Below are 112160 nucleotides of genomic sequence, written 5' to 3'. Positions count from 1 at the left end.
CGAAGTCGAGAACGTCGTCGACCATATCGTGCAGCTGACCGACGGCGGCGCCGACTACTCGTTCGAATGCGTCGGCAACGTGAAGCTGATGCGCCAGGCGCTCGAATGCACGCACAAGGGCTGGGGCCAGTCGTTCATCATCGGCGTGGCGGCAGCGGGCGAGGAAATCAGCACGCGTCCGTTCCAGCTGGTGACGGGCCGCGAGTGGAAGGGTTCGGCGTTCGGCGGCGCGCGCGGGCGCACCGACGTGCCGAAGATCGTCGACTGGTACATGGAAGGCAAGATCAACATCGACGACCTGATCACGCACACGCTGCCGCTCGAGCGGATCAACGAAGGCTTCGATCTGATGAAGGCCGGCGAGTCGATCCGTTCTGTCGTGCTGTACTGACCGGGAGCGCACCGCGATGCTCGAACTCGTTTCCTCGCATGCGTGCCACGGCGGCGAGCAGCGTTTCTACCGTCACGCGTCGGCGGCCATCGGCCTGCCGATGAAGTTCTCGGTGTACCTGCCGCCGCAGGCCGCGCAGGGGCGTGTGCCGGCGCTGTTCTATCTCGCGGGGCTCACGTGCACCGACGAGACGTTCGCGATCAAGGCCGGCGCGCAGCAATACGCGGCGCAGCACGGGATCGCGCTCGTGATGCCCGACACGAGCCCGCGCGGCGCGGGCGTGCCGGGCGAGACCGATGCGTGGGACTTCGGCGTCGGCGCGGGCTTCTACGTCGATGCGACCGAAGCGCCGTGGTCGACGCATTACCGGATGGAGTCGTACGTGACGGGCGAGCTGCGCGAACTCGTCGCGGCCGAGCTGCCGATCGACGGCGCGCGGCTCGGGATCTTCGGCCACTCGATGGGCGGGCACGGTGCGCTGACGCTCGCGTTGCGCCATCCGGGCCTGTACCGGTCGGTGTCGGCGTTCGCGCCGATCGCCGCGCCGACGCGCTGCCCGTGGGGCGAAAAGGCGTTCTCGGGCTACCTCGGCGCCGATCGCGAAGCGTGGAAGGCGCACGACGCAAGCGAGCTGGTCGCGCGTGCGGACGCGCCGAAGTTCGCGGAAGGCATTCTCGTCGATCAGGGGCTCGCCGATCAGTTCCTCGCGAACCAGCTGAATCCGGACGTGTTCGAAGCCGCCTGCGCGAAGGCCGGCCAGCCGCTGACGCTGCGCCGCCATCCGGGCTACGATCACGGCTACTACTTCATCTCGACGTTCATCGCCGATCACCTCGCGCATCACGCGAGCGTGCTTGTGCGGTGAGAGAAACGGGAAGCAGGTGACGCAAGCCTCGCCACACGCGATGGCGGGCGCATGAGAAAACGCCGGCGCTGCCCTCGGGCACGCCGGCGTTTTTCACTTCGTCGGGCGATGATCTGCCAGGCGGCGATCAGTGACGCCGCAACAAGCTCGCGCCGTACACGAGCGCCGACAGCGCGGTGATCCAGAAGCTCGTCGGCCAGTCGGTGTGATACGCGAGCACGATGCCGGCCCACGCTTCGAACAACGCGAACAGCGCGGCAAGCAGCACGCCGGTCGACAACCGCGTCGACACGTTCTGCGCAGCCGCCGCCGGCCCGACCAGCAGCGTGAACACGAGCAGCACGCCGACGATCTGCGTCGCCGCGGCCACCGCGAGCGCGCACACCGCGAGGAACAGCATCGACACCGCGCGCAGCGACACGCCCTTGGCTTCGGCCAGCTCGGGCTGCAGCGACGCGAACAGCAACGGCCGCGCGATCAGCGCGAGCGCGGCGAGGCTCACTGCGCCGATGCCGGCGAGCACCGCGAGCGTGTCGCGGCTCACCGCGAGCACGTTGCCGAACAGCAGCGCGGTGACCTGCGTCGCGAACGACGTATAGAAATGCAGGAACAGCAGCCCGAAGCCGAGCGCACCCGACAGGATCACGCCGATCGCGACGTCGCGGCCCGCGAGCCTTTCGCCGAGGGCGCCCATCCCGACGCCCGCCGCGAGCGTGAAGCCGACCATCCCCCAGATCGGCGAGATGCCGAGCAGCACCGCGCCCGTCGCACCGGTGAAGCCGACGTGCGACAGCGCATGGCCGGCGAACGTCTGCCCGCGCAGCACCAGGAAATAGCCGACGATGCCCGCGAGCACCGCGACGATCCCCGCCGCCGCGAAGGCGTTGATCATGAAATCGTATTCAAACATCGTGCGAATGCCCGGGATGAGCGTGTCCGTGGTGATGATGGCCGTGGCCGCCGCCACCGCCGTGCGAGTGGCCGTCGTCGTCCTCGTGTTCGTGGTCGTGCTTCTCGATCTCGACGTCGCCCGACATCACGAAGATCCTGCCGTTCACGCGCATCACGTCGATCGGCGAACCGTAGAGCCGCGACAGCACCGGCTTCGTGATCACCTCGTCGACGGTGCCGAGCGCCGCGACGCCGTTGCCGAGATACAGCACGCGGTCGAGCGCGTTCAGCAGCGGATTCAGTTCGTGTGCGGAGAACAGCACGGTAATGCCGAGCTCGCGCTGCACGTTGCGCACGAGTTCGACCACGCCGCGCTGGTGGTTCGGATCGAGGCTGATCAGCGGCTCGTCGAGCAGCAGCAGCTTCGGGTTGCCGAGCAGGCATTGCGCGAGCAGCAGGCGCTGCCGCTCGCCGCCCGACAGTTCCGACAGCGGCCGGCGCGCGAGCGTTTGGCCGCCGACGAGGTCGAGCACGCGATCGACGTCGCGGCGCGTCGCGGCATTCGTGTGCGGCAGCCCCCAGCGGTGGCCGTCGGCGGCCATCGCGACGAAGTCGTAGCCGCGCATCCGGCGGCTCGCGAGGCCGCTGCGGATCTGCGGCATGTAGCCGATCGACGCGTTGCCGCGCGCGACCGGCACGCCGCCCACGGACAGCGTGCCGGCCGATACGGGCACGAGCCCGAGCACGGCGCGCATCAGCGTGGTCTTGCCCGCGCCGTTCGGCCCGAGCACGCCGACGAATTCGCCGGGCTCGATCGAGAAGCTGACGTCGCGCAGGATCGCGCGTCCGCCCAGTTCGAGCGTGACGCGATCGACGGCGAGGGCGTGAGGGGTTGCGGTCATGTCTTAACGGTCGTTTATTGCTTGCCGGCAGCGAGCGCGGCCGAGAGCGCGTCGAGCTGGGCGGCCATCCATTGCTGGAAGGTCTTGCCCGCCGGCTGCGTCTCGGTGACGCTGACGGTCGGCACGCCGCCGTCGTGCGCGATCTTCAGCATGCGCTTGGTCATCGGCTCTTCAGCCTGGCTGTTGTAGATCAGCACGCGCACCTGCTTCTTGCGCAGGTCGTTCTCGAACGCGGCGACGTCCTGCGCGCTCGCTTCGGTGTCGTTCATCGTCGCGAGCTGGAAGCGCAGGTTGCGCATGTCGAGGCCGATCGCGTCGGACATGTAGCCGAACACGGGCTCGGTGGCCGTGACCGGCAGCCCCTTGTACTGCGCGCGCAGCGCGGCGACCTTGTCGTCGACGGGCTTCAGCGACGCGACGAACTTCTGCAGGTTCGCGTCGTATTCGGTCTTGTTCGCCGGATCGGCACGGCCGAGCGCGGCCGCAATCGCGCGCGCGGCGGCCGGCATCGTCGCCGGGTCGTACCACAGGTGCGGGTTGTCGCCGGCCTTCTTGCCGACCAGGTCGGCGACGACGATCGTCGCGCGCTTCGCCTGCTTCGACGCGCCGAGCAGCTTGCTCATCCACGGATCGTAGTTGGCGCCGTTGTAGATCACGACCTGCGCATGCTGGAGCGCGCGGGCCGTCTTCGGGCTCGCTTCGAACAGGTGCGGGTCCTGGTCCGGATTGCTGAGGATGCTCGTCACCGCGACGTGGCTGCCGCCGATCTGCGACGCGACGTCGCCGTAGAAATTCTCGGCGGCGACGACGTTGACGGTTGCGGCCTGCGCGAACGCGGGCGCCGCGAGCGACAGCGCGGCAACGGCGGCGGCGAGCCAGCGGACAGGCGACAGGGCGCGCCGCGGCGCGCGCTTCAGGGCAATGGACATGGAACTCCTCGTTGGAAGGGGCGGTACGGGTGCCGTGCGATACGCGTCAGCGCTGCGCAGGCTTGTGCTTGCAGTGCCCGCACAGGCCGCTCAGCTCGACGACCTGGTGGTGGACTTCGAAACCGTGCGCGGGCTCGCTCGCGGACAACTGCTTCGCAAGGTCGCCGCCGGGAATCTCGACGGTGTCGCCGCACGAATCGCAGATCAGGAACTGGCCTTCGTGCGGCACGCCGATCTCGCAGCATGCGAAGAACGCGTTCTTCGATTCGATCCGGTGGATGAAGCCGTGCTCGACGAGGAAATCCAGCGCGCGATAGACGGTCGTGGGCGGTACGCGGCCGCGCTGCGGTTCGAGCTCGGCGAGCAGGTCGTACGCGCCGATCGGGCGCTGCGCGGCCAGCACGCGTTCGTAGACCTGACGGCGCAACGGCGTCCACGCGAGCCCGTGCTCGGCGGCGAATGCGTCGGCCCGGGACAGCCGGGCGTCATTGGACGATGAGGTAGCCATGGCGTGAAGCAGCGCGATGAAACAAAGTATGGCGATGATATAACGTATCGCCGCGCCGTGCAGCGCGAATTCCCTTTCCGCCTCGCTCCGTCCCTTTCATCGCCGATTCGACCGCGCCGCACCGTGCGGGCTGCGCCTTGCCGGGCGCGCGCGGCGGCCCGTTGCCGTGCGCCGTTGTGCGGCGGCGCATCATAGAAAGCCGTCACGCCGCCTTGACAGCGCGAATCGCGTATCCGATCATTCGATCACTAACAGAGCAATTGATCGGCTGGCGAGCGTTCGCTCACCTCGCCAGCCGTCGTCAAGCAGAACGAACCGGAGACAGCCAGTGAGACTGGAAGACAAGGTCGCGATCCTGACGGGCGCCGCAAGCGGCATCGGCGAAGCGGTCGCGCAACGCTATCTGGACGAGGGCGCGCGCTGCGTGCTCGTCGACGTGAAGCCGGCGGGCGGGTCGCTCGCGCGGCTCATCGAGGCGAATCCCGGCCGCGCGGTGGCCGTCACCGCGGACGTCACGCGCCGCGACGACATCGAGCGCATCGTCGCCACGGCGATCGAGCGCTTCGGCGGCGTCGACATCCTGTTCAACAATGCGGCGCTGTTCGACATGCGCCCGCTCCTCGACGAATCGTGGGACGTGTTCGACCGGCTGTTCGCGGTCAACGTGAAGGGGCTGTTCTTTCTGATGCAGGCGGTCGCGCAGCGCATGGTCGAGCAGGGGCGCGGCGGCAAGATCGTCAACATGTCGTCGCAGGCCGGACGGCGCGGCGAGGCGCTCGTTTCGCACTATTGCGCGACCAAGGCGGCGGTGATCAGCTACACGCAGTCGGCCGCGCTCGCGCTCGCGCCGCACCGGATCAACGTGAACGGCATCGCGCCGGGCGTCGTCGATACCCCGATGTGGGAGCAGGTCGACGCGCTGTTCGCGCGCTACGAGAACCGGCCGCTCGGCGAGAAGAAGCGGCTCGTCGGCGAAGCCGTGCCGCTCGGCCGTATGGGCGTGCCGGGCGACCTGACGGGCGCCGCGCTGTTTCTCGCGTCGTCCGATGCCGACTACATCACCGCCCAGACGCTGAACGTCGACGGCGGCAACTGGATGAGCTGACATGGCGCCGCTCGCCCGCACCAACCGCCGGCCGGCGCGCGACGCAGCGGCAGCGCCGCACGCCGCGGCTGCCGCCGTTGCTCGAGGAGGGGTCGCCTGATGGCCGAGATCGTCGTCGCCGGCGAACTGCTGGCGGAATTCGTCGCCGCCGAGCGCGGCCAGGGTTTCGATACGCCGGGCCAGTTCGCGGGACCGTTTCCGAGCGGCGCACCGGCGATCTTCGCCGACCAGGCCGCACGGCTCGGCGCACGCGTCGCGTATGCGGGCTGCGTCGGCCGCGACCCGTTCGGCGACGCGATCGTCGCGCGGCTCGAACGCGACGGCGTCGACGTCGCGCGCATCCGCCGCGTCGCACGTCCGACCGGCACCGCATTCGTCGCGTATCGCGACGACGGCTCGCGCAGCTTCGTCTTCAGCCTGTCCACCAGCGCGGCCGCGTGCGTCGATGCATCCGACGTCGATACCGCGATGTTCGACGGCTGCCGCTACTTCCACGTGATGGGCTCGTCGCTGACGAGCGAATCCGCGATCGCGGCGGTGCAGCGCGGCGTGATCGAGGCCGCGCGCGCCGGCGCGAAGGTGTCGTTCGATCCGAACGTGCGCCCCGAGATGCTGAGCTTCCGGCCGATGCGCGCGGCGCTCGACGAGATGCTCGCGGCCTGCCACCTGTTCCTGCCGAGCGAAGCCGACCTGCCGTTCTTCTGCGGACCGCAGCCGGCCGAGCGCGCGATCGCGGGCCTGCTCGCGACCCATCCGCTGCTCGAGCGCGTCGTGCTGAAACGCGGCGCGCAAGGCAGCGTCGCGTTCGACCGCGCGAATCGCGCCGAAGCGCCGGCGTTCGCGGTCGACGAAATCGACCCGACCGGCGCCGGCGACTGCTTCGGCGGCACGCTGGTCGCGAGCCTCGTCGCAGGCGTGCCGATCGACGTCGCGCTGCGCCGCGCGAACGCGGCAGGCGCGATCGCGGTCACGCGGCGCGGGCCGATGGAAGGCAACAGCAGCGCGGCCGAGATCGACCGTTTCCTGACCGAACGAGGTGTCGCATGTCCGGCCTGACGACCTTCGCCGAACGCCCGCGCACCGCCCATGCGGACGCCGTGCTGCGGATGATCTTCGATGCGAACCGCGCGGATGCGCAGCGCGGCATCTATTCGATCTGCAGCGCGCACCGGCTCGTGCTGGAAGCCGCGTGCGAAGCCGCGCGCGCGGACGGTTCGCCGCTGCTGATCGAGGCGACCTGCAACCAGGTGAACCATCTCGGCGGCTATACGGGCATGACGCCCGCCGATTTCCGCCGCGACGTCGACGCGATCGCCGCGCGTTGCGGGCTGGCGCCGTCGGCGCTCGTGCTCGGCGGCGATCATCTCGGCCCGAATCCGTGGCGGCATCGCCGCGCGGCCGACGCGATGCGCGAAGCCGGCGCGATGGTCGCCGCGTACGTCGAGGCCGGCTTCGAAAAGATCCATCTCGATGCGAGCATGGCGTGCGCGGACGATCCCGCGCGGCTCGACGATCGCACGATCGCCGCGCGCGCGGCCGAGCTGTGCCGTGCGGCGGAAGAGGCGGCTGCGCGCGCCGGCATCGCGCCCGTCTACGTGATCGGCACCGAAGTGCCGACGCCGGGCGGCGAACTCGGCGGCAGCGACGGCGATGCGGCGATCGCGCGGATCGCGGTCACGCGCGCCGACAGCATCGCGGCGACGCTCGACGCGCACCGCCGTGCGTTCGCCGCGGCCGGGCTCGACGCGGCGTGGGCGCGCGTCGTCGCGATCGTCGCGCAGCCGGGCGTCGACTTCGACGATCGCCACGTGCTCGACTACGACAGCGCGAAGGCCGCGTCGCTCGGCGCGAGTATCCTGCAGACACCGCGCCTCGTGTTCGAAGCGCATTCGACCGACTACCAGACCGAGGGCGCGCTCGCCGCGCTGGTGCGCGACCACTTCGCGGTGCTGAAGGTCGGGCCCGCGCTGACGTTCGCGCTGCGCGAGGCGCTGTTCGCGCTGACCTTCATCGAGGATGCGTTGATCGGTGAGCCCGCGCAGCGCTCGCGGTTGCGCGACGTGGTCGACGCCGCGATGCGCGCGCAGCCCGAGCACTGGGCGCCGTACTACCGCGGCGACGAGACCGAGCAGCGGCTCGCGCGCCAGTTCAGCTACAGCGACCGGATCCGCTACTACTGGCTGCAGCCGGCCGTCGCGGCCGCGGTCGAGCAGCTGTTCGACAACCTTGCACGGCAGGCGGTGCCGGAGACGCTCGTCGCGCAGTGGCTGCCGGACGTGTATGCGGCATGCCGCGCGGGCGGGCTCGCCAGGGAGCCGCGCGCGTGGGTGCGCCACCGGATACGCGACGTGATCGCGCACTACGCGCGCGCGTGCGGAATGCAGCGGCCGGCATGACGGGCCGCGAACGAAACGCAGTACCGACGACACTTCGAACAAACACAGGAGACATGCCATGCAACGAAAGATGCTCGATGCCGCCGCACGCTGTTTCGCCGGAGCCGCGCTCGCGACGGCGGCCTGCGCCGCGTCCGCCGGCACGGTGACGATCGCGACGCTGAACAACCCGGACATGATCGAGTTGAAGAAGCTGTCGCCGGCGTTCGAGAAGGCGAACCCGGACATCAAGCTGAACTGGGTGATCCTCGAGGAGAACGTGCTGCGTCAGCGCGCGACCACCGACATCACGACCGGCAGCGGCCAGTTCGACGTGATGGCGATCGGCACCTACGAGGCGCCGCAGTGGGGCAAGCGCGGCTGGCTCGCGCCGATCACGGGCCTGCCTGCCGACTACGACCTGAACGACATCGTGAAGACCGCGCGCGACAGCCTGTCGTACAACGGCCAGCTGTATGCGCTGCCGTTCTACGTCGAGAGCTCGATGACGTTCTACCGCAAGGACCTGTTCGCGGCGAAGGGGCTGAAGATGCCCGACCAGCCGACCTACGACCAGATCGCCGAATTCGCGGACAAGCTCACCGACAAGGCGAAGGGCACTTACGGGATCTGCCTGCGCGGCAAGGCCGGCTGGGGCGAGAACATGGCGTACGTGTCGACGGTCGTGAACACGTTCGGCGGGCGCTGGTTCGACGAGAACTGGAATGCGCAGCTCACGTCGCCCGAATGGAAGAAGGCGATCACGTTCTACGTGAACCTGCTGAAGAAGGACGGCCCGCCGGGAGCGAGCTCGAACGGCTTCAACGAGAACCTGACGCTGACGGCCTCCGGCAAGTGCGCGATGTGGATCGACGCGGCGGTCGCGGCCGGCATGCTCTACAACAAGCAGCAGTCGCAGGTGGCGGACAAGATCGGCTTCGCGGCCGCGCCGGTCGCCGTCACGCCGAAGGGCTCGCACTGGCTGTGGGCGTGGGCGCTGGCCGTGCCGAAGACGTCGAAGCAGCAGGACGCCGCGCGCAAGTTCATCGCGTGGGCGACGTCGAAGCAGTACATCGAGATGGTCGGCAAGGACGAAGGCTGGGCGTCGGTGCCGCCTGGCACGCGCACGTCGACCTATCAGCGTGCCGAGTACAAGGCCGCCGCGCCGTTCTCGGACTTCGTGCTGAAGGCGATCGAGACGGCCGACCCGAACGATCCGTCGCTGAAGAAGGTGCCGTACACGGGCGTGCAGTACGTCGGGATTCCTGAATTCCAGTCGTTCGGCACGGTGGTCGGCCAGTCGATCGCGGGTGCGGTGGCCGGCCAGATGACGGTCGACCAGGCGCTCGCCGCCGGGCAGGCCGCCGCCGATCGCGCGGTGCGCCAGGCCGGCTACAAGAAGTAACGCGGCCCGCACCGTGCGCGATGGCGCACGGTGCGCGTCGTCGAAGCTGACAGGCGGGCAGGCTTTCGCGCCCGCGCATCAACCGGAGGGACTCCGATCATGCGTCACCTGCGTCTTCCCCTGAGCCATGCTCACGCGCCGTCGGTCGGCGACGCGTCGTCGCCGCCGGGCGCGCCGCGTCGCGCGCGCGGCGGCGCGAGCTGGCTCGTCTCGCCGTCCGTCGCGGTGCTGCTGCTGTGGATGTCGATTCCGCTCGCGATGACGATCTGGTATTCGTTCTCGCGCTACAACCTGCTGAACCCGGACGTGAAGGGCTTCGCCGGGCTCGACAACTACCGCTTCCTCGCGACCGATCCGTCGTTCCTGCCCGCGATCTGGCACACGCTCGTGCTGATCGGCGCGGTGCTCGCGATCACGGTGATCGGCGGCGTGCTGATGGCCGTACTGTTCGACCGCAAGTTCTACGGGCAGGGCGTCGCGCGCCTGCTCGCGATCGCGCCGTTCTTCGTGATGCCGACGGTGTCCGCGCTGATCTGGAAGAACATGATCCTGCACCCGGTGTACGGGCTCGTCGCGACCGCGATGCGCGCGCTCGGGATGACGCCGATCGACTGGTTCGCCGATTACCCGCTCACCGCGGTGATCATCATCGTCGCGTGGCAGTGGCTGCCGTTCGCGTTCCTGATCCTGTTCACCGCGATCCAGTCGCTCGACCAGGAGCAGAAGGAAGCGGCGCGCATCGACGGCGCGGGCCCGATCGCGATGTTCTTCTACATCACGCTGCCGCACCTGAAGCGCGCGATCGCGGTGGTCGTGATGATGGAGACGATCTTCCTGCTGTCGATCTTCGCGGAAATCTACACGACGACCGGCGGCGGCCCCGGCGACGCGACGACCAACCTGTCGTACCTGATCTACGCGCTCGGCCTGCAGCAGTTCGACGTCGGCCTCGCGTCCGCCGGCGGCATCATTGCCGTCGTGGTCGCGAACGTCGTGTCGTTCTTCCTCGTGCGGATGCTCGCGCGCAACCTGAAGGGGGAGTACGAGAAATGAGCGACCTGACCCTGGAAGGCCGGCGCACGCCGGCCGTGTTCGACCTCGTGCGGCGCGCGCTGCCCGGCATGCTCGCGTGGCTGATCGCGCTGCTGCTGTTCTTCCCGATCTTCTGGATGGCGATCACCGCGTTCAAGACCGAGCAGCAGGCGTATGCGTCGACGCTGTTCTTCATCCCGACGCTCGACAGCTTCCGCGAGGTGTTCGCGCGCAGCAACTACTTCTCGTTCGCGTGGAATTCGGTGCTGATCTCGGCGGGCGTCACGGTGATCTCGCTGCTGTTCGCGGTGCCGGCCGCGTACGCGATGGCGTTCTTCCCGAACCACCGCACGCAGAAGGTGCTGCTGTGGATGCTGTCGACGAAGATGATGCCGTCGGTCGGCGTGCTCGTGCCGATCTACCTGCTGTGGAAGAACGCCGGGCTGCTCGATACCGTATCGGGCCTCGTGATCGTCTACACGCTGATCAACCTGCCGATCGCGGTGTGGATGACCTTCACGTACTTCAACGAGATTCCGAAGGACATCCTGGAAGCCGGACGCATCGACGGCGCGTCGACGTGGCAGGAGATCGTCTACCTGCTGATGCCGATGGCGCTGCCGGGGCTCGCGTCCACCGCGCTGCTGCTGGTGATCCTGTCGTGGAACGAGGCGTTCTGGAGCATCAACCTGTCGAGCTCGAACGCGGCGCCGCTGACCGTGTTCATCGCGTCGTACTCGAGCCCTGAAGGGCTGTTCTGGGCCAAGCTGTCCGCCGCTTCGCTGCTCGCGGTCGCGCCGATCCTGATCGTCGGCTGGCTGTCGCAGAAGCAGCTCGTGCGCGGGCTCACGTTCGGAGCGGTCAAATGACGGCGAACGTCCTGATCTGCGATTGCGACGGCGTACTGATCGACAGCGAGGCGGTGGCGGCCGACGTGCTCGTGCGCGAGCTCAATGCGCGCTGGCCGGGCATCGACGCGCGGCCGGCCGTGATGCCGCTGCTCGGGCTGCGCATCGAGCGCGTGCTGGCCGGCGCGGGCGAAGCGCTGGGCCGCACGCTGTCGAACGACGACGTCGCCGACATCCGCGCGGCGGTGGAGGACGCGGCCGTCAATGCGCCGATGGTCGACGGCATCGATGCGGCGCTGGCGGCGATCGAACTGACGAAGGCGTGCGCGAGCAACAGCTACCGCGCGTACGTCGACGCGGCGCTCGCGCGCACCGGCCTCGCGCGCTTCTTCGGCGACCGGCTGTTCTGCGCGGACGCCGTCGCGCGGCCGAAGCCGGCGCCGGACGTGTATCTTGCGGCCGCGCGCACGCTCGGCGTCGCGCCTGCGCAGTGCCTCGTGGTCGAGGACAGCGCGACCGGTATCACAGCGGCCGCCGCGGCCGGCATGACCGTGCTCGGCTTCGTCGGCGGCGGGCATGCGTCGGCCGCGCAGATCGACGCGCTGCGCGGGATCGGCGCGCGTCACGTATTCGACGACATGCACGAGCTGCCCGGCTACGTCGCGCGCTGGCAGGCGACCGGCGCGGTGCTGCCGAACTAGCCACCCCGAAAGATTGCGCGCCGCATTCGACGCGGCGCATCACGAACGAACGGAGACAGATCATGGCAAGCGTGCTCCTGCGCAACATCGCAAAGCGCTACGACGACACCGAAGTGCTGCGCAACGTGAACCTCGACATCGCCGACGGCGAATTCGTCGTGTTCGTCGGCCCGAGCGGCTGCGGCAAATCCACGCTGATGCGGATGATCGCGGGCCTCGAGGATATTTCCAGCGGCGAGCTGCTGATCGACGGCGCGAAGGTCAACGACGTGCCGAGCGCGAAGCGCGGCATCGCGATGGTGTTCCAGTCGTATGCGCTGTATCCGCACATGACGCTGTACGACAACATGGCGTTCGGCCTGAAGCTCGCCGGCGCGAAGAAGCCGGAAATCGACCAGGCCGTGAAGCAGGCCGCGAAGATCCTGCACATCGACCACCTGCTCGACCGCAAGCCGAAGCAGCTGTCGGGCGGCCAGCGGCAGCGCGTCGCGATCGGCCGCGCGATCACGCGCAAGCCGAAGGTGTTCCTGTTCGACGAGCCACTGTCGAACCTCGACGCCGCGCTGCGCGTGAAGATGCGGCTGGAGTTCGCGCGGCTGCACGACGAGCTGAAGACGACGATGATCTACGTGACGCACGACCAGGTCGAGGCGATGACGCTCGCGGACAAGATCGTCGTGCTGTCGGGCGGCGCGGTGCAGCAGGTCGGCACGCCGAACGCGCTGTATCACGCGCCGGCGAACCTGTTCGTCGCGGGCTTCATCGGCTCGCCGAAGATGAACTTCCTGAAAGGCACGGTCGAATCGGTCGATGCGGGCGGCGTGCTCGTGCGTTTCGACAGCGGCGAGACACAGCGCGTCGCGGTGGACGCGGCGGCGCTGCAGCGCGGCGCGGCGGTGACGGTCGGCGTGCGGCCCGAGCACCTGAAAGTCGAAACGGCGGCTACCGGCGTGGCCGCGAAGACGATGGCCGTCGAGTCGCTCGGCGATGCCGCGTATCTGTATGCGGAGTCGGCGGTCGCGCCGGACGGGCTGATCGCGCGGATTCCGCCGCTCGACACGTACCGCACCGGCGAGGCGCTGCGCGTGCACGCGGACGCCGAACACTGCCACCTGTTCGACGAAAACGGGCAGGCGTTCCGGCGGCTGAGCGTGCACGCGAAGGCAGCGTGATGCGTCGGCACGTGCGCCTGCGGTGCTCAGAGGCGCAGGTGCCCGGCCACGTAGTCGACGAACGCGCGCAGCTTCGGCGTCGGATGGCGGCCTGACGGCCACAGTACGTAGAACGGCGTGCGGCTCTCGACGTGTTCGTCGAGCACCGTGCGCAGCGTGCCGTCGGCCAGCGCGTCATGTACGAAAAACTCGGGCAGGCATGCGATGCCGAGCCCGCGCAGCGCGAAGCACAGCCGTGTTTCCGCGTTGTTGCTGACCATCGATACCGGCACCTCCGGCGGTGTGCCGGCGCGCGACGCGCGCAACGGCCAGATCTCGAGCCGGCCGCTGCTGGGGAAGCGGTAGTGCAGGCAGCGGTGCCGCGCGAGATCGGCTGGCGTGAGTGGCGTGCCGTGCCGCTCGAGGTAGTCGGGCGACGCGACGAGGTGCTGGCGGAAATGGCCGAGCAGCCGCGACGACAGCCGCGAATCCGACGGTTGGCCGGTGCGCAGCACAGCGTCGAACCCTTCGTCGACCACGTCGACGAGCCGGTCGCTGAAATCGATGTCGAGCTCGATCTCCGGATACGCAGCCATGAAATCGGCGAGCACCGGCAGCAGCAGCGTGCCGATCGTCGGCAGGCTCACGCGCAGCCGCCCGCGCGGCGCTTCGGCGCTGTGCGTCAGTTCCTGCTCGGCCGCGTCGATCTCCGCGATCACGCGCCGGCACCGTTCGAGAAAGCGCGCGCCTTCGGCCGTCAGCGTGATGCTGCGCGTGCTGCGGTGAAACAGTCGCACGTTGAGGCGCGCTTCCAGGCGCGCGATGCGCTTGCCGATCGCCGAGGCCGACAGCCCGAGCGCGCGGCCGGCCGCGACGAAGCTGCGTGTTTCCGCGACCTGAACGAATACGACGAAACCGCCCAGATTTTCCATGCAGGTTCCCGATTGCGGACATCGATGTCCGGAGTGTCCGGAACTCTACCCCGGTTTTTCTTCACGCGTCGGCTCCCTACGATGGGCGTTCCTTCATCGTTCGAGGTCACGCCATGTCATCCCTGCCTGTCACCACCCACCGCGGAGAACCGGACGCCGCGCTGCGCGCGCGGCTCGACGCCGTGCTCGATCGCGCGCTGGCCGACGCGCGCGTGGTCGGCGCGGTCGTGCTGGTCGCCCGCGACGGCGAATTGCGCTATGCATGCGCGGCCGGGCTGGCCGATCGCGAAGCCGGCACGCCGATGCGCGAGGGCACGGTGTTCCGGCTCGCGTCGGTGTCGAAGCCGATCGTGACGGCCGCCGCGATGCGGCTGGTCGCGGCAGGCCGCATCGGGCTCGACGAGCCGGTCGCGCGCTGGTTGCCCGCGTTCACGCCGACGCTTGCGGACGGCACGCCGGTGAACATCACGTTGCGGCATCTGCTGTCGCATACGGCCGGCCTCGGCTATCGCTTCTTCGAAGCGGACGGCGACGGCCCGTATGCGCGTGCAGGCGTATCCGACGGGATGGATCGCGCGAGCCAGTCGCTCGCCGAGAACGTGCGGCGCATCGCCGGTGTGCCGCTGCAGTTCGCGCCCGGCACGTCGTGGGGCTACTCGCTCGCGACCGACGTGGTGGGTGCGTTGATCGAAGCGGTCGACGGCCGCCCGCTCGCGCAGGCGGTGGCCGCGCTCGTCACGACGCCGCTCGGGATGACCGATACCGGATTCGTCGCGCCTGACGCCGCGCACGTCGCGACGCCTTACGTGAGCACGCCAGGCGCGCCGCGCCGGATGGCCGACGACGATCTCGTGCCGGTGTTCGACGGCACGGTCGGCATCCGCTTCGAGCCGGCGCGCGCGTTCGATGCCACCGCGTGGCCATCGGGCGGCGCGGGCATGGTCGGCACCGCACACGACTGCCTGACGCTGCTCGATACGCTGCGCACGGGCCTCGACGGCTGGCTCGCACCGCGCTGGATCGACGAGATGGCGCGGGTGCAGCCGGGCGCGCACGACTTGCCGGATGCGCCGGGATTCGGTTTCGGGCTCGGCTTTTCGGTGCTGCGCGATCCGGCGGCCGCGCAGTCGCCGGAGTCGGTCGGCACCTGGCGCTGGGGCGGCGCATACGGGCATGCGTGGTTCGTCGACCGTGCGGCCGGGCTGACGGTCGTCGCGCTGACCAATACGTTGTACGAAGGGATGCACGGGCGCATCGTCACCGACGTGCGCGATGCGGTGTATGGCGTCGACGACCGGAGCGCGGCATGAGCGAATGCGTATCCGCTTCCCCGTCCGTTTCCGTGTCGGGTGCCGACCGGGCTGCCGATTCTGCAGCCGGCTCGTCTGCACCGGGCCGCGCGCGCCTGCCCGTCGCGAACCTGCTCGCGCTTGCCACCGCCGGCTTCATCACGGTGCTCACCGAAGCGCTGCCGGCCGGCCTGCTGCCGCTGATGAGCGTCGACCTGCGCGTGACCGAGGCGCTGATCGGCCAGCTCGTGACCGTGTATGCGCTCGGCTCGATCGTCGCGGCGATTCCGCTCGTCGCCGCGACGCGCGCGATGCGCCGGCGCGGCCTGCTGCTCGCGGCGCTCGCCGGGTTCGTCGTGTCGAATGCGGTGACGGCCGCGTCGCCGTACTACGCGCTCACGCTGGCCGCGCGCTTCGTCGCCGGGATGTCGGCCGGGCTTCTGTGGGCGCTGCTGGCGGGCTACGCGAGCCGGCTGGTCGACCCGTCGCTGCGCGGCCGGGCGATCGCGGTCGCGATGCTCGGCATACCGGCAGCAATGTCGATCGGCATTCCGGCCGGCACCGCGGTCGGCGCGACGTTCGGCTGGCGCGTCGCGTTCGCGGGGATCACGGTCGCGGCGCTGGCGCTGATCGGCTGGATCCGCTTGCGCGTACCCGATTACCCGGGGCAGCAGGCCGGCGCGCGCGAGCCGGTGCTCGGCGTGATGACGCTGCCGGGCGTGCGGCCGGTGCTGACCGTGATGTTCGCGTACGTGCTCGCGCACAACATGCTGTACACGTACGTCGCGCCGTTTCTCGCGGGCGTGCGGATGGGGGCGCAGGTCGATGCGGTGCTGCTCGTGTTCGGTATCGCGTCGCTGGTCGGCATCGCGCTGACGGGCACGTGGATCGGCGCCGCGCAGCGACGCCTGACGCTTGCCAGCATCGCGCTGTTCGCGGTCGCGGCGGCGATGCTCGGCGCCGGTTCCGGAATGGCGATCGTCTATGCGGGCGTCGCGTTGTGGGGGCTGGCATTCGGCGGCGCGCCGACGCTGTTCCAGACGGCCGCCGCGAATGCGGCGGGGGAGGCAGCCGACGTCGCGCAGTCGATGCTCGTGACGGTGTGGAATCTCGCGATCGCCGGCGGCGGCATCGCTGGCGGGATGCTGCTCGGCGCGACCGGCGCGGGCGCGATTCCGTGGGTGCTCGTCGCGCTGCTGGCGGCTGCGTGGGTCGGCGCGTGGCGTGCGCGCCGCCATGCGTTTCCGGTGCCGCACGCGGCTTGAGCGTTCGACTGCCGCGCGCGGTGCGCCGTGCGCGGCTTCGGCGTCAGGCCGCTTTCGCGTCGAGCGCGGCGCGCGCGCAGGTTTCGTCGGTGACGAGCCCCGACAGCCAGCCGCCGCGCAATGCGGCGATCACCGCGTCGCGTTTCTTCGGGCCGCCGGCGAACGCGATCGTCGGGCGCTTCGGCGGCGTGGCGAGCGAGACGCTCGTCACGCGCGCACTCGTCGACACGGCGATCCGCGTGCCCTGCGCGTCGATCGGCACGCCGAGCAGCTCGGCCACCGCGCCGAGCGCGGTCATTTCGTCGCGCTCCTGTTCGGTGATGAAGCCGTCTTCGTAGAGCGGGCAGTGCGGGCCGATGTTGCCGATCCCGACGAACGCGACGTCGGCCTGGCCCGACAGCGCCTCGACGATCCGGTACAGCCGGTGATTGCACCACTGCGCGCGCTCGGCGTCGCTGTCGGCGAACAGCGGCGCGGGCAGCAGGAAGTGCTTGCTGCCGGTTTTCTCGGAGATGTACTGCGCGACGTCGTAGCGGTTCGACGACCCGTCGGCCGCGATCGCGCCGACCATCGACACGAGCCGGTGCTGCGGGCGATCGATCTGCGCGATCTGCGCGACCGCGGCCTTCAGCGTCCGGCCGCTGCTGACCGCGATCACCATCGGCCGCGTTTCGTTCAGGTAGCGCTCCATCACCTGCGCGCCCGCGACCGCGAGCTTGCGGTCGATCGCATCGGGCGCATCGGCATCGACGGGCACGACTTCGCACATCGCGAGGCCGTAACGCTTCGACAGCTGCGCGCCGAGATCGAGACAGTCGGCGAGCTGGTGGTCGACACGGACGCGGATCAGGTTCTTCTCGACCGCGAACGCGACGAGGCGCTGCGCGACCGGGCGCGAGACCTGCAGCTTTTCCGCGATTTCGTTCTGCGTGTCGCCCGCGACGTAGTAGAGCCACGCGGCACGCGTGGCGAGATCGAGTTTTTCTGAGGACTTGGACACGATAGCGATTCGGTTTGGAGCTGGGGGGGCCGCCCCGCGGGCCGGCCGGCGGCCCGCATGACGGCATCCACTGTACCGCATGTCGCGCGCGCGGCCACGCGCCGGTGCGCGCGGCGGGCGGCGCCTACGCGAGCCGCGCGCGCGACGGTTCGTACAGCGGCCGCACGTGGCGGTACAGCGCGCGGTACGCGTCGAGGCGTTCGCGCAGCCGCGCGTGGCGGCCGGCATCCGGTGCGTATTCGGCGCGCACCGGCGGCTTGGTCAGCACCGCATGCGGATCGCCGCCGACGGCCAGCCAGCCGAGCCGCGCCGCGCCGAGCGCCGCGCCCGTTTCGCCGCCGCCGTGCTGGCGCGTGCGCACGTTCAGCGCGTCGGCAATCAGTTGCGCCCAGTACGCGCTGCGTGCGCCGCCGCCGATCAGCGACAACTGGTCGGTTTCGACGCCGGCCGCATGCAGCGCGTCGAGGCCGTCGGCGAGGCCGAGCGTCACGCCTTCGAGCACCGCGTAGCCGAGATGCGCGCGTTCGGTCGCATGCGTCATTCCGAAGAACGCACCCTGCGCGTACGGGTCGTTGTGCGGCGTGCGTTCGCCGGACAGGTAGGGCAGGAACAGCGGCGCGGTCGCGAGCGCGTCGGCGTCGAGCGCCTCGACTTCGGCGAGCAGCGCGGGTTCGTCGGTGCCGGTCAGCTTGCAGACCCAGCGCAGGCAGCTCGCGGCCGACAGCACGACGCTCATCAGTTGCCAGCGATCGGGAATCGCGTGGCAGAACGCGTGCACGGCCGACGCGGGATTCGGCATGAAGCGGTCGCCGACCACGCTGAGCACGCCGGACGTGCCCAGCGACACGAAGCCGTCGCCCGCATGGGTCGCGCCGATGCCGAGCGCGCTCGTCGCGTTGTCGCCGCCGCCGCCGGCCACCACGACGGCCTCCGACAGCCCGAGCTGGCGCGCGATGTCCGCGCGCAGCGTGCCGGACGGCGCGTTGCCTTCGACGATGCGCGGCATCTGGTCGCGCGTCATCCCGCACGCGGCGAGCAGCGCGTCGGACCAGTCGCGGCGCGCGACGTCGAGCCACAGCGTGCCGGCCGCGTCGGACGGATCGGATACTTTCGCGCCGGTCAGCCGGAACCGCAGGTAGTCCTTCGGCATCAGCACGCACGCGGTTGCCGCGAAGACTTCCGGCTCGTGCTTCGCGACCCACAGCAGTTTCGGCGCGGTGAAGCCGGGCATCGCGAGGTTGCCCGCCAGTGCGTGGAGATCGGGCGCGCGTTCGGTGAGCAGCGCGCATTCGTCGGCGCTGCGCATGTCGTTCCACAGGATCGCGGGGCGCAGCACGCGATCGTCGCGGCCGAGCAGCACCGCGCCGTGCATCTGGCCCGAGAGGCCGATGCCGCGCACGGCCGCGAACGCGTCGCGGTGCCGTTCGCGCAGCGCCGCGAGCGCGGCGAGCGTGCCTTGCCACCAGTCGTCCGGATGCTGTTCGGCCCAGCGCGGATGCGGCCGCGACACGGTGAACGGCGAGCCGGCCGTGCCGACGACCGTGCCGTCCGGGGCGAGCAGCAGCACCTTCACTTCCGAGGTGCCGAGGTCGATGCCGAGATACATGAGCGATCCGTTCCGTCAGTGGGGAGTCGCTACTTTAGCCGCGCGGCCGCACACGTGCCAAGGCAGGTTCGCCCGGATGCGCGTCAGTGCGCCGCGAGCCACGCATCGACGCGCGCGAGCCCGGCGCGTAGCGCGTCGACGAGCGCCGCGTTGCCGGCGAGCGAGCCCCACAGCGCGCGGCTCGCGCACAGCGCGACGACCGGATCGGCGGCGGCGACGATCGCGCGCGCGGCGCCGTCGTCCATCACGCCGTCCTGGTACGCGTACGGCAACGCGCCGCGCGCCCAGCGTTCGAGAAAGCGCAGGAACAGCGCGGGCAGCACCGCGGTCGCGACCGGCGCCGCGCCGCGTGCGAACGATTCGACGAGCGTCGGCGCGATGAAGCCGGGAATCTTCGAGAAGCCGTCGGCCGCGACGCGCTGGTTCGTGTCGAGCACGTACGGGTTGCCGAAGCGTTCGAGCACGACGTCGCGGTAGCGCGCGAGATCGAGCGGGCTCGGCGTGAGGCACGGGATCACGTCCTGTGTCACGTAGTCGTGCGCGAAGCGGCGGATCGCCGCGTCGTGCGTGCCTTCGTGGATGTACGTGTGGCCCGCGAGCGTGCCGGCCCACGCGATGCAGCTGTGCGTCGCGTTGAGGATGCGGATCTTCGCTTCCTCGTACGGGTGCACGTCGTCCACCAGTTCGGCGCCGGCCAGCTCCCAGCGCGGCCGGCCGGCCGCGAAACGGTCCTCGATCACCCACTGGATGAACGATTCGCCCATCACCGGGCATGCATCGTCGAAGCCGGTGGCCGCGAGCACGCGCTCGCGCACGTCGGCGGTCGGGCGCGGCGTGATGCGGTCGACCATCGCGCTCGGCGTCGCGACGTGCGCATCGAACCACGCGAGCAGGTCGGCCTGCCCGCGCCGTTCGAGGAATTCGCGCATGCCCGCGCGAAAGCGCGCGCCGTTGTTGCGCAGGTTGTCGCAGCTTTGCAGCGTGAGCGGGCCCGCGCCGCGCCGCACGCGTTCGGCGAGCAGCGCCGCGAGCGCGCCGTACAGAGTCGTGCGCGCGCCCTGCAGGTCGGCGGCGAGATCGGCGTTCGCGATGTCGAGCCGGTTGTGTTCGTCGAGGTAGTAGCCGCCTTCGGTGACGGTAAACGACACGATCCGGCAGGCCGGATCGGCGCCGGCGTCGATCAGCGCCGCGAGGTCGATCGACCACGGCAGCACGCGCGTGATCGCGCGGATCGTCTCGTATGCGCGTTCGCCTTGCGGCGTGACGGTTTCGAGCGTGTAGGCGCCGTGCTGCGCGGCGAGCGCGTCCATCGTCGCGCGCATGTCGTCGCGGATGTTGCCGACGGCGAGCGACCAGCGCTCGTCGGCCGGCACGGCCGCGTTCACGCGATGCAGATACCACGCCTGGTGCGCGCGGTGAAACGAGCCCGCGCCGATGTGCAGCAGCACGGGCGTGCGGGCGGAGGGCGATGCGCTCATCCGGTGTCTCCTGTTCGTGCCAGACTGTTCTGTCGAATACGATCATTTGCTCGTTGTGTGAGCGAATGATCGTATTCGGGCGCGCGAAAGTCAAGGCGGGAAAATGGCCTTTCGATGGTGCGCTGCGGCGTGCGGGCGGGCGGGCCGGGCGGGAAGGGAGCGGGCGGGAGGGAGCGGGCGGGAGGGAGGGCGGGCGAACGGGCGGCCGGTGGTCGACGCGCGGTCAGCGTCCTTCGCGGGTCAACGCGACGAGTTCGTCGAGCAGCTTGCCGGCCGGCCCCGGCAGGATGCCGTGGCGGCGCCGGAACGCGGTGAGCGTGCGCACCGCGACGACTTCGCGCACCGGCAGCGTGTCGATCGTGCCGGCGCGCTGCTCGGCGCCGTACATCGGCTCGGCCATCCAGCTCAGGAAGCCGGCATGCGCGACGAGGCTTTTCAGCGTCGTCACCGAGCGTGTTTCGACCGCGATGTCGGGCAGCGGAAGCCCTTGCGCGTCGAAGGTCGCGCGCATGTGGTCGAACGGCGCGGTGCCGCGCGGCGGAATCGCCCAGCGCGCGTGCAGCGTATCGGCGAGCGTCGGCGCGCGGCCGAGCGCGCGCAGCGGATGCTGCGGCGCCGCAACGATGTGGCTGCGATCCTCCCAGCGGCATTCGGGAATCGCGACGATCTCGTCGGTGTCGGGCCCGTGCGCGGACAGCGCGAGATCGATCTCGTGCTTGTTCAGCCCTTCCGCGAGGCGGTCCCACACGCCTTCGAGGATCTCGACGCGCAGGTTCGGCCAGCGGTCGAGCACGCGACCCACCGCGACCGGCAGCACGAGGCTCGCAATGCTGCCCACCGTGCCGACCTTGATCGTGCCCTTCGCGAAGCCGCGCATCGCGTCGAGCTCCTCGCGCGCATGCTCGGCCTCGTGCTGCAGCAGCGTCGCATGCGGCAGCAACGCGTCGCCGAACGCGGTCAGCTGCACGCCCTTCGAGTGGCGCTCGAACAGCGGCGCGCCGACCTGGTCTTCGAGCCGCTTCAGGATCCGGCTCAGCGCGGGCTGCGTGACATGCAGCGCGTCGGCCGCGCGGCCGAGGCTGCCGCACGCAACGATCGTCGTGAAGGCGCGCAATTGTCGGAGATCGAAAGTCATGTCGGAGCGGTATGGCTTTTTGCAGAAAATACAGTATCCGAGAATGGCTTGCGCTTCGATACTGTGGAAACCGCCAAGCGATCCAGGAGACCCCCGAGCATGTCCGGCCATCCGCCCCTTTCCGCCGCATCGATCACCGTTCGCGATGCGGTCGTCGATCTGCTCCGCCAATTCGGCATCGACCGCGTGTTCGGCAATCCCGGTTCGACCGAGCTGCCGATGTTCCGCGATTTCCCGGACGATTTCCGCTACGTGCTCGGCCTGCATGAAGCCGTCGTGGTCGGGATGGCCGACGGCCATGCGCAGGCCACCGGCAATGCGGCGGTCGTCAACCTGCATTCGGCGGCGGGCGTCGGCAACGCGATGGGCAATCTCTTCACCGCGTTCAAGAACCGCACGCCGCTGATCGTCACCGCGGGCCAGCAGGCGCGGGCGATCCTGCCGTTCGATCCGTTCCTCGGTGCGACGCAGGCCGCCGAGCTGCCGAAGCCGTACGTGAAATGGGGCATCGAGCCGGCGCGCGCGCAGGACGTGCCGGCCGCGATCGCGCGCGCGTACCGCATCGCGATGCAGGAGCCGCGCGGCCCCGTGTTCGTGTCGATCCCGGTCGACGACTGGGACCAGCCGGCCGAACTGCTGCCGCGCCGCGCCGTCAGCAGCGTCGTGCGGCCCGACCCGGACGCGCTCGCGCGGCTCGGCGACGCGCTCGACGCCGCGCGGCGTCCCGCCTTCGTGGTCGGCGCGGCCGTCGATCGCGCCGGTGCGTGGGACGAGGTCGTGCGGCTCGCCGAGCGGCATCGTGCGCGCGTGTACGTCGCGCCGATGTCGGGGCGCTGCAGCTTTCCCGAGGACCATCCGCTGTTCGCCGGCTTCCTGCCGGCGATTCGCGAGAAGATCGTCGCGCGGCTCGACGGGCACGACCTCGTGTTCGCGCTCGGGGCGCCCGCGTTCACCTATCACATCGAGGGCTTCGGCCCGCACGTGCCGCCGGGTGCGACGCTCGTGCAGCTCGTCGACGATCCGGGCATCGCCGCGTGGACGCCGTCGGGCGATGCGGTCGTCGGCAACCTGCGGCTTGCCGCCCGCGACCTGCTCGAACGCCCGGCACCGCCCGAGCGGCCGATGCCCGCGCCGCGGCCGCCGCACGTGCGCGTCGAACCGCCGGCCGACGGCGAGCGCATGTCGGTCGCGTTCGCGCTGCAGACGCTCGCCGACGTGCGCGACGCACGCGACATCGTCGTCGAGGAAGCGCCGAGCGCGCGGCCGGTGATGCAGGCGCATCTGCCGTTCACGCACAGCGGCACGTTCTACACGATGGACAGCGGCGGGCTCGGCTACGGGATGCCGGCCGCCGTCGGGGTCGCGCTCGCGCGGCCGGGGCGGCGCGTGATCGGGCTGATCGGCGACGGCTCGAGCCTGTATTCGATCCAGGCGCTGTGGAGTGCCGCGCAGCTGAAGTTGCCGATCACGTTCGTGATCCTGAACAATCGGCGTTACGCGGCGCTGCAGGATTTCGCGCCGGTGTTCGGCTTCGGCCCCGGCGACCCCGTGCAGGGCACCGATCTGCCGAACCTGGATTTCGTCGCGCTCGCGCAGGGCATGGGCTGCCGAGGCGTGCGCGTGAGCGCGGCCGCGCAACTCCGCGAGACGCTGACCGATGCGCTGCGTGCGGCGACGCCGGTCGTGGTCGAAGTCGATATTGCCTGACGCGCGGTGCGCGTCTTTCCGGAGAGTTCATGCAAACCGTATCGATGCTGATCGGCGGCGAACGCCGTCATTCGTCCAGCGGCGCGACCTTCGTGCGCCGCAACCCGCTCGACGGCGAAATCGCGTCCGAAGCGCCGGCGGCCACCGTCGACGATGCGCGCGCGGCCGCCGACGCAGCCGCCCGTGCGTTTCCCGACTGGGCCGCGCTCGGCCCCGGCGCGCGCCGCGCGCTGCTGCTGAAGGCGGCCGCCGCACTCGAAGCGAAGCACGCGCAGTTCGTCGCGGCGATGGCGGCCGAGACGGGCGCATCCGCACTGTGGGCCGGCTTCAACGTGCAGCTCGCCGCGAGCGGGCTCGTCGAGGCCGCGTCGCTGACCACGCAGGTCGGCGGCGAGCTGATTCCGTCCGACGTGCCCGGTTCGCTCGCGATGGGCGTGCGCCAGCCGGCCGGCGTCGTGCTCGGCATCGCGCCGTGGAATGCGCCGGTGATCCTCGCGACGCGCGCGCTCGCGCTGCCGCTCGCGTGCGGCAATACGGTCGTGCTGAAGGGCTCGGAGCTGTGCCCCGTCACGCACGGGCTGATCGTCGAGGCGCTTCAGGAAGCCGGCTTGCCGCCGGGCGTCGTGAACTTCGTGACGAACGCGCCCGAGGATGCGGGCGCCGTCGTCGACGCGCTGATCGCGCATCCGGCCGTGCGCCGCGTGAATTTCACCGGCTCGACGCGCGTCGGCCGGATCGTCGCCGAAGCGTGCGCGCGCCACCTGAAGCCGTCGGTGCTGGAACTCGGCGGCAAGGCGCCGTTCGTCGTGCTCGACGATGCCGATCTCGACGCGGCGGTCGCGGCGGCCGCGTTCGGCGCGTTCGCGAATTCCGGGCAGATCTGCATGTCGACCGAGCGTATCGTGGTCGATTCGAGCGTCGCCGATGCGTTCGTCGCGAAGCTCGCCGACAAGGCCGCGTCGCTGCCGCTCGGCGATCCTCGCAACGGGCCCGTCGTGCTCGGTTCGCTGATCGACATGAAGGCCGTCGAGCGCTGCAACGCGCTGATCGACGATGCGCTCGCGCACGGCGCGACGCTCGTGTGCGGCGGCAAGACCGACAGCACGCTGTATCCGGCCACGCTGCTCGACCGTGTCACGCCGGCGATGCGCCTCTATGCGGAGGAGTCGTTCGGCCCGGTGAAGGGCATCGTGCGCGTCGACGGCGAGGACGCCGCGATCCGCTGCGCGAACGACAACGCGTTCGGGCTGTCGTCGGCCGTGTTCAGCCGCGATGTCGCGCGCGCGATGCGCGTCGCCGCACGCATCGAATCGGGCATCTGCCACGTGAACGGCCCGACCGTGCACGACGAGGCGCAGATGCCGTTCGGCGGCGTGAAGGATAGCGGTTTCGGCCACTTCGGCGGCAAGGCCGGCATCGCCGCGTTCACGGACCTGCGCTGGATCACCGTGCAGACCGCGCCGCGCCACTATCCGTTCTGACGAGGGCGCCGACGATGAGAATCGCGATTCTGGGCGCGGGTGCGATGGGCTCGCTGTTCGGCGGGCGGCTCGCCGAAAGCGGCGAAGCCGTCACGCTGATCGACGTGAACGACGCGCATCTCGATGCGATCCGTCGCGACGGGTTGCGCATCGACGACGATCGCGGCGAGCGGCGCGTTCGTACGCTGCGGGCCGTGCGGCCGGAAGCCGCGCAGGCGGAGGCAGGCGCATCGTTCGACCTGCTGATCGTTTTCACGAAATCGCTGCATACGCGTGCCGCGCTCGACGGCGTGCGCGCGCTGCTGACGCCGGACACGCACGTACTGACGCTGCAGAACGGGCTCGGCAACGTCGAGGCGCTGAATGCGTTCGTGCCGCTCGAACGCATCCTGGTCGGCGTGACGACGTGGCCGGCCGACGCCGCGGGGCCCGCGCACGTGCGCTCGCACGGCGCCGGCACGATCCGCATGATGACGGCTGACGGCGCGGCGCGGCCGTTTGCGGCGACGGTGGCCGATACGTTGTCGCATGCGGGGCTCGCGTGCACGCTCGATGCCGACGTGTGGGCCGCGATCTGGGAGAAGGTCGCGTTCAACGCGGCGCTCAACACGCTGTGCGCGGCGACCGGCTGTACGGTCAACCAGCTCGGCAACCATCACGACGGGCCGCGGCTCGCGCTCGCGATCGCGGCCGAGGTGGCCGCCGTCGCGCGCGCGAAGGGCATCGCGGTCGACGGCGAAAGGATCGCGCGCAACGTCGAGCACGCGATTTGCGAGCATCGCGGCCATCGCCCGTCGATGCTGCAGGACGTGCTCGCGGGCCGCCGCACGGAAATCGACGCGATCAACGGCAAGGTCGTCGCGGCCGCGCGCGAAGCGGGCGTCGCGGTGCCGCATGCCGAGACGCTGCTCGCGCTCGTCCGGCTGATCGACGCGCGGCTCGACTGAGCATCGGGCCGGCGGCGCGGCGTGCGCGGCACGACGGGACGGGCGCGTCGCGCGCAGGCGACGGCGCACTGGATCGAAACAGGTTGGACGAGACACCGGAGCCGGCGCCGATGCGTCGACGCTGGCCGACTGCGCAGTACGAGATCGGGGCATGCGCGAGCGCGCCAGCCCGGACCACCGGAGACACCATGAAAACCATCGAATGCCGTTGTCTTGCCGCGCGCCGTTCGCGCACGTTGCCGCCGGCGTGCGGCGCACGGGAGGGGGCATGAGTACGCGCGACGGATTGCAGCCGCCGCCGGTCGACATCGGCGCGACGCTCGACGACGGGCCGTTCACGACGATGCAGCGCTGCGTGGTGCTGCTCGCCGCGCTCGCGATCGTGCTCGACGGCTTCGACGGCCAGTTGATCGGCTTCGCGATTCCGGTGCTGATCCGCGAATGGGGCATCACGCGCGGCGCGTTCGCGCCGGCGGTGGCGGCCGGGCTGATCGGGATGGGCATCGGCAGCGCGTGCGCGGGGATCGTCGCGGACCGCTTCGGCCGCCGCCACGCCGTGATCGGCAGCGTGTTCCTGTTCGGCATCGCGACCTGCGCGATCGGCTTCGCACCCGACGTCACCGCGATCGCGCTGCTGCGCTTCTGCGCGGGGCTCGGGATCGGCGGCGCATTGCCGACGGCCACGACGATGACGGCCGAATACACGCCCGCGCGGCGCCGCACGATGATGGTGACCGCGACGATCGTCTGCGTGCCGCTCGGCGGGATGCTGGCCGGCCTGTTCGCGCACGAGGTGCTGCCGCGCTACGGCTGGCGCGGGCTGTTCTTCGCGGGCGGCGCGTTGCCGCTCGTGCTCGGCTTCGTGCTGGTGCGCGCGCTGCCCGAATCGCCGCGCTATCTCGCGCGTCGCCCCGCGCGCTGGCCGGAACTCGGCGCGCTGCTCGCGCGCATGGGGCGGCCCGTCGCGCCGGGCACCACCTTCACCGACATGACGGACGCCCGCGCGGCCGGCGGCCGCGGCGGCTTCGGCGCGCTGTTCGCGAGCGGCCACGCGCGCGACACGATCGCGCTGTGGTGCGCGTTCTTCATGTGCCTGCTTGCCGTATATGCGGCGTTCAGCTGGCTGCCGACGATGCTCGCGGCGAGCGGGTTGAGCGTGTCGGTCGCGGGCTCGGGGCTCACCGCGTACAACCTCGGCGGCGTGATCGGCGCATTGCTGTGCGCGTGGGCAATCGCGCACGCGGGGTCGCGCTGGCCGCTTGCGCTGTGCAGCATCGGCGGCGCGGCGAGCGCGGTGTGGCTGATGGGTGTCGATGCCGGCCGCCATACGGGCTGGCTGATCGTCGGACTCGGCCTGCACGGGCTGTTCGTAAACGCGGTGCAATCGACGATGTATGCGCTCTGTGCGTACATCTATCCGACCGCCGTGCGCGCGACGGGCACCGCAAGCGCGCTCGCGTTCGGCCGGCTCGGCGCGATCCTCAGCGCGTTCGCGGGCGCGCTCGTGATCACCGCGGGCGGCGCCACGGCCTACCTGACGATGCTGGCGGCGGCGATGGGGATCGTCTGCGTCGCGCTGCTCGTCGTGCGACGGCATATCCCGCGACTGTCGCGCGCGGCCGTGCAGCCGCGCGAAGGGGAGGAACTGGCCCGCACGTCGTCGTGACGGCGGGCGGGCGCCGGGGGCGCGGCGCGCGTTACAGCGTGGTGCGCACGTGCCAGAGTTCGGGGAACAGCACGACGTCGAGCATCTTGCGCAGGTACGGCGCGCCGCTGGTGCCGCCGGTACCCTGCTTGAAGCCGATGATGCGCTCGACCGTCGTCACGTGACGGAAGCGCCACTGGCGGAACGCGTCCTCGAGATCGACGAGTTCCTCGGCCATCTCGTACAGCTCCCAGTGCTGCTGCGGATGGCGGTACACCTCGAGCCACGCGGCCTCGACCGTCTCGTCGTGCCGCATCGGCTGCGTCCAGTCGCGCTCGAGCCGCTCCGGCGCGATCGCAAAGCCGCGCCGCGCGAGCAGGCGCACGACTTCGTCGTAGAACGACGGCGCCTCGAGCGTCGCGCGCACCTGTTCGAGAATGTCGGGGCGGTGCGCATGCGGCTGCAGCATCTGCACGTTCTTGTTGCCGAGCAGGAATTCGAGCTGGCGATACTGGTACGACTGGAAGCCCGACGACTGGCCGAGATACGGGCGCATCGCCGAATACTCGGACGGCGTCATCGTCGACAGCACGTTCCACGCCTGCACCAGCTGTTCGAGGATCCGCGACACGCGCGCGAGCATCTTGAACGCGCTCGGCAGCGCGTCGGTGCGCACTGCGTCGAGTGCGCCGCGCAGCTCGAACAGCGCGAGCTTCATCCACAGCTCGCTCGTCTGATGCTGGATGATGAACAGCATCTCGTTGTGATCGGGCGACAGCGGATGCTGCGCGTCGAGGATCGAATTCAGCGACAGGTAGTCGCCGTAGCTCATCGACTTCGAGAAATCGAGCTGCGCGTCGTGCCAGCCGGCGTCGCCGGGCACGTGCGTCGCTTCGTGCGTCGCGTGTGCCGCTTGCGCCGGCTGTGCGGCGCGTGCGCCCGAGAACGGGCAGCCCGCCGGCGCGTCGCCGCCGGGTGGCTGCATATGACCAGAATTCACGATGCTCTCCAGATTGGAATGACGGGGGTGCGGCGCGCGCGCTGCAGGCGCCGCGCGAAGCGGATCAGGTCACCGCGCCGCGTTCGGCGAACTCGGGCGCCTTCCACGCGTCGGTGGCGAGGATGTCGCGCAGTGTCTCGACGGCGTCCCACACGTCGACGAAGCGCGTATAGAGCGGCGTGAAGCCGAAGCGCAGCACGTACGGCTCGCGGTAGTCGCCGATCACGCCGCGCGCGATCAGCGCCTGCATCACCTCGTAGCCGTGCGGATGTTCGAAGCTCGCCTGCGAACCGCGCTGGTGATGCGCGCGCGGCGTGACGAGCTTCAGCGACTGGCCCGCGCAGCGCGCTTCGACGAGCCCGACGAACGCGTCGGTCAGCGCGAGCGACTTGCGGCGGATCGCGTGCATGTCGGTCTGCAGGAACACGTCGAGCCCGCATTCGACCATCGACATCGACACGATCGGCTGCGTGCCGCACAGGAAGCGCGCGATGCCGGGGTCGGGCGCGAAGCCCGGCTCCATCGCGAACGGTGCGCGGTGGCCCCACCAGCCGGACAGCGGCTGCGAGAAATGCGCGTGATGGCGCTGCGGCACCCACACGAAGGCCGGCGAACCGGGGCCGCCGTTCAGGTACTTGTACGTGCAGCCGACCGCGCCGTCCGCGCGCGCGCCGTTCAGGTCGACCGGCACCGCGCCGGCCGAGTGGGCGAGATCCCACAGCATCAGCGCGCCCGCGTCGTGCACGAGCTGCGTGACGGCCGCCATGTCGTGCATGTAGCCGGTGCGGTAGTTCACGTGCGTGATCATCGCGACGGCCGTGTCCGCGCCCAGCGCACCGGGCAGGTCCGCCGGGTCGTCGATCAGCCGCAGTTCGTAGTCGCCGCCGAGCTGTTCGATCAACCCCTGCGCGATGTACAGGTCGGTCGGGAAGTTCGAGCGTTCCGACACGATCACGCGGCGCTCGGGCGCGCGCCCGGCCTGGTGGCGCACCATCGCCGACAGCAGCTTGAACAGGTTGATCGAGATGGTGTCGGTCACGACCGTTTCGCCGGGGGCGCCGCCGATCAGCGTCGCGAGCTTGTCGCCGAGACGGCGCGGCAGCGCGAACCAGCCGGCCGTGTTCCAGCTGCGGATCAGGCCGTCGCCCCATTCGGCGCCGATCACCTGCTGCGCGCGGGCGGCCGATGCGCGCGGCTGCGCGCCGAGCGAGTTGCCGTCGAGGTAGATCACGCCGTCGGGCAGCGAGAACTGGTTGCGCAGCGGGGCGAGCGGGTCGTCGCGGTCTAGCGCGAGCGCGTCTTCACGGGTCTTGATCATGATGTTGGGTCGTCAGTCGGGGTAATCAGGCGGCACGCGCGGGCAGCGCGCGCAGCACGGCGCGCACGGGGCTCGCGTCGAGCGTCGCGAACTTCAGCGGCAGTGCGATCAGTTCGTAGTCGCCGGGCGGCACGTCGTCGAGCACGATGCCTTCGAGGATCGCCATCCGGTGGGCGCGCACGCGGTGATGCGCATCCATCGTCTTCGATTCCTGCGGGTCGAGCGACGGCGTATCGATGCCGATCAGCGTCACGCCGTGCGCGGCGAGCAGGTCGACCGTTTCGGGCGCGACCGCGCAGAAATTGCTGTCCCACTGCTCGACGCTGGCGCGCGCACAGGTGCGCAGCAGCACGCGCGGCGGCACGCCGTCGAGTGCGTGCGCGACATCGGCCGGCTGCACGACCGGCGACGCGCCGATGCAATGGATCACGCGGCACGGGCCGAGATAGGTGTCGAGCGGCACGGCGCCGATCGGCGCGCCGTCGGCGTCGTAGTGCAGCGGCGCGTCGCAGTGCGCGCCCGTGTGCGGCGACAGCGTCAGGCGCGCGACGTTGACCGGCGAGCCGGCCTCCATCCGCCACACGCGTTCGACGGAAACCGGCGTATCGCCCGGCCACACGGGGGTGGCGGGGCTGACGGGCGGCGAGATGTCCCAGAGGGTGTCCATGGCATGACGATTCGGTGACTCGATCCTTCGAATGATAGGTGGACGCTCGCAGAAAGTGCTTGCGAAATAAACATGGACAATCCGCCGGATTGGCAGATAATTCGACTCAGAGGGAAAACGGGGACCAAAAATGCACGCGATCACGCTCGATGCCACCGACTGCCGGATTCTGGCGGTCCTGCAGGAAGAGGGCAGAATCAGCAATCTCGACCTGGCGGAACGCATTTCGCTTTCGCCATCCGCCTGCCTGCGCCGCATGCGCCTGCTCGAAGAGCAGGGCGTGATCGAGCACTATCGCGCGTGCCTGAGCCGCGAGAAGCTCGGCTTCGAGCTCGAGGCGTTCGTGCAGGTATCGATGCGCAACGAAGAGAATCAATGGCACGAGCGTTTCGCGGAAGCGCTGCGCGAATGGCCGGAGGTGGTCGGCGCGTTCGTCGTGACGGGCGAGAGCCACTATCTGCTGCGCGTGCTCGCGCACAACCTCAAGCACTATTCGGATTTCGTGCTGAACCGGCTCTACAAGGCGCCGGGCGTGATGGACATCCGTTCGAACATCGTGCTGCAGACGCTGAAGGACGAAGCCGGCGCGCCGGTCGGGCTGGCGCGCACGGGGGCGATCAAAGCGGTGTGAGGCCGTGGAAGCCGCCGCCGTGGAACACGAGCGGCGGTGTCGTGTCCGATACCGCGCGCACGCCGCAGCGCTCCACTTCACCGACGAAGATCACGTGGTCACCCTCGTCGTAGCGGCTGCGGTTGTGGCATTCGAACCATGCGAGCGCGCCGTCGAGCACGGGCATCCCCGAATTGCCGGCCGCATGCGCGATCCCCTCGAAGCGGTCGCCCTTGTAGGTCGAGAAGCGCTTGCACAGGTCGAGCTGCGATGCCGCGAGCACGTTCACCACGTAATGGCTGTTGCCGCGGAACACCGGCGTCGACGCCGATTTGTGCGCGAGGCTCCACAGCACGAGCGGCGGATCGAGCGAAACCGAGTTGAACGAGCTGGCCGTGATGCCGATCAGCTGGCCGGACGGCGCGCGCGTCGTGATCACCGTCACGCCCGTCGCGAACTGGCCGAGCGCCTGCCGGAAGGCGGCCGAGTCGAAATCCGGCGGATTGGCGTGGCTCATCATCGCGCGGCCATCCGGAACGAGACGGGCCGACGCGGCGCGACGCGGGTGGAGCGGGCACGGCGGACGAAAGGCGACAAGGCGGTCGAAGGAGAAGGGATGCGCATGGCCCGATTTTAGCGGAATCGGCGCCGCCGGGCCCGGCCGGACGGCGCATCGCGGGGGCAGGGTGAGGTAGCGAACACTGTCGCGCGGGGCCGGATGCGTCGCGTAGACGCCGCCGGCAGGGCCGTTCCGCCACGCGTCCACCACCCATTTCGTGCGCCGCCGCCGCTTCGTCCGGCGCCGCCGCCGCTTCGTCCGGCGCCGCCGCGCCGCATCTGCCGACGATCCCCCGCGCTATCGCGACGCCGCCAGTCCGAGCGACAGCGCACCCGTCACGATCAGGCTCGACGCCCATACCGCGTCGAGATTGAACCAGCTCCGCGCGACGAACTTCAGCCCGAGATAGCGATAGACGAGCCACGCGAGCCCGCCGCCGGCGGCGATCATCGCAACCGCATGCACGGCCGCGACGACGAGCGCCATCCCGAGGTGCGTATCGACGAGCGCGGCCGCCGCGCGATGGCCGGCATCACGGTCGAGCCCGCAGAGCCCCAGGTAGATCGGCACCAGCATCAGCCCCGCGCCATGCGCGATCGCGACCGCGAACGACCACAGGCCGAGCCGCGCGGGCGGAATGCGCGCGAGCGCACGCGGATGCCGGCGCCGGATCAGCAGCACGGCGCCGAAGCCGATCACGAGCGCGCTCGCGCCGATCCGGATTGCCGTCTGCCACGCGAGCAGCGCGGCGAGCAGCCCGAACGGCAGCATCACCGTGAACACCGCGAGCGCATGGCCGAGCGCGAGATAGCCGAGCGCCGCGACGAGCGCGCCGCCGCGGCGCGTCATCAATGCGTTCGACACCGCGAGCGGCCAGCCCATCGCGGGGTTGAGCCCGTGATACACGCCGCTCGCGAGTACGGCCGCCCACAGCGCGACCTGGGCATGAAGGCCGGTGTTCACCGCTTGACCGACGGATAGCAGAACGAGTCGGTCGAGCAGTCGCCGCCTTCGAGCCGGATCTGGTGCGCGCGATAGCCGTCGGGAAACTCGACCCAGTAATCGTCGGCGAGCGTCAGCCCGCCCTCCGGCCCCACGTGCGCGAGCACCTGCGCGGCCGGCACGCCGTCCGGATAGAACTGGTCGTCCCACGTGGAATACAGCGAGTTGGTCCAGTACACGCGCTTGCCGTCGCGGCTGATCTCGACCATCTGCGGGCCGCCTGCGAACGGGCGGCCGTTCGAGTGCGGCGTCCGGCGCGCGATGCCGCCGATGCGCACCGATCCCGCGAGTACCGGGTTGTGCGGGTCGGACACGTCGTACTGGCGCATTTCGCCCGTGCCCCAGCACGACACGTACAGGAAGCGGTCGTCGAGCGACAGGTCGATGTCGGTCACGAGCGGCGGTACCGCGCCGAATCCCTGGAGCAGCGGCGGCAGCTCGTCGGCCGTGGCCGGCTCGGCCGGGATCGTCGCGGTTTTCTTCACATGGAACCGGCCGTCTTCGCGCCACCAGGTCCAGATCGAGCCTTCGAGATTGGTCGTATCGACCACGACGCCGACGAACCCGTATTCGCGCACCGGATCGTGCGCGGGGCGCACTTCGAGCGCCATCTGGTGCTGCGCGCCGAGGTCGATCGTCTGCACGTTGCGCCGCGCGCGCAAATCCCAGAAATGCAGCCGGTGCCCGTATTTGTTCGCGAGCAGGTCCTCGGGCACGATGCCGTTCTCGAATTGCGGCGGCAGCGCCCATTCGCTCGACACCATGTAGTCGCGCGGCAGGTTCCACCAGAAGTCGTAATGCTTGTCCTGCGGGCCGCGGTCGATCTCCCAGCGGCCGAGCACGTCGAAGGTCTCGCAATCCATGATGAAGATGCCGGGCGCGCCGTCGGTGCCGTCCTTGCCCGCGCCGCCGAGCGTGCTCACGTAGATGCCCTCGGGCCCGCAATGCACGGTGTGCGGCCGCGAATAGCCGGTCTTCGCGAAGATCTCGTCGGGCTCGACGATCTTGTGGATGCGTGCCTGCGTCGGATGCGGCTTCGTGTCGATCACGTAGATGCGCGACGAGCGCAGGCCGGGAATGATGAGGAAGCGGCGTTCGAGGAACGCATGGCCGGTCAGCGGCGACAGCGACGACGAGCACGCATTCCAGCCGAAGTGATGAAACTCGTCGCCGGTGTTCGGCATCGTCACCGTATGCACGATTTTTCCGTAGGTCGGCGAGCCGGGCTTCACGTCGATCACGGCGAGCGCGTCGGGTCTGGAAAAATCGGGGCTCAACAACAACGTATAGGCAAATTCCTCCGCCGGCGCCTGCATCGCAAGCTCGGGCGAAGCGTGAAACGTCGGGTCAGGCCGCATGCTCATGGTGATGCCCTCTCGATGGTGTCGGATCGTGGCGGCACGGCCGTTCGTTGCGGGCGTACCGTCCGTGGTTGCCGCGCGGCGCGCAGTGCGCCGGCGGGCGCGATCGGCAGGCGGACGCACGCGTCTGCAACGCGTGCGGCGCCGTGCGTCAGATCGCGAAAGCGGTCAAACGCGATGCGCCGGGTCGCTGCGCGCGGGGGGCGACGGATGCACGGCGGCGGGGCGGCGCGATCGAAGCGGCGGCCCGCGATGCAGCGGCTGCAGCGCGGGTCAGGCGGATGCAGTATGTTAAGGCATGCATATCGATGCTCCGGCAGAGAGTGTTTGCATCAGGGGTGGGCATGCAGCGGGCGCGTTGCGCGAGACGGCGGGTTCACCGCCGTGCTCATGCGTGCCTAAGTGTAGACGAGAAAGCGGCGGCCGGTCGCGCGCGGCGCCTGTACAAGCTGTCAGGTTCGCGCGCGAGTGAGATACTTGCCGACGTGCCGTTGCGGCCCGTTCCGGGGTCGCCCGCGGCGAGACGCAAGGGTGGCGCCGGCGCATGCGTGCCGGCGGTCGACATCAACGAGGGACTGAATTCATGGTGAACGAGATGCTTGAAACCGCGACGTTGGGAGGCGGGTGTTTCTGGTGCACGGAGGCGGTGTTTCTCGACGTCGACGGCGTGACGGCCGTCCAGTCGGGCTACGCGGGCGGCCATATGCGCAATCCCGGCTATCGCGACATCTGCGAGGGCGACACGGGTCACGCGGAAGTCGTCAACGTGACGTTCGATCCGGCGCGCATCGGCTATCGCGAGATCCTCGAGATCTTCTTCGCGACGCACGATCCGACCCAGTTGAACCGGCAGGGCAACGACGTCGGCACGCAATACCGTTCGGTCGTGTTCACGCACTCGGACGCGCAGCGCGACACGGCGCTCGACGTGATCCGCGAGCTGGAGCGCGAGCAGGTGTTCGGGCAGCCGATCGTCACGCAGGTCGTGCCGCTCGACGACAACTACTGGCCGGCCGAGGACTATCATCAGAACTATTACGCGCGCAACCCGGGGCAGGGCTATTGCTCGGTCGTGATCGGGCCGAAGCTCGCGAAATTCCGCCAGAAGTTCTCGCACCGGCTGAAGTCGCTGCGCGGCGCGTGAGCGCCTGACCGGCCGCACCGCGCGTTACGCCGCCTCGTTGCGCCACTGCGCGCACACGGCGGCGATTTCGCGCGCGAGCGCGATGCACGACAGCGGCGCGGAGCCTTCCGCCTTGTTGTTGATCGTGATGATCACCGGCTGCCCGGCCAGCGCATAGCGCGCGGCCAGTTCGGCGAGCGCCGAGCGCGTGGCGGGATCCTCGTCGACGAGCTTGTCGAACGGCTCGTATTTCGCTTTCGCCTGCTCATACTTGAACCCGCCGTGCAGGCTCCAGCGCACGATCAGCGGGCCCGGCGCGTCGCCGTCGAGCAGCGCGAGCGCGGCCGCCTGGCGCAGCGGGTCGGGCATCCGCGCATGCAGGCCGACGCAGTAGCGCACGCCGAGTGCGGCGAGCGCGCGGATGAAGCGCGGCGTGAGCAGGCTCGCGTCGCGAATCTCGATCGCATAGCGGGGGCCGTCGGCTTCCGGCGGCAACGGCGGCAGCGCCGCGAAGAACGCGGCGAGCCGGTCGATCAGTGCGGCCGGTTGCGCGAGCAGTTGATCGGGCAGCGGCGAGAACTGGAACACGAGCACGCCGGCTTTCCGGCCGAGCCCTTCGACGCACGGCTGCACGAATTCGCGGGTGGCGAGATCCGCGTCGAGGAAGGTCGGATTCGGCCCCGACGGTTCGCCGCGCCGGCCGCGGATGACCGCGTCGGTCACGGCGGCCGGCGCCTTCACGACGAAGCGGAAATCGTCGGGGACCTGCTGCGCGTAGCGCAGGTAGTCGGCCACCGACAGCGGGCCGTAGAACGACCGGTCGAGGCTCACGCTCTTCAGCAGCGGATGCGCGCCATACGCTTCGAGCCCTTCGCGCGAGAGTTTCGTCTGCGCGAAGTCGCCGTCGTAGACGATGCCGTCCCAGCCGGGGAAATACCACGACGACGTGCCGAGCCGGACGTTCGGCGGCAGTGCGGCCGCTGCATCGGCCACGTCGGGCGCGATCGGTGCGGGCAGCACGCCGCGCCGGCGCCGGCCTTTCTTCGGCGGCCCGGCGGGCGGCGGCGGTTCGTCCCACAGCAGCCCGGACGCGGCGGCCGGTGTTTCGTCGGAAGAACGCGAGCGGGCGCGCGGTGCCGGTGGCGCGCCGTCGCGCGTATCCGGTATCACCGCGTCGCCGCTATCGGCAGGCGGGCCGTCGTCGGGCGACGTGCGTGCGGCATCGGCCGGCACGCCGAACAGGTCGAATTGCCCGTCGGCGTGCGGCGCGTCGTCGTCGTGCTGTCGTTCCGGCGGCGCCTTGCGCCGCGTGCTGCCGTCACCCATGCATGCCCAGCGTGAAGCGCTGCCTAGCGCGGCAGCGTGTGTTCGTACATATAGCGCCGCGACCACGGCAGCGATTTCGCGCTCTGCCCGGCCTTGCGGCACACGATCTGGAAGATCGACACGTCGTCGTGCTCGAACGCATACGCGCAGCCGGCGAGATACACGCGCCAGATGCGGAATTTTTCGTCGTCGACGAGTTGTCGCGCGGCGTCGGCCTTCGCTTCGAAGTTTTCCGTCCAGATGTCGAGCGTGCGCGCATAGTGCCGCCGCAGGCTTTCGACGTCAATCGCTTCGAGTCCGCCGCGCTGCGCGGCTTCCAGCGCGAGGCTGATGTGCGGCAGCTCGCCGTCCGGGAACACGTAGCGGTCGATGAACTCGCCGCCGCCGAGCGCCGTCTCGCCGCTTTCCGCATCGGTCGACGTGATCCCGTGGTTCATCGCGATGCCGTCGTCGGTGAGGAGGTCGTGGATGCGCGAGAAATAGAGCGGCAGGTTCTTGCGCCCGACGTGCTCGAACATCCCGACGCTCGTGATGCGATCGAACTGGCCGTCGATCTCGCGATAGTCCTGCAGCCGGATCTCGATCCGGTCCTCGAGCCCGGCGGCTTTCACGCGCGCGGTCGCGAGGTCGAACTGGTTCTGCGACAGCGTGACGCCCAGGCACTGCGCGCCGAACTTCTGCGCGGCGCGCAGCACGAGCGCGCCCCAGCCGCAGCCGATGTCGAGCAGGCGCTGGCCGGGCTCGAGCCGAATCTTCGTCAGGATGTGGTCGATCTTCTTGATCTGCGCGGTGGCGAGATCCTCGTCGCCGTTCTCGAAATACGCGCACGAGTACACCATGTTCTCGTCGAGCCACAGCTGGTAGAACTCGTTCGAGACGTCGTAGTGATACTGGATCGCCTTCTTGTCGGTGCTCTTAGTGTGATTGAAGTAGCGCTTCACGCGCGCCAGCTTGCTCGCGCTCGTGACCGTGCTGCGCGCGAGCGAGTAGCCGATGTTGATGATGTCCGACAGTTTGCCTTCGATGTCGATCTTGCCCTTCACGTACGCCTCGCCGAGATTGTCGAGGCTCGGTTCGAGCAGCAGCGGCAACGCGGACGCGCTGTTCACTTTCAGCGTGACCTGCGGCGCGCTGAAGGTGCCGAAATCGAGTTGGTCGCCGTTCCACAGCACGAGGCGCGCCGGTATGTTCGCTTTGGCCCGTACCTCGTCCGCCCACTGTGCCAGCTTCTTTTCCCAGAACATTTGGATTCTCCGTTTGTTCGTTGAATCGAATACAGCCAAGTATCTTGACCGGCGCCCGCCGCTTGCGAAGCGGGCGCCCGGATGCAACACGAGACACGACCGGCGTGCGCCGGCGCCGCGCTTACGGCGACAGGCGCGAGATCGACCAGCCCGACGCCGCCGCGGCGTCGCGCGTGTAGAGCAGGCGGTCGTGCAGCCGCGACGGGCGGCCCTGCCAGAACTCGATCGAATCGGGCACGACGCGGTAGCCGCCCCAGTGCGGCGGGCGCGGCGGGTCGTCGCCGTAGCGTTCGCTGACGGCCTTTTCCTGCGCTTCGAGCGTGGCGCGGCTGTCGATCACGGCGCTCTGCTCGGACGCCCATGCGCCGATGCGCGAGCCGAGCGGGCGCGACGCGAAATAGCGGTCGCTTTCCTCGGCGCTGGTTTTCTCGATCCGGCCTTCGATGCGCACCTGGCGCTCGAGCTCGATCCAGTAGAACAGCAACGCGGCCTGCGGGTGCGCGGCAAGATCGCGCCCCTTGCGGCTTTCGTAATTGGTGAAGAAGACGAACCCGCGATCGTCGACGCCCTTGACGAGCACGATGCGTGCCGACGGCCGGCCGTCGGCGCCGACGGTCGCGAGCGTCATCGTGTTCGGCTCGGGCAGCTTGGCGGCGAGCGCCTCCTTGAACCAGCGGTCGAACTGGACGAACGGGTCGGGGGCGGCATCGGCTTCGTCGAGCGAAGCACGTGAGTAATTGATGCGGAGATCGGCGAGAGTCGTCATGTTATGCAAACGCTTCAATCGGGAACCATTGTAGCGAACGCGCGAGAAACGTGCGTGCACAGTGGCGCGTGCGAGCGGGGAGTTCAGGCAGAATAGAGGGCTGCACGACTTACGTTTTCCTTGCTGCCATGGCCGCTGCCGACACCGCCCCGCTCAGTTCCTCTGATCTTACCCCGACCCCGGAAATCCGGCTTGACGTGGATCGCGCGCGGCGTTTCGGCGGCGTCGCGCGGCTGTACGGCGCGCCGGCCGCCGCCGCGTTCGAGCGCGCGCACATTGCGGTGATCGGGATCGGCGGCGTCGGGTCGTGGGTGGCCGAGGCGCTCGCGCGCAACGCAGTCGGCACGCTGACGCTGATCGATCTCGACAACGTTGCGGAAAGCAATACGAACCGGCAGATCCACGCGCTCGACGGCAATTTCGGCAAGCCGAAGGTCGATGCGATGGCCGAGCGGATCGCGCTGATCGATCCCGCATGCCGCGTGAACCGGGTCGAGGATTTCGTCGAGCCCGACAACTTCGACGCGCTGCTCGGCGGCGGTTTCGACTACGTGATCGATGCGATCGACAGCGTGCGCACGAAGGTCGCGCTGATCGCGTGGTGCGTCGCGAAGCGCCAGCCGCTCGTCGTGGTCGGCGGCGCGGGCGGCCAGCTCGACCCGACGCGCATCCGCATCGACGATCTCGCGCTGACGATCCAGGACCCGCTGCTGTCGAAGGTGCGCGCGCAGCTGCGCAAGCAGCACGGTTTTCCACGCGGGCCGAAGGCGCGTTTCAAGGTCAGCGCCGTGTATTCGGACGAGCCGTTGATCTATCCGGAAGCCGCCGCGTGCGATATCGAGGACGGCGCCGAGCCGTCCGCGGCCGCGCACGTCGCCGGGCTCAACTGCGCGGGCTTCGGTTCGAGCGTGTGCGTGACCGCGAGCTTCGGCTTCGCGGCCGCCGCCCATGCGCTGCGCGCGATCGCCGCGCAGGCCGCGGGCTGAGCGCGGTACGCACGAGCGTTGCCCGATGCCGCGGCGCGTGACGCGCGCCGCCGTATCGCATGCCGGGCGATCCCGCAGCCGGGCCATTGCGGCCCGGCCGGCCCCGCGTCAGTTCAGTTGAGCGCCATGCTCAGCTTGCGTCGCCATCCGGCGACGAGGTCCGGTCGATCGCCGGCCAGCTCGAACACCGAGAGCATCGTGCGACGGCCGAGATCGTCGCCGTACGCGCGATCGCGCGTGACGATTTCCAGCAACTGCTCCAGCGCCCCTTCATATGCACGCCGCGCGATCAGGCTCTGCGCCAGATCGAAACGCGCGTCGAGATCGGCCGGGTTGGCCGCGATGCGTGCTTCGAGCGCATCGGTCGGCGGCAGGTCGGCCGTGGCTTCGAGTGCGTCGAAACGGGTCTTGATCGCCTGGTAGCGCGGGTCGCCGCTCTGCACGGTTTGCGGCGACAGGCGCTCGGTCTCCGCGCGTGCGGCGTCGACCTGGTTGCTCGCGAGCAGCAGTTCGATCAGGTCGAGGCGGGCGTCGTCGAAGCCGGGGTTCAGCGCGAGTGCCGCCTCGAGATGCGTGAGCGCGTCGTCGAAGCGCTGCTCGGCCATCGCGACTTGCGCGGCACGCCGCTCGGCTTCCTCGGGCGCCGGCAGCAGCCGGTCGAGGAACGCGCGCAACTGACCTTCGGGCAGCACGCCGACGAACTGGTCGACGGGGCGCCCGTCGGCGAACGCGATCACGTGCGGGATGCTGCGCGTCTGGAAATGCGCGGCGAGTTCCTGGTTCTCGTCGACGTTGACCTTCACGAGCTTCCAGCGGCCTGCGTAGTCGGCTTCGAGCTTTTCCAGCAGCGGGCCGAGCGTCTTGCAGGGGCCGCACCACGGCGCCCAGAAGTCGACCAGCACGGGAGCGTCCAGCGACGCCTCGATCACGTCTTTCTCGAATGTGGCAAGCGTGGTGTCCATGTCGTTCTCTTCGGTTCGAATGTCGTCAGGATGGGGGCGGCGCGCCTCTTTTTCAACGCGGCTTCGATTCCGGCAGCGGAATCCACTCGGTCTCGCCCGGTACCTTGCCCATTTCCTGGCGCGTCCATGCTGCCTTCGCGCGCTCGATCGCGTCGCGGCTGCTGGCGACGAAATTCCACTCGATGAAGCGCTCGCCGTCGATCCTGTCGCCGCCGAGCAGCATCGCGCGCGCGCCGCTGCCGCTCGTCAGCGTGACGGCCGCGCCGGGCGCGAGCACGGCCATCTGTTCGGCCGGCACCGGCGTGCCGTCGATCGCGAGCGCGCCGTCGACCACGTAGACCGCGCGTTCCTCGTGCGACGCGTCGAGTTCGAGACGGCCGCCGGCCGCGAATTCGGCCGCGACGTACAGCGTGCGCGAGAACGTCGTGACCGGCGAGCGCAGCCCGAACGCATCGCCGGCGATCACCGTCAGCGACACGCCGTCGTCCGTGCGCTTGGGCAGCGTATCGGCCGCATGGTGCTCGAACGACGGCTCGGTCGTCTCGTGCGCGCGCGGCAGCGCGACCCAGGTCTGGATGCCGTGCACGGTGTGGCCGTTCTCGCGCTGCGCGTCGGGCGTGCGTTCGGAATGGACGATCCCGCGGCCGGCCGTCATCCAGTTCACGTCGCCCGGCACGATCTCCTGCCGCGAGCCGAGGCTGTCGCGGTGCAGGATCGCGCCGTCGAACAGGTAGGTGACCGTGGCGAGGCCGATATGCGGATGCGGGCGCACGTCGAGCCCCGTGCCGGGCGGCAGCGTGGCGGGCCCCATGTGATCGAAGAAGATGAACGGGCCGACGAGGCGGGCGGCGAGCGCCGGCAGCGTGCGGCGCACCTGCAGGTTGCCGATGTCGCGTACGTGCGGCTTCAGCAGGGCTTTGATCGAATCGGTCATGGCGGAACCTGTAGGCGGCGGGGGATGCCGGTCATTGTACTGGCCGGCCGCCGATTCCATGCGCGCCGCGCGGGTATCGGGCCGGGTGCCGAAACCCGGTAGACTGACGGGCTTCGCTGGACGCCGCCGGGCTGGCGCGGGTTTTGCGTCCCGAAGCCGAAGGCCGCACCGTCGGGGAGGGCCGCCTCGGGGAGCCCGGCGCGACGCGACAGCGCGCGAGCGCATCTTGCACAACGATTCGACAATCGAGGAGACGCCGATGATGGCCCCGAAGGACTTGCTGCTGGCGCTGGTCGTGATCCTGGCGTGGGGCGTGAACTTCGTCGTGATCAAGGTCGGCCTGCACGGCATGCCGCCGATGCTGCTCGGTGCGCTGCGCTTCACGGTTGCCGCCGTGCCCGCGGTGTTCTTCGTGCGCCGGCCGCAGATTCCGTGGCGCCTGCTGGTGCTGTACGGCGCGACGATCCAGCTCGGCCAGTTCGCGTTCCTGTTCACCGGCATGTACGTCGGGATGCCGGCCGGTCTCGCGTCGCTCGTGCTGCAGTCGCAGGCGTTCTTCACGCTCGTGTTCGCGATGCTGTTCCTCGGCGAGCGGCTGCGCGTACAGAACCTGCTCGGGCTCGCGATCGCCGCGGGCGGGCTCGTCGTGATCGCCGCGCAGGGCGGCCGCGCGATGACGCTCGCGGGCTTCCTGCTGACGATCTGCTCGGCCGCGATGTGGGCGTTCGGCAACATCGTCACGAAGAAGGTCGGCAAGGCGAACCTCGTGTCGCTCGTCGTGTGGGCGAGCCTCGTGCCGCCGGTGCCGTTCTTCCTGCTGTCGTTGTGGTTCGAGGGGCCGCAGCGGATCGCGACCGCGCTCGCGGGATTGAACGGCGCGTCGATCTTCGCGGTCGTCTATCTCGCGTTCGTCGCGACGCTCGTCGGCTACGGGCTGTGGAGCCGCCTGCTGTCGCGCTATCCGGCCGCGCAGGTCGCTCAGTTCTCGCTGCTGGTGCCGATCGTCGGCCTCGCATCGTCGGCGTTGCTGCTCGACGAGCACCTGACGCACCTGCAATTGATCGGCACCGCGCTCGTGATGGGCGGGCTCGCGGTGAACGTGTTCGGCGGGAAACTGCTGAGCCGCTTCGCGGCATCGTGACGCGCCGGCACGCGCTGCGTGCCGGCGGCGGGGCGCCCGGGTACGGCCGTCAGGCCATCCGGTTCTTCGCGAGCGGCGGATTCGCGGCGAAATAGCGCTTGATGCCGCGGAAGATCGCGTCGGCCATCTGGTCGCGATAGCTGTCGTCGTTCAGCCGTCTTTCTTCGTCCGGGTTGCTGATGAAGGCCGTCTCGACGAGGATCGACGGAATGTCCGGCGCCTTCAGCACCGCGAACCCGGCCTGCTCGACCGAGCCCTTGTGCAGCTTGTTGATGCCGCCCACTTCCTTCAGCACGTAGTTGCCGTAGCGCAGCGAATCGCGGATCTGCGCGGTCGTCGACATGTCGAACAGCGCGCGGCTCACGGCCGCGTCCTGCGTCTTGATGTTGATGCCGCCGATCAGGTCCGACGAATTCTCCTTGTTCGCGAGCCAGCGCGCGGCGGCGCTCGACGCGCCGTGATCGGACAGCGCGAACACCGACGAGCCGCGTGCGGACGGCGTCGTGAACGCGTCGGCGTGGATCGACACGAACAGGTCGGCGCCCACGCGGCGCGCCTTCTGCACGCGCACGTTCAGCGGCACGAAGAAGTCGGCGTCGCGCGTCATCATCGCGCGCATGTTCGGCGCGCCATCGATCTTCGCGCGCAGCTTCTTCGCGATGTCGAGCGCGATGTGCTTCTCGTAGGTGCCGCCGCCGCCGATCGCGCCCGGGTCCTCGCCGCCGTGGCCCGGATCGATCGCCACCGTCAGCAGGCGGACCGTGCCGCCCTTGCCGGATTTCGGGGCGGTGAACTTGTAGGTGTCGCCTTCGTCGTCGTCGCTGTCGTCGCGGCGCGCGATGACGGGCGGCGGCTTGACGGCCGGCTTCGCGGGCGTCGACGGCGTGCCGCCGGACGGCGGCGTGTGCGGCGTGGCCGGGGTGTTCTGCGCGAAGCGCTGGAAGAACGCGTCGCTGTTGTCGTTCGCGGCGGGCGGCGGCGTGCCGGGGCCGGCCAGCGTCGACGGCGGCTGCATCTGCTGCGCGCGCGCGCTGTCGTTGAGCGCCTGCTCCTTGCGCTCCGTCTGCGCGATCAGGTCGGACAGCGGATCGGGCGCGACGGCCGGATACAGGTCGAACACGAGCCGGTACTTGTAGGTGCCGACCGGCGGCAGCGTGAACACCTGCGGCTTCACCGAGCCTTTCAGGTCGAACACCATCCGCACGACGTGCGGCTGATACTGGCCGACGCGCACCGACTGGATCTGCGGATCGTTCGGCGCGATCTTCGACACGAGGTCGCGCAGCGCCTGGTCGAGATCGAGGCCGCTCAGGTCGACGACGAGACGGTCGGGACCCTGCAGCAGCTGTTGGCTATTCTGCAGCGGCTGGTCGGATTCGATCGTGACGCGCGTGTAATCGCGGGCGGGCCACACGCGCACGCCGAGCACCGACGATGCGTGCGCGAGCCGCGGCGCGACGAGGCCGAGCACCAGCGTCGACGCGCCCGCGCACAGGATCTGGCGGCGCCGCCAGTTGTGCGTCGCGGTGGCCGCCGATTCGATCGAGCGGAACGGTTTGATCAACATCTTTCGAGACATGCCTTTCCTGAAGCGCTGTACGCCCGGACGGTGAGGGCGCGGCCGTCGCCATCCACGTCGAGCGAGAAAACCAGATCGGGTACGCCGAGCAGCATGCCCGCCTGTTGCGGCCATTCGACGAGACAGATCGCGCTGGAATTGAAATATTCGCGAAAGCCTGCGTCGGACCATTCGGCCGGATCGTTGAAACGATACAGATCGAAGTGATAGACCTCGAGTTCCCCATCGTCGCGCTCGAGCGCGTACGGCTCGACGAGCGTGTAGGTCGGACTGCGCACGCGCCCCGTGTGGCCGAGGCCGCGCAGGATCGCCCGGACGACGGACGTCTTGCCCGCGCCGAGATCGCCGACCAGCTGGATCTGCAGCCCGTCGAACGCATGCGCGCGGGTGAGCGCGATGCGCGCCTCGTCGAGCGCGTGCGCGAAGCGGGTGCCGAAGGCCTCGGTCGCCGCTTCGTCCGCGAGCGCGATCACGCGCTGCTCGAGCGGGGCGGGCAACGTGGCGGCGTGAGGCGGTTGGCTGGACGTGGCTGGCATTCTCGTAAAATAGTGCGATGAACCGATTACCGGAACTCGCCGCATCCGACAGGCCTTCGACTCGTGCCGAAGGCGCGGCACCGTGTGCGCTCGACGATGCGGCGTTGACTGCGCTCGCCGCACGCATCAGGGCGTGGGGGCATGAATTGGGTTTCGGGGCGATCGGCATCAGCGATACCGATCTCTCGGATGCCGAAGCAGGCCTCGCCGCCTGGCTGGAAGCCGGATACCACGGCGAAATGGATTATATGGCCAAACATGGGATGAAACGCGCGCGGCCGGCCGAACTTGTGGCCGGTACGCGACGCGTGATCTCAGCGCGGCTCGCCTATCTGCCGGCCGAAACGCTCGCTGCCGACGCGCGCGACGGCGCGCCCGGTGCGCTCGCGCCGCACGACTGGCGCGCGCGCGAACGGGCCCGGCTCGACGATCCGCAGGCGGCCGTCGTGTCGATCTACGCACGCGGCCGCGACTATCACAAGGTGCTGCGCAACCGGCTGCAGACGCTCGCCGAGCGCATCGAGCAGGAGATCGGCGCGTTCGGCTATCGCGTGTTCACCGATTCGGCGCCGGTGCTCGAGGTCGAGCTCGCGCAAAAGGCCGGCGTCGGCTGGCGCGGCAAGCACACGCTGCTGCTGCAGCGCGACGCGGGTTCGCTGTTCTTCCTCGGCGAGATCTACGTCGACGTGCCGCTGCCGACCGATGCGCACACGTCGCCCGACACCGCGCCCGAGACGCCCGGCGCGCACTGCGGCAGCTGCACGCGCTGCATCGACGCATGCCCGACCGGCGCGATCGTCGAACCGTACCGCGTCGACGCGCGCCGCTGCATCTCGTACCTGACGATCGAACTGAAAGGCAGCATCCCCGAGCCGCTGCGGCCGATGATCGGCAATCGCGTGTACGGCTGCGACGACTGCCAGCTCGTGTGCCCGTGGAACAAGTTCGCGCAGGCCGCGCCCGTCGCCGATTTCGACGTGCGCCACGGCCTCGATCGCGCGACGCTCGTCGAGCTGTTCGCGTGGGATGCGCACGCATTCGATACGCGGATGCAGGGCAGTGCGATCCGCCGCATCGGCTACGAAAGCTGGCTGCGCAATCTCGCGGTCGGGCTCGGCAATGCGCTGCGCGCGGGGCCCGACCGGCTCGCGCCGCAGGCGCGCGACGCGATCGTCGCCGCGTTGCGCGCGCGGGCCGACGATCCGTCGCCGGTCGTGCGCGAGCATGTCGAATGGGCGCTGCGTGCCGCATGAAGGCGGCGTACAGTGTCGTCGGCGCGGCGGTGCCGCGCGCATCCATCGGTCAGGAGAGGGCCATGTTCAATGCAGTCATCGACGCACCGTTCGGCAAGGTCGGCATCCGGACCGATGCCGCGGTGGTGCGCGAGATCGTCTATCTGCCCGAGTCGATCAGGTCGGTCGATCCGGACTCGCCGCTCGCGAAGCGCGCGGTCGAGCAGATCGAACGTTATTTCGCGCGTGCGTCGGCGCGCTTCGACCTGCCGCTCGCCGACGTCGGCAGCGCGTTCCAGCATCGCGTGTGGGACGTGATCAGCGATATTCCGCCCGGCACGGTGCTGACCTACGGGCAGGTCGCGAAGCGGATCGGCAGCGCGCCGCGCGCGGTCGGCCAGGCGTGCGGTGCGAACTACTTCCCGCTCGTGATCCCGTGCCATCGCGTCGTCGCGGCGGGCGGCCTCGGCGGCTTCGCGAACCACGACGACAACGGGTATTACCAGAAAGTGAAGCGCTGGCTGCTGGCGCACGAAGGCGTGCCGTACTGATGAGTGAATCGATGATTTCCGCTGACGCCTGCGGCGATGCCGCAGTGGCGTCCCCCGCGCTGCTTGCGAGCCGCGCATCGATCGACGTGTTTTGCGATGCGCTGTGGCTCGAGCACGGGCTCGCACGCAACACGCTCGACGCGTACCGGCGCGATCTGGTGCTGTTTTCGCAGTGGCTGGCGGCGACGCACGAGGCGTCGCTCGACTCGGCCGACGAGGCGATGGTGACGGGCTACATCGCCGCGCGCAGCGACGGCAAGGCGACGTCGTCGAACCGGCGGCTGTCCGTGTTCCGGCGCTATTACGGCTGGGCCGTGCGCGAGCATCGCGCGAGCGCCGATCCGACGCTGCGCATCACGTCCGCGAAACAGGCCGCCCGGTTTCCGTCGACGCTGTCGGAGGCACAGGTCGAGGCGCTGCTCGGCGCGCCCGACATCGGCACGCCGCTCGGCCTGCGCGATCGCACGATGCTCGAGCTGATGTACGCGAGCGGGCTGCGCGTGAGCGAGCTCGTGACGCTGAAGACGGTTGAAGTCGGCCTGAATGAAGGCGTCGTGCGCGTGATGGGCAAGGGCTCGAAGGAGCGGCTCGTGCCGTTCGGCGAAGTCGCGCACGGCTGGATCGAACGCTACCTGCGCGATGCGCGGCCCGCGCTGCTCGGCGCGCGCGCGGCCGACGCGCTGTTCGTGACCGCGCGCGGCGACGGGATGACGCGCCAGCAGTTCTGGAACATCATCAAGCGCCATGCGCAGCACGCGGACGTGCGCGCACACCTGTCGCCGCATACGCTGCGGCACGCGTTCGCGACGCACCTGCTGAACCACGGCGCCGACCTGCGCGTCGTGCAGCTGCTGCTCGGCCACAGCGACATTTCGACCACGCAGATCTATACGCACGTCGCGCGCGAGCGGTTGAAGACGCTGCACGCGCAGCACCATCCGCGCGGTTAGCGCACGGCGCGCATGCATTCGCGCGGCACGGCACCTGCTTCAATGCGTGCGCCATGCCCGACGCATGCGGCCGGCCGACGTCAGACCAGCTCGCGCAGCTTGTGCTTCAGCACCTTGCCCGTCGACGCGGCGGGCAGCGCGTCGAGCACGCGGATGTGCGCGGGGCGTTTGTAAGGCGCGAGCCGTTGCGCGCACCACGCATGCAAGGCCGCTTCGTCGGCGCTCGCGCCGGGCACCCGCTCGACGAACGCGAGCACTTCCTCGTTGCCTTCGACCGCGCGGCCGATGACGGCCGACTGCACGACGTCCGGATGCGCGTTCAGCACCTGTTCGACTTCGACCGGATAGACGTTGAAGCCCGACCGGATGATCAGCTCCTTGCTGCGGCCCGCGATCGTCACGGCGCCGTCCGCGTCCTGCCGCGCGAGATCGCCGGTGCTCAGCCAGCCGTCCGGCGACACGGCCGCGTGCGTGGCGTCCGCGTTGCGGTAGTAGCCGAGCATCACGTTCGGGCCGCGCACGCGGATCTCGCCGACTTCGCCCGGCGGCACGTCGGTGCCGTCCGGCGCGACGATCCGCATCTCCACACCGGGAATCGGCACGCCGACCGAGCTGTCGGTGCGCGGCGCGTCGAGCGGCGTCTGCGTGATCGTCGGGCTGCTTTCGGTCATCCCGTAACCGTTGTGCAGCGGCACGCCGTACAGGCGCTCGACGCGCGCCTTCAGGTTCGCGTCGAGCGGCGAGCCGCCCGAATACGCGAAGCGCAGGCGCGGGGCGCGCCATGCATGGCCCTGCGTATGCAGGTGTTCGAGCAGCTTCGCGTGCATCGCGGGCACGCCCTGGAAGATCGTCACGCCTTCGTCGGCGAGCGCGACGCGCACGGCTTCCGGCGAGAAACGCGGCGCGAGCCGCAGCGTCGCGCCCGCGTAGAGGCTGCCGAGGCAAACCGACGCGAGCCCGTACACGTGCGACACGGGCAGCACCGTGTAGACGACGTCGTCGGGCGACACGCGGCGCAGCGTGCTCGACGTCGCCGCGATGAACAGCAGGTTGCGGTGCGACAGCATCACGCCTTTCGGCGTGCCGGTGGTGCCGGTCGTGTAGATCAGCGCCGCGCATTGTTCGGCGCCGTCGGCGGCGACCGGTTCGGCGGGGGCGCTCGCGTCGACGCGATACGACCATGCGCCGATGTCGACCGGCAGCGCGCCGGCGGGCGTGGCGCCGAGCCGCGCGGCGTGCGCGCGCGCGTCGGGCGACGCATCCGTGGTGAACGCGATCAGCTTCGGACGCGCGTGCGCGGCGATCGCGTCGAGCTCGCCGGCCGACAGCCGCGCGTTCGACACGAGCGCCCACGCGTCGACGCGGGCCGCCGCGAACAGCAGCACGATCTGCGCGACGCAATTTTCGGCGACGATCATCACGCGGTCGCCGCCTTGCACGCCGAGGCTCGCGAGCGTCACGGCCGCCGCATTGACGGCCTGCGCCAGCTCGCCGTACGACAGGCGGCGCGCGTCCTCGATCAGCGCCGGATGCGCGGGCGCCTGCGCGGCCCGGCGCGCGGGCACGTCGGCGATGCGCTGCGGCAGCGCGGCGAGCAGCGCACCGACGTCGAGCGGCTCGGAGGAACGGACGGACGAGGACATGGCGTCTCCAGAAAAGGGGCGGGCGGCTGACGAGATTGGCGAACGATCGTGCCATGACGGCGCGTGGCCCACAATCGGCCATTCGGGCAATAGCGCTTCGCGATGTCCGCAATGATGATGGACGGCATCGTTGCGGCGACGCAGCAGGGCGCCCGGCGGAGGGCCGCCCCGCGGAAAACGGGCCGCGAGTATACCGCCGGCGCAGGCGCGCGCGTCGTCGCCCGCTTGCCGGTCGTTCGCCCTTAAAATGCCGCCATGAGCAAATCCAGGCATGTGTCCGAAACCCCCGCGACCCAGCTGCTGCGCCGCCACGGTGTCGCGTTCGGCGAGCACCCGTACGATTACGTCGAGCACGGCGGCACCGGCGAGTCGGCGCGCCAGCTCGGCGTCGACGAGCACAGCGTCGTGAAGACGCTCGTGATGGAAGACGAGCACGCGAAGCCGCTGATCGTGCTGATGCACGGCGATCGCACCGTATCGACGAAGAACCTCGCGCGGCAGATCGGCGCGAAGCGCGTCGAGCCGTGCAAGCCCGAGGTCGCGAACCGCCATTCGGGCTATCTCGTCGGCGGCACGTCGCCGTTCGGCACGCGCAAGACGATGCCCGTCTACGTCGAGGCGACGATCCTCGAACTGCCGACGATCTACCTGAACGGCGGCCGTCGCGGCTACCTCGTCAGCCTCGCGCCGGCGGTGCTCACGTCGCTGCTCGGCGCACAGGCCGTACAGTGCGCGAGCGTCGACTGAGGGTTTCACCTTCGTGGCAGGCCGCGCGCGTTCGGTAGAATGGGCGCCGTTTCGGCGTGCCGCGCGCAGCCGTCCCTTTACCGATACGTTGAAAGAAGAGTCCTCCGCATGCAGATCCTGCTCGCCGCCCTCGTTGCCTATCTGATCGGTTCGGTGTCGTTCGCCGTCGTCGTCAGCGGTGCGATGGGCCTGGCCGACCCGCGTTCGTACGGGTCGAAGAATCCCGGCGCGACCAACGTGCTGCGCAGCGGCAACAAGAAGGCCGCGATCCTCACGCTCGTCGGCGACGCGTTCAAGGGCTGGATCGCCGTCTGGCTTGCCCGGCACTTCGGGCTGCCCGACGTCGCGGTCGCGTGGGTCGCGATCGCCGTGTTCCTCGGCCACCTGTATCCGGTGTTCTTCCGCTTCCAGGGCGGCAAGGGCGTCGCGACCGCGGCCGGCGTGCTGCTCGCCGTGCATCCGGTGCTCGGGCTCGCGACCGCACTGACCTGGCTGATCGTCGCGTTCTTCTTCCGCTATTCGTCGCTCGCGGCGCTGGTGGCAGCCGTGTTCGCGCCGGTGTTCGACGTGTTCCTGTTCGGCACGGGCCACAACCCGGTCGCGTGGGCCGTGCTCGCGATGAGCGTGCTGCTCGTGTGGCGTCACCGCGGCAACATTTCGAAGCTGCTGGCGGGGCAGGAAAGCCGGATCGGCGACAAGAAGAAGGCGGCCGCTGACGGCGGCGCGCAGGACGGCGGGAAAGCCTGAGAAAGCGCGGCGCTTGCCGCGTACCGGGCGCGCCGCATGTGCGGGGCCCGGCGGCATGACGTGACGGATCGTGCGGCGATCAGTCGCGGAAGTTGTTGAAGTCGAGCGGCGTGTCGGTCACGTCCTTGCGCAGCATCGCGATCACGCTCTGCAGGTCGTCGCGCTTCGTGCCGGCCACGCGCACCGCGTCGCCCTGGATGCTTGCCTGCACCTTGATCTTGCTGTCCTTCACGAGCCGCACGATCTTCTTCGCGAGGTCGCCCGTCACGCCTTTCTTCACGGTGACGATCTGCTTGACCTTGTCGCCGCCGATCTTCTCGACCTTGCCGTAGTCGAGGAAGCGCACGTCGACGTTGCGCTTGGCCAGCTTGCCGATCAGCACGTCCTTGACCTGGCCGAGCTTGAAATCGTCGTCGGCGAACAGCGTCAGCTCGCGCTCCTTCTGCTCGACGCGCGCGTCGGAGCCCTTGAAGTCGAAGCGCGTCGAAATTTCCTTGTTCGACTGCTCGATGGCATTCTTCACTTCGATCATGTTCGCTTCGGAAACGACGTCGAACGATGGCATGGCATTCCTCCCTTGAGATGCGGGCACCCGGCTCGCGCGCGGGCACTCGCTATAATTGCGGACTGTTTGCCATTTTACCGATGCCCCTCCGTTTGCCCAAGGCCGGCCATGCGCCGCCCGGGTGGACGTGACCGCGAATGCCGATGCCCCCTGACGATTCCGCCCTGTCGCTGCTCCCCGACCATCCGCTCGCCGCGCACAACACGTTCGGCATCGCCGCGACCGCGCGCTTGGCCGCGCGCATCACGCATGCGTCGCAGTTCGAGGCGCTCCACCGCGATCCGCGCGTCGCGAACCTGCCGTCGCTCGTGCTCGGCGGCGGCAGCAACGTCGTGTTCACGCGCGATTTCGACGGCATCGTGCTGCTCGACGAGATCGCGGGCCGCCGCGTCGTGCGCGAAGACGACGATGCGTGGTACGTCGAGGCTGGCGGCGGCGAGAACTGGCACGCATTCGTCGCATGGACGCTCGAGCACGGGATGGCGGGCCTCGAGAACCTCGCGCTGATCCCGGGCACGGTCGGCGCCGCGCCGATCCAGAACATCGGCGCATACGGCCTCGAGATGAAGGCGTATTTCGACTCGCTGGTCGCGGTGGAACTGGCGACGGGGCGCAGCGAGCGCTTCGACGCCGCGCGCTGCGCGTTCGGCTACCGCGACAGCTTCTTCAAACGGGAAGGGCGCGGCCGGTTCGCGATCGTGGCGGTGACGTTCCGGCTACCGAAGCAATGGACGCCGCGGCTCGGCTACGCGGACGTCACGCGCGAGCTCGACGCGCGCGGCATCGCGCCCGACGCGGCCGCGCCGCGCGACGTGTTCGACGCGGTCGTCGCGATCCGCCGCGCGAAGCTGCCCGACCCGCTCGTGCTCGGCAACGCGGGCAGTTTCTTCAAGAATCCGGTGATCGATGCCGCGCAGTTCGATGCGCTGCGCGCCCGCGCGCCCGAGGTCGTGTCGTATCCGCAGCCGGACGGGCAGGTCAAGCTCGCGGCCGGCTGGCTGATCGACCGCTGCGGCTGGAAGGGGCGCGCGCTGGGCGCGGCGGCCGTGCACGACCGCCAGGCGCTCGTGCTCGTCAATCGCGGCGGCGCGACGGGCGCCGACGTGCTGGCGCTGGCGCGGGCGATCCAGCACGACGTGTTCGCGAAATTCGGCGTCGAGCTCGAGCCCGAACCGGTCTGCCTGTAACGCGGGCGCCTTCGCGTCGCTTTCCGCGCGCCCAAACGGAAAGCGCCGATCGACGACGATCGGCGCTTTTTTATGCGGATGCGTTCCGGCGCGTCAGTGCTTGAGGCGGCCGAGCAGCAGGAACTCCATCAGCGCCTTCTGCACGTGCAGGCGGTTTTCCGCTTCGTCCCACACGACGCTCTGCGGGCCGTCGATCACGCCGGCCGTCACTTCCTCGCCGCGGTGCGCGGGCAGGCAGTGCATGAAAAGGGCGTCGGGGTTCGCGTGGCCCATCATTTCCTCGTCGACGCACCAGTCGGCGAACGCCTGCTTGCGCGCCTCGTTCTCGGCCTCGAAGCCCATGCTGGTCCACACGTCGGTGGTGACGAGATCGGCGCCCTTGCATGCTTCGTTCGGATCGTCGAACACCTCGTAGAACGGCGCGCTGCCGGGCGATACGAGCTTCATGTCGAGCGCGTAGCCGGGCGGCGTGGACAGGCGCAACTTGAAGCCGAGGATCTGCGCGGCTTCGATCCACGTGTACAGCATGTTGTTCGCATCGCCGACCCACGCAACCGTCTTGCCGGCGATCGGGCCGCGGTGCTCGTAGTACGTGAAGATGTCGGCGAGCACCTGGCACGGGTGGTATTCGTTCGTCAGCCCGTTGATCACCGGCACGCGGGAGTTCTCCGCGAAACGCGTGATGACCTCCTGCTCGAACGTGCGGATCATGATGATGTCGACCATGCGCGAGATGACCTGCGCGGAATCCTCGACGGGTTCGCCGCGGCCGAGCTGCGTGTCGCGCGTGCTCATGAAGACGGCGTGACCGCCGAGCTGGAAGATCCCGGCCTCGAACGACAGGCGCGTGCGCGTCGAGCTCTTCTCGAAGATCATCGCGAGCGTGCGGTCGTGCAGCGGGTGATAGGTCTCGTAGTTCTTGAACTTGCGCTTCAGGATACCCGTGCGTTCGAGCACGTACTCGTAGTCTTCCAGCGAGAAATCCTTGAACTGCAGGTAGTGACGAATGGTTTTGGCGGTCATGAAACGAAATACGGCGGGTCTCACCCGGCAGCGAAGCCGGACGGCGCCGCCGTCGGGTGTGGATAACTCAAAGCAGCATAAAGGATTTTCTGTGCTTTGACGAGCCGGGGAGCGAAGCGGGGCACGATCGCCGCGCGCGGCGCACGGCGCGGGAGAAGGGGCGTCGGGGCGACGCGCAATGGCGCGCTGCGGTATAATTCGAAAGTTTTCTCCAGCCCGGCAGGCAAGCCGCTTCGCGCTCTGCCGGACACAAGCCGTGCGCTGCACAAATCCGGTGCAGTCCGCCGGCGGCGCGCGCCGACGTCCTGTTTTCGGGATATCGGAATGCCCGTGCCGCCGTCCGTTTCCGCTTTGTGTTCGCGTATCCAGGCGCCGTTGCCTGGACATCGCCGGGCCGTCACTTGGGTAACCACATGGCTGAAACCCCTCCGACCGAATTCTTCATCCAGGGCATCACGAAAGACGGGAAAAAGTTTCGCCCGAGCGACTGGTCGGAACGTCTGGCCGGTGTGATGGCCTGCTTCGGGCCGGGGGCCAGCGGGCCGAACGCACGTCTCAAGTATTCGCTGTACGTGCGTCCGACGATGCTCGGCGACCTGAAATGCGTGATCCTCGATTCCCGGCTGCGCGACATCGAGCCGATGGCGTTCGATTTCGTGCTGAATTTCGCGAAGGACAACAACCTCGTCGTCACCGAGGCGTGCGAACTGCCCGACTACGACGCGAAGAAGTGATGCCGGCCGGGGCGCGCGCGTGCCGCGCCCGCCCCGGCAACGGTCGCCGGCCCGCAGGATGCGCGGGCGACAGGCAACAAAAAAGCCCGCCTAGGCGGGCTTTTTTGCGATCGCAGGAAACAGGAACGCCCGCGTGAGCGGGCGCACCGGATTTACGCTGCTGCCTGCAGACCCTTGACGGCTGCGGCGAGGCGGCTCTTGCTGCGAGCGGCCTTGTTCTTGTGAACGATCTTCTTGTCGGCGATCGTGTCGATCGTCTTCACGGCAGCCTTGAACAGCTCGGCAGCCTTTGCCTGGTCGCCGGCTTCAACAGCCTTGCGAACCGACTTGATCGCGGTACGGAATTTCGAGCGCAGCGCCGAGTTGTGCGAGTTTGCCTTCGCGGCCTGGCGGGCGCGCTTGCGTGCTTGTGCGGAGTTAGCCATGACGGTTCCTTATCCTGTCCTGTTTCCAGAGCTTGGAGCCTGACGGCCAAGCGCTGCTTTTCGATCCGTCCCCTGAGAACGATTGCCCAGGGGCGCATAAAAAAACGGTGATTTTAACCGAGGCCGGGACATGAAAACGGCAGTTGCCGTGCATGTACGAGCCCAGAAACCGGCGATTATAGCAACAAAATCAATCGAGTGACAAGTTTCAAGTGACACCGGGCAGGCGGGGCGTCGGCGGCGGGCGCGCTTTTCGGCATCGGCCGCTGGCCGGGCCACGCAACGTCCGTATAATAAGCGCCCCATGAATCTATTCCGAGCCCTGCTGACGGTCAGCGGCTTCACGCTGCTGTCGCGCGTGACCGGTCTGGCCCGCGAGACGCTGATCGCCCGTGCGTTCGGCGCCAGTCAATACACCGACGCGTTCTACGTCGCCTTCCGTATTCCGAACCTGCTGCGCCGCCTGTCCGCCGAAGGCGCGTTCTCGCAGGCGTTCGTGCCGATCCTCGCCGAGTTCAAGAACCAGCAGGGGCACGATGCGACCAAGGCGCTCGTCGACGCGATGTCCACGGTGCTTGCGTGGGCGCTTGCCGTGCTGTCGGTCGTCGGGATCGCCGGCGCGTCGTGGGTCGTGTTCGCGGTCGCGTCCGGCCTGCACAGCGATGGGCAGGCGTTCCCGCTTGCGGTCACGATGACCCGCATCATGTTCCCGTACATCGTGTTCATTTCGCTGACGACGCTCGCGTCCGGCGTGCTGAACACGTACAAGAGCTTCTCGCTGCCCGCGTTCGCGCCGGTGCTGCTGAACGTCGCGTTCATCGCCGCGGCCGTGTTCGTCGCGCCGCACCTGAAGGTGCCGGTGTTCGCGCTCGCGTGGGCGGTGATCGTCGGCGGCGTGCTGCAGTTCCTCGTGCAGCTGCCGGGCCTGAAGAAGATCGACATGGTGCCGCTGATCGGCCTGAGCCCGCTGCGCGCGCTGCGCCACCCGGGCGTGAAGCGCGTGCTCGCGAAGATGGTGCCCGCGACGTTCGCGGTGTCGGTCGCGCAACTGTCGCTGATCATCAACACCAACATCGCGTCGCGGCTCGGGCAGGGCGCCGTGTCCTGGATCAACTACGCCGACCGCCTGATGGAATTCCCGACGGCGCTGCTCGGCGTCGCGCTCGGCACGATCCTGCTGCCGAGCCTGTCGAAAGCGCACGTCGATGCCGATTCGCACGAATATTCGGCGCTGCTCGACTGGGGGCTGCGCGTCACGTTCCTGCTGGCGGCGCCGAGTGCGCTTGCGCTGTTCTTCTTCGCGACGCCGCTCACCGCGACCCTGTTCAACTACGGCAAGTTCGACGCGCATACCGTCACGATGGTCGCGCGCGCGCTCGCGACCTACGGGATCGGCCTCGTCGGCATCATCCTGATCAAGATCCTCGCGCCGGGCTTTTATGCGAAGCAGGACATCAAGACACCGGTGAAGATCGCGATTGGCGTGCTGATCGTCACGCAGATCTCGAACTACGTGTTCGTGCCGCTGATCGGCCATGCGGGCCTGACGCTGAGCATCGGCGTCGGCGCGTGCCTGAATTCGCTGCTGCTGTTCCTCGGGCTGCGCAAGCGCGGCATCTACCAGCCGTCGCCGGGCTGGCTGCGCTTTTTCGTACAGTTGTTCGGCGCGACGCTCGTGCTCGCCGGCCTGATGCACTGGCTGTCGATCAGCTTCGACTGGACCGGGATGCGCGCGCAGCCGCTCGATCGCATCGCGCTGATGGCCGCGTGCCTCGTGCTGTTCGCTGCACTATATTTCGGTATGTTGTGGGTGATGGGCTTCAAATACGCTTACTTCAGAAGGCGCGCCAAGTGACGACCGCAATGACCCGCGTCCTCGACTACTTCAGCACGCTCGTGGCGGACGACGACAGTCTGCCCGTCACGGAAGCGGCGCTGTCGCTGGCGCAGGACGCGTATCCCGACCTCGACCTGCAGGGCACGCTGGCCGAACTCGACATGCTGGCGGCGCGGCTGAGCCGGCGGCTCGCCGACGATACGGACCTGAAAGGCCGCGTCGCCGCGCTGAACGACTTCTTCTTCCGCGAGCTCGGCTTCGCGTGCAATCACAACGATTACTACGACCCCGATAACAGCCACCTGAACGCCGTGCTGAAACGGCGCCGCGGGATTCCGATCTCGCTGTCGGTGCTGTATCTGGAGCTTGCCGAGCAGATCGGCGTGCCGGCGCGCGGCGTATCGTTCCCCGGCCATTTCCTGCTGCGCGTCACGCTGCCGGACGGCGACCTGATCATCGATCCGGCCAACGGCCATTCGCTGTCCGAGGCGGAGATGGTCGAGATGCTCGAGCCGTACGTCGCGCGTGCGGCCGGCGCGGTCGACAGCGCGTTGCGCGCGCTGCTGCAGCCGGCGACGAGCCGCGAGATCATCGCGCGGATGCTGCGCAACCTGAAGACGATCTATCTTCAGACGGAGCGCTGGCAGCGGCTGCTCGCGGTGCAGCAGCGGCTCGTGATCCTGTTGCCCGAGCAGCTCGACGAAATCCGCGACCGCGGTTTCGCGTATGCGCGGCTCGATTACCTGCGCCCCGCGCTCGAGGATCTCGAGCAGTATCTCGGCGAGCGGCCGGACGCGGATGACGCGACCGTCGTCGAGTCGCAGGTGTCCGAATTGCGGCAGCGGATGCAGCGCGACGGCGAGGACTGAGCCGCCGCCGCTCGGCCACGGGAAGCCCGAACGTAGAAACGCCCGCGATGCGGGCGTTTTTTTGCGCTTATTTCGGCTGCATCCGGATCGCGCCGTCGAGGCGGATCACTTCGCCGTTGAGCATCGGATTCTCGACGATCTGGCGCACCAGCTGCGCATATTCGGCCGGTTTGCCGAGCCGCGGCGGGAACGGCACCATCGCGCCGAGCGCGTCCTGCACGTCCTGCGGCATGCCGAGCAGCATCGGCGTCTCGAACAGGCCGGGCGCGATTGTCATCACGCGGATGCCGCTGCGCGACAGGTCGCGCGCGATCGGCAGCGTCATTCCCGCGACGCCGGCCTTCGACGCCGCGTACGCGGCCTGGCCGATCTGGCCGTCGAACGCGGCGACCGACGCGGTGCTGACGATCACGCCGCGCTCGCCTTCCGCGGTCGGCGCGGTGGCGGCCATCGCGGCGGCCGCGAGCCGGATCATGTTGAACGTGCCGACGAGGTTCACGTTGATCGTCTTCGCGAATACGTCGAGCGGATGCGGGCCGTCCTTGCCGACGGTCTTCGCGGCGGGCGCGATGCCCGCGCAGTTCACGAGGCCGCGCAGCGTGCCCGCGCGCGTCGCGGCGTCGACGGCCGCCTGCGCGTCGGCCTCGCGCGACACGTCGCAGTGCACGAAGCGGCCGCCCAGCTCGGTCGCGAGCGCCGTGCCCGCCGCGTCGTTCAGGTCGGCGAGCACGACCGTGCCGCCTGCCTGCGCGAGCATCCGCGCGGTGCCGGCGCCGAGGCCCGACGCACCGCCCGTGATCAGAAACACGTTGCCGCGAATTTCCATGTCCGTCTCCTTTGTCGATCGCTCCTGGCGCGTCAGCGCGGGGTGCTCCCATGCCGACGCGCTTGGCTTTCGCTCACGCTTCAACGCAGGTTGCGCATCCACGCAAAGCCGCTGTCCGGGCCAATGCCGCCGCGACCGGTTGAAATGCCCGCACACCGGTCGCGGCGGCGCCCGCACCCGACCGATTGTACGGGGCACCGTCGCGCGGCGGCGACATCGGAACGGCCGTGCGCATTCTCCAAACGTAAAAAAAGCCGCCCGGAAAGGGCGGCTTGCGGGAGCGCGACGCGCTGCTTACTTCAGTGCGTCAAACGCGCGCTCGCGGATTTCCTCGACGCTGCCGAGGCCCGAGATCTTGCGATACTGCGGCGCCTTCAGGCCGTTTTCCTCGCCGCGCTGCGCCCAGTCGCCGTAGTACTTGATCAGCGGCTTGGTCTGCGATTCATACACTTCGAGACGCTTCTTGACGGTTTCTTCCTTGTCGTCGTCGCGCTGGATCAGCGGTTCGCCCGTCACGTCGTCGTGGCCTTCGACCTTCGGCGGGTTGAACTTCACGTGGTACGTGCGGCCCGATGCCGGGTGCGTGCGGCGGCCGCTCATGCGCTCGATGATTTCCGAGAACGGCACGTCGATTTCGAGCACGTAGTCGATCGCGACGCCGGCGTCCTTCATCGCGTCGGCCTGCGCGATCGTGCGCGGGAAGCCGTCGAACAGATAGCCGTTCGCGCAATCGGATTCCTTCAGGCGTTCCTTGACGAGGCCGATGATCAGGTCGTCCGTCACGAGCTTGCCCTCATCCATGAAGCGCTTCGCTTCGATGCCGAGCGGCGTGCCGGCCTTCACGGCCGCGCGCAGCATGTCGCCCGTCGAGATTTGCGGGATGCCGAATTTTTCCTTGATGAAGTTTGCCTGGGTGCCCTTTCCCGCGCCGGGCGCGCCCAACAGGATCAAACGCATGGTGATATCTCCAAGTATGTAGATTCGTCTGGCGAGACGCAAAAAACGCCGGCGACGACGGGCGCGGGGCTTGCCTGGCGCGTGGCGGACCGGTCTGATGCGGCGCGTCGGCTAGGGCGACGCGCGGCTGCCGGCAGGGCCGCGGGCGGGGTCAAGCGAGGACGCGCTGGTCGCGGGCGGCTCGCACAATCGCCTGATTATGCCACGGGTTATTTTGAAGCCGGCCGAAAAAGGGCCTGCACGCGCGCGAGATCGGCCGGCGTGTCGATGCCGGCTTCCGGCGCGGACTCGGTGATCAGCACTGCGATGCGCTCGCCGTGCCAGAGCGCGCGCAGCTGTTCGAGCTGCTCGGCCTGTTCGATCGGCGCCTGCGCGAGCGTCGGATAGGTGCGCAGGAAACGCGCGCGATACGCGTAGAGGCCGATATGCCGGTAGACCGGCAAAGCCGGCGCAGGCATGGCCGCGACGTCGGGCCAGTGCGGCTGGTACGCGTCCCGGCTCCACGGAATCGGCGCGCGCGAGAAGTACAGCGCGACGCTCTGCGCGTCGAGCGCGACCTTCACGACGTTCGGGTTGAACACGTCGGCCGCGTCGTGGATCGGGTGGGCGGCCGTCGCGATCGCGCACGCCGGATGCGCGGCGAGGTGCGACGCTACGTCGCGCACGAGGATGGGGTCGATCAGCGGCTCGTCACCCTGCACGTTGACGACGACGGTGTCGTCGCTCCAGCCGAACGTCGCCGCGACTTCCGCGAGCCGGTCGGTGCCGGACGGATGGTCGGCGCGCGTCAGCACCGCTTCGAAGCCGTGATCGCGCGCCGCATCGAGCACGCTCTGCGCGTCGGACGCGACCAGCACCTGCTGCGCGCCCGCTGCGCGCGCGCGCTCGGCGACGCGCACGACCATCGGCTTGCCGCCGAGATCGGCGAGCGGCTTGTTCGGGAGCCGCGTCGACGCGAGCCGGGCGGGAATGACGGCGATGAAGGGTTGCGGGTGAGTCATCGGGGCGGCGCGGTGAGAAGAACGAAGCGGGCGGTGCGTCTGGTGCGGCCGCCCGGCGGGGTTCGGCGCGCGGGCCGCGGACGGGCCGCGGCTCGGGCCGGGATCGGGGTGAGCGGCTTAGCGGCCGGCCGGGTCGACCGGCGTGCCTTCGACGGTCTGGCGCGCTTCGTCGACCAGCATCACGGGGATGCCGTCGCGGATCGGGTACGCGAGCTTGTCCGCATTGCAGATCAGCTCCTGCGCGGCACGGTCATAGTGGAGCGGGCCTTTGCAGATAGGGCACACAAGGATTTCAAGCAGGCGAGCGTCCACGGAGTTTCTCCACAACGAGGGCAATGAGGCGAGGGTCGAGCGCGGCTTCGACGGGGACGACCCACAGTCGGGCATCGCGCCAGGAAGCGCCCAATTTTACTGCATCCTTCTCGGTGATCAGGATCGCATCGACGGCGTCGTCGACGAACGGATTGTCGGCGAACGCGTAGTGGTCGGGCAGCGCGCGCGTCGCGGGGGCGAGGCCGGCCGCGCGCAGCGTCGCGAAGAAGCGTTCCGGCGCGCCGATGCCGGCCGCGGCGAGCACGCGCTCGTGCGCGAACTGCGACAGCGGGCGGCGCAGCGCGGGCTGGTCGAGGTGCCATGCGGCGCCCGGCGTGAGCGCGAGCGAATAGGTGTCGGGCCACGGCGGCAGCGCGCCGCTGTACGGATCGTTGACGAGCGTCGCGTCGCGGTGCCGCGACAGCGGCTCGCGCAACGGCCCGGCCGGCAGCAGGAAGCCGTTGCCGCCGAGCCGGTGGTCGAACACGACGAGTTCGACCGTGCGCGCGAGGCGGTAGTGCTGCAGGCCGTCGTCGCTGACGATGACGTCGACGTCCGGATGCGCGGCGCGCAGCGCCTGAGCGGCCGCCACGCGATCGGGGCACACCCAGACGGGCGCACCGGTGCGGCGGGCGATCAGCAGCGGCTCGTCGCCGCCCGTGGCGGCGCGCGACGCGGGCGTGACGGCGGTCGGCGCCTTCACGTTCGCGCCGTAGCCGCGCGACACGATGCCGGGCGTGAAACCCGCCGCCCGCAACGCGTCGACGAGTGCGATCACGGTCGGCGTCTTGCCGGTGCCGCCGACGGTCACGTTGCCGACCACGACGACGGGCACGCCGACGTCGACCGGCTTCTTCCAGCCTTGCGCGTAGGCGGTGCGCCGCAGCGCCGCGCACAGGCCGAACACGCACGCGAACGGCGTGAGCGCCCACGCGAGCGCGCCGCGGCGCTGCCATTCGCGCGTCAGGCGCGCTTCGAGCCGCGCGAGCGGGCCGTCGGGCGCGCTCATCGGGCCGGGCGCGGCAGGTCGTGCGCCGCGGCGTGGGACGGATTCGTCAAGGCGGATTCTCCGTTGGGCGGCGCATGCCGCGGGGTCTGCGGAAGGCGGCACTCTAGCGCGCCGCGGGCGGGCGCGGCAAGCGCGACCGGCCGCCGCAGCCCGCGGGGACGGATCATGACGGCTTGTGGATAACTCTGTGAAGAACTCCCCGTTCGATTGCGTCAAACGCCCGCCGGGTGGGCCTCGAATCGGATGAGAATCATTCCGAAAGGTTTAAAAATATATAAAAATCAATGCGTTACAACAAATCGTCTGGGTTTTTACGCGGTTTTCCCGCGTTTTACGCCGACGATTGCCAAAGTGTGGACACTTTTCGCGCATCGGCGCGCACGCGGTGCGGCGCTGGACGCCGCGCGCATGTCGGACTATCGTGTCGCCGCCAGCATTCATCCGACCGTCCATGCCTTCCGACTCCCCATTTGCCGCACCGGGCGCCACCCGCGGCGGCGACGAAGCGATTCCCGTTTCGGCGCTCAATCGTTCGATTTCGACGATGCTCGAGCGTACGTTTCCGCTGCTGTGGATTTCGGGCGAAGTGTCCAATTTCACGCGCGCCGCGAGCGGCCACTGGTACTTCTCGATCAAGGACCAGCAGGCGCAGATGCGCTGTGTGATGTTCCGCGGACGCGCGCAATACGCGGAATTCACGCCGCGCGAAGGCGACCGGATCGAGGTGCGCGCGGTCGTCACGATGTACGAGCCGCGCGGCGAAGTGCAGCTCAACGTCGAGGCCGTGCGGCGCACCGGGCAGGGGCGCCTGTACGAAGCGTTCCTGCGGCTGAAGGCGCAGCTCGAGGGCGAGGGGCTGTTCGCGCCCGAGCGCAAGCGGCCGCTGCCGGCGCATCCGCGCGCGATCGGCATCGTCACGTCGCTGCAGGCGGCCGCGCTGCGCGACGTGCTGACCACGCTCGCGCGCCGCGCGCCGCACATTCCGGTGATCGTGTATCCGGCGCCCGTGCAGGGAGCCGGTTCCGCCGAAAAGCTCGTCGCGGCCGTCGAGACCGCGAATGCGCGCCGCGAGGTCGACGTGCTGCTGGTCTGTCGCGGCGGCGGCTCGATCGAGGATCTGTGGTCGTTCAACGACGAGGCGCTCGCGCGCGCGATCTCGGCGAGCGCGTTGCCGGTGGTCAGCGGCGTCGGGCACGAAACCGATTTCACGATCGCCGACTTCGCGGCCGACCTGCGCGCGCCGACACCGACCGGCGCGGCCGAGCTCGCGAGCCCGCAGCGCGCGCTGCTGCTGCGCGAGGTGGAAGAGCGCCAGCGTGCGCTCGCGCGCGGCATCGCGCGCCGGCTGGAGCAGCGTGCGCAGCAGCTCGACTGGCTTGCGCGCCGGCTCGTGAGCCCGGCCGAGCGGCTGCAGCGGCAGCGCACGCACGTCGAGCAGCTCGCGGTGCGGCTGGCGTCGGCGGCGTCGCGGCCGGTGCGCGACGCGCGCGCGCGTTTCGCGCTCGCGCAACTGCGCTGGCAGCGTGCGCGGCCCGATCCGTCGCAGGCGCGCCAGGCGCTGGCGGGGCTGTCGCAACGTCTTGCGCTGGCCTTGCAGCGCCGTCACGAACGCGACACGGCCCGCGTGTCGGCCTGTGCGGCGAGGCTCGAGGTGCTGAGCCCGCAGCGCACGCTCGAGCGCGGCTATGCGGCGCTGATCGATGCGCAGACGGGCCGCGCGGTGCGCACGCCGAACGCGCTGAAGCCGCAGCGCCGCCTGACCGTGCATCTCGCCGAAGGCTCGGCCGACGTGTCGCTGGCCGACGTGCAGCCGCGGTTGTCCGATACGATCTGATGCAAGCGGTGCAAGCGGTGCAAGCGGTGCAAGCGGTGCAAGCGGTGCAAGCGGTGCAAGCGGTGCAAGCGGTGCAAGCGGTGCAAGCGGTGTAACGCGACATGCGGGTTGTCGCAACGGACCCGTCGCGCACAGGAACGGATACTGCGCATCGTCCGGCTCGTCCTGCCGGACGTTGCGCCAACATCGCTTTTCCGCATACCGCGGATAAATGGCCCGTGAGTTTGCGGGGTTATTCGTCCTCGCCTACAATCGGACGCTCGGCAGCATTCAACACAAGCCCCCCTACATACTCAACGAAGGAATCGCCATGGCTCATACGCTCCCGCCGCTCCCGTACGCTGAAGACGCACTCGCGCCGACCATCTCGAAAGAGACGATCGAGTACCACTACGGCAAGCATCATCAGGCTTATGTGACGAACCTGAACAATCTGATCCCGGGCACGGAATTCGAAAACCTGCCGCTGGAAGAGATCGTGAAGAAATCGTCGGGCGGCATCTTCAACAACGCCGCGCAAATCTGGAACCACACGTTCTTCTGGAACAGCCTGTCGCCGAACGGCGGCGGCGCACCGACGGGCGCGCTGGGCGACGCGATCAACGCGAAGTGGGGTTCGTACGACGCATTCAAGGAAGCGTTCACGAAGGCTGCAGTCGGCACGTTCGGTTCGGGCTGGGCATGGCTCGTGAAGAAGGCGGATGGTTCGCTCGACATCGTGTCGACGAGCAACGCTGCGACGCCGCTGACGACCGCCGACAAGGCACTGCTGACGATCGACGTGTGGGAACACGCGTACTACATCGACTACCGCAACGCACGTCCGAAGTTCGTCGAAGCGTTCTGGAACATCGTGAACTGGGACTTCGCAGCGAAGAACTTCGCGTAAGTCCGGCGCATGCGCGCCGCCACGGCGCGCGGCACTAGCAGAAAAGCCCTCGAAACGAGGGCTTTTTTGTTTTTGTCACCGGGATATGCGCTGCGAGCCCCGGATCAGGCCGCAACGCCGAGCCCCCAGCCGAGCGCCGCGCTCGCGATCACGACGGCCCACGGCGGCACGCGCCAGAACACTAGTGCGACGAATGCGACGAGCGCGGCGGCCAGATCGCGCGGCGCCGCGATCGTGTCGGTCCAGACCGGGTGATAGAACGCCGCGAGCAGCAGCCCGACGACGGCCGCATTCACGCCCGCGAGCGCGGCCTGCATCCGCGTGCTGCGGCGCAGGCGCGCCCAGAACGGCGCGGTGCCGGCCACCAGCAGGAACGACGGCGCGAAGATCGACACCAGCGCGATCGTGCCGCCGAGCCAGCCGTTCGGCGGGTTGCGCAGCGACGCACCGAGGAACGCGGAGAACGTGAACAGCGGCCCCGGCACGGCCTGTGCGACGCCGTATCCGGCCAGGAACGCCGCATCGCCGACCCAGCCGGGCGCGACCACGGCCGCCTGCAGCAGCGGCAGCACCACGTGCCCGCCGCCGAACACGAGCGCCCCCGTGCGGAAGAACGCATCGACGACGGCCAGCGTATCGGAGCGCAGCGCGCGGGCCGCGAACGGCAGCACGACGAGGAGCGCTGCGAACAACGCGAGCCACAGCACACCCGCGCGCGGCGACACGTGCAGCGGCAACGGATCGTGCGCGTCGCGCGCCGGTTGCGGCAGCAGCACGAGGCCCGCCAGTCCGGCCGCGACGATCACGGCAACCTGCGTCCACGCGGCCGGTGCGAGCAGCGTGACGCAGGCGGCCGCGGCCATCAGCGTGACGCGGCGCGCATCCGGGCACAGCGTGCGCGCCATGCCCCACACGGCGTGCGCAATCACCGCGACCGACACGATGCGCAGCCCGTGCAGCGCACCGGCTTCGATCGGCGCACCGCTCGCATGCACGCCGATCGCGAACAGCATCATCAGCAACGCCGACGGCAGCGTGAAGCCGAGCCACGCGGCGAACATGCCCGCGTAGCCGGCGCGCGCGAGGCCGATCGCCATCCCGACCTGGCTGCTCGCGGGCCCCGGCAGGAACTGGCACAACCCGACGAGATCCGCGTACGTGCGCTCGGTGAGCCAGCCGCGCCGCGTGACGAACTCGGCGCGGAAGTAGCCGAGATGCGCGACCGGGCCGCCGAACGACGTGAGGCCGAGCCGCAGGAACGCGATGAATACCGGCCACGGATGGCGGGAGGAAGCGGAAGCGGTCGACGTGCTCAAGGCGGTGAAGGCGGAAGAACGGACGAGCCGCCACGATAGCGCAACGCGGCGACGGCGGGGCGGCCGCGCGACGGGCGTCGCCGCACTCGCGGCCCGGCGTTCAGCGCATGCCGTCGGGCAACCCGCTCGCGCGCCGCAGCGCATCGACGTCGACGAGCTCGATCTCGCCGACGTGCAGCCGCACGACGCCGTCGGCCTGCAGCGCCTTCAGCAACTGGTTGGTGGTCTGCCGCGTCAGCGACAGCATCGCCGCGAGCTTTTCCTGCGACAGCCGGACGCGGGTGCGGCCGGCGCTGATCCCGCCATAGCCGTCGGCGATCATCAGCAGGCGGGCGGCGAGCCGCTGCGCGGCCGGCATCACGCTCATCGATTCGACGGTCAGGAAGCTCAGGCGCAGCTTCTGCGCCATCAGTAGCGCGAAGTGCCGCCAGTATTGCGGTGTCGCGTCGAGGATCGCGAGCAGGGCGGCCTGCGGGACGTGCAGCAGTAGCGTGTCGTCGAGCGCGATCGCATCGTGCGTGCGCGGCTGGCCGTCGAACAGCGCGATTTCGCCGAACCAGGTTACGGGCTCGGCCACCGTCAGCAGCGCTTCCTTGCCCTGCGGGTCGACCGCACCTATCGTGAGTGAACCGGCCAGTACCGCGTACAGCCCGCACGGCGGGTCGCCGCGCCGAAACAGCGCATGGCCGGCCGGCAGCCGGCGCAGCGCCGCGCGGGCGAGCAGGTCCGCACGCAACGCGGGCGGCAGCGCGGCGAACCACGGGTTCGCTTCGATCTGCGGCAGGTACGGGGCGAGCGAAGAGGGCATGGACACGCGATGTCGGGTAGCTGACAGAGGTTCTCGGGCGTGACGCGCATCATAGCGCTCAATAACCGGCCAGGAGACACGATGAAAACGCTCGAAGACCATCTTTCCCAGTATGCGGCCTACCACCGCGACGCGCGCAACATCGCGACGCATCTGGTCGGCATTCCGATGATCGTTTTTGCGGTCCAGGTGCTGCTGTCGCGGCCGGCGCTCGGGACGCCGGCCGGCGTCGCGCTGTCGCCGGCGCTGCTGCTGGCCGTCGCGTTCGCGGTGTTCTACCTGCGTCTGGACCTGCGGTTCGGGATCGTGATGACCGTACTGTTCGCGCTCGGCCTGTGGGCCGCGCAAACGATCGCGTTGCTGCCGACCGCCCAATGGCTCGCGACCGGCATCGGCGCGTTCGTCGTCGGCTGGATCGTGCAGTTCGTCGGCCACTGGTTCGAAGGACGCAAGCCCGCTTTCGTCGACGATCTGATCGGCCTGATGGTCGGGCCGTTGTTCGTCGTCGCCGAGGTCGCGTTCTTCGCGGGGCTGCGCGGCGACGTGCGCCGCGAAGTCGAGCGGCGGGCCGGCCCCGTGCACGGCGGCGCGCATTCGCATGTCTGATGCGCCGGTCTGCGTGTTCGGCGCGGGCGCCGTCGGCTGCTATCTCGGCGGCCGGCTCGCGGCGGCCGGCACGGGCGTGACGCTCGTCGGCCGTGCGCGAATCGGCGACGCGATCGGCCGGCACGGGTTGACGCTGACCGACCAGCGCGGTTATCGCGCGACGCTCGCGCCGGCCGGCGTCGTGTTTGCCACCGATCCGGCGGCCGCGGCCACCGCGCGGCTCGTGCTCGTGACGGCGAAATCGGCCGCGACGCGCGAGGCCGCCGCGCAGCTTGCCGGCGTGCTGCGGCCGGGCACGGTCGTGATCAGCTTCCAGAACGGCCTGCACAACGCCGACGCGCTGCGTGAAGCGCTGCCGCAGGCCACCGTGCTGGCCGGCATGGTGCCGTTCAACGTGATCGAGCGCGCGCCCGGCGCGTTTCACCAGGGCTCGGCCGGCATGCTGGCGGCCGACGCGTCACCGGCGCTGCAGCCGTTCGCCGGTGCCTTCGCGCGTGCCGGGCTGCCGCTCGCGTTGCACCGCGACATGCCGGCCGTCCAGTGGGCGAAGCTGCTGCTCAACCTGAACAATGCGGTGAACGCGCTCGCGAACCTGCCGCTGCGCGACGAACTCGCGCAACGTGCGTACCGGCGCTGCGTCGCGCTTGCGCAGCGTGAGGCGCTGCACTGGCTGACGCGCGCTGCCATCCGGCCGGCGCGGCTGACGCCGTTGCCGGCCGCGTGGATTCCGGCCGTGCTCGATCTGCCCGATCCCGCGTTTCGCGTGCTCGGCGGCCGGATGCTCGCGATCGATCCGCTCGCGCGTTCGTCGATGTCCGACGATCTCGCGGCGCGGCGAGCGACGGAAGTCGAATGGATCAACGGCGAGGTCGTGCGGCTGGCCGCGCGCTTCGGCGCGCAGGCACCCGTCAATGCGCGGCTGTGCGCGCTCGTGCACGACGCGGAACGCGCGGCGGCGCGCCCGGCCTGGCGCGGCGATGGGCTGTGGGCCGAACTGACCGCGCAGGCGCCCGCGGGCGACGTGCGGGCCGCATAGCGGGCGGCGCAGCCCGTCGCGCGGAGCGTGCGCGAACCCGCACGGGGCGAGCAGCGGCTAAGATGCGGAGTGCGTCATACGACGCCTATGCGGAGCCGTCATCATGGTGGATCGCCCGACTTTCGATGCCTACGACGCGCAGGCCGCGCCCGACGGCATGTACGCGCTGCTGGAGCAGCACTTCTCGCCGGGGCCGACCGCGGATATCGGCTGCGGAGCCGGGCGCGATACGGCCTGGCTCGCGTCGCGCGGCTTCGACGTGCGCGGCTACGACGCGAGCGCCACGCTGCTCGACGAGGCGCGGCGCTGCCATCCCGACCTCACTTTCGAGCTGGCCGTGCTGCCCGCGCTGGCCGGCGTGCCGTCCGGCGCGTTTCGCAACGTGCTGTGCGAAACGGTGGTCATGCATCTCGAACAGGCCGACGCGGCGGCGGCCGCCGCGCGGCTGGTCGAACTGCTGATGCCGGGCGGCACGTTGTACCTGAGCTGGCGAGTAGCCGGAAACGGCGCGTTGCGCGACGAGCGCGGCCGCCTTTACACGCCGCTGGATGCGGCACGGATGCGCGCGGCGCTCGGCGCCGGCGTGCAGGTGATCGACGAGCACGAGGTCGTCAGCGCGTCGTCCGGCAAGCACGTCCACCGGCTGATCGTACGCAAGGCCGCCGCCGCATGACGGCGGCGCGGCGGCGCGCTCACTCGCGGTTGAGCGCCGCTTCCCAGTTGATGTCGACGCAGAGCACCTGCATGCCGGTGGCGACCGGCGCGGCGATCGACGCGGTCACGCACAGGTGCGCCTCGTTGATCGACAGGTAGGGCGGCGTCAGGTGCACGCGGCCCGGCGCGCGCATCGCGTCGATGAAGTACGGGCGCCGTTCCCAGCTCGCGCCTTCGGAGTGCAGCAGCGGCCGGAAGCGCTTGGCGCGCTGCGAGACGCTGCCGCGCGCGAGCACGTTGTCGCCGATCTGGCGCCCCGACGCGTCGAGCAGGAAGCAGCGCGCGGTCTCGGGCAGCCCGAGTACGACGGCCGCTGCATCGGTGAGCGGTTCGCCCGCACCGAGTTTCCGGCTCGCTTCCTCGAGCGCCGCGACGTACGGCGCCAGCCGCTGCGCCTGCGTGCGCTCGCGCTTCGCGACGCGCAGCCGCAACGCGGCCGACAGCGTATCCATGCAGCCCGCGGCAGCCTGCGGCTGCACCGGGTCGACGCTCGGCCCCGCGAAATACTGGCCCTGCACGAAATCGACGTCGCATTCCAGCGCGATCAGCGCGTCGCGCTCGGTCGCGAGCCCGCCCATCAGGACGAGCTGGCCGGATTCGTGCAGCAGCGACACGAGCCCCGGCAGCACGCGTTCGAGATGCGAGTGCTCGCTCGCCTGCGCGAGAATGCCGCGGTCGAGCGTGACGATGTCGGGATGCAGGTGCCACACGCGGTCGATGTTCGAATGCTTCGCACCGAACCCGACCAGCGCGATCAGGAAGCCGGCCTTGCGCAGCCCGTCGACGATCGCCGCGTAGCGTGGCGTCTCGCCGCCCGCCTGCTCGGGCACTTCGAGCACCACGCGGTGCGGCGGCAGCCCGAGCGCCTTCAGGTTCGCGAGCAGCGCGTCGCTGTAGACGGTGTCCATCAGCGCGGCCGGATGCAGGCTCAGGAAGAGCCATTCGTCATGGCTGTCGAACGCATGGAAGTTGCCGAGATGCAGCGATTCGGCGAGCCGGCCGAGCTCGAGCAGGTCGCCGCGCCGCGCCGCCTGCGTGAACACCTCGTGCGACGCCACCTGGCGGCTTTCCTCGTCGTGCGCACGCAGCGACGCGTGATAGCCGATCGCCCGGCGGTGCGACACCGAGAAAACGGGCTGGAACACGCTGAAGACGGTGTAGCCGCCGTACAGCACGGTGCGCCGGTTCCCGTCGTCGCCGGCGACGGGGCGGGGCGGCTGAAAGCCGGGGGGATCGATGTCGATCATGCTCATGATGTCGGCCGAAGGAAGACTGCCAGTTTACCTAGAGAATAGGCCAGCAAGAAGCGTGCACGGCATCGTACGCCGTGCGGCGGCGCGTCGCGCTCGGGCCGCCGGCGCCGCGACCGGTGCGGCAGCCGATACCGCGGCCGCATCGCGGGGCGCACTGCACCGCAATGGTGCGCGCCGACCCGGTTCGGCGCGCGTGCCGCATCACGTACGCTCGGACGGGTCGGTCTTGCGCGCGGTGCTGCGGATCTCGGGCGCGAGCTGCGCGAAGATCCACGCGGAAGCCGCCGTGATGATCCCGACGCAGAGGAACGTTGCATGGAACGCCGGCAGCGTGTTGCTCGGCGTCACGGTGCGCAGCATGCCCGTGAACGTCGCGAGCAGCGCGCCCGCGACCGTGACGCCGAGGCTCATCGACAGCATCTGCACGAGCGAGAACAGGCTGTTGCCGCTGCTCGCGCCGCCCGTGCCGAGATCCTTCAGCGTCAGCGTGTTCATCGCGGTGAACTGCATCGAGTTGAAGCCGCCGAACAGCGCGAGATGCACGACCTTCACCCAGACGGGCACCGTGTCGCGCATCAGCGCGAAGCTCGCCATCATCACGCCGACCATGATCGTGTTCGCGAGCAGCACCTTGCGATAGCCGTGCCGCGTGATCAGGCGCGTGATAATCCGCTTCGAGAACATCCCGGCCGCCGCCACCGGCAGCATCATCAGCCCGGCCTCGAACGCCGAGTAGCCGAGGCTCACCTGCAGCAGCAGCGGGATCAGGTACGGCATCGCGCCGCTGCCGATCCGCGCGAACAGGTTGCCGAGCAGCCCGACGCTGAACGTGTGGATCCTGAACAGTTCGAGCGAGAAGATCGGCTGCGGCGCGCGCACCGCGTACAGCCCGTACGCGACGAAGCACGCGAGGCTCAGGATCAGCAGCACGAGCACGGCCGCGTGCTGCATGCCGAGATCGGCGAGCCCGTCGAGCGACAGCGAGATCGCGACCATGCCGATCGTCAGCAGCAGATAGCCCTTCAGGTCGAAGCGGCCGACGGCCGGGTTGCGCGCATCGGGCATCGAATAGAAGGTCGCGATGCAACCGGCGACGCCGACCGGCACGTTGATCAGGAAAATCCAGTGCCACGACGCGATCTTCACGAGCCAGCCGCCGAGCGTCGGCCCGATCAGCGGGCCGATCAGGCCGGGGATCGCGACGAACGACAGCGCGGGCAGGTAGCGTTCGGCCGGGAACGTGCGCAACACCGCGAGCCGTCCGACCGGCAGCAGCATCGCGCCGCCGACGCCCTGCACGACGCGGAACGCGACGAGCTGCGTCAGCGTATGCGCGTTCGCGCACAGCAGCGAGCCGAGCGAGAACACCAGGATCGCGCTGAAGAACACGCGCCGCGTGCCGAACGTATCGGCGAGCCAGCCCGATACGGGGATCATTACCGCCATCGTCAGCGAGTACGCGATCACGACCGACTGCATCCGCAGCGGCGATTCGCCGAGGCTCGCGGCCATCGACGGCAGCGCGGTGTTGACGATCGTCGAGTCGAGCGTCTGCATGAAGAAGCCCGTTGCGACGAGCCAGAGCATCACGGTGAGGTTTTTTTCGCCGGGGGCGGCGGCAGGCGGGCGCTGGAACATGAGGGCGGGGGCGGTGGCGCGGGACAGCCGACATTGTAGGGAAAGCCATCGCATCGTGCCGGTTCGGCGCGAAGCCCGGCAGGCCGGCGCCCGTCCTCGTCGAGTGACCAGTACAGTTCGGTCGAAAGTGTCTGCAACCGTATCTGTCCGTGTGCTGCCGCTGTCCGGAATACTGGTGCCATCGGACCCGTGCGACAGGAGGCTGCGATGCGCGAACTGCGAATTTACGTGATCGACGGCGACGAGCCGGCCGGTCGGTGGCGGATCGTCGATCGCACCGCGCTGGAGGTGGCCGACGGCGAGGTGTGGGTGACGATCGAGGGCCGGCCCGACGATCACTGGCTCGGCGCCGGGGATTCGCTGACGCTTGCGCCTGGCATGCGCGTCTGGGTCAGCGCCGGGGCGCAGGGCGCGACGTTCACGTTCGGTCCGCTCGAGGTGCCGGCCACGCGTGCCGCGCACGCATGGTGGCGGCCGCTCGTCGCGTGGCGCGACGGCCGGCGTCACGCGCCCGCATCGCTGCCGACGTAGTGATCGGGGCCGGATCGGCTTTCCGTTCGTTCGCGGATCGTTCGAACGCAGGTGCGATCCGGCATGCGGCTTTCGGCGATTCGCGCGATCGACATGATTCGCGCGCGGCTTCGTCGCGTGCGGGTCGAGCGAACGCCCGGTCGACCCGCACATTCACGATTGCTCGCGACGGTCGCGACTCCTAGACTCGATCTAGTCTCCCCACCGCCCGTTTCGCCATGACACCCGAACTCGCGTTGACGCATCTGTGGAAGCTCGCACGCGGCGACCCCGGCGCGCTGGCCCGCGCGACCGTGACGGGGCACGACCCGACGCTGCCGTCGACCTTCCGGGTCGGCACGCTCGCCGCGGCGACGATCGCGGCGGCCGGGCTCGCGGCGGCCGAATGCCACCGGCTTCGCACGGGTGTCGCGCAATCGGTCGACGTCTCGGTGCGCGACGCGCTCGTCGCGTTCCGCAGCGAACGCTACCTGCGTGTGAACGACGGCCCGCCGCCGGCGCTGCGTCATCCGGTGACGGGCTTCTACGACACGCGCGACGGCCGTTGGATCCAGTTGCACGCGAACTTCCCGCATCACCTGCACGGGATCCTCGACGTACTCGGCTGCGATGCGCAGCGCGACGACGTCGCCTCGGCGATCCGTACGCGGGACGGCGCGGCGCTCGAGACCGCGCTGGCCGACGCCGGGCTGTGCGCCGCATTGATCAGAACACCTGACGAGTGGGCGGCGCACGAGCAGGCGCGCGCGATCGCGGCGCTGCCGCTGTTCGAGGTCGAGCGGATCGGCGCTGCGCCGCGCGAGCCGATCGGCCGCGGCGAAGCCGGCCACGCGCTCGCCGGTGTGCGCGTGCTCGATCTCACGCGCATCATCGCGGGGCCGGTCGCGGGCCGCACGCTGGCGTCGTACGGCGCGCATACGCTGCTCGTCAATGCCCCGCACCTGCCGAACATCGCGCCGCTCGTGATCGACAACGGGCGCGGCAAGCGTTCGACCTGGATCGACCTGCGCGATGCGGCCGGCGTCGATACGCTGCACGCACTCGTACGCGATGCGGACGTGTTCGTGCAGTCGTATCGCCCCGGCGCGCTCGCGGCGCGCGGCTTCGGGCCGCAAGACCTGGCGGCGCTCAGGCCAGGCATCGTGTACGTGTCGATCTCGGCCTACGGGCATGCGGGGCCGTGGGCGCAGCGGCGCGGCTTCGACAGCCTCGTGCAGTCGGCGAGCGGGATCGCGTGGCAGGAACAGCAGGCCGCGCATGCGCATGCGCCGGGCCACCTGCCGTGCCAGGCGCTCGATCATGCAACGGGTTATCTGGCGGCGTTCGGCGCGATGATCGCACTCGCGCGGCGCTCGCGCGAAGGGGGAAGCTGGCACGTGCGCGTGTCGCTCGCGCAGACGGGGCGCTGGCTGCAGTCGTTCGGCATCCTGCCGGACGGCCTGCGGGCGCCCGATTTCGCGCTCGCGGACGTGCGCGACCGCATGGAGCGCATCGCGTCGCCGTTCGGCACACTCGACGCGGTGCTGCCGGCCGAGCGGCTGTCGGCGACTCCGCCGTCGCTTGCGCGAGCGCCCGTGCCGCCCGGCACCGACGACGCGCGCTGGCTGTGAGCGCCGCCGGTGCGGCACAGTTACTTGCGCAGTTCGACGACGAAGTCGTAGTAGTCGTTGCGGCAGTAGGTATCGGTCAGTTCGATGGCCCGCTGGTCCGACGTATAGCCGATCCGCGTGATCAGCAGCAGCGCGTCGTGCGGGGCGATGCCCATCTGTTCGGCGATCTCGTCGGTCGCGTTGACCGCGCGGAAATGCTGCAGCGCGCGCACGATCGGCGTGCCGCGCGCTTCGAGATAGCTGTACAGCGAGCCGGCGATCGCCTGCGGATCGGGAATCAGCGTCGCGGGGAACGTCGAGTTCTCGACGGCCATCACGATGCCGTCGGCGAGGCGCAGGCGTTTCAGGCGAGTGACCGACGCGGCCGGCGACAGCCCGAGCTGGATCACTTCGTCTCGGTTCGCCGGCTGGATCTCGCGCGCGAGCCATTGCGAGCTCGGCTTGAAGCCGCGCCGCTCGAGCATTTCGCTGAAGCTCGACAGCCGCGACAGCGGATCCTCGTAGCGCGGCTGGATGAAGTTGCCGGCGCCCTGCGTGCGGCGAATCAGCCCCTGTTCGACGAGCAGCGCGATCGCCTTGCGCGCGGTGATGCGCGATACGCCGAGCGCGTCGGACAGCACGCGCTCGGACGGCAACGCTTCGCCGGCCGTCCAGCGGTTGTCGTGGATCGCGTCGCCGAGCTTGCGGGCGAGCTGCAGGTAGAGCGGCGTGTCGTTGTCGGGGTCGGGGCGCAGGTCCTGCCAGCGGTCGTCCGTGGATGCCTTCATGGAATGGGTATCGATCAGGTTGCGGCCATTCTAAGTCATCGCGTCGCGCCGTTATAGCCGGTTTTTGCCGTGCAATAGGTGAATCGCGTGCCGATTGACTACACTGATGCGTCGTATTCCCTGCCAGGGCCGCGGTGCGCGGCCACGAATCCGCAACGAGGAACGCATGACAGACACGATCGCCACGGTCGTCCTGCCGGACGGCGAGACGATTCCGAAGCTGGGGCTCGGCACGTGGGAAATGGGCGAGCGCCCGGCCCGGCGCGCGGACGAGATCGCCGCGCTGCGCGAAGGTATCTCGCTCGGGATGACGCTCGTCGATACGGCCGAGATGTACGGCGACGGCGCGACAGAAGAACTGGTCGGCGACGCGCTCGCGGGCCTGCGCGACGACGTGTTCCTCGTCAGCAAGGTCTATCCGCACCATGCGAGCCGGCGCGGCGTCGTCGCGGCGTGCGAAGCGAGCCTCAAGCGCCTGCGCACCGACCGCGTCGACCTGTACCTGCTGCACTGGCGCGGCTCGGTGCCGCTCGCCGAAACGGTGGAGGGTTTCGAGGCGTTGCAGCGCGCGGGCAAGATTCGCCACTGGGGCGTCAGCAACTTCGATACGGCCGACATGGCCGAGCTCGTCGACGAAGCCGGCGGCGGCGCGTGCGCGACCAACCAGATCCTGTACAACATCGCGCGACGCGGCCCGGAATTCGACTTGCTGCCGTGGCTGGCCGATCACCGGATGCCGGCGATGGCCTACAGCCCGGTCGATCACGGGCGGCTGCCGAAGCATTCGCCGCTCGACGAGATCGCCCGGCAGCGCGGCGTGTCGGTGATGCGCGTCGCGCTTGCGTGGGTGCTGGCCCGGCCCGGGGTGTTCGCGATCCCGAAGGCGTCGCGGCTCGAACACGTGCGCGACAATCGCGCGGCGCTCGACCTGGTGCTGACCGACGACGAGCACGCGCAGCTCGACGCGTATTTCCGCCCGCCGCGCAGCAAGCGCGCGCTCGAAATGCTCTGAATGCGCCGAAGGGTGCCGCGCCGCGGGAAGCGCGCGGCGCGTGCTCAGCGCGCGGGCGCGTCGGCCGCGCGCTGCCAGCGATGGAACAGGATCGACGCGATCCAGCAGACGAGGAACAGCGCGACGATGCCGTAGCCGATCGAGCCGAAGCGTTCGCCGAGCGCATCGAGCGCGTCGCGCACGGGCCCCGTCAGCGACAGCTTGTCGGCCAGCAGGCCGGCGGCTTCGATGCCGCCGATCGCGAGCGCGACGGCCGCCGACACGAACGTGATGCTCGCGTTGTAGAGCAGCTTGCGCTGCGGATCGTCCATCGCCCAGCCGTACGCGTGAATCATCAGCACATTGTCGGTCGAGTCGATCAGCGTCATGCCGGCGGTGAACAGCGCGGGAAACAGCATGACCGTATAGACCGGCAGCCCCTGGCTCGCCTGCGCGGCGGCGATCGCGAGCAGGCCGATTTCGGTCGCGGTATCGAAGCCGAGCCCGAACAGCACGCCGACCGGATACATGTGCCAGCTCTTCGACACGAACCGGAGCAGCGGACGCAGCAGCCGGGAGACGAGCCCGGCAGGCCGGTGCACATGCGCGCGATCGTGCCCGTGTCCGTGTCCGTGTCCGCGCGTGCCGCGATAGCGGCGCCACACGTCGCGCAGGATCATCAGGTTCACGCACGCGAGCACGAGCAGGAAGGTGGCCGACACCGCCGTGCCGATCGTGCCGCCGATCTCGCGGAAGGCATCGAACCGGTCGCGCAGCGCGAACGCGGTCAGCGCGATGCCGAGCGTCGCGGCGATCACGATCGTCGAATGGCCGAGCGAAAAGAACAGCCCGACGCTCACCGGGCGCTGGCCTTCCTGCATCAGTTTGCGCGTCGCGACGTCGATCGCGGCGATGTGATCGGCGTCGACCGCGTGACGCAGCCCGAGCCCGTATGCGATCGCCGCGGTGCCGAGCAGCAGCGGATGATCGCGCAACACGGCGAGCGCCCATAGCCAGACGGCGGCGTTCGCGGCAATCAGGCCGGCATAGAGGATCAGCAGGCGGCGCAGGGCAGGGGTGGGCGGCATCGGGAGGGTTCCATCTGGCGAATCGCGACGTATTGTGGCACGCGAAAAAAAGCCGGGCATGCCGATCAAAAATTGGCGCGTGGACGAAGCGCGGAGCGCGCGCCAACGAAAAAGGCCCGTCCGGAACCGGACGGGCCTTGCTTGCGAGCGCGCCGCTGCTTACTTCACTTTCGCGTTGATCACGGCTTCCGACACGTTGGCCGGCGTTTCCGCGTAGTGCTTGAACTCCATCGTGTAGGTCGCGCGGCCCTGCGTGGCCGAACGCAGCGACGTCGAATAGCCGAACATCTCCGCGAGCGGCACTTCGGCGCGCACCAGCTTGCCGCCGCCGCCCGCGATGTCCTCCATCCCCTGCACGATGCCGCGTCGGCTCGACAGGTCGCCCATCACGTTGCCCATGAAGTCCTCGGGCGTTTCGACCTCGACCGCCATCATCGGCTCGAGCAGCACCGGCTTCGCGCGGCGCATCGCTTCCTTGAACGCCATCGAACCGGCCATGCGGAACGCGTTTTCGTTCGAGTCGACGTCGTGGTACGAGCCGAACGTCAGGTGCACCTTCACGTCGACGACCGGATAGCCCGCGAGCACGCCGCTCTTCAGCGTTTCGGTGATGCCCTTGTCGACGGCCGGGATGAATTCGCGCGGAATCACGCCGCCCTTGATCTCGTCGAGGAACTCGTAGCCCTTGCCCGGGTTCGGTTCGAGCGTGATCACCGCATGGCCGTACTGACCGCGACCGCCCGACTGCTTGACGAACTTGCCTTCGACGTCGGACGCCGTCGTGCGCACCGTTTCGCGATACGCGACCTGCGGCTTGCCGACCGTCGCCTCGACGCCGAATTCACGCTTCATCCGGTCGACCAGGATTTCGAGGTGAAGCTCGCCCATCCCCGAAATGATCGTCTGGCCGGATTCCTCGTCGGTCTGCACACGGAACGACGGATCTTCCTGTGCCAGGCGGTTCAGCGCGAGGCCCATCTTTTCCTGGTCGGCCTTCGTCTTCGGCTCGACGGCCTGCGAGATCACCGGTTCCGGGAATTCCATCTTCTCGAGGATGATCGGCTTGGCCGGATCGCACAGCGTGTCGCCGGTGGTCGCCTCCTTCAGGCCGACGGCCGCCGCGATGTCGCCCGCGCGCACTTCCTTGATTTCCTTGCGCTCGTTCGCGTGCATCTGCAGGATCCGGCCGAGCCGTTCCTTCTTGTCCTTGGTCGCGTTGAGGACCGTGTCGCCCGATTCGACGACGCCTGAATACACGCGGAAGAAGATCAACTGGCCGACGAACGGGTCGGTCATGATCTTGAACGCGAGCGACGAGAACGGCTCGTCGTCGCTCGGATGACGTTCCGCCGGCTTTTCCGGATCGGCGAAGTCGTGGCCGAGGATCGCCGGCACGTCGACGGGCGACGGCAGGTAGTCGATCACCGCGTCGAGCATCGCCTGCACGCCCTTGTTCTTGAACGCGCTGCCGCACAGCATCGGCACGATCTCGTTCGCGATCGTGCGCTTGCGCAGCGCGGCCTTGATCTCGTCCTCGGTCAGCGATTCGTGGTCGTGCAGGTACTTCTCGAGCAGTTCCTCGCTCGCTTCGGCGGCAGCCTCGACCATCTTCTCGCGCCACTCGTGTGCGAGTTCGACGAGGTTCGCGGGGATCTCCTCGTACGTGAACTTCACGCCCTGGCTTTCGTCGTCCCACACGATCGCCTTCATCTTCACGAGATCGACGACGCCCTGGAAATGATCTTCCGCGCCGATCGGAATCTGGATCGGCACGGCGACGCCTTTCAGGCGCTCGCCGATCTGCCGCTGCACGCGGAAGAAGTCTGCGCCGACGCGGTCCATCTTGTTGACGAACGCGATGCGCGGCACCTTGTACTTGTTCGCCTGGCGCCACACGGTTTCGGATTGCGGCTGCACGCCGCCGACCGAGTCGTAGACCATGCACGCACCGTCGAGCACGCGCATCGAGCGCTCGACCTCGATCGTGAAGTCGACGTGCCCGGGGGTGTCGATGATGTTGATCCGGTGCTCCGGATAGTTGCCGGCCATGCCCTTCCAGAAGGCCGTGGTCGCCGCCGACGTGATCGTGATGCCGCGTTCCTGCTCCTGTTCCATCCAGTCCATCGTGGCCGCGCCGTCGTGCACTTCGCCGATCTTGTGGCTCACGCCGGTGTAAAACAGGATGCGCTCGGTCGTCGTGGTCTTGCCGGCATCGATGTGAGCGCTGATCCCGATATTGCGATAGCGCTCGATGGGGGTTTTGCGGGGCACGTGAACCTCCTTAGGTTCGGATCGTAAGCGGGCCGGCTGGGCCGGCCCGGACTGGAACAAGCGAGACTTCAAGCATAGCGCTTGCGCGTGGCTTTTGCAGATGCGGCCGACAACGGTGGATTCAAGCCGGGCGCCGCCGACGACGGGCGACAAAAAAGCCGGCGCCCAACGGGCAGCCGGCTTAGGTCGATACGCGGCGCGACGCCGCGGCGAGGGCCGTTATTGGGCCTGCGGCAGACCTTCGAGCTTCATGCCGGGCTTGATGCCCTTCGCCGCGAACCAGCCCTTGCTCATTTCGAGCGCATAGACGCCGTTGTTGCGCGGGCAGTGGTTGTCGGTCGTTTCGGCCTTCATCTCGTCGATGTCGGTGATCGTGCCGTCCGCGCGAATGAACGCGATCGACAGCGGAATCAGCGTGTTCTTCATCCAGAAGCAGTGCACCGCGTTCTCGTTGAACACGAACAGCATGCCTTCGTTCGGCGCGAGCTGCGAACGGTACATCAGCCCCTGTTCGCGATCGGGGTCGTTCGCGGCGACGGCCGCGTCGATCACGTACATGCCGGCGCGCAGCTTCACGCGCGGGAATTCGCTCGGCTGCTTCGCGCCGGGCGGCACCTGCGCGCCGGCGGCCTGCATGCCGAGCGCGAGGACGGCGAGCGCGGCGGGGAACACAGCGGCGCGCGCGAGGCGGCCGAGCGACGAGCGAAGGGAGAATGACACAGCTGGGCTCCTGTCTGGAAAGCAAGACCCGCATGGTACGCGATGCGTGCCGGCAGGCACAAAAAAGAAAAAGGCAGATCGCCTTGCGGTGATCTGCCTTTCAACGCCGTAAGAACGGCAGAACTGCGTGTTCTTGACTGCGTTATTACAGCAAGCTTACTTAGTTCGAAGCAGCTGCCGGTGCTGCTGCGTCGCTTGCTGCAGCCTTCTTCGATGCCTTGTGGTGCTTCTTGGCTGCGTGGTGCTTCTTGGCAGCGTGCTTAGCCGGTGCCGAAGCAGCTTCAGCAGCAGCCGGAGCAGCTTCCGGAGCCGATGCTTGTGCGAAAGCAGCCGTTGCGAAGAGGCCAGCGACCAGAGCGGCGATCAGTTTGTTCATGTTGTGTTCCTCAGCTTTAGTTAATTAACCAAATGACCCGGCAATAGGAGTCATGTCGTCTAACGGTGCCATCCACCTTTCGGTTGACAGACGCTTCGAGAAATTTCTCATTGCGCTGCGGGCGCCGAATCGTATTCGAGAAAAACGTCGCTTTCGTGACGCAAACACGGGTTCGGCTGCCAATGCCGGATAGCTAAGGTTGGCATCTGCGTGGTTTAACGCGCGATCTTCGCGGGCGGTTGACGAAAAAGATGACGAAAAATTCGCGTGTCTCGCCTGCGTCATCCGGCGGCCGCGAAACCGTCCCACGGCGCGCGCGGCGGCAGCGCGATCGTTTCGCCCGGTGCAATGCCGAGCGCGAATACATCCAGTGCGCCGATGCCGACGCGCACCAGGCGCAACGTCGGGAAGCCCACGGCCGCCGTCATCCGGCGCACCTGCCGGTTCTTGCCTTCGGTGATCGCGAGTTCGATCCAGGTGGTCGGGATCGCGGCACGGTAGCGGATCGGCGGGGTGCGTGCCCACAGCGTGTCGGGCGGCTCGATGAATTCGGCGCGGCATGGACGCGTCACGTAGTCGCCGAGATCGACGCCGCGGGCGAGCGCCTTCAGGTCGGCGGGGCCGGGCGCGCCCTCGACCTGCGCCCAGTAGCGCTTGACGAGCTTGTGGCGCGGCTCGGCGATGCGCGCCTGCAGCGCGCCGTCGTCGGTGAGCAGCAGCAACCCTTCGCTGTCCGCGTCGAGCCGCCCGGCCGCGTACACGCCGGGCGTTTTTACCCAGTCGCCGAGCGACGGGCGCGTCTCGTGCGCGGAAAACTGGCAAATCGTGCCGAACGGCTTGTTGAGGGCGATCAGGTTCATGGCGGAGCGGCCGTCCGGCGTGCCGCGGGAAGCGGGGGCGGGCGGTCTATGGCAAATGGCGGAATCTTAATGCATAATACGGAACGGCAAGTCCTCTGTCTTATATAAGACATAAGTGGGGTCTTGATACGCAGTGCCGCGCTTCGTGCCGAAGTGCCCGGTTGGGGCGCTAGAATAGCGGCTCGCTGTTGCCGTCACGGGGTGGCCATGCCGCGCCCCCGCCGCGCGCGCAGCTTCGACCAGCATCACCTGCTCAGCCACGTCACTGGAGTCGATCATGCCGTATCAGCACATCAAGGTTCCGGAAGGCGGTGACAAGATCACCGTCAACAAGGACTTCTCGCTCAACGTTTCCGATCAGCCGATCATTCCCTATATCGAAGGCGACGGTACGGGCTTCGATATCACGCCGGTCATGATCAAGGTCGTCGACGCGGCGGTCGCGCATGCGTACAAGGGCAAGCGCAAGATTCACTGGATGGAGATCTTCGCGGGCGAGAAGGCGACGAAGGTGTACGGTCCGGACGTGTGGCTGCCGGACGAAACGCTGCAGGTGCTGAAGGAATACGTGGTGTCGATCAAGGGGCCGCTCACGACGCCGGTCGGCGGCGGCATCCGTTCGCTGAACGTCGCGCTGCGCCAGGAACTCGACCTGTACGTGTGCCTGCGCCCCGTGCAGTACTTCAAGGGCGTGCCGTCGCCGGTGCGCGAGCCGCAAAAGATCGACATGGTGATCTTCCGCGAGAACTCGGAAGACATCTACGCGGGCATCGAATGGGCCGCGGGCTCCGAGCAGGCGAAGAAGGTCATCAAGTTCCTGCAGGACGAGATGGGCGTGAAGAAGATCCGCTTCCCGGAAACCTCGGGGATCGGCGTCAAGCCCGTGTCGACCGAAGGCACCGAGCGTCTGGTGCGCAAGGCGATCCAGTATGCGATCGACAACGATCGCAAGTCGGTCACGCTGGTGCACAAGGGCAACATCATGAAGTTCACGGAAGGCCTGTTCCGTGACGCCGGCTACGCGCTCGCGCAGAAGGAATTCGGCGGCGAGCTGATCGACGGCGGCCCGTGGATGCGCGTGAAGAACCCGAAGACGGGCAACGAGATCGTGATCAAGGATTCGATCGCCGATGCGTTCCTGCAGCAGATCCTGCTGCGCCCGGCCGAATACGACGTGATCGCCACGCTGAACCTGAACGGCGACTACATTTCCGACGCGCTCGCTGCGCAGGTCGGCGGCATCGGGATCGCGCCGGGCGCGAACCTTTCGGATTCGGTCGCGATGTTCGAAGCGACGCACGGCACCGCGCCGAAGTACGCGGGCAAGGATTACGTGAACCCGGGTTCCGAGATCCTGTCGGCGGAAATGATGCTGCGCCACCTCGGCTGGACGGAAGCAGCCGATACGATCATCGCCGCGATGGAGAAGTCGATCCTGCAGAAGCGCGTCACGTACGACTTCGCGCGCCTGATGGAAGGTGCGACGCAGGTGTCGTGCTCGGGCTTCGGTGAAGTGCTGATCGAGAACATGTAAGACCCCTTCCGGGGTGGGCCGGCAGGTTGCCGGCCGCCCCGGCGCTGACTGCCGGCGCCGGAGCGTTTCGTGGATGGCAGGTTTGTTGGCGGGGCGGCCACGCGGCCCTGCAAGGTAGAACATGACGGCCCTCGCAACACCCTCGCCCGGCTGAGCCGGCGCGCCCCTTTCGCGACCGACCCGGTCGCTCCCCGCCGGTTACCGCCGGCGCACCCCAGTCACAATTTTCACGTAGCAACGCATCGACCATGTCCACTTCGCCCAAGATCATCTACACCCTCACCGACGAAGCGCCCGCGCTCGCGACCTATTCGCTGCTGCCGATCGTCAAGGCCTTCACGCGCTCGTCCGGCGTCGCCGTCGAAACGCGCGACATCTCGCTCGCCGGCCGCATCATCGCGGCATTCGCAGACATCCTGCCGCCCGAGCAGAAGGGTTCCGACGATCTGGCCGAGCTGGGCCAGCTCACGCTGAAGCCGGAAGCAAACATCATCAAGCTGCCGAACATCAGCGCATCGGTGCCGCAGCTGAAGGCCGCGATCGCCGAACTGCAGGCGCAGGGCTACCCGCTGCCGGCCTATCCGGACGAAGCGTCGACCGACGAAGAGAAGGCGATCAAGGCCCGCTACGACAAGATCAAGGGCAGCGCGGTGAACCCGGTGCTGCGCGAAGGCAACTCCGACCGCCGCGCGCCGCTGTCGGTCAAGAACTACGCACGCAAGCATCCGCACAAGATGGGCGCGTGGAAGTCCACGTCGAAGGCGCACGTCGCGCACATGAGCGAAGGCGACTTCTACGGCAGCGAGAAGTCGGCGTTGATCGCCGACGCCGGCAGCGTGAAGATCGAACTCACGACCACCGACGGCGTGAAGAAGGTGCTGAAGGAAAAGACGGCCGTGAAGGCCGGTGAAGTGATCGACGCGTCGGTGATGAGCCGCAAGGCGCTGCGCAGCTTCATCGAAGCGCAGATCGCCGACGCGAAGGCGCAGGACGTGCTGTTCTCGGTGCACCTGAAGGCGACCATGATGAAGGTCTCGGACCCGATCCTGTTCGGCCAGTTCGTGTCGGTGTTCTACCGCGACGCGCTCGCGAAGCACGCAGACCTGCTGGCGAAGGTCGGCTTCAACCCGAACAACGGGATCGGCGACCTGTACGCACGCCTGAAGGACCTGCCGGCCGACACGCGCGAAGCGATCGAAGCCGACGTCAAGGCCGAATACGCGGTGCGCCCGCGCCTCGCGATGGTCAACTCGGACAAGGGCATCACGAACCTGCACGTGCCGAGCGACGTGATCGTCGACGCATCGATGCCGGCGATGATCCGCGATTCGGGCGGCATGTGGGGCCCGGACGGCCAGCTGTACGACGCGAAGGCCGTGATTCCGGACCGTTGCTACGCCGGCGTGTACCAGGCGGTGATCGAGGACTGCAAGCAGCACGGCGCGTTCGATCCGGTCACGATGGGCAGCGTGCCGAACGTCGGCCTGATGGCGCAGGCGGCTGAAGAATACGGTTCGCACGACAAGACGTTCCAGATTCCGGCGGACGGCGTCGTGCGCGTCACCGACGAAGCGGGCAACGTGCTGCTCGAGCATGCGGTGGAATCGGGCGACATCTGGCGCATGTGCCAGACGAAGGACGCACCGGTGCAGGACTGGGTGAAGCTCGCGGTGAATCGCGCACGCGCGACCGGCGCGCCGGCCGTGTTCTGGCTCGACCCGGCACGTGCGCACGACGCGCAGATCATCGCGAAGGTCGAACGCTACCTGAAGGATCACGACACGACCGGCCTGGACATCCGCGTGATGACGCCGGTCGACGCGACGCGTTTCTCGCTCGAGCGCATCCGGGCGGGCAAGGACACGATCTCGGTCACCGGCAACGTGCTGCGCGATTACCTGACCGACCTGTTCCCGATCATGGAGCTCGGCACCAGCGCGAAGATGCTGTCGATCGTGCCGCTGATGGCCGGCGGCGGGATGTTCGAGACGGGTGCGGGCGGTTCGGCGCCGAAGCACGTGCAGCAGTTCGTCGAGGAAGGCTTCCTGCGCTGGGATTCGCTCGGCGAATTCCTTGCGCTGGCCGCGTCGCTCGAGCACCTGGGCAACGCGTACCAGAACCCGAAGGCGCTCGTGCTCGCGAAGACGCTCGACCAGGCCACCGGCAAGTTCCTGGACGAGAACAAGTCGCCGGCGCGCAAGGTCGGCGGCCTCGACAACCGCGGCAGCCACTTCTACCTGTGCCTGTACTGGGCGCAGGCGCTGGCCGAGCAGACCGAGGACGTCGCGCTGAAGGCGCAGTTCGAAGGCGTCGCGAAGGCGCTGTCCGACAACGAAGCGCGCATTCTGGAAGAACTGGCGGCCGCGCAGGGCAGCGCGCAGGCCATCGGCGGCTACTACCGCCCGAACGTCGAGCTGACGAGCCAGGCAATGCGTCCGAGCGCGACGCTGAACGGCATCGTCGACGCGCTCGCCTGACGCGGGCCGCGCCATCGCGCGAGCCGATGCGTGTGTCGGCGCGGCGGGTATTGCTGCCTGCCGCCCGCTACAAAAGACAAACGCCCCGGATGTTCGGGGCGTTTTTCGTTTCCGGCTTGTCATTCAGACGTGAACGATTTCCCATTCGGCGATTTCGTGCGGCACTTCGAGCGTCGCGGTATCCAGTTCGGACAGTTGCTCGCAGTCGCCGCGGGAGATGTGGTCGGCTGCCACTTCGGGGCACGAGAATGCGCCGAGCAGGGCGTTGCCGAACGTCGCTTCCCAGCCGCCGTTACCCGGCAGGATGTAGAACGACCCGAGCGCTGAACCAAAGCGAAATCCCTTCATTTCCGTTCTCCCTTTCTGATCACAAGCGATTCTGTTGTGCCGTTTGCCGGTTCGACCGGCAGCGGCCCGACTGGCTGCTTGCGCCGGGTTCCGTATCGAACGTCGTGGCGAAGCGTCAGTGCATGGGACAAAGTCTACGTCCGCGACCCGCTCGGATGGTGCGTGTAGAACGGCTTCACTAAACAAAAATTCTCGTTTAAAAACAAATAATTATTTCATTCGTTTTGTATTGCGGAACGTTTTTCGGCATCGCGAAACGGGAATTTTGTGCTCTGCACCACAAATTTTTATAACGTAGTGATTTGTTCCGCATCGTGAAATATTGGCGGGTTTGCGATCGGGGGACGCGACCGGTGCAGGGTGAGGGCTGAACGGCAAGCGGCGGACGACCGGCCGGCGGGGGCACGCGGCAGGGTCGAACGACGGCTACGGTTGCGGGTGAGTGGGTGCTTCGCGGATCGACGCCGCCGGTCGAGACGTGCCGAATTCGATGCGCCGGCAAGGGCGGGTCCTGCGGCATTTCGCCGCTCGGTCGGCGGTGGTGCTTCCCGCCAGGGGCCGGCGGTTATGATGACGCGGGCATTGGCGTCGCATCGGCCGCGCGACGCAGCATGGATAACGAGGAACGATAGATGATACGGAGAACCTTCCTGTCGCGCGCCATCGGTGTCGCAGCCGCGTCGCTGTTCGCGCGCACCGCGTGGGCGCAGCATGCCGGTCACGCCGGCATGGACTCGATGGACGACATGCCGGGCATGTCGGGGATGGCGGCTCACGGGTCGCACGGCAAGGCCGCGCCGGCCGCGCTCGCGGCCGCCGATGCGTTGCCGGCCGGCGCGCCGCTCGCGGCGCTGCGCACGCTCGCGAACGAAAGCCGCGAGCCCGGCACGTTCCGGGCCACGCTGGTGGCGCAGCCGGTGGCGCGCCCGATGCTGCGCGGTGCTCGGCCGACCACGTTCTGGCAGTTCGGCGCGGGCACGCAGGGCCCGGTCGTCGGTCCGCTGATCGACGTGCGCGAGGGCGATACGGTCGAGATCAGGTTCGTGAACAAGCTGCCGCAGCCGTCGACGATCCACTGGCACGGCCTGCCCGTGCCGCCCGACCAGGACGGCAACCCGTCTGATCCCGTCGCGCCCGGCGCGTCGCGCGTGTACCGCTTCACGCTGCCGAAGGGGAGCGCCGGCACCTACTGGTACCACCCGCATCCGCACATGATGACGGCCGAGCAGGTGTTCCGCGGGCTGGCCGGCCCGTTCGTCGTGCGCGCCGCGGACGATCCGCTGGCGGGCTGGCCCGAGCGCAACCTGTTCGTGTCGGACCTGAAGCTTGCGCGCGACGGCACGATCGCCCCGAACGACATGATGGACTGGATGAACGGCCGCGAAGGTCAGTTCGTGCTCGTCAACGGCGCACGCCGGCCGCGGATCGACGTCGCCGGCGACGAGCGCTGGCGCGTGTGGAACGCGTGCAGCGCGCGCTACCTGCGCGTCGCGTTCGACGACGGCCGCGCGTTCGAGCATGTGGGCACCGACGGCGGGCTGTTCGCCGCGCCGCGCCGCGTCACGTCGCTGCTGATCGCGCCGGGCGAACGTGCGGAGCTGCTGGTGCGCGCCGGCGATCATGCGTCGCACGCGGTGCTGCAGGCGGCCGAATACGACCGCCGCAAGATGTCGATGTCGCACGACGACGGGCACGGCAGCCTGCCGCCCGATCCGGCGCTGGCCCTGGCGGACGTCGCGTTCGCGCCGGCCGCTCCCCGCGTGCTGCCGGCCACCCTGCGCGCGGTGCCGCCGCTGGGCGAGCCGGTCGCGCACAAGGAGGTCGCGTTCGGCGAAGAGATGGACATGGACGCGATGATGAAGGGCGGCGCGCACGGGCGCCCGGCGGGCATGCGTTTCACGATCAACGGCGAGACCTACGCGGCGCACCGCGCGACGCTGACGAGCCGCCGCGGCGACGTCGAGCGCTGGACGATCCGCAACGGCACCGACATGGATCACCCGTTCCACCTGCACGGCACGCAGTTCCAGGTGATCGAGCGCGCAGCGGACGGTTCGCGCACGAGCGAACCGTTCCGCGCATGGCGCGATACCGTGAACGTGCGCAGCGGTGAAACCGTGTCGATTCTCGTCACGCAGGACATGCCCGGCGAGCGCATGTTTCATTGCCACATTCTCGAACACGAGGATCTCGGCATGATGGGCACGCTGAAAGTCGTGTAACGAAGTGGTGATTATGTTTCACGTGCCGGACGAGTATGCGATCTGCGCGTGCGACGAGACAATACGTGTTCAATTATCGGGATTGAACGAAAAGGCCGGCCAATCGATAATCGATTGGCCGGCCTCGAAAAAAAGAAACCCGGCGCAATGCACCGGGTTTCTTCGTCTGATATCCGGTGCCTTATACGGCCTGGATGTTCGACGCTTGCTTGCCCTTCGGCCCTTGGACGACGTCAAAGCTCACCTTCTGGCCTTCCTTCAGCGTCTTGAAGCCATTCATGGTGATAGCCGAAAAGTGCGCAAACAGATCCTCACCGCCCTCGTCGGGAGTGATGAAACCGAAGCCCTTCGCGTCGTTGAACCACTTAACGATACCAGTTGCCATTTCCTACTTCCCCTGTCACACAGTCGCTGCTACTTACCACGAGCACGCTCGAAAAGCTAAACGACCGGAAATGCAGCCGTTCCCCCCTCACAAGCTCACCTCGGCCTCTTTCATTTCGCCAACCGGCAAATTGAAAAAAGTGCCAGCTTGATTGTTGGCGCTCTTTATTGGAGTGTCAAGTGGAATTTTTAGACGTTTAGAGGGCCGTTGTAAAGAACCCATTTTCAGGGTTTTTCCGGCTTTGCTTCGCAGCACGCGGCCAAGCGCGAGGGCTTGAAAAGCCGCATAATCGGCTCATATACCAGGCTCGAGTGACACGCGTTCGAGTCGTCCCGGCTTGTGGGATACTGGATGCGGATATGACGTTCCGGTGCGGTTCCCCTGACGGTTCGTGTTCCGCGCCACGCGTGAAAGCCGGCACCGCAGCCGGCTTTCGTATGGCACGAAGAAGATCGCGTGTTCCGGGTTTCCGGGGAGGGCGCCGGCCGGTCGGTCGGGTAATGGCAGGATTGCGGGCCTGTCCGAGTTGTTTAGAATGGGTGTATGGCGATTATCCCGGACAAGCAGGACAGTACCGTCCTGGAACGCAAGCAGCAGAAGCTCAAGCCGCCTTCGATGTACAAGGTGGTGCTGCTGAACGACGACTTCACGCCGATGGAATTCGTCGTGATGGTGGTCCAGGAGTATTTCAAGAAGGATCGCGAGACGGCCACGCAGATCATGCTGAAGGTCCATCGTGAAGGGCGAGGGGTATGTGGGGTCTATACGCGGGACATCGCGTCGACCAAGGTTGAGCAAGTCGTTACCCATGCGCGGCAGGCCGGGCATCCGCTGCAGTGCGTGATGGAGGAAGCATGATTGCCCAGGAATTGGAAGTCAGCCTGCACATGGCGTTCATGGAAGCACGTCAGGCGCGCCATGAGTTCATTACGGTCGAGCATCTATTGCTGGCCCTGCTGGATAATCCGACGGCGGCCGAGGTGTTGCGCGCGTGCGCGGCAAACATCGAGGACCTGCGTCAGAACCTGCGCAATTTCATCCACGACAACACACCTACCGTCCCGGGTACCGACGATGTCGATACCCAGCCGACGCTGGGTTTCCAGCGCGTGATCCAGCGCGCGATCATGCACGTCCAGTCGACGTCGAACGGCAAGAAGGAAGTCACCGGCGCGAACGTGCTGGTCGCGATCTTCGGCGAGAAGGATTCGCATGCCGTGTACTACCTGCAGCAGCAGGGCGTCACGCGTCTCGACGTGGTGAACTTCATTTCGCACGGCATCGCGAAGACGAACAGCGGCGAAGCCGCGAAGTCGGCCGACGCGAACGCGGAAAGCGAAGACGCGAATGCGCAGAAGGAAACGCCGCTCGCGCAGTTCACGCAGAACCTGAATCAGATGGCGAAGGACGGCCGCATCGATCCGCTGATCGGTCGCGAGCCCGAGGTCGAGCGCGTGGTCCAGGTGCTGTGCCGTCGCCGCAAGAACAATCCGCTGCTCGTCGGCGAGGCCGGGGTCGGCAAGACCGCGATCGCCGAAGGGCTCGCGTATCGCATCACGCGCGGCGAAGTGCCGGACATCCTCGCGAATGCGCAGGTCTATTCGCTCGACATGGGCGCGCTGCTCGCGGGCACCAAGTATCGCGGCGATTTCGAGCAGCGTCTGAAGACGGTGCTGAAAGAGCTGAAGGAGCGTCCGCACGCGATCCTGTTCATCGACGAAATTCACACGCTGATCGGCGCGGGCGCCGCATCGGGCGGCACGCTCGACGCGTCGAACCTGTTGAAGCCGGCGCTGTCGTCGGGCACGCTCAAGTGCATCGGCGCGACCACGTTCACCGAATATCGCGGCATCTTCGAGAAGGATGCGGCGCTGTCGCGGCGCTTCCAGAAGGTCGACGTGACGGAGCCGACCGTCGAGCAGACGGTCGCGATCCTGCGCGGGCTGAAGTCGCGCTTCGAGGAGCACCACGGCGTCAAGTATTCGTCGGGTGCGCTGTCGGCCGCGGCCGAACTGTCGGCGCGCTTCATCACCGACCGTCATCTGCCGGACAAGGCGATCGACGTGATCGACGAAGCGGGCGCGGCCCAGCGCATCCTGCCGAAGTCGAAGCAGAAGAAGACGATCGGCAAGAGCGAGATCGAGGAAATCATCTCGAAGATCGCGCGCGTGCCGGCGCAGAGCGTGTCGCAGGACGATCGCAGCAAGCTGCAGACGCTCGACCGCGACCTGAAGAGCGTCGTGTTCGGCCAGGATCCGGCGATCGACGCGCTCGCCGCGTCGATCAAGATGGCGCGCGCGGGCCTCGGCAAGATGGACAAGCCGATCGGCGCGTTCCTGTTCTCCGGCCCGACGGGCGTCGGCAAGACCGAAGTGGCGCGCCAGCTCGCGTTCACGCTCGGCATCGAGCTGATCCGCTTCGACATGTCGGAATACATGGAGCGTCACGCGGTGAGCCGCCTGATCGGCGCGCCGCCGGGCTACGTCGGGTTCGACCAGGGCGGCCTGCTGACCGAAGCCGTCACGAAGAAGCCGCACTGCGTGTTGCTGCTCGACGAAATCGAGAAGGCGCATCCGGACATCTTCAACGTGCTGCTGCAGGTGATGGACCACGGCACGCTGACGGACAACAACGGCCGCAAGGCGGATTTCCGCAACGTCATCATCATCATGACGACGAACGCGGGCGCCGAGTCGATGCAGAAGGCGACGATCGGCTTCACGACGCGCCGCGAGACGGGCGACGAGATGACCGACATCAAGCGCCTGTTCACGCCGGAGTTCCGCAACCGCCTGGATTCGATCATCAGCTTCCGCTCGCTCGATGAGGAAATCATCATGCGCGTGGTCGACAAGTTCCTGATCCAGCTGGAGGAACAGTTGCACGAGAAGAAGGTCGACGCGCTCTTCACCGACGCGTTGCGCAAGCATCTCGCGAAGCACGGCTTCGACCCGCTGATGGGCGCGCGGCCGATGCAGCGGCTGATCCAGGACACGATCCGTCGCGCGCTGGCCGACGAGCTGCTGTTCGGCAAGCTCCTCACCGGCGGTCACGTGACGGTCGACGTCGACGAAAACGACAAGGTGCAGTTGTCGTTCGACAAGCTGGCGAATCCGCCGCACAAGCCGAACGAAGAGACGGTCGAAGTCGAGTAAGCGATAATTCGTTGTTCATGCGAACGGCGCGGGAAGTTCTCCGCGCCGTTTCGTTTTATCCGGCGCCGGTGGCGCGATGGTGGTGCAGGGGAGTGGTAACGCGGTGACACAACAACAACGGTCGTTCGACGATATCGTCGCGCGCGAACAAGGATTGCGCCACGCGCTGACGTCGGGGCAGATGGCGATGATCGCGATCGGCGGCGCGATCGGCACGGGGCTGTTCCTCGGCAGCGGGTTCGCGATCGGGCTCGCCGGCCCGAGCGTGCTCGTTTCCTATGCGATCGGCGCACTGATCGCGCTGCTGCTGATGGGCGCGCTCGCGGAAATGACGGTCGCGCATCCGACGGCCGGCTCGTTCGGCGCGTATGCCGAGCACTACGTGGGCCCGCTTGCGGGCTTCCTGGTACGTTATGCGTACTGGTTCGCGGTCGTGTTCGCGATCGGCACCGAGATCAGCGCGATCGCCGTGTTCATGAAGTACTGGTTCCCGGCCGTGCCCGGCTGGTACTGGGTGATCGGCTTCTCCGCGCTGCTGATCGCGGTGAACCTCGCGAGCGTCACGCTGTACGGCACGGTCGAGTATGCGTTCTCGCTGCTGAAGATCGCGGCGATCGTCGTGTTCATCGTGCTCGGCGCCTATCTCGTGTGGTCGGCGCCGGCCGCATCGGGCATCGGCTTCGCGAACTACACCGCGCACGGCGGCTTCATGCCGAAGGGCCCGTGGGGCACCTGGGTCGCGGTGATCGTCGCGATCTTCAGCTACATGAGCATCGAAGCCGTCGCGATCGCGGCCGGCGAGGCGCGCGATCCGCAGCATGCGGTCACGCGTGCGTTCCGCTCGACCGTGTTCCGGCTCGTGCTGTTCTACCTGCTGACGCTCGCGCTGATGCTGGCGATCGTGCCGTGGACGCAGGCCGGCACCGACGAAAGCCCGTTCGTGAAGGTGATGGCCGCGACGCACGTGCCGTACGCGGCGGGCGTGATCAACTTCGTGCTGCTGATCGCGGCGTTGTCGGCGATGAACAGCCAGCTTTACGTGACGACGCGGATGATGTTCAGCCTGTCGCGCGCACGGCTCGCGCCCGCGGTGTTCGGCCGGCTCGGCACGAACGGCGTGCCGCGCGCGGCGCTGTGGATCTCGACGAGCGGCGTCGCGGTCGCGGCCGTGCTGGTCGCGCTGGCGCCCGACACCGCGTTCACCGTGATGATGGCGATCGCGATGTTCGGCGCGCTGTTCACGTGGCTGATGATCTTCGTCACGCATCTGCGCTTCCGTTCGCAGTACCGCGGCCCGGCGCTCGCGTTCCGGATGTGGGGCCACCCGTTCGGCAGCCTGCTCGGTGCGGCGCTCGTCGCGGCGATCCTGTTCACGACCGCATTCACGCGCGAATTCCGGATGACGATGGTGGTCGGCGTCGTGTTCGTGGTGCTGCTTACGCTCGCGTATGCGCTGCATTACCGGCACGAACATGCCCGTTGACCGTGGCGGCGCGCCCGCCCGCGGCGGGGTTTCACGACCGCTAAGGTTCCGTTAAGCACGCAGCGACTACATTCGATCCTGTCTGCAAGGCGGGCCGGCACTCGCCGGCCGGCCGCTTTCCTGCAAGGGGTCTGAATGAACAAACTTCCCGAAATCACGCTCGCGTTCTGGATCATGAAGATCTGCGCGACGACGCTCGGCGAAACCGGCGGCGACCTGCTGTCGATGACGCTGAACGTCGGCTACGCGGTGAGCTCGATCCTGCTGTTCGGTTTCTTCCTCGCGACGCTGGGTGCCCAGCTCAGGACGACACGCTATCGCCCGGCGATCTACTGGGCGGTGATCGTCGCGACGAGCACCGCCGGCACGACGATGTCCGACTTCATGGACCGCACGCTCGGCCTCGGCTATGCAGCCGGCTCGTCGATCCTCGTCGCGATCCTGCTGGCAATCTTCGCGGTGTGGCGCCTGAGCGGCGAATCGCTGTCGGTCGACCTGATCCGCACGCGCAAGGTCGAGCTGCTGTACTGGATCGCGATTCTCTTCTCGAATACGCTCGGCACCGCGCTCGGCGACTTCCTCGCGGACAGCTCGGGGCTCGGCTTCGGCGGTGGTGCGCTGCTGATCGGCGGGCTGCTCGCGGCGATCGTGCTGGCGCACTATGTCACGCGGATCTCGGGCGTGCTGCTGTTCTGGGCGGCGTTCGTGCTCACGCGCCCGTTCGGCGCGACGGTCGGCGATCTGCTGACGAAACCGGTTGCGAAGGGCGGCCTGGCGCTCGGCACGATCGGTTCGTCGGCCGTGCTGCTCGGCGTGCTGGTCGCGATGGTGATCTACGCGAGCATCGCGCACGCGCGGCGCGGCGAACCGGTGCCGACGCGGATCGCGCGTGCAGCCGGCGAATGACGTGAACGAAAAAAAGGGACCGCGAGGTCCCTTTTTGCGTGTGCCGTTCAGTGACGGCCGGTGCTGCCGAAGCCGCCTTCGCCGCGATCGCTCTCGGCGAAATCGTCGACGATGTTGAACTGCGCCTGTACGACCGGCACGATCACGAGCTGCGCGAGGCGCTCGAACGGGTTCAGCACGAACTCGGTGTGGCCGCGGTTCCACGTCGACACCATCAACTGGCCCTGGTAGTCGGAGTCGATCAAGCCGACCAGGTTGCCGAGCACGATCCCGTGCTTGTGGCCGAGGCCCGAGCGCGGCAGGATCAGCGCCGCATAGCCGGGGTCGGCGAGGTGGATCGCGAGGCCCGTCGGCACGAGCGTCGTTTCGCCCGGCTGCAGCGTGACCGGCGCGTCGAGACACGCTCGCAGGTCGAGGCCCGCGCTGCCGGTGGTCGCGTAGGCGGGCAGGTAGTCGCGCATACGCGCGTCGAGAATCTTCAGGTCGAGTTTCATGCGATCGTCGAATCGGTCGGGAAAGGGGCGGCGGCAAGCGCCGCCGCACGGGTGATCAGATCAGGCGATTGTCGGGCAGGCGCTTCGCGATTTCCGCGACGAGCGTGTGCGCGAGTGCGTCCTTCGGGGCGCGCGGCAGGCGGGTGAGGCCGGCGGCCTCGAACAGCACGACTTCGTTGTCGTCGCGGCCGAACGTCAGCGGGCCGAGGTTGCCGACGAGCAGCGGCACGTTCTTGCGCTTGCGCTTCTCGTCGCCGTGCACGTCGAGGTCGCCGCTTTCGGCCGCGAACCCGACGCAGAACGGCGGATCGGGCAGCGCGGCGACCGACGCGAGGATGTCGGGGTTTTCGACGAATGCGAGCGTGGGCATCTTGCGATCGGCCGTCTTCTTGATCTTGTGCTCGGCGGGCTGCTCGACGCGCCAGTCGGCCACCGCGGCCACCGCGATGAAGATGTCGGCGTCGTTGACCGCATGCATGACCGCGTCGTACATCTGGCGGGCCGTCTGCACGTCCTGGCGGTACACACCCCACGGCGTGTCGAGCGCGACCGGCCCGGCGACGAGATGCACGTCGGCGCCGGCCTGCTGCGCGGCGCGCGCGAGCGCGAAGCCCATCTTGCCGCTCGAGCGGTTCGTGAGGCCGCGCACCGGGTCGAGCGGCTCGAACGTCGGCCCGGCCGTGATCAGCACGCGCCGATGCGCGAGCACCTTCGGCGCGAAGTGCGCAACGATCGCTTCATAGATCGCCTCGGGCTCGAGCATGCGGCCGTCGCCGACTTCGCCGCACGCCTGCGCGCCCGAATCCGGGCCGAGCACCGACACGCCGTCCGCGCGCAGTTGCGCGGCGTTGCGCTGCGTGGCCGGGTTCTGCCACATCTGGCGATTCATGGCGGGGACGACGAGCAACGGGCAATCGCGCGCGACGCACAGCGTCGACAGCAAATCGTCCGCGAACCCGTGCGCGAGCTTCGCGAGGAAATCGGTGGATGCGGGCGCGATCACGATCGCGTCGGCTTCGCGCGACAGGTCGATGTGCGCCATGTTGTTGTCGATGCGCGCGTCCCACTGGCTCGTATAGACGGGCCGGCCCGACAGCGCCTGCATCGTGACGGGCGTGATGAACTGGGTGGCGGCTTCGGTCATCGCGACCTGGACGGTCGCGCCGGCCTTCGTGAGCAGCCGCGTGAGCTCGGCGATCTTGTAGCAGGCGATGCCGCCCGTCAGGCCGAGAACGAGGTGTTTTCCTGCGAGTTCTGCGTGTGCCAACTCAGGCCTCCAAGGGTCAAACGGAACGGCCGGCGCGAAGCCGGCCGTCGACGCCGAGTATGCGCGCTTAGCGCGAGCCGCGCACGCGACGCAGTTCGTCGTAGATCAGCAGCACCGCACCGACCGTGATCGCGGAATCGGCGAGGTTGAACGCCGGGAAATGCCACGCGCCGACGTGGAAATCGAGGAAGTCGATCACGTGGCCGTAGACGAGCCGGTCGATCACGTTGCCGAGCGCACCGCCGAGGATCAGCGCGAGCGACAGGCTGAACAGCCGCTGCTGGCCGTGGCGGCGCAGCAGGAAGCAGATCACGAGCGTCGCGCCGATGCCGAGCGCGGTGAACGCCCAGCGCTGCCAGCCGCTCGCGGTCGACAGGAAGCCGAACGCGGCGCCGCGGTTGTACACCAGCACGAGATTGAAGAACGACGTCAGCGCATGCTGCGCGCCGTACGCGAACGTCTTCAGGATCGCGATCTTCGACAACTGGTCGAACAGGATCACGATCAGCGAAATACCGAGCCAGGGCGCGAGTGCGCCGCTGGCGGGTTTCGACAGGGTTTTCGCCATGGTCAGGCAGCGCTCCGGGTTTCGCCGTTTTCGAACAGGTTGGAGAAGCAGCGGCCGCACAGCGTCGGATGATCGGCGTGCGCGCCGACATCTGCGCGGTAGTGCCAGCAGCGCTCGCACTTCTGGTACGTCGACGCGGCCACGTCGACGCTTTCCTGCGCTTCGTCGTCGACCTTCACGACCGTCGCCGCTGACGTGATCAGCACGAACTTCAGGTCGTCGCCGAGGCTCGTGAGCGCATCGTAGCGCGCGCCGCTCGCATGCACGGCGACTTCGGCCTGCAGCGACGAACCGATGCGGTTCGCGGTACGCGCTTCCTCGAGCGCCTTCGTCACGTTGCCGCGCACGTCGCGCAGCAGCGCCCACTTGTCGATCAACGCGGCTGCGCCGTCGACTTCCGGATACGCGTAGTAGGTTTCCGTGAAGATCGTGTCGCTGGCCGGCTGGAACACCTTCCACGCTTCTTCCGCCGTGAACGACAGGAACGGCGCGAGCACGCGCAGCAGCCCGTGCGTTAGGTGGTACAGCGCGGTCTGCGCGGAACGGCGCGCGCGCGAATCGGCCGCGCTCGTGTACAGGCGGTCCTTCAGCACGTCGAGGTAGAAGCCGCCGAGGTCTTCGGAGCAGTACGTCTGCAGCTTCGCGACGACCGGGTGGAATTCGTACTTCTCGTAATGACCGAGCAGTTCCGTCTGCAGTTGCTGCGAGAACGCGACCGCATAGCGGTCGATCTCGAGCCATTCGTCGACCGGCACTGCGTGCTGCGCGAAGTCGAAGTCCGACAGGTTCGCGAGCAGGAAGCGCAGCGTGTTGCGGATGCGGCGATAGCCTTCGGTCACGCGCTTCAGGATCTCCTCGGAGATCGCGAGCTCGCCCGAGTAGTCGGTCGACGCGATCCACAGGCGGATGATTTCCGCGCCGAGCCGGTTCGCGACTTCATGCGGGTCGATGCCGTTGCCGAGCGACTTGCTCATCTTGCGGCCTTCGCCGTCGACCGTGAAGCCGTGCGTGAGCAGGCCCTTGTACGGCGCGCGGCCGTCGATCATCGACGCCGTGAGCAGCGACGAATGGAACCAGCCGCGATGCTGGTCCGAGCCTTCGAGGTACAGGTCGGCCGGGAACTGAAGCTGATCCTTGTGCGATCCGCGCAGCACGTGCCAGTGCGTCGTGCCCGAGTCGAACCACACGTCGAGCGTGTCGCGGTTCTTTTCGTACAGGTTCGCGTCGTCGCCGATCAGCTCGCGCGGGTCGAGCGACTGCCACGCCTCGATGCCCGACTGCTCGACGCGCTTCGCGACTTCCTCGAGCAGCTCGAGCGTGCGCGGATGCAGTTCGCCGGTTTCCTTGTGCACGAAGAACGCCATCGGCACGCCCCACTGGCGCTGGCGCGACAGCGTCCAGTCGGGACGGTTCGCGATCATGCTGAACAGGCGCTGCTTGCCCCACGACGGGTAGAACGCGGTCGCGTCGACGCCTTCGAGCGCCGTTTCGCGCAGCGTCTTGCCGCCGTCGCGCGGCGTCACGTCCATGCCGGCGAACCACTGCGACGTCGCGCGGTAGATGATCGGCGTCTTGTGGCGCCAGCAGTGCATGTAGCTGTGCGTGTACTTCTCGCTGCGCAGCAGCGAGCCGGCCGCGTTCAGCGCGTCGACGATCTTCGGGTTCGCATCCCAGATCGACAGGCCGCCGAACAGCGGCAGCGATTCGATATAGCGGCCGTCGCCCATCACCGGGTTGATGAAGTCCGAATCGGTCATCCCGTGCGCCTTGCACGACATGAAGTCTTCGATACCGTACGCGGGCGACGAGTGCACGACGCCGGTACCCGTGTCGGTCGTCACGTAGTCGCCCAGGTAGACGGGCGCGGTGCGCTTGTAGCCGGGGTGGGCCGACGCGAGCGGGTGGTGGAAGCGCAGGTTCGCGAGCTTCACGCCCGGCGCGGTTGCGACGACGCGGCCGGTCAGCTTGAAGTCGGTCATGCAGGCTTCGACGCGCTCTTCGGCGATGATCAGCAGCCCGCGCTCGGTATCGACCAGCGCGTAGACGATTTCCGGATGGAGGTTCAGCGCCTGGTTCGCGGGAATCGTCCACGGCGTGGTGGTCCAGATCACGATGCCGCCCTCGGCGCGCGGGAGCGCCGGCAGGCCGAATGCGTGCGCGGTCTTTTCCGGTTCGGCGAACGCGAACATCACGTCGATCGTCGGGTCGGTGCGGTCCTTGTACTCGACTTCCGCTTCAGCGAGCGCCGAGCCGCAGTCGAAGCACCAGTTCACCGGCTTCAGCCCGCGATACACGTAGCCCTTCTCGATGATCTTGCCGAGCGCGCGGATTTCTTCCGCCTCGTTGACGAAGTTCATCGTCTTGTACGGGTTCGCCCAGTCGCCGAGCACGCCCAGGCGCTTGAAGCCGACCTTCTGCTTCTCGATCTGCTCGGTCGCGTACGCGCGCGCCTTGCTCATCACTTCGGCGGCCGGCAGCGACTTGCCGAACTGCTTCTCGATCTGGATCTCGATCGGCATCCCGTGACAGTCCCAGCCGGGCACGTATGGCGCGTCGAAGCCGGCCATGTTGCGCGACTTGACGACGATGTCCTTCAGGATCTTGTTGACCGCGTGGCCGAGGTGGATGTCGCCGTTCGCATACGGCGGGCCGTCGTGCAGGATGAACTTCGGGCGGCCTGCGCTGGCCGCGCGGATCTTGTCGTAGATGCCGCGCTCTTCCCATTCCTTGACCCACTGCGGCTCGCGCTTGGGCAGGTCGCCGCGCATCGGGAACGGCGTGTCGAGCAGGTTGACCGGATACTTGGCCTGCGGTTTCGAATCGGCTTTCTTGTTGCTCATGATGGGATCGCTATCTAAATCGGGGGGACGCGCGAGCGTCGTGAATCGGGGATGCGCGCCGGTGAGCGGCGCGAGCGTGCGGCGCCGGGCGCCGCTGTCCGGATCAGCTAATTCGGTCGGTGGCCGACGTCGAGAAGCCCGTCGCGCGGCTGCCCGGCGCGCGGGCGCGCTCGATGAAGTAAGCGCGCGCATTCGCGACGTCCAGCGCGATCGCGCGCGACAGCGCTTCGAGATCGTCGAATTTCGCCTCGTCGCGCAGCTTCTGCAGGAATTCGACGCGGATGAGCTTGCCGTACGCATCGCCGTGCCAGTCGAGCAGGTGGACTTCGAGCAGCACGCGGCCCGAATCGTCGACGGTCGGGCGCAGCCCGAGGCTCGCGACGCCCGGCAGCGGGGCAGGGCCGAGGCCGTGCACCTGCACGACGAAGATGCCCGCGAGCGCCGGCCGCTTGTGCGCGATCGGCAGGTTCAGCGTCGGGAAGCCGAGGTCGCGGCCGAGCTTCAGCCCGTGCGCGACGTGGCCGCTGATCGCATAGCCGTGGCCGAGCGCCTGCGCGGCCGCATCGAGATCGCCGGCCGCGAGCGCGGCCCGCACGCCCGAGCTGGAGATGCGCGTGCCGTCGCTGCCGGCCACCGTGCCCATCTGCTCGACCTCGAAGCCGTATTGCTCGCCGGCCGCCTTCAGCGTGTCGAAGGTGCCCGCGCGTTTCGCGCCGTAGCAGAAATCGTCGCCGACCATAATCCAGCGCGTGTGCAGCCCGTTCACCAGCGTGCGTTCGACGAACGCCTGCGGCGACTGGCTCGCGAACGTGTGGTTGAAGTGCTCGACGACCACGCGGTCGACACCGTGATCGCGCAGCGCCTCGAGCTTGTCGCGCAGCATCGCGATGCGCGGCGGCGCGCCGGCCGGGTTGAAGAATTCGCGCGGGTGCGGCTCGAACGTCATCACGCACACGGGCAGGCCGCGCGCGTCCGCTGCCGCGCGTACGCGCGCGAGCAGGGCCTGGTGGCCGCGATGGACACCGTCGAAGTTGCCGATCGTCAGCGCGCACGGGGCGCGGCTCTCGGCGTTGGGCAGGCCGCGGAAGACTTTCACGATAGCGGATGCAGCGTCGGGGAATGGGCGGTGGGATGCCGCAAAGCAGAAGATTATAAACGTTCGGGCGGGCCGGCGGCCGAGAAGGCGGGAAACGCGGGGGCGAATGGTAAAATTCGCGGATGAAAAAACTCGTGATCCTGATTTCCGGTCGCGGCAGCAACATGGAGGCCATCGTCCGCGCGTGCGCGCACGAACGCTGGCCGGCCGAGATTGCCGCCGTGATCGCCAACCGGCCCGATGCGGCCGGGCTGGCTTTTGCCGCGTCGCACGGGGTGGCGACGGCGGTGGTCGACCACCGGTCGTTCGACGGCCGCGACAGCTTCGACGCGGCGCTCGCCGACGAGATCGACCGCTTCGCGCCCGATCTCGTCGTGCTCGCCGGCTTCATGCGCATCCTCACGCCCGCATTCGTCAGACGATACGAAGGCCGGCTGCTGAACATCCACCCGTCGCTGCTGCCGAGCTTCAAGGGCATCCACACGCACCAGCAGGCGCTCGACGCGGGCGTCGCGCTGCATGGCGCGAGCGTGCATTTCGTCACGCCCGAGCTCGACAGCGGGGCGATCGTCGCGCAGGGCGTGGTGCCCGTGCGCGCGGGCGACGACGCGGCGGCGCTCGCGCAGCGCGTGCTGAGCGTCGAGCATGTGCTGTATCCGCGTGCGGTCCGCTGGTTCGTCGACGGGCGTCTGCGCCTCGAGAACGGCCGTGCTGTGGTCGCGCCGGAAGAGGCGCGCTGGATTTTCGCGGATCAACCGCATACCGAAACGAGTGAGGGCGTATGAAGCTGCACGGATTCCTGATCGGCCAGACCGAGACTTTGCTGGCCGAAGTGCTGAAGTTTGCCGGCCCCGCCGACGCGACGACGAGCCGCTTCTTCCGCGCGCACCCGAAGCTCGGGCATGCCGAGCGCGGCGTGATCGCCGAGGCCGTGTTCGCGGTGCTGCGCCGGAAGATGGAGTTTTCGCACCTGGCCGAGAGCGGCACGGGTACGCCGGCGCGACGCCTCACGCTGCTCGGCCTGATGCAGACGGTCGGCCGCAATGCGCTGAAGCCGTTCCTGTCCGACACCGAGTCGGCATGGCTCGAGCACGTGTCGAAGATCGATCCGGCGAGCCTGCCCGTGCGCATTCGCACGAACCTGCCCGACTGGATTCACCAGGCGCTGTCGGCCCGTTTCGATGCCGACGAGCTCGCGCAGCTCGCCGCCGCGCTGAACTATCCGGCGCCGCTCGACCTGCGCGCCAACGCGCAGAAGGCGACCCGCGACCAGGTGATCGAAGCGCTGCGCGTGAGCGGCATCGAGGCGGGCGCGACGCCGTTCGCGCCGTTCGGCGTGCGCGTGGTCGGCAAGCCGGCGCTCACGCGCCTGAAGCTGTTCGAGGAAGGCGCGATCGAGGTGCAGGACGAAGGCAGTCAGCTGCTGTGCTCGCTGGTCGCGCCGCGTCGCGGCGAGATGGTCGTCGATTTCTGCGCGGGGGCGGGCGGCAAGACGCTCGCGCTGGGCGCGATGATGCGCTCGACCGGGCGCCTCTATGCGTTCGACGTGTCGGAAAAGCGCCTCGCGAAGCTGAAGCCGCGGCTCGCGCGCAGCGGGCTGTCGAACGTGAACCCGGTGCTGATCGACAGCGAGCACGACGCGAAGATCAAGCGGCTCGCCGGCAAGATCGACCGCGTGCTGGTCGACGCGCCGTGCAGCGGCCTCGGCACGCTGCGCCGCAACCCGGACCTGAAGTGGCGCCAGACGCGCACCGCGATCGACGAGCTGACGCCGAAGCAGGCGTCGATCCTCGCGAGCGCCGCACGCCTGGTGAAGAAGGGCGGCCGGCTCGTCTACGCGACCTGCAGCGTGCTCGACGCGGAGAACGAACGAGTCGTCGAGCAGTTCCTGGCCGACCATCCGGAGTTCGTGCTGGTGCCGGCGCAGAAGGTGCTGGACGACCAGCGCATCGCGCTCGAGACCGGCGACTACCTGTCGCTGTGGCCGCACCGGCACGCGACCGACGGCTTCTTCGCCGCGGTGCTCGAACGGCGCGCCGCGCAGTAACGACGGGCCGCACGGACGATGGAGAATCTGCAGAGTCGCCTGCTGTCGCACCGGCTGGCCTTGGTCATCCGCGACTTCCACCAGCCGGTGATGATCTGGCAGGCGGCGATTCTGGTCGGCGCGCTGGGCTTCGCATGGGTGGCCGCGCGCTTCGTGCACGGCCGGATCGATGCCCGCCGCCGGGCGGCCGGGCGCGCGCCCGGCGCGGGTGCGCAAAGCCTGAAGCGCGCATTGTTCCCGTTGTTCGGCGGCGTGTTCGTGGGCGTCGCGCAGCTCGCGTTCGACCCGTTCATGTCGACGTCGCTGCTGTCGCTCGCGCTCGTGCCGCTGTTCGGCATCGGGCTGATCTACGTGCTGTTCTTCTTCGCGCGGCGCGTGTTCGCGCGCGACGGCCACACGCATGCGTGGCTGTCGATCGTCGAGAAGATCGTGTCGACCGTCGTGTGGGCCGCGATGGTGCTGACCGTGCTCGGCATCCAGCGCGACGTGCTCGGCTGGCTCGACAGCGTGCAGTTCCGTGTCGCCAATGCGCACCTCACGCTGCTGTCGGTGATTTCCGGCGCGTTGTGGGTGTGCGTGACGCTGATGGTCGCGATGTGGCTCGGCTCGGTACTTGAAGATCGCCTCACGCGCGCGAGCACGCTCGACGCGAACCTGAAGGTCGTACTGTCGCGGGTCGGCCGCGCGCTGCTCGTGTTCGCGGCGATCCTGATCGGGCTGTCGCTCGTCGGTATCGACGTGACGGTGCTCGGCGTGTTCGGCGGCGCGGTGGGTGTCGGCCTCGGGTTCGGGTTGCAGAAGATCGCGAGCAACTACGTGTCGGGCTTCATCATCCTGCTCGACCGTTCGCTGCGGCTCGGCGACGCGATCAGCGTCGGCGGACTGCAGGGCGTCGTCACGCAGATTCGCACGCGCTACACGGTTGTGCGCGGCCTCGACGGCAACGAGACGCTGATCCCGAACGAGAAGCTGATCACCGACGTCGTGCAGAACCAGTCGTCGTACCTGACGCGCGGCTATGCGAAGGTCGCGGTACAGGTGGCGTACACGAGCGACGTCGAACATGCGCTCGCGCTGCTCGCCGATGCCGCGAAGGATGTGCCGCGCGTGCTGGCCGAGCCTGCGCCCACCGCGTATCTGGCGAGTTTCGGCGCGGACGGGATCGACCTGGAGCTCGGCTTCTGGATCGAGGATGCGGCGAAAGGCACGTCGGGCGTGCGTTCGAGCGTGAACCGCAACATCTGGCGGCTGTTCAGCGAGCACGGGATCTCGATTCCGTTTCCGCAGCGCGAAGTGCGCGTGGTCGGGTTGCCGGACGGTTTTCCAGCCGCGAACGCGGCGGAACCGCGCGACCCGGCGCCGGCCGGCAACGGTGCGCTGGACGGACGTGCGCCCGCTGCGTAATGCGTATCGACCGTCAAATGGTTCGACCCCGCGACCGGAACCGGATCGCGGGCCTTTTCGAGTCCGCCCGTGGACTGTTCCGGTTGCGTCAGGGCAAGAAAATGTTCATTTTTTACAAAGACTTGGAACGGTTGAAGTAAAATTCCGGTCTACACGCGGTATGCTTTCATTTTTATGACGCTTGGCGCGGGCCGGCGTCGCTCTCATCACAGGTAACTGCCTTGTTGAATTCCCTGCTCGATTTTCTTTCCCACGGGCTCCTGCATTTTTCGTGGTGGCAGGTCGCGCTGTTCGCGCTGGCCGTCACGCACGTCACGATCATCGGCGTGACGGTCTATCTGCATCGCTGCCAGGCGCACCGCGCGCTCGAACTGCATCCGATCGCGAGCCACTTCTTCCGCCTCTGGCTGTGGATGACGACCGGCATGCTGACCGGCCAGTGGGCCGCGATTCACCGCAAGCACCACGCGAAGTGCGAGACCGAGGAAGATCCGCACAGCCCGCAGACGCGCGGCATCTGGAAGGTGTTCCTCGAAGGCGCCGAGCTGTATCGCGCGGAAGCGAAGAACGAAGAGACGATGCGCAAGTTCAGTCACGGCACGCCGAACGACTGGCTCGAACGCAACGTCTATTCGAAGTACCCGATCCTCGGCGTGAGCCTGATGATGGTGATCGACGTCGCGCTGTTCGGCGTGCTCGGTCTCACCGTGTGGGCCGTGCAGATGGTCTGGATTCCGTTCTGGGCGGCCGGCGTCGTCAACGGCTTCGGTCACTTCTGGGGTTATCGCAACTTCAACTCGGCCGACGCGAGCACGAACCTGTTCCCGTGGGGCATCGTGATCGGCGGCGAAGAGCTGCACAACAACCACCACACGTTCGCGACGTCGGCGAAGCTGTCCAACAAGTGGTACGAGTTCGACATCGGCTGGATGTACATCCGCATCATGTCGGCGTTCGGTCTCGCGAAGGTGAAGAAGGTCGCGCCCACGCCTCGCCTGAACAAGCCGAAGACGGTGCTCGACCAGGAAACGCTGCAGGCCGTGCTGTCGAACCGCTATGAAGTGATGGCGAGCTACGGCAAGGCCGTGAAGCGTGCGTACCGTCAGGAGCTCGCTCACCTGAAGGAAATCGGCGGCGAGAAGTACCAGCTGATGCGCGGCGCGCGCAAGTGGTTCCACAAGGATGCCGACGGCCTCGACGAGCCGCAGAAGAAGCTGCTGCCGGAAATCTTCGCGAACAGCCAGAAGCTGCATACGTATTTCCAGCTGCGCCAGGATCTCGCCGCGATCTGGGATCGTTCGACCGCCTCGCGCGAACAGCTTCTCGCGCAATTGCAGGATTGGTGCCATCGCGCAGAACAAAGCGGCATCAAGGCGCTGCAGGAATTCGCGACGCGCCTGCGCCGCTACGCCTGATTCGAAATCGATTAGAATCTAAGGACGTCAAAAACCCCGCGTTGGCGGGGTTTTTTTATTGGGTCCGCCGGTTTTTTGAAGGGTAATCGGCAGGGCCGGATTCGTATGACGCATTGGGGCAATGCGGCAGTGTTGTTCCGGTGTGTGTTCAGGGGATGGGACCGGAGTAAGCGCTGAAGCGCTAACTCGGGTCGACCGCGAAGCATGGGGCCTGAGTAAGTGCTAAAGCACTAACTCCGGTCGACAGGAGATATGGAGATGCAATCGACGATCAAACCCGTCGAGTATGACCGGCCCGTCGCAGCAGGGACCGTATGCGGCGTGGGGCAGGCATGGGCCAAGGTGCCCGACGCACCGTCCGCCGAAGAGCGTGCCGCGCTGAAGGCGCGCATCAAGGCATTGCTCGTGCGTGAAAGGGCCGTACTGGTCGCACACTACTACGTCGACGCCGAATTGCAGGAACTGGCCGACGAAACTGGCGGCTGTGTTGCCGATTCGCTCGAAATGGCCCGCTTCGGCCGCGATCACGACGCGCAGACGCTCGTCGTCGCCGGCGTGCGCTTCATGGGCGAAACCGCGAAGATCCTGAGCCCGAACAAGCGGATCCTGATGCCCGACCTCGACGCGACCTGCTCGCTCGACCTCGGCTGCCCGGTCGACGAATTCTCGGCGTTCTGCGATGCGCATCCCGACCGCACCGTCGTCGTCTACGCGAATACCAGCGCCGCCGTGAAGGCGCGCGCGGACTGGATGGTCACGTCGTCGATCGGCCTCGAAATCGTGGCCGACCTGCACGCGCGCGGCGAGAAGATCATCTGGGCACCGGATCGCCATCTCGGCAGCTACATCCAGAAGAAAACCGGAGCGGACATGCTGCTCTGGCAAGGCTCGTGCCTCGTGCACGACGAGTTCAAGGGCATCGAACTCGATCTGCTGCGCGCCGAGTACCCGGACGCGAAGGTGCTCGTCCACCCCGAATCGCCGGAAAACGTCGTCGCGCAGGCCGATGTGGTCGGCTCGACCACGCAACTGATCGATGCGGCCGTCAAGTTCGACGCGAAGCGCTTCATCGTCGCGACCGATCTCGGCATCCTGCACAAGATGCAGCTCGCGGCACCCGGCAAGACCTTCATCGCCGCGCCGACGGCCGGCAACAGCGCCACCTGCAAGAGCTGTGCGCACTGCCCGTGGATGGCCATGAACGGCCTCGCGAACCTCGCCGACGTGCTCGAACGCGGTCACAACGAGATCTTCGTCGATCCCGCGATCGGCGAGCGCGCACGCCTGCCGATCGACCGCATGCTCGACTTCGCGGCCGCGCACAAGAAGCGCGTGCAGGCGAGCGGCGATCTGCAGCGCGACCAGCAACTGTTTGCGAACGTGGGGGCTGCATGAGCAACGCCGTCTCCCCGCTGTTCGACGTCGTTCGCAAGCAATACGGCGCGGCATTCGACGACGCCATCGCGCGCAACGTGGCCGATGCGATCGCGGAAGATGTCGGCACCGGCGATCAGACCGGGCGGCTCGTCCCGGCCGGAGAACGCCGTCGCGCACGCATCATCGTGCGCGAGGAGGCCGTGCTGTGCGGCGTGCCGTGGTTCGAGGCCGTGATCGCCCGGATCGATCCGGCGATCGTCGTGCAATGGCGCTATCGCGAAGGCGACCGGATGACGTCCGATTCGACCGTCTGCGAACTCGAAGGGCCGGCGCGCGCGCTGCTGACCGCCGAGCGCAACGGGCTGAATTTCCTGCAGTTGCTGTCGGGTGTCGCGACCGCGACGCGCCGTTACGTCGATCGCGTCGAAGGCACGCGCGCGAAGATCCTCGATACGCGCAAGACGCTGCCGGGTCTGCGGCTCGCGCAGAAGTACGCAGTGCGCGTCGGCGGCGGCGAGAACCAGCGTCTCGCGCTGTATGACGGCATCCTGATCAAGGAAAACCATATCGCAGCGGCCGGCGGTGTCGGCGAGGCGCTCGACGCGGCGTTCGCGCTGGCGTCCGGCGTGCCGGTGCAGATCGAAGTCGAGACGCTCGCGCAACTCGAAACCGCACTCGCGCATCGCGCGCAGTCGGTGCTGCTCGACAACTTCACGCTCGACATGATGCGTGAAGCGGTGCGCGTGGCAGACGGCCGGGCGGTGCTCGAAGTGTCGGGCGGCGTCAATTTCGATACGGTGCGTGCATTCGCGGAAACCGGGGTCGATCGCATCTCGATCGGCGCGCTGACGAAGGACGTGCGCGCGACGGATTACTCGATGCGAATCGTCGACTGACCGCGCCCCGTCGATCAGACGAAAAAGCCGTTGGCGTGCAAACGCCAACGGCTTTTTTCCTGTGCGGCCGCAGCCGGGAAGGGCGTGCGGCTCAGCGACGCGTACGTGGCGTGAGCACGCTCGGCAGGGCCTTCGGCAGCGAGTTCGGCCAGTCGCGGCTGTAGTGCAGCCCGCGGCTTTCGCGGCGCGAGTGTGCGCTCTTCACGATCAGCGTCGCCACGTCGACGAGGTTGCGCAGTTCCAGCAGATCACGCGTCACGCGGAAGTTCGCGTAATACTCGTGGATCTCGTCGCGCAGCAGGGACAGCCGGTGCTTCGCACGTTCGAGACGCTTGTCGGTGCGCACGATGCCGACGTAGTTCCACATCAGGCGGCGCAGCTCGTCCCAGTTGTGGGCGACGACGACTTCCTCGTCGGCATCCGACACGCGGCTTTCGTCCCACGCGGGCAGCGCGGCGGGCGTTTCGGCATCGAAACCGGCAGCCTCGATCGCCTCGGCCGCCGCGCGGCCGATCACCAGACATTCGAGCAGCGAGTTGCTCGCGAGCCGGTTCGCGCCGTGGAGCCCGGTGTACGACGTTTCGCCGACCGCATACAGGCCCGCGAGATCGGTGCGCCCGGCGAGGTCGGTGACGACGCCGCCGCACGTGTAGTGCGCGGCCGGTACGACGGGAATCGGCTCTTTCGCGATGTCGATGCCGAATTCGAGGCAGCGCGCGTGGATCATCGGGAAGTGTTCGCGCAGGAACGCTTCCGGCTGGTGGCTGATGTCGAGATACACGCAGTCGATCCCGCGCTTCTTGATCTCGAAGTCGATCGCGCGCGCGACGATGTCACGCGGCGCAAGCTCGGCGCGCGGATCGTGCGCGGGCATGAAGCGCGTGCCGTCGGGCAGCTTCAGCAGGCCGCCTTCGCCGCGGACGGCTTCCGAGATCAGGAACGATTTCGCATACGGATGGAACAGGCAGGTCGGGTGGAACTGGATGAATTCCATGTTCGACACGCGGCACCCCGCGCGCCACGCCATCGCGATGCCGTCGCCGGTCGCGGTATCGGGATTCGTCGTGTACAGGTAGACCTTGCCCGCGCCGCCGGTGGCGAGCACCGTATGCGGCGCTTCGATCGTGATCGTGCGGTCGTTGTCGACGTCGAGCGCGTACAGGCCGTGACAGCGGCGGCCGGGCAGGCCGAGCCGGTCCGACGTGATCAGGTCGATCGCGTGGTGGTTCTCGAAGAACGTGATGTTCGGATGCTGGCGCGCACGCGCCGACAGCGTCGCGAGCACCGCATGGCCGGTCGCGTCGGCCGCATGGATGATCCGGCGGTGACTGTGGCCGCCTTCGCGCGTGAGGTGGAAGCCGAGTTCGGCGGCATCGTCCTTCGTGAACGGTACGCCCTGCGAGATCAGCCATTCGATCGCTTCGCGGCCGTGCTCGACGATGTAGCGCGTCGCGCCTTCGTCGCACAGGCCGCCACCGGCGACCAGCGTGTCGTCGACGTGGTTCTCGATGCTGTCGGCCGAATCGAGAACGGCCGCGATGCCGCCCTGCGCGTTATCGCTCGCCCCCTCCATCATCGACCGTTTCGCGATCAGCGCGACGCGTCGCGTGCTGGCCAGATTGAGTGCGACCGACAGCCCTGCCAGGCCGCTGCCGACGATCGCCACGTCGAATTTCATGCTGCATCTCCATCGTTACGCTTTTGTCTTGTGCATTCCGGCGGCCGTGGCCGCGGAAAGGGGAGAGCATACCGCGTCGCGCCGGAGCGTGCGCGCAAAACAAAAAGCCCCGCATGTGCGGGGCTTTTCGGTCGCCGTCAGGCTGGCAGAAACCGGAGATTACTTGATCTTGGTTTCTTTGTATTCCACATGCTTGCGGACGACGGGATCGAACTTCTTGATCGCCATCTTTTCCGGCATGTTGCGCTTGTTCTTCGTGGTCGTGTAGAAGTGACCCGTACCAGCGGTCGACTCGAGCTTGATCTTGTCGCGTGCGCCTTTTGCCATGATTGTGCTCCTTGGGCTTAGGCTTCGCCGCGTGCGCGCAGGTCAGCGAGCACGGAATCGATGCCGTTCTTGTCGATCAGGCGCAGGCCGGCGTTCGAGACGCGCAGGCGCACCCAGCGGTTTTCGCTCTCTACCCAGAACCGGCGGTTTTGCAGGTTCGGCAGGAAGCGGCGCTTCGTCTTGTTGTTGGCGTGGGAAACGTTGTTGCCGCTCATCGGCGCTTTCCCAGTTACTTGGCATACGCGTGCCATGAGAGCACTCCTAATACGCTAAATTCGGGGTTCGATCGCCGATGAAGGTTCCATCGCACCGCCACGTGATCCATGGCTGCACTCAGAACGCCGAAGCCCATACAGACAAGGCCCTTCGATGGCTAGAACTGGTTGGAAAAAAGACAGACGGCGATTCTAGCAGAAAAAGTTCAGAAAAATCAAACCTAATTTCGCTTCGCCGTTGCGGCGCCGTCGGACGGGCCGCAACCGCACAGTCTACAGCCAACCGGCCCGTGCGAACGAAAAAGTATCGCAGGTGCCGATGACGACGTGATCGAGCAGCCGCACGTCGACGAGCGCGAGCGCATCGTGCAGCACGCGGGTCAGGCGCCGGTCTTCCGCGCTCGGCTGCACCGCGCCCGACGGATGGTTGTGGGCGACGATCAGCGCCGCGGCGTTGTGCACCATCGCGCGGCGCACGATTTCGCGCGGGTAGACCGCCATGCGCGTGAGCGAGCCGCGCGTGATTTCTTCCATGTCGATCACGCAGTGGCGCGCATCGAGGTAGACGGCGGCGAAGACTTCGTGCGGGCGCGCGCCGATCTTCAGCCGCAGATAGTCCTCGACCGCGCCGGGCGAATCGATCTGCTTCTTCTCGCGCGCTTTCTCCTTCAGCACGCGCAGCGTCTTGAACTGCGCGACCAGCGCGCGGGCGGTGACGAATACGTCGTGCCCGGGCTTGCCGGTGCCGAGCAGCAGCGCGATCAGTTCGTCGTCGGTCAGGGCGTCCGGCCCGCGCTCCAGCAATCGTTCGCGCGGCCGCTCGGGCCGCCAGTTGCCCGGACGGCGCTTGCTTCGGCGGATCGGGATCACGCGGCCGGACGGCGCGGCGGGCGGATCGGCGGCGTCGCGACATTCGACGGGCGGCAGGGGGACAGCAAGGCAGGATGACAGCATGCTCGAAACTCCATTGGCGGCGGGCAGTGTGCGCGACGTCGTCGCACTTTCCGCCTTGCGCGCTCAGGTGACTTACAATATTGGCTTTGCGCCGGGCCTATCGGCCGTATCGGGCGCCGACCGAACGAGTAATTCATGAGCCTCATCGATCTATCCGAAGTGAAGCCCGGTTCCCACGTCACGTTGCATTACCGGCTGGCACTGGCCGACGGCGCCGACATCGTCAACACCTTCGCCGACAAGCCGGCCACGCTGCTGCTCGGCGCGGGGCAGCTGGCGCCGTCGCTGGAACAGATTCTGCTCGGGCTCAGGGTCGGTGACCACTCGACTTTTCGGCTATCGCCCGAACAGGGGTTCGGTCCCCGCAATCCCGACATGCTCCAGCGCGTGACGCTGTCGACGCTGCGCGAGAACGGGATGGTCGGCGACGATTTCACGCCGGGCGAGCTGATCGAGTTCAACGCGCCGGACGGCGGCCGATATGCCGGGGTGCTGAAGGAAGTCGGCGAAACCTCGGCGCTGTTCGACTTCAATCATCCGCTCGCGGGCCAAGCGCTCACGTTCGAAGTGAAAATCATCGGAATCCTGTAATCATGAGCACCACCGATACACTGTCCGGCCAGACCGTCGCAGCCGATGCCGAAATCCTGCTGGCCCAGCCGCGCGGTTTCTGCGCAGGCGTCGATCGCGCGATCGAGATCGTCGAGCGCGCGATCGCGATGCACGGCGCGCCGATCTACGTTCGTCACGAGATCGTCCACAACAAGTACGTGGTCGAGGATCTGAAGAAGAAAGGCGCGATCTTCGTCGAGGAACTCGAGGAAGTGCCGGCCGGCAATACCGTGATCTTCAGCGCGCACGGCGTGTCGAAGGCCGTGCGCGACGAGGCCGACGTGCGCGGGTTGCGCATTTACGACGCAACCTGCCCGCTCGTCACGAAGGTGCACGTCGAGGTGGCGAAGATGCGTCAGGACGGCGTCGACATCGTCATGATCGGGCACAAGGGCCATCCGGAAGTCGAAGGCACGATGGGGCAGGTCGAGCGCGGCATGCATCTCGTCGAGAGCGTCGAGGACGTGCAGAAGCTCGAGCTCGCCGATCCCGAGCGCATCGCGCTCGTCACGCAGACGACGCTGTCCGTCGACGACGCCGCCGAGATCATCGGGGCGCTGAAGGCCAAGTATCCGAAGATCCGCGAGCCGAAGAAGCAGGACATCTGCTACGCGACGCAGAACCGCCAGGATGCGGTGAAGTTCATGGCGCCGCAGTGCGATGTCGTGATCGTCGTCGGCAGCCCGAACAGCTCGAATTCGAGCCGCCTGCGCGAAGTGGCCGAGAAGCGCGGCGTGGACGCGTACATGGTCGATGCGCCCGACCAGATCGATCCGGCATGGGTCGCGGGCAAGCGCCGCATCGGCGTGACGGCCGGCGCGTCGGCGCCCGAAGTGCTCGCCCAGGCCGTGATCGCGCGGCTGCGCGAGCTGGGCGTGCGCAACGTCCGTGCGCTCGACGGCATCGAGGAAAACGTGTCGTTTCCGCTGCCGCGCGGGTTGAACCTGCCGCCCGCCGCCTGATTGACGCATCGCACCCACGGAACACCGCAGCGCGCCTCCCGGCGCGCTTTTTTTTGTCTGTCGGAATTGCAATCGCAACCATTATTCGTACTCAAGGTGCAACCCGGTTGCTCTGGCTGTTCGAAAGCGTTTCTCAAAATTGGTTGCAATGCAGGAAAACCCCATCGAATCAGGTTTATTGGCGTTCTATAAATGGAGTTACAATGCGCCCGTTTTCAGGCCGGAATGGCTTTGAAATCGGGTTTTGGCAAGGCGCGGGAGACCATTCGATGCATGTGAAGTTGGCTTACGCCGTGTCCGTCGCCGCACCGGTTGCAATGCTTGCCGGCTGCAGCAAAAACAGCGACGACCGGGCGGCCAGGGAGGCTGCGGTGTTCGCGGCACCGTCGGCCAGGGGCGTGCGCGTCGCCGGAACCGGACGTGCGGCATCGTTCGCGGGCCGCATCGCGCAATGGGGCAAGGACAAGGAAAACGGGGCACGTTTGGCGATCGAGGAAATCCACGCGCTGGGCCTGGCGAACGATCAGGCAGCGAGTACGCAGGTTGCAATACCGCAAGCCGCCGGTCGCGGCGTGACGGCGAGCGGGCGTGCCGATCGACGCATGCCGGCCATGGCGCCCGGCGATGCGCGCAGCGTGCCGATGTCGTCGCCCCTCTTTCATTTCGATTCGACGAAACAGCGCGTCGCCGCGGGCAATCGTGCCGCGGCGCGCAGCCTGGTTCGTACGATGGATTCCGACGCAGTCCTGACGAATGTCGGGCGTTGCGTTCGCCGTGCGTCGCCACGCAGCGCGGCACGGAATCCGATCCGTTCGGGTGCGGGGCTTGCCTCGCACCGGACGGGACAAGGCACGGATGCCGGGCAACCGGACG

At 68.3% G+C, this 112160-nt stretch carries 105 protein-coding genes (2 of these 105 running past the window's edge); 53 read left to right on the top strand and 52 right to left on the bottom strand.

What is annotated here, in order from left to right; genetic code table 11:
• Both WJ16_RS13370 and fghA read left to right on the top strand, forming a co-directional pair.
• On the top strand, window positions 1-391 hold the 3' portion of the coding sequence (locus WJ16_RS13370) for an S-(hydroxymethyl)glutathione dehydrogenase/class III alcohol dehydrogenase (protein WP_006483756.1). The gene continues 716 nt to the left of window position 1, outside the view; the window shows 391 of its 1107 coding nt (coding positions 717-1107); the start codon falls outside the window, past its left edge; the stop codon is at window positions 389-391.
• Between the two features lie 16 nt (window positions 392-407).
• Window positions 408-1256 carry an S-formylglutathione hydrolase gene (gene fghA / locus WJ16_RS13365; RefSeq protein WP_069257459.1) on the top strand — a complete coding sequence of 283 codons (849 nt, stop codon included), beginning with the start codon at window positions 408-410 and terminating at the stop codon, window positions 1254-1256.
• A 127-nt stretch (window positions 1257-1383) separates the two neighbouring features.
• On the opposite strand, the gene WJ16_RS13360 is transcribed toward fghA, so the two are convergent.
• The 4 genes from WJ16_RS13360 to WJ16_RS13345 are packed head-to-tail and all read right to left on the bottom strand — an operon-like array spanning window position 1384 to window position 4486.
• Window positions 1384-2166, bottom strand: a complete 783-nt coding sequence (locus tag WJ16_RS13360; protein WP_069257458.1) for a metal ABC transporter permease — start codon at window positions 2164-2166, stop codon at window positions 1384-1386.
• Window positions 2159-3049: an ABC transporter ATP-binding protein gene (locus WJ16_RS13355; protein WP_069257457.1), complete on the bottom strand. Its 891-nt coding sequence runs from the start codon at window positions 3047-3049 to the stop codon at window positions 2159-2161. The genes WJ16_RS13360 and WJ16_RS13355 overlap by 8 nt, the downstream gene beginning before the upstream one ends.
• A 14-nt stretch (window positions 3050-3063) precedes the next feature.
• Complete coding sequence (locus WJ16_RS13350; RefSeq protein ID WP_069257456.1) at window positions 3064-3978, bottom strand: metal ABC transporter solute-binding protein, Zn/Mn family; 915 nt, start codon at window positions 3976-3978, stop codon at window positions 3064-3066.
• Window positions 3979-4024: 46 nt separating this feature from the next.
• Complete coding sequence (locus WJ16_RS13345; protein WP_069257455.1) at window positions 4025-4486, bottom strand: Fur family transcriptional regulator; 462 nt, start codon at window positions 4484-4486, stop codon at window positions 4025-4027.
• 328 nt (window positions 4487-4814) lie between these two features.
• On the opposite strand from WJ16_RS13345, the gene WJ16_RS13340 reads away from it, so the two are divergent.
• The 8 genes from WJ16_RS13340 (at window position 4815) to WJ16_RS13305 (ending at window position 13124) form a co-directional block, all read left to right on the top strand.
• A complete protein-coding gene (locus tag WJ16_RS13340; RefSeq protein WP_069257454.1) occupies window positions 4815-5591 on the top strand; it encodes an L-iditol 2-dehydrogenase in 777 nt (258 codons plus the stop codon).
• Window positions 5592-5690: 99 nt separating this feature from the next.
• Complete coding sequence (locus tag WJ16_RS13335) at window positions 5691-6647, top strand: sugar kinase (protein WP_069257453.1); 957 nt, start codon at window positions 5691-5693, stop codon at window positions 6645-6647.
• Complete coding sequence (locus tag WJ16_RS13330; protein ID WP_069257452.1) at window positions 6635-7987, top strand: D-tagatose-bisphosphate aldolase, class II, non-catalytic subunit; 1353 nt, start codon at window positions 6635-6637, stop codon at window positions 7985-7987. Before WJ16_RS13335 ends, WJ16_RS13330 begins: the two co-directional genes overlap by 13 nt.
• A gap of 58 nt (window positions 7988-8045) precedes the next feature.
• A complete protein-coding gene (locus tag WJ16_RS13325) occupies window positions 8046-9371 on the top strand; it encodes an ABC transporter substrate-binding protein (protein ID WP_069257451.1) in 1326 nt (441 codons plus the stop codon).
• A 99-nt stretch (window positions 9372-9470) separates the two neighbouring features.
• The gene (locus WJ16_RS13320; protein WP_069257450.1) at window positions 9471-10424 is read left to right on the top strand and encodes a carbohydrate ABC transporter permease; all 954 of its coding nucleotides are present in this window, start codon (window positions 9471-9473) and stop codon (window positions 10422-10424) included.
• Window positions 10421-11272 carry a carbohydrate ABC transporter permease gene (locus WJ16_RS13315; protein ID WP_069257449.1) on the top strand — a complete coding sequence of 284 codons (852 nt, stop codon included), beginning with the start codon at window positions 10421-10423 and terminating at the stop codon, window positions 11270-11272. The genes WJ16_RS13320 and WJ16_RS13315 overlap by 4 nt, the downstream gene beginning before the upstream one ends.
• On the top strand, window positions 11269-11952 hold the full coding sequence (locus WJ16_RS13310) for an HAD family hydrolase (protein WP_069257448.1): 684 nt from the start codon (window positions 11269-11271) through the stop codon (window positions 11950-11952). Before WJ16_RS13315 ends, WJ16_RS13310 begins: the two co-directional genes overlap by 4 nt.
• A 62-nt stretch (window positions 11953-12014) precedes the next feature.
• Window positions 12015-13124, top strand: coding sequence for an ABC transporter ATP-binding protein (locus WJ16_RS13305; protein WP_069257447.1), 1110 nt, complete (start codon window positions 12015-12017; stop codon window positions 13122-13124).
• A gap of 26 nt (window positions 13125-13150) precedes the next feature.
• Here the strand turns inward: WJ16_RS13305 and WJ16_RS13300 are convergent, their stop codons facing one another.
• On the bottom strand, window positions 13151-14035 hold the full coding sequence (locus WJ16_RS13300) for a LysR family transcriptional regulator (protein WP_069257446.1): 885 nt from the start codon (window positions 14033-14035) through the stop codon (window positions 13151-13153).
• Window positions 14036-14148: 113 nt separating this feature from the next.
• On the opposite strand from WJ16_RS13300, the gene WJ16_RS13295 reads away from it, so the two are divergent.
• Entirely contained in the window at window positions 14149-15345 is a 1197-nt protein-coding gene (locus tag WJ16_RS13295) for a serine hydrolase domain-containing protein (protein WP_069257445.1), read from the top strand.
• Entirely contained in the window at window positions 15342-16589 is a 1248-nt protein-coding gene (locus WJ16_RS13290) for an MFS transporter (RefSeq protein WP_069257444.1), read from the top strand. The genes WJ16_RS13295 and WJ16_RS13290 overlap by 4 nt, the downstream gene beginning before the upstream one ends.
• Before the next feature lie 43 nt (window positions 16590-16632).
• Here WJ16_RS13290 and WJ16_RS13285 read toward each other — a convergent pair whose 3' ends face one another.
• The 4 genes from WJ16_RS13285 to WJ16_RS13270 form a co-directional block, all read right to left on the bottom strand.
• A complete protein-coding gene (locus WJ16_RS13285; protein ID WP_069257443.1) occupies window positions 16633-17589 on the bottom strand; it encodes a sugar-binding transcriptional regulator in 957 nt (318 codons plus the stop codon).
• A 124-nt stretch (window positions 17590-17713) separates the two neighbouring features.
• Window positions 17714-19195 carry a xylulokinase gene (gene xylB, locus WJ16_RS13280; protein WP_069257442.1) on the bottom strand — a complete coding sequence of 494 codons (1482 nt, stop codon included), beginning with the start codon at window positions 19193-19195 and terminating at the stop codon, window positions 17714-17716.
• 83 nt (window positions 19196-19278) lie between these two features.
• Window positions 19279-20673: a D-arabinitol 4-dehydrogenase gene (gene dalD, locus WJ16_RS13275; RefSeq protein ID WP_069257441.1), complete on the bottom strand. Its 1395-nt coding sequence runs from the start codon at window positions 20671-20673 to the stop codon at window positions 19279-19281.
• A 223-nt stretch (window positions 20674-20896) separates the two neighbouring features.
• Window positions 20897-21808, bottom strand: a complete 912-nt coding sequence (locus WJ16_RS13270) for a LysR family transcriptional regulator (protein ID WP_069257440.1) — start codon at window positions 21806-21808, stop codon at window positions 20897-20899.
• Between the two features lie 99 nt (window positions 21809-21907).
• Here WJ16_RS13270 and mdlC point away from each other — a divergent pair, with 99 nt between their 5' ends.
• From mdlC to WJ16_RS13250, 4 genes are all read left to right on the top strand, one after another.
• Window positions 21908-23515 carry a benzoylformate decarboxylase gene (mdlC, locus tag WJ16_RS13265; RefSeq protein WP_069257439.1) on the top strand — a complete coding sequence of 536 codons (1608 nt, stop codon included), beginning with the start codon at window positions 21908-21910 and terminating at the stop codon, window positions 23513-23515.
• 29 nt (window positions 23516-23544) lie between these two features.
• Window positions 23545-24996 (top strand): aldehyde dehydrogenase, encoded by a 1452-nt coding sequence (locus tag WJ16_RS13260; RefSeq protein ID WP_069257438.1) that lies wholly within the window; start codon window positions 23545-23547, stop codon window positions 24994-24996.
• A gap of 14 nt (window positions 24997-25010) precedes the next feature.
• Window positions 25011-25943 (top strand): ketopantoate reductase family protein, encoded by a 933-nt coding sequence (locus tag WJ16_RS13255; RefSeq protein ID WP_069257437.1) that lies wholly within the window; start codon window positions 25011-25013, stop codon window positions 25941-25943.
• Window positions 25944-26094: 151 nt separating this feature from the next.
• The gene (locus WJ16_RS13250) at window positions 26095-27609 is read left to right on the top strand and encodes an MFS transporter (protein WP_418219838.1); all 1515 of its coding nucleotides are present in this window, start codon (window positions 26095-26097) and stop codon (window positions 27607-27609) included.
• A gap of 31 nt (window positions 27610-27640) precedes the next feature.
• Here the strand turns inward: WJ16_RS13250 and kynA are convergent, their stop codons facing one another.
• The 3 genes from kynA to kynB form a co-directional block, all read right to left on the bottom strand.
• Window positions 27641-28573, bottom strand: coding sequence for a tryptophan 2,3-dioxygenase (gene kynA / locus WJ16_RS13245; RefSeq protein ID WP_069257436.1), 933 nt, complete (start codon window positions 28571-28573; stop codon window positions 27641-27643).
• Between the two features lie 79 nt (window positions 28574-28652).
• Window positions 28653-29906, bottom strand: a complete 1254-nt coding sequence (kynU, locus tag WJ16_RS13240) for a kynureninase (RefSeq protein WP_069257435.1) — start codon at window positions 29904-29906, stop codon at window positions 28653-28655.
• A 25-nt stretch (window positions 29907-29931) separates the two neighbouring features.
• Window positions 29932-30573 (bottom strand): arylformamidase, encoded by a 642-nt coding sequence (gene kynB, locus WJ16_RS13235; protein ID WP_069257434.1) that lies wholly within the window; start codon window positions 30571-30573, stop codon window positions 29932-29934.
• A 130-nt stretch (window positions 30574-30703) separates the two neighbouring features.
• Between kynB and WJ16_RS13230 the strand changes: the two genes are divergently transcribed.
• Window positions 30704-31204 (top strand): Lrp/AsnC family transcriptional regulator, encoded by a 501-nt coding sequence (locus WJ16_RS13230; RefSeq protein WP_006477992.1) that lies wholly within the window; start codon window positions 30704-30706, stop codon window positions 31202-31204.
• Here the strand turns inward: WJ16_RS13230 and WJ16_RS13225 are convergent.
• The 3 genes from WJ16_RS13225 to WJ16_RS13215 form a co-directional block, all read right to left on the bottom strand.
• A complete protein-coding gene (locus WJ16_RS13225; RefSeq protein WP_069258058.1) occupies window positions 31191-31700 on the bottom strand; it encodes a flavin reductase family protein in 510 nt (169 codons plus the stop codon). The genes WJ16_RS13230 and WJ16_RS13225 overlap by 14 nt on opposite strands.
• A 339-nt stretch (window positions 31701-32039) precedes the next feature.
• Window positions 32040-32705, bottom strand: coding sequence for a hypothetical protein (locus tag WJ16_RS13220; RefSeq protein WP_069257433.1), 666 nt, complete (start codon window positions 32703-32705; stop codon window positions 32040-32042).
• Complete coding sequence (locus tag WJ16_RS13215) at window positions 32702-34108, bottom strand: selenium-binding protein SBP56-related protein (protein WP_069257432.1); 1407 nt, start codon at window positions 34106-34108, stop codon at window positions 32702-32704. The genes WJ16_RS13220 and WJ16_RS13215 overlap by 4 nt, the downstream gene beginning before the upstream one ends.
• 580 nt (window positions 34109-34688) lie before the next feature.
• Here WJ16_RS13215 and msrA point away from each other — a divergent pair.
• A complete protein-coding gene (gene msrA / locus WJ16_RS13210; RefSeq protein ID WP_069257431.1) occupies window positions 34689-35249 on the top strand; it encodes a peptide-methionine (S)-S-oxide reductase MsrA in 561 nt (186 codons plus the stop codon).
• Window positions 35250-35273: 24 nt separating this feature from the next.
• On the opposite strand, the gene WJ16_RS13205 is transcribed toward msrA, so the two are convergent.
• The 3 genes from WJ16_RS13205 to pdxH all read right to left on the bottom strand — a co-directional run bounded on the left by WJ16_RS13205 (window position 35274) and on the right by pdxH (window position 38564).
• Entirely contained in the window at window positions 35274-36554 is a 1281-nt protein-coding gene (locus WJ16_RS13205) for a DUF72 domain-containing protein (protein WP_069257430.1), read from the bottom strand.
• A 23-nt stretch (window positions 36555-36577) separates the two neighbouring features.
• On the bottom strand, window positions 36578-37798 hold the full coding sequence (locus tag WJ16_RS13200) for an SAM-dependent methyltransferase (RefSeq protein ID WP_069257429.1): 1221 nt from the start codon (window positions 37796-37798) through the stop codon (window positions 36578-36580).
• Window positions 37799-37919: 121 nt separating this feature from the next.
• A complete protein-coding gene (pdxH, locus tag WJ16_RS13195; protein ID WP_069257428.1) occupies window positions 37920-38564 on the bottom strand; it encodes a pyridoxamine 5'-phosphate oxidase in 645 nt (214 codons plus the stop codon).
• Between the two features lie 128 nt (window positions 38565-38692).
• Between pdxH and tcdA the strand changes: the two genes are divergently transcribed.
• Window positions 38693-39550 carry a tRNA cyclic N6-threonylcarbamoyladenosine(37) synthase TcdA gene (gene tcdA, locus WJ16_RS13190; protein ID WP_069257427.1) on the top strand — a complete coding sequence of 286 codons (858 nt, stop codon included), beginning with the start codon at window positions 38693-38695 and terminating at the stop codon, window positions 39548-39550.
• Window positions 39551-39663: 113 nt separating this feature from the next.
• Here the strand turns inward: tcdA and trxA are convergent, their stop codons facing one another.
• On the bottom strand, window positions 39664-40512 hold the full coding sequence (gene trxA, locus WJ16_RS13185) for a thioredoxin (protein WP_069257426.1): 849 nt from the start codon (window positions 40510-40512) through the stop codon (window positions 39664-39666).
• A gap of 52 nt (window positions 40513-40564) precedes the next feature.
• Window positions 40565-41446: a pirin family protein gene (locus tag WJ16_RS13180; RefSeq protein ID WP_069257425.1), complete on the bottom strand. Its 882-nt coding sequence runs from the start codon at window positions 41444-41446 to the stop codon at window positions 40565-40567.
• 262 nt (window positions 41447-41708) lie between these two features.
• Between WJ16_RS13180 and WJ16_RS13175 the strand changes: the two genes are divergently transcribed.
• On the top strand, window positions 41709-42587 hold the full coding sequence (locus WJ16_RS13175) for an EamA family transporter (RefSeq protein ID WP_174920626.1): 879 nt from the start codon (window positions 41709-41711) through the stop codon (window positions 42585-42587).
• A 49-nt stretch (window positions 42588-42636) separates the two neighbouring features.
• Here WJ16_RS13175 and WJ16_RS13170 read toward each other — a convergent pair whose 3' ends face one another.
• A complete protein-coding gene (locus WJ16_RS13170) occupies window positions 42637-44166 on the bottom strand; it encodes an N-acetylmuramoyl-L-alanine amidase (protein ID WP_069257424.1) in 1530 nt (509 codons plus the stop codon).
• On the bottom strand, window positions 44148-44702 hold the full coding sequence (tsaE, locus tag WJ16_RS13165; protein ID WP_069257423.1) for a tRNA (adenosine(37)-N6)-threonylcarbamoyltransferase complex ATPase subunit type 1 TsaE: 555 nt from the start codon (window positions 44700-44702) through the stop codon (window positions 44148-44150). Before tsaE ends, WJ16_RS13170 begins: the two co-directional genes overlap by 19 nt.
• Before the next feature lie 17 nt (window positions 44703-44719).
• On the opposite strand from tsaE, the gene queG reads away from it, so the two are divergent.
• From queG to xerD, 3 genes are all read left to right on the top strand, one after another.
• A complete protein-coding gene (gene queG / locus WJ16_RS13160) occupies window positions 44720-45955 on the top strand; it encodes a tRNA epoxyqueuosine(34) reductase QueG (protein WP_069257422.1) in 1236 nt (411 codons plus the stop codon).
• A gap of 62 nt (window positions 45956-46017) precedes the next feature.
• Window positions 46018-46485 (top strand): methylated-DNA--[protein]-cysteine S-methyltransferase, encoded by a 468-nt coding sequence (locus WJ16_RS13155; protein WP_069258056.1) that lies wholly within the window; start codon window positions 46018-46020, stop codon window positions 46483-46485.
• Complete coding sequence (gene xerD / locus WJ16_RS13150) at window positions 46485-47435, top strand: site-specific tyrosine recombinase XerD (protein ID WP_069257421.1); 951 nt, start codon at window positions 46485-46487, stop codon at window positions 47433-47435. Before WJ16_RS13155 ends, xerD begins: the two co-directional genes overlap by 1 nt.
• A gap of 80 nt (window positions 47436-47515) precedes the next feature.
• Here the strand turns inward: xerD and WJ16_RS13145 are convergent, their stop codons facing one another.
• Window positions 47516-49078 (bottom strand): class I adenylate-forming enzyme family protein, encoded by a 1563-nt coding sequence (locus WJ16_RS13145; protein WP_069257420.1) that lies wholly within the window; start codon window positions 49076-49078, stop codon window positions 47516-47518.
• Between the two features lie 255 nt (window positions 49079-49333).
• Between WJ16_RS13145 and ybaK the strand changes: the two genes are divergently transcribed.
• On the top strand, window positions 49334-49825 hold the full coding sequence (ybaK, locus tag WJ16_RS13140; RefSeq protein WP_069257419.1) for a Cys-tRNA(Pro) deacylase: 492 nt from the start codon (window positions 49334-49336) through the stop codon (window positions 49823-49825).
• A 108-nt stretch (window positions 49826-49933) separates the two neighbouring features.
• A complete protein-coding gene (plsY, locus tag WJ16_RS13135) occupies window positions 49934-50572 on the top strand; it encodes a glycerol-3-phosphate 1-O-acyltransferase PlsY (RefSeq protein ID WP_059484351.1) in 639 nt (212 codons plus the stop codon).
• Between the two features lie 79 nt (window positions 50573-50651).
• Here the strand turns inward: plsY and WJ16_RS13130 are convergent, their stop codons facing one another.
• Window positions 50652-51137 (bottom strand): YajQ family cyclic di-GMP-binding protein, encoded by a 486-nt coding sequence (locus tag WJ16_RS13130; protein ID WP_011885818.1) that lies wholly within the window; start codon window positions 51135-51137, stop codon window positions 50652-50654.
• 137 nt (window positions 51138-51274) lie between these two features.
• On the opposite strand from WJ16_RS13130, the gene murB reads away from it, so the two are divergent.
• On the top strand, window positions 51275-52324 hold the full coding sequence (gene murB, locus WJ16_RS13125) for a UDP-N-acetylmuramate dehydrogenase (RefSeq protein ID WP_069257418.1): 1050 nt from the start codon (window positions 51275-51277) through the stop codon (window positions 52322-52324).
• Window positions 52325-52417: 93 nt separating this feature from the next.
• On the opposite strand, the gene argF is transcribed toward murB, so the two are convergent.
• Window positions 52418-53347: an ornithine carbamoyltransferase gene (gene argF / locus WJ16_RS13120; RefSeq protein WP_069257417.1), complete on the bottom strand. Its 930-nt coding sequence runs from the start codon at window positions 53345-53347 to the stop codon at window positions 52418-52420.
• A 413-nt stretch (window positions 53348-53760) separates the two neighbouring features.
• Here argF and WJ16_RS13115 point away from each other — a divergent pair, with 413 nt between their 5' ends.
• Window positions 53761-54081 carry a DUF3579 domain-containing protein gene (locus tag WJ16_RS13115; RefSeq protein ID WP_069257416.1) on the top strand — a complete coding sequence of 107 codons (321 nt, stop codon included), beginning with the start codon at window positions 53761-53763 and terminating at the stop codon, window positions 54079-54081.
• Between the two features lie 152 nt (window positions 54082-54233).
• Here WJ16_RS13115 and rpsT read toward each other — a convergent pair whose 3' ends face one another.
• The gene (gene rpsT, locus WJ16_RS13110; protein WP_006482211.1) at window positions 54234-54506 is read right to left on the bottom strand and encodes a 30S ribosomal protein S20; all 273 of its coding nucleotides are present in this window, start codon (window positions 54504-54506) and stop codon (window positions 54234-54236) included.
• Between the two features lie 304 nt (window positions 54507-54810).
• On the opposite strand from rpsT, the gene murJ reads away from it, so the two are divergent.
• Together murJ and WJ16_RS13100 are read left to right on the top strand one after the other, a co-directional pair.
• Window positions 54811-56361, top strand: coding sequence for a murein biosynthesis integral membrane protein MurJ (murJ, locus tag WJ16_RS13105; RefSeq protein WP_069257415.1), 1551 nt, complete (start codon window positions 54811-54813; stop codon window positions 56359-56361).
• A gap of 8 nt (window positions 56362-56369) precedes the next feature.
• Window positions 56370-57212, top strand: coding sequence for a SirB1 family protein (locus tag WJ16_RS13100; RefSeq protein WP_069258055.1), 843 nt, complete (start codon window positions 56370-56372; stop codon window positions 57210-57212).
• Between the two features lie 67 nt (window positions 57213-57279).
• On the opposite strand, the gene WJ16_RS13095 is transcribed toward WJ16_RS13100, so the two are convergent.
• The 5 genes from WJ16_RS13095 to lpxK all read right to left on the bottom strand — a co-directional run bounded on the left by WJ16_RS13095 (window position 57280) and on the right by lpxK (window position 61317).
• On the bottom strand, window positions 57280-58038 hold the full coding sequence (locus WJ16_RS13095; protein ID WP_069257414.1) for an SDR family NAD(P)-dependent oxidoreductase: 759 nt from the start codon (window positions 58036-58038) through the stop codon (window positions 57280-57282).
• 294 nt (window positions 58039-58332) lie between these two features.
• Entirely contained in the window at window positions 58333-58995 is a 663-nt protein-coding gene (adk, locus tag WJ16_RS13090; RefSeq protein WP_069257413.1) for an adenylate kinase, read from the bottom strand.
• A 209-nt stretch (window positions 58996-59204) separates the two neighbouring features.
• The gene (kdsB, locus tag WJ16_RS13085) at window positions 59205-59996 is read right to left on the bottom strand and encodes a 3-deoxy-manno-octulosonate cytidylyltransferase (protein WP_069257412.1); all 792 of its coding nucleotides are present in this window, start codon (window positions 59994-59996) and stop codon (window positions 59205-59207) included.
• A gap of 117 nt (window positions 59997-60113) precedes the next feature.
• Window positions 60114-60308 carry a Trm112 family protein gene (locus WJ16_RS13080; protein ID WP_010090898.1) on the bottom strand — a complete coding sequence of 65 codons (195 nt, stop codon included), beginning with the start codon at window positions 60306-60308 and terminating at the stop codon, window positions 60114-60116.
• Complete coding sequence (lpxK, locus tag WJ16_RS13075) at window positions 60289-61317, bottom strand: tetraacyldisaccharide 4'-kinase (protein ID WP_069257411.1); 1029 nt, start codon at window positions 61315-61317, stop codon at window positions 60289-60291. Before lpxK ends, WJ16_RS13080 begins: the two co-directional genes overlap by 20 nt.
• A 451-nt stretch (window positions 61318-61768) precedes the next feature.
• Here lpxK and xseA point away from each other — a divergent pair, with 451 nt between their 5' ends.
• Window positions 61769-63151, top strand: coding sequence for an exodeoxyribonuclease VII large subunit (gene xseA, locus WJ16_RS13070; protein WP_069257410.1), 1383 nt, complete (start codon window positions 61769-61771; stop codon window positions 63149-63151).
• Window positions 63152-63461: 310 nt separating this feature from the next.
• The gene (sodB, locus tag WJ16_RS13065) at window positions 63462-64040 is read left to right on the top strand and encodes a superoxide dismutase [Fe] (RefSeq protein ID WP_006489396.1); all 579 of its coding nucleotides are present in this window, start codon (window positions 63462-63464) and stop codon (window positions 64038-64040) included.
• Window positions 64041-64144: 104 nt separating this feature from the next.
• On the opposite strand, the gene chrA is transcribed toward sodB, so the two are convergent.
• Both chrA and WJ16_RS13055 read right to left on the bottom strand, forming a co-directional pair.
• The gene (chrA, locus tag WJ16_RS13060) at window positions 64145-65356 is read right to left on the bottom strand and encodes a chromate efflux transporter (RefSeq protein WP_069257409.1); all 1212 of its coding nucleotides are present in this window, start codon (window positions 65354-65356) and stop codon (window positions 64145-64147) included.
• Between the two features lie 100 nt (window positions 65357-65456).
• The gene (locus WJ16_RS13055; protein ID WP_069257408.1) at window positions 65457-66164 is read right to left on the bottom strand and encodes a Crp/Fnr family transcriptional regulator; all 708 of its coding nucleotides are present in this window, start codon (window positions 66162-66164) and stop codon (window positions 65457-65459) included.
• 81 nt (window positions 66165-66245) lie between these two features.
• Here WJ16_RS13055 and WJ16_RS13050 point away from each other — a divergent pair, with 81 nt between their 5' ends.
• From WJ16_RS13050 to WJ16_RS13040, 3 genes are all read left to right on the top strand, one after another.
• Window positions 66246-66770: an Mpo1 family 2-hydroxy fatty acid dioxygenase gene (locus WJ16_RS13050; protein ID WP_069257407.1), complete on the top strand. Its 525-nt coding sequence runs from the start codon at window positions 66246-66248 to the stop codon at window positions 66768-66770.
• A complete protein-coding gene (locus tag WJ16_RS13045; RefSeq protein WP_069257406.1) occupies window positions 66763-67806 on the top strand; it encodes a 2-dehydropantoate 2-reductase in 1044 nt (347 codons plus the stop codon). Before WJ16_RS13050 ends, WJ16_RS13045 begins: the two co-directional genes overlap by 8 nt.
• Window positions 67807-67909: 103 nt before the next feature.
• On the top strand, window positions 67910-68479 hold the full coding sequence (locus WJ16_RS13040) for a class I SAM-dependent methyltransferase (protein WP_069257405.1): 570 nt from the start codon (window positions 67910-67912) through the stop codon (window positions 68477-68479).
• Window positions 68480-68498: 19 nt separating this feature from the next.
• Here WJ16_RS13040 and WJ16_RS13035 read toward each other — a convergent pair whose 3' ends face one another.
• Window positions 68499-69773 carry an EAL domain-containing protein gene (locus WJ16_RS13035; protein ID WP_069257404.1) on the bottom strand — a complete coding sequence of 425 codons (1275 nt, stop codon included), beginning with the start codon at window positions 69771-69773 and terminating at the stop codon, window positions 68499-68501.
• 201 nt (window positions 69774-69974) lie between these two features.
• On the bottom strand, window positions 69975-71411 hold the full coding sequence (mdtD, locus tag WJ16_RS13030; RefSeq protein WP_069257403.1) for a multidrug transporter subunit MdtD: 1437 nt from the start codon (window positions 71409-71411) through the stop codon (window positions 69975-69977).
• Between the two features lie 207 nt (window positions 71412-71618).
• Between mdtD and WJ16_RS13025 the strand changes: the two genes are divergently transcribed.
• Window positions 71619-71942 (top strand): DUF2917 domain-containing protein, encoded by a 324-nt coding sequence (locus tag WJ16_RS13025; RefSeq protein ID WP_069257402.1) that lies wholly within the window; start codon window positions 71619-71621, stop codon window positions 71940-71942.
• A gap of 218 nt (window positions 71943-72160) precedes the next feature.
• Window positions 72161-73552 carry a CoA transferase gene (locus WJ16_RS13020; RefSeq protein ID WP_069257401.1) on the top strand — a complete coding sequence of 464 codons (1392 nt, stop codon included), beginning with the start codon at window positions 72161-72163 and terminating at the stop codon, window positions 73550-73552.
• Between the two features lie 20 nt (window positions 73553-73572).
• Here WJ16_RS13020 and WJ16_RS13015 read toward each other — a convergent pair whose 3' ends face one another.
• Entirely contained in the window at window positions 73573-74319 is a 747-nt protein-coding gene (locus WJ16_RS13015; RefSeq protein ID WP_069257400.1) for a GntR family transcriptional regulator, read from the bottom strand.
• 166 nt (window positions 74320-74485) lie between these two features.
• Between WJ16_RS13015 and WJ16_RS13010 the strand changes: the two genes are divergently transcribed.
• Window positions 74486-75331 (top strand): aldo/keto reductase, encoded by an 846-nt coding sequence (locus WJ16_RS13010; protein ID WP_069257399.1) that lies wholly within the window; start codon window positions 74486-74488, stop codon window positions 75329-75331.
• A 44-nt stretch (window positions 75332-75375) separates the two neighbouring features.
• Here the strand turns inward: WJ16_RS13010 and WJ16_RS13005 are convergent, their stop codons facing one another.
• The 5 genes from WJ16_RS13005 to WJ16_RS12990 all read right to left on the bottom strand — a co-directional run bounded on the left by WJ16_RS13005 (window position 75376) and on the right by WJ16_RS12990 (window position 80625).
• Window positions 75376-76398, bottom strand: coding sequence for a HoxN/HupN/NixA family nickel/cobalt transporter (locus WJ16_RS13005; RefSeq protein ID WP_069257398.1), 1023 nt, complete (start codon window positions 76396-76398; stop codon window positions 75376-75378).
• Between the two features lie 159 nt (window positions 76399-76557).
• On the bottom strand, window positions 76558-78669 hold the full coding sequence (fusA, locus tag WJ16_RS13000) for an elongation factor G (RefSeq protein ID WP_069257397.1): 2112 nt from the start codon (window positions 78667-78669) through the stop codon (window positions 76558-76560).
• A gap of 219 nt (window positions 78670-78888) precedes the next feature.
• Window positions 78889-79389: a DUF192 domain-containing protein gene (locus WJ16_RS12995; protein WP_069257396.1), complete on the bottom strand. Its 501-nt coding sequence runs from the start codon at window positions 79387-79389 to the stop codon at window positions 78889-78891.
• 160 nt (window positions 79390-79549) lie between these two features.
• On the bottom strand, window positions 79550-79765 hold the full coding sequence (locus WJ16_RS33215) for a hypothetical protein (RefSeq protein ID WP_011352970.1): 216 nt from the start codon (window positions 79763-79765) through the stop codon (window positions 79550-79552).
• 281 nt (window positions 79766-80046) lie between these two features.
• Window positions 80047-80625, bottom strand: coding sequence for a pseudouridine synthase (locus tag WJ16_RS12990; protein WP_069257395.1), 579 nt, complete (start codon window positions 80623-80625; stop codon window positions 80047-80049).
• 277 nt (window positions 80626-80902) lie between these two features.
• Here WJ16_RS12990 and icd point away from each other — a divergent pair, with 277 nt between their 5' ends.
• Both icd and WJ16_RS12975 read left to right on the top strand, forming a co-directional pair.
• A complete protein-coding gene (gene icd / locus WJ16_RS12980) occupies window positions 80903-82159 on the top strand; it encodes an NADP-dependent isocitrate dehydrogenase (protein WP_006478026.1) in 1257 nt (418 codons plus the stop codon).
• A 248-nt stretch (window positions 82160-82407) separates the two neighbouring features.
• Window positions 82408-84636, top strand: a complete 2229-nt coding sequence (locus WJ16_RS12975) for an NADP-dependent isocitrate dehydrogenase (protein WP_069257393.1) — start codon at window positions 82408-82410, stop codon at window positions 84634-84636.
• Window positions 84637-84759: 123 nt separating this feature from the next.
• Here WJ16_RS12975 and WJ16_RS12970 read toward each other — a convergent pair whose 3' ends face one another.
• The gene (locus WJ16_RS12970) at window positions 84760-84984 is read right to left on the bottom strand and encodes a hypothetical protein (protein WP_006490888.1); all 225 of its coding nucleotides are present in this window, start codon (window positions 84982-84984) and stop codon (window positions 84760-84762) included.
• Between the two features lie 632 nt (window positions 84985-85616).
• Here WJ16_RS12970 and WJ16_RS12965 point away from each other — a divergent pair.
• Entirely contained in the window at window positions 85617-87206 is a 1590-nt protein-coding gene (locus tag WJ16_RS12965) for a multicopper oxidase family protein (RefSeq protein ID WP_069257392.1), read from the top strand.
• A 181-nt stretch (window positions 87207-87387) separates the two neighbouring features.
• On the opposite strand, the gene WJ16_RS12960 is transcribed toward WJ16_RS12965, so the two are convergent.
• Window positions 87388-87591: a cold-shock protein gene (locus WJ16_RS12960; protein ID WP_006488945.1), complete on the bottom strand. Its 204-nt coding sequence runs from the start codon at window positions 87589-87591 to the stop codon at window positions 87388-87390.
• 543 nt (window positions 87592-88134) lie between these two features.
• Here WJ16_RS12960 and clpS point away from each other — a divergent pair.
• From clpS to WJ16_RS12940, 4 genes are all read left to right on the top strand, one after another.
• Window positions 88135-88449 (top strand): ATP-dependent Clp protease adapter ClpS, encoded by a 315-nt coding sequence (gene clpS, locus WJ16_RS12955; RefSeq protein ID WP_006398529.1) that lies wholly within the window; start codon window positions 88135-88137, stop codon window positions 88447-88449.
• Window positions 88446-90746, top strand: coding sequence for an ATP-dependent Clp protease ATP-binding subunit ClpA (clpA, locus tag WJ16_RS12950; protein ID WP_069257391.1), 2301 nt, complete (start codon window positions 88446-88448; stop codon window positions 90744-90746). Before clpS ends, clpA begins: the two co-directional genes overlap by 4 nt.
• A 103-nt stretch (window positions 90747-90849) precedes the next feature.
• Window positions 90850-92229 (top strand): amino acid permease, encoded by a 1380-nt coding sequence (locus tag WJ16_RS12945; protein ID WP_069258054.1) that lies wholly within the window; start codon window positions 90850-90852, stop codon window positions 92227-92229.
• Window positions 92230-92364: 135 nt separating this feature from the next.
• Entirely contained in the window at window positions 92365-93135 is a 771-nt protein-coding gene (locus WJ16_RS12940; protein WP_069257390.1) for a COG4705 family protein, read from the top strand.
• A 47-nt stretch (window positions 93136-93182) separates the two neighbouring features.
• Here the strand turns inward: WJ16_RS12940 and dut are convergent, their stop codons facing one another.
• The 5 genes from dut to WJ16_RS12915 form a co-directional block, all read right to left on the bottom strand.
• Window positions 93183-93629, bottom strand: coding sequence for a dUTP diphosphatase (dut, locus tag WJ16_RS12935; protein ID WP_069257389.1), 447 nt, complete (start codon window positions 93627-93629; stop codon window positions 93183-93185).
• 55 nt (window positions 93630-93684) lie between these two features.
• A complete protein-coding gene (gene coaBC, locus WJ16_RS12930) occupies window positions 93685-94896 on the bottom strand; it encodes a bifunctional phosphopantothenoylcysteine decarboxylase/phosphopantothenate--cysteine ligase CoaBC (RefSeq protein ID WP_069257388.1) in 1212 nt (403 codons plus the stop codon).
• Window positions 94897-94963: 67 nt separating this feature from the next.
• Complete coding sequence (gene lspA, locus WJ16_RS12925; protein WP_069257387.1) at window positions 94964-95464, bottom strand: signal peptidase II; 501 nt, start codon at window positions 95462-95464, stop codon at window positions 94964-94966.
• Window positions 95465-95466: 2 nt separating this feature from the next.
• The gene (gene ileS / locus WJ16_RS12920) at window positions 95467-98304 is read right to left on the bottom strand and encodes an isoleucine--tRNA ligase (RefSeq protein ID WP_069257386.1); all 2838 of its coding nucleotides are present in this window, start codon (window positions 98302-98304) and stop codon (window positions 95467-95469) included.
• Between the two features lie 103 nt (window positions 98305-98407).
• Complete coding sequence (locus tag WJ16_RS12915) at window positions 98408-99400, bottom strand: bifunctional riboflavin kinase/FAD synthetase (RefSeq protein ID WP_069257385.1); 993 nt, start codon at window positions 99398-99400, stop codon at window positions 98408-98410.
• Between the two features lie 122 nt (window positions 99401-99522).
• Here WJ16_RS12915 and purN point away from each other — a divergent pair, with 122 nt between their 5' ends.
• The 6 genes from purN (at window position 99523) to nadC (ending at window position 106539) form a co-directional block, all read left to right on the top strand.
• Window positions 99523-100185: a phosphoribosylglycinamide formyltransferase gene (gene purN, locus WJ16_RS12910; RefSeq protein WP_069257384.1), complete on the top strand. Its 663-nt coding sequence runs from the start codon at window positions 99523-99525 to the stop codon at window positions 100183-100185.
• Complete coding sequence (locus WJ16_RS12905; RefSeq protein WP_069257383.1) at window positions 100182-101447, top strand: RsmB/NOP family class I SAM-dependent RNA methyltransferase; 1266 nt, start codon at window positions 100182-100184, stop codon at window positions 101445-101447. The genes purN and WJ16_RS12905 overlap by 4 nt, the downstream gene beginning before the upstream one ends.
• A gap of 18 nt (window positions 101448-101465) precedes the next feature.
• On the top strand, window positions 101466-102851 hold the full coding sequence (locus WJ16_RS12900; RefSeq protein ID WP_069257382.1) for a mechanosensitive ion channel family protein: 1386 nt from the start codon (window positions 101466-101468) through the stop codon (window positions 102849-102851).
• 221 nt (window positions 102852-103072) lie between these two features.
• Complete coding sequence (locus WJ16_RS12895) at window positions 103073-104266, top strand: DesA family fatty acid desaturase (RefSeq protein WP_069257381.1); 1194 nt, start codon at window positions 103073-103075, stop codon at window positions 104264-104266.
• Window positions 104267-104524: 258 nt separating this feature from the next.
• A complete protein-coding gene (gene nadA / locus WJ16_RS12890; RefSeq protein WP_069258053.1) occupies window positions 104525-105661 on the top strand; it encodes a quinolinate synthase NadA in 1137 nt (378 codons plus the stop codon).
• Window positions 105658-106539, top strand: coding sequence for a carboxylating nicotinate-nucleotide diphosphorylase (gene nadC / locus WJ16_RS12885; RefSeq protein ID WP_069257380.1), 882 nt, complete (start codon window positions 105658-105660; stop codon window positions 106537-106539). Before nadA ends, nadC begins: the two co-directional genes overlap by 4 nt.
• A 91-nt stretch (window positions 106540-106630) precedes the next feature.
• On the opposite strand, the gene nadB is transcribed toward nadC, so the two are convergent.
• The 4 genes from nadB to WJ16_RS12865 all read right to left on the bottom strand — a co-directional run bounded on the left by nadB (window position 106631) and on the right by WJ16_RS12865 (window position 109713).
• Window positions 106631-108217, bottom strand: a complete 1587-nt coding sequence (nadB, locus tag WJ16_RS12880; RefSeq protein WP_069257379.1) for an L-aspartate oxidase — start codon at window positions 108215-108217, stop codon at window positions 106631-106633.
• Between the two features lie 159 nt (window positions 108218-108376).
• A complete protein-coding gene (gene rpmG, locus WJ16_RS12875; RefSeq protein WP_006478046.1) occupies window positions 108377-108544 on the bottom strand; it encodes a 50S ribosomal protein L33 in 168 nt (55 codons plus the stop codon).
• A 17-nt stretch (window positions 108545-108561) separates the two neighbouring features.
• A complete protein-coding gene (rpmB, locus tag WJ16_RS12870; protein ID WP_004186391.1) occupies window positions 108562-108795 on the bottom strand; it encodes a 50S ribosomal protein L28 in 234 nt (77 codons plus the stop codon).
• A 237-nt stretch (window positions 108796-109032) separates the two neighbouring features.
• Window positions 109033-109713 carry a JAB domain-containing protein gene (locus WJ16_RS12865; protein WP_069257378.1) on the bottom strand — a complete coding sequence of 227 codons (681 nt, stop codon included), beginning with the start codon at window positions 109711-109713 and terminating at the stop codon, window positions 109033-109035.
• Window positions 109714-109848: 135 nt separating this feature from the next.
• Between WJ16_RS12865 and WJ16_RS12860 the strand changes: the two genes are divergently transcribed.
• The 3 genes from WJ16_RS12860 to WJ16_RS12850 form a co-directional block, all read left to right on the top strand.
• Entirely contained in the window at window positions 109849-110304 is a 456-nt protein-coding gene (locus tag WJ16_RS12860; RefSeq protein WP_069257377.1) for an FKBP-type peptidyl-prolyl cis-trans isomerase, read from the top strand.
• 2 nt (window positions 110305-110306) lie between these two features.
• Window positions 110307-111287: a 4-hydroxy-3-methylbut-2-enyl diphosphate reductase gene (gene ispH / locus WJ16_RS12855; RefSeq protein ID WP_011352949.1), complete on the top strand. Its 981-nt coding sequence runs from the start codon at window positions 110307-110309 to the stop codon at window positions 111285-111287.
• Between the two features lie 203 nt (window positions 111288-111490).
• A protein-coding gene (locus WJ16_RS12850; RefSeq protein WP_208606986.1) for an amino acid-binding protein crosses the window boundary here: on the top strand, window positions 111491-112160 show its 5' portion. Its footprint extends 74 nt past the window's final position; only the first 670 of its 744 coding nucleotides appear in the window; it begins with the start codon at window positions 111491-111493; its stop codon lies beyond the right edge, outside the window.

This window comes from Burkholderia metallica (assembly GCF_001718555.1).
GTDB classification, from domain to species: Bacteria; Pseudomonadota; Gammaproteobacteria; order Burkholderiales; family Burkholderiaceae; genus Burkholderia; species Burkholderia metallica.
This window is presented reverse-complemented; position numbering and strand designations above follow the sequence as displayed.

Excerpts from the sequence above, each read along its gene's own strand:
- msrA (WP_069257431.1), top strand. The coding sequence starts at position 34,689 with ATGGTGAACGAGATGCTTGAAACCGCGACGTTGGGAGGCGGGTGTTTC.
- WJ16_RS13015 (WP_069257400.1), bottom strand. The coding sequence starts at position 74,319 with ATGAAGGCATCCACGGACGACCGCTGGCAGGACCTGCGCCCCGACCCC.
- adk (WP_069257413.1), bottom strand. The coding sequence starts at position 58,995 with ATGCGTTTGATCCTGTTGGGCGCGCCCGGCGCGGGAAAGGGCACCCAG.
- lpxK (WP_069257411.1), bottom strand. The coding sequence starts at position 61,317 with ATGAGCGCGCCCGACGGCCCGCTCGCGCGGCTCGAAGCGCGCCTGACG.
- fghA (WP_069257459.1), top strand. The coding sequence starts at position 408 with ATGCTCGAACTCGTTTCCTCGCATGCGTGCCACGGCGGCGAGCAGCGT.
- WJ16_RS13315 (WP_069257449.1), top strand. The coding sequence starts at position 10,421 with ATGAGCGACCTGACCCTGGAAGGCCGGCGCACGCCGGCCGTGTTCGAC.
- WJ16_RS13225 (WP_069258058.1), bottom strand. The coding sequence starts at position 31,700 with ATGAGCCACGCCAATCCGCCGGATTTCGACTCGGCCGCCTTCCGGCAG.
- WJ16_RS13310 (WP_069257448.1), top strand. The coding sequence starts at position 11,269 with ATGACGGCGAACGTCCTGATCTGCGATTGCGACGGCGTACTGATCGAC.
- WJ16_RS13350 (WP_069257456.1), bottom strand. The coding sequence starts at position 3,978 with ATGTCCATTGCCCTGAAGCGCGCGCCGCGGCGCGCCCTGTCGCCTGTC.
- clpA (WP_069257391.1), top strand. The coding sequence starts at position 88,446 with ATGATTGCCCAGGAATTGGAAGTCAGCCTGCACATGGCGTTCATGGAA.
- WJ16_RS13270 (WP_069257440.1), bottom strand. The coding sequence starts at position 21,808 with ATGACTTTCGATCTCCGACAATTGCGCGCCTTCACGACGATCGTTGCG.
- WJ16_RS13170 (WP_069257424.1), bottom strand. The coding sequence starts at position 44,166 with ATGTCTCGAAAGATGTTGATCAAACCGTTCCGCTCGATCGAATCGGCG.
- kynA (WP_069257436.1), bottom strand. The coding sequence starts at position 28,573 with ATGCAGCCACCCGGCGGCGACGCGCCGGCGGGCTGCCCGTTCTCGGGC.
- nadA (WP_069258053.1), top strand. The coding sequence starts at position 104,525 with ATGCAATCGACGATCAAACCCGTCGAGTATGACCGGCCCGTCGCAGCA.
- WJ16_RS12965 (WP_069257392.1), top strand. The coding sequence starts at position 85,617 with ATGATACGGAGAACCTTCCTGTCGCGCGCCATCGGTGTCGCAGCCGCG.
- WJ16_RS13325 (WP_069257451.1), top strand. The coding sequence starts at position 8,046 with ATGCAACGAAAGATGCTCGATGCCGCCGCACGCTGTTTCGCCGGAGCC.
- tcdA (WP_069257427.1), top strand. The coding sequence starts at position 38,693 with ATGGCCGCTGCCGACACCGCCCCGCTCAGTTCCTCTGATCTTACCCCG.
- WJ16_RS12970 (WP_006490888.1), bottom strand. The coding sequence starts at position 84,984 with ATGAAGGGATTTCGCTTTGGTTCAGCGCTCGGGTCGTTCTACATCCTG.
- murB (WP_069257418.1), top strand. The coding sequence starts at position 51,275 with ATGCCGATGCCCCCTGACGATTCCGCCCTGTCGCTGCTCCCCGACCAT.
- WJ16_RS12940 (WP_069257390.1), top strand. The coding sequence starts at position 92,365 with ATGAACAAACTTCCCGAAATCACGCTCGCGTTCTGGATCATGAAGATC.
- lspA (WP_069257387.1), bottom strand. The coding sequence starts at position 95,464 with ATGGCGAAAACCCTGTCGAAACCCGCCAGCGGCGCACTCGCGCCCTGG.
- dut (WP_069257389.1), bottom strand. The coding sequence starts at position 93,629 with ATGAAACTCGACCTGAAGATTCTCGACGCGCGTATGCGCGACTACCTG.
- purN (WP_069257384.1), top strand. The coding sequence starts at position 99,523 with ATGAAAAAACTCGTGATCCTGATTTCCGGTCGCGGCAGCAACATGGAG.
- rpsT (WP_006482211.1), bottom strand. The coding sequence starts at position 54,506 with ATGGCTAACTCCGCACAAGCACGCAAGCGCGCCCGCCAGGCCGCGAAG.
- WJ16_RS13330 (WP_069257452.1), top strand. The coding sequence starts at position 6,635 with ATGTCCGGCCTGACGACCTTCGCCGAACGCCCGCGCACCGCCCATGCG.
- WJ16_RS13050 (WP_069257407.1), top strand. The coding sequence starts at position 66,246 with ATGAAAACGCTCGAAGACCATCTTTCCCAGTATGCGGCCTACCACCGC.
- ybaK (WP_069257419.1), top strand. The coding sequence starts at position 49,334 with ATGAGCAAATCCAGGCATGTGTCCGAAACCCCCGCGACCCAGCTGCTG.
- WJ16_RS12975 (WP_069257393.1), top strand. The coding sequence starts at position 82,408 with ATGTCCACTTCGCCCAAGATCATCTACACCCTCACCGACGAAGCGCCC.
- WJ16_RS12865 (WP_069257378.1), bottom strand. The coding sequence starts at position 109,713 with ATGCTGTCATCCTGCCTTGCTGTCCCCCTGCCGCCCGTCGAATGTCGC.
- WJ16_RS13020 (WP_069257401.1), top strand. The coding sequence starts at position 72,161 with ATGACACCCGAACTCGCGTTGACGCATCTGTGGAAGCTCGCACGCGGC.
- sodB (WP_006489396.1), top strand. The coding sequence starts at position 63,462 with ATGGCTCATACGCTCCCGCCGCTCCCGTACGCTGAAGACGCACTCGCG.
- WJ16_RS12860 (WP_069257377.1), top strand. The coding sequence starts at position 109,849 with ATGAGCCTCATCGATCTATCCGAAGTGAAGCCCGGTTCCCACGTCACG.
- WJ16_RS13360 (WP_069257458.1), bottom strand. The coding sequence starts at position 2,166 with ATGTTTGAATACGATTTCATGATCAACGCCTTCGCGGCGGCGGGGATC.
- xerD (WP_069257421.1), top strand. The coding sequence starts at position 46,485 with ATGAGTGAATCGATGATTTCCGCTGACGCCTGCGGCGATGCCGCAGTG.
- WJ16_RS13200 (WP_069257429.1), bottom strand. The coding sequence starts at position 37,798 with ATGTTCTGGGAAAAGAAGCTGGCACAGTGGGCGGACGAGGTACGGGCC.
- WJ16_RS13155 (WP_069258056.1), top strand. The coding sequence starts at position 46,018 with ATGTTCAATGCAGTCATCGACGCACCGTTCGGCAAGGTCGGCATCCGG.
- WJ16_RS13335 (WP_069257453.1), top strand. The coding sequence starts at position 5,691 with ATGGCCGAGATCGTCGTCGCCGGCGAACTGCTGGCGGAATTCGTCGCC.
- WJ16_RS13215 (WP_069257432.1), bottom strand. The coding sequence starts at position 34,108 with ATGAGCATGCGGCCTGACCCGACGTTTCACGCTTCGCCCGAGCTTGCG.
- WJ16_RS13180 (WP_069257425.1), bottom strand. The coding sequence starts at position 41,446 with ATGACCGATTCGATCAAAGCCCTGCTGAAGCCGCACGTACGCGACATC.
- WJ16_RS13130 (WP_011885818.1), bottom strand. The coding sequence starts at position 51,137 with ATGCCATCGTTCGACGTCGTTTCCGAAGCGAACATGATCGAAGTGAAG.
- kynB (WP_069257434.1), bottom strand. The coding sequence starts at position 30,573 with ATGGACACCCTCTGGGACATCTCGCCGCCCGTCAGCCCCGCCACCCCC.
- WJ16_RS13230 (WP_006477992.1), top strand. The coding sequence starts at position 30,704 with ATGCACGCGATCACGCTCGATGCCACCGACTGCCGGATTCTGGCGGTC.
- nadB (WP_069257379.1), bottom strand. The coding sequence starts at position 108,217 with ATGAAATTCGACGTGGCGATCGTCGGCAGCGGCCTGGCAGGGCTGTCG.
- tsaE (WP_069257423.1), bottom strand. The coding sequence starts at position 44,702 with ATGCCAGCCACGTCCAGCCAACCGCCTCACGCCGCCACGTTGCCCGCC.
- xylB (WP_069257442.1), bottom strand. The coding sequence starts at position 19,195 with ATGTATCTCGGCATCGACCTCGGCACCTCGGAAGTGAAGGTGCTGCTG.
- mdlC (WP_069257439.1), top strand. The coding sequence starts at position 21,908 with ATGTCCGGCCATCCGCCCCTTTCCGCCGCATCGATCACCGTTCGCGAT.
- ispH (WP_011352949.1), top strand. The coding sequence starts at position 110,307 with ATGAGCACCACCGATACACTGTCCGGCCAGACCGTCGCAGCCGATGCC.
- rpmB (WP_004186391.1), bottom strand. The coding sequence starts at position 108,795 with ATGGCACGCGTATGCCAAGTAACTGGGAAAGCGCCGATGAGCGGCAAC.
- nadC (WP_069257380.1), top strand. The coding sequence starts at position 105,658 with ATGAGCAACGCCGTCTCCCCGCTGTTCGACGTCGTTCGCAAGCAATAC.
- WJ16_RS13320 (WP_069257450.1), top strand. The coding sequence starts at position 9,471 with ATGCGTCACCTGCGTCTTCCCCTGAGCCATGCTCACGCGCCGTCGGTC.
- WJ16_RS13045 (WP_069257406.1), top strand. The coding sequence starts at position 66,763 with ATGTCTGATGCGCCGGTCTGCGTGTTCGGCGCGGGCGCCGTCGGCTGC.
- xseA (WP_069257410.1), top strand. The coding sequence starts at position 61,769 with ATGCCTTCCGACTCCCCATTTGCCGCACCGGGCGCCACCCGCGGCGGC.
- argF (WP_069257417.1), bottom strand. The coding sequence starts at position 53,347 with ATGACCGCCAAAACCATTCGTCACTACCTGCAGTTCAAGGATTTCTCG.
- clpS (WP_006398529.1), top strand. The coding sequence starts at position 88,135 with ATGGCGATTATCCCGGACAAGCAGGACAGTACCGTCCTGGAACGCAAG.
- WJ16_RS33215 (WP_011352970.1), bottom strand. The coding sequence starts at position 79,765 with ATGAACAAACTGATCGCCGCTCTGGTCGCTGGCCTCTTCGCAACGGCT.
- WJ16_RS13260 (WP_069257438.1), top strand. The coding sequence starts at position 23,545 with ATGCAAACCGTATCGATGCTGATCGGCGGCGAACGCCGTCATTCGTCC.
- mdtD (WP_069257403.1), bottom strand. The coding sequence starts at position 71,411 with ATGTTCCAGCGCCCGCCTGCCGCCGCCCCCGGCGAAAAAAACCTCACC.
- WJ16_RS13145 (WP_069257420.1), bottom strand. The coding sequence starts at position 49,078 with ATGTCCTCGTCCGTCCGTTCCTCCGAGCCGCTCGACGTCGGTGCGCTG.
- WJ16_RS13095 (WP_069257414.1), bottom strand. The coding sequence starts at position 58,038 with ATGGAAATTCGCGGCAACGTGTTTCTGATCACGGGCGGTGCGTCGGGC.
- WJ16_RS13055 (WP_069257408.1), bottom strand. The coding sequence starts at position 66,164 with ATGCCCTCTTCGCTCGCCCCGTACCTGCCGCAGATCGAAGCGAACCCG.
- WJ16_RS13300 (WP_069257446.1), bottom strand. The coding sequence starts at position 14,035 with ATGGAAAATCTGGGCGGTTTCGTCGTATTCGTTCAGGTCGCGGAAACA.
- rpmG (WP_006478046.1), bottom strand. The coding sequence starts at position 108,544 with ATGGCAAAAGGCGCACGCGACAAGATCAAGCTCGAGTCGACCGCTGGT.
- WJ16_RS13175 (WP_174920626.1), top strand. The coding sequence starts at position 41,709 with ATGGCCCCGAAGGACTTGCTGCTGGCGCTGGTCGTGATCCTGGCGTGG.
- pdxH (WP_069257428.1), bottom strand. The coding sequence starts at position 38,564 with ATGACGACTCTCGCCGATCTCCGCATCAATTACTCACGTGCTTCGCTC.
- WJ16_RS13005 (WP_069257398.1), bottom strand. The coding sequence starts at position 76,398 with ATGCCGCCCACCCCTGCCCTGCGCCGCCTGCTGATCCTCTATGCCGGC.
- dalD (WP_069257441.1), bottom strand. The coding sequence starts at position 20,673 with ATGAGCGCATCGCCCTCCGCCCGCACGCCCGTGCTGCTGCACATCGGC.
- icd (WP_006478026.1), top strand. The coding sequence starts at position 80,903 with ATGCCGTATCAGCACATCAAGGTTCCGGAAGGCGGTGACAAGATCACC.
- WJ16_RS12905 (WP_069257383.1), top strand. The coding sequence starts at position 100,182 with ATGAAGCTGCACGGATTCCTGATCGGCCAGACCGAGACTTTGCTGGCC.
- WJ16_RS13250 (WP_418219838.1), top strand. The coding sequence starts at position 26,095 with ATGCGCGAGCGCGCCAGCCCGGACCACCGGAGACACCATGAAAACCAT.
- WJ16_RS12990 (WP_069257395.1), bottom strand. The coding sequence starts at position 80,625 with ATGAACCTGATCGCCCTCAACAAGCCGTTCGGCACGATTTGCCAGTTT.
- WJ16_RS13345 (WP_069257455.1), bottom strand. The coding sequence starts at position 4,486 with ATGGCTACCTCATCGTCCAATGACGCCCGGCTGTCCCGGGCCGACGCA.
- WJ16_RS13040 (WP_069257405.1), top strand. The coding sequence starts at position 67,910 with ATGGTGGATCGCCCGACTTTCGATGCCTACGACGCGCAGGCCGCGCCC.
- WJ16_RS13295 (WP_069257445.1), top strand. The coding sequence starts at position 14,149 with ATGTCATCCCTGCCTGTCACCACCCACCGCGGAGAACCGGACGCCGCG.
- WJ16_RS13255 (WP_069257437.1), top strand. The coding sequence starts at position 25,011 with ATGAGAATCGCGATTCTGGGCGCGGGTGCGATGGGCTCGCTGTTCGGC.
- trxA (WP_069257426.1), bottom strand. The coding sequence starts at position 40,512 with ATGGACACCACGCTTGCCACATTCGAGAAAGACGTGATCGAGGCGTCG.
- WJ16_RS13290 (WP_069257444.1), top strand. The coding sequence starts at position 15,342 with ATGAGCGAATGCGTATCCGCTTCCCCGTCCGTTTCCGTGTCGGGTGCC.
- WJ16_RS12960 (WP_006488945.1), bottom strand. The coding sequence starts at position 87,591 with ATGGCAACTGGTATCGTTAAGTGGTTCAACGACGCGAAGGGCTTCGGT.
- ileS (WP_069257386.1), bottom strand. The coding sequence starts at position 98,304 with ATGAGCAACAAGAAAGCCGATTCGAAACCGCAGGCCAAGTATCCGGTC.
- WJ16_RS13205 (WP_069257430.1), bottom strand. The coding sequence starts at position 36,554 with ATGGGTGACGGCAGCACGCGGCGCAAGGCGCCGCCGGAACGACAGCAC.
- WJ16_RS13010 (WP_069257399.1), top strand. The coding sequence starts at position 74,486 with ATGACAGACACGATCGCCACGGTCGTCCTGCCGGACGGCGAGACGATT.
- WJ16_RS13100 (WP_069258055.1), top strand. The coding sequence starts at position 56,370 with ATGACCCGCGTCCTCGACTACTTCAGCACGCTCGTGGCGGACGACGAC.
- WJ16_RS13035 (WP_069257404.1), bottom strand. The coding sequence starts at position 69,773 with ATGAGCATGATCGACATCGATCCCCCCGGCTTTCAGCCGCCCCGCCCC.
- WJ16_RS13305 (WP_069257447.1), top strand. The coding sequence starts at position 12,015 with ATGGCAAGCGTGCTCCTGCGCAACATCGCAAAGCGCTACGACGACACC.
- kdsB (WP_069257412.1), bottom strand. The coding sequence starts at position 59,996 with ATGACTCACCCGCAACCCTTCATCGCCGTCATTCCCGCCCGGCTCGCG.
- WJ16_RS13115 (WP_069257416.1), top strand. The coding sequence starts at position 53,761 with ATGGCTGAAACCCCTCCGACCGAATTCTTCATCCAGGGCATCACGAAA.
- WJ16_RS13355 (WP_069257457.1), bottom strand. The coding sequence starts at position 3,049 with ATGACCGCAACCCCTCACGCCCTCGCCGTCGATCGCGTCACGCTCGAA.
- WJ16_RS12900 (WP_069257382.1), top strand. The coding sequence starts at position 101,466 with ATGGAGAATCTGCAGAGTCGCCTGCTGTCGCACCGGCTGGCCTTGGTC.
- WJ16_RS13025 (WP_069257402.1), top strand. The coding sequence starts at position 71,619 with ATGCGCGAACTGCGAATTTACGTGATCGACGGCGACGAGCCGGCCGGT.
- murJ (WP_069257415.1), top strand. The coding sequence starts at position 54,811 with ATGAATCTATTCCGAGCCCTGCTGACGGTCAGCGGCTTCACGCTGCTG.
- plsY (WP_059484351.1), top strand. The coding sequence starts at position 49,934 with ATGCAGATCCTGCTCGCCGCCCTCGTTGCCTATCTGATCGGTTCGGTG.
- kynU (WP_069257435.1), bottom strand. The coding sequence starts at position 29,906 with ATGATCAAGACCCGTGAAGACGCGCTCGCGCTAGACCGCGACGACCCG.
- queG (WP_069257422.1), top strand. The coding sequence starts at position 44,720 with ATGAACCGATTACCGGAACTCGCCGCATCCGACAGGCCTTCGACTCGT.